This is a genomic window from Microbacterium sp. APC 3901, assembly GCF_030407765.1.
In the GTDB taxonomy this organism is placed as follows: domain Bacteria; phylum Actinomycetota; class Actinomycetes; order Actinomycetales; family Microbacteriaceae; genus Microbacterium.
This window is the reverse complement of the sequence record NZ_JASDCU010000003.1, coordinates 1-111,176: the sequence shown is the minus strand read 5'-3', so window position 1 is coordinate 111,176 and position 111,176 is coordinate 1. Positions and strand designations below refer to the sequence as shown.

The following is a 111,176-nucleotide window of genomic DNA, read 5'->3' as shown; positions in this document are numbered from 1 at the left end:
TCGGTGTCGTCGAGGACAGACTGGTAATCGCGGTCGATCTCGTCGGCACGTTTGTTTCGTTCATCCGTGTCGGCAAGCGAACGCGTTGCAAGATCGGACGCCACCCACAGCTTCTGAAGGCTTCGGTATGCGTGAAAGAACTTCTCTGCCTGTACCTGGAACTGCGCGCTTGTAACGAGGACGGAAACCACGAGAGTGACGATTCCGAGTACCACCATCAAAGCCGAACCACGCTCACCGTACACAGATGGTTCAGTGAGCGATACGACTGCCACCGATGTACCCGTGAGCGATGCGACGACCAGGGCGAAGTTCCAGTAGTTCCCTCGTTTTTGATGACGCCGCGCTGTTTCGACACGTGACTTATAAGTTCGTTGGATGCGCCTGCTGAGGGCCGACAGTGCGTCGTGCGTGTGAGATTGAGATTCTTCGCCCATGAGTGAAATCTAGGGCATGCCTAGAGCGTGTGGTTGGTCTCGTCAGCCAGTGAGGAACGCGGCAGCGCGAGCGGTGAAGTTGTGAGGGGTGTGGTTCCCGTTTGTGCTGTCGTGCTGATGCGCGTACGGCACGACGCCGATCCCGTTGATGTAGTCCACATGTTGGCGATGTTCTAAGCGCGCTGTGCACTAGTCTGCGGCCATGACAACAGAGCCTGAGTTCACTTGGCCGACAACTATCCACAAGGCTGCGGAGGCAACGGCGCGGCTTGCGCTCCGCACGGACGATCCGCTGCGTTTGCACCGCGCCGCCGCGATGCTTGACGCGATTGCGTGGGGCATCGAGGAGGCCGAAGCGGAGACGCCAACAGAGAAGGACATCGCGTCCGCATACGCTGACAAGCGGGGCCTGTACCTGCAAGAGGATGATGGGCTGTTCTCGCTCAACGACATAAGTGCCCGGGAGACTCTTGTTGGCCCCGACGCAAGCTTGGCTGACGTGCTCGCATACCTTGACTTAGACGAACCCGACTCTGTCAGCTAAGCCGGACTAGAGATGAAGTAGCGCCGTCTTGAACCACGCACGTGATCGATCAGCCTCGCCAAACTCTTGCGCTGTCAGAATCGTAGAATCGCACACGTAGGGCCTCACCGCCCACGGTACGACGGTGATTCTTCATCTCCTTCGCGCGTTCGATCAAGCGGCGGTTGTCCGGCGAGGCGGGGTCACCATGCACGCCAACATAGATTGCGCTGACCCGACTAGAGTCCGATTCGATCAATTCGAGGATGTGGTCGTCGTTTGGGTTCATCGATACCCCGTGGATGAACAGCGCGCCCTCGGTTGCAGCAAACCGGCGCAGCCCGAACCTGAGATAGCCGCTGCGCTCGATGCGGGCTTCCTTCTCCGGGCGGGACCCCTCAGTGACCACCAAGGGGTAGTTATCGTCATCTAGTCGGGATCGCAGTTCGCCCACAAGAGAGCCGTGCTCACGGTAAGACAACTTCTCCAGCTTCTTGCCTCGGATGAAGAGATGAAGCGCCCCGTGTAGGAAGAACACGCGCTGGCGTCCCTGGGTTGGCTTGGATTTCCAGATCAGAGCGCTTCGATCATTCCATGCGGGCCACTCGAACCCGTCTCGCATATGCACGTACGGACCTACTCCGGTGCGCGTGACCACCCAGTACAAAAGAAGGTCGTAACTGAGCGTGTAGAACTGACGGAAATTCGACAAGAACGTACGAGCATGAAGGACCTCCTCGTCACTCAGCCCTTGAGCGTTCACCGGGTGACGGTTAGCGAGAACGTCAGCTAAACCATTTCTCACGACTATAGCGTCAGCCGCCATCGTTGCCGCAAGCTCCCGGTCTCCGTTATAAAGCGTCAACAGGCTTGAGGAGGCATTGAGCTTGTCAATGACTGCTTCGAAGTTGCTCGATTTGAGCGCGTCGAACAGAGCGGGCTTCGCGACCGACAGCCCGGCAAGCTCGGCTTCGTCCGCGAGAGAGTCGTAACTGAAAATCGATGGGTTGTAGCCGATGCTGAATCCATTGCCTAGCAGGATTGAACGTTGGCTGCTCTTCCGCCGCGCGTCGAGCAAGGCTTCATCAAAAGACAGGATACGAGGCGGCATCTCGTGAGCTTATCGCGGAGCGGATCCGCGCCTGTCGGTGGTGTGAGGCAAGATCGACCTTGGGAGGAACCACATGCCACGACCAACGAAGCCTGGCAGGGGTGACATCGATCCGCCGCCGAGTACTGGTTACCCGAGCGCATACGACATCCCTGAGTACAAGCAGATGCGCGATCAGATGACGGCGATGAGTCTGATCTTGATACTCAAGCCATCCATGAGGGCAGACTTCAAGAAGCTGAAAGCGGACTTTGAACGCATCGTTGGTACGGTCGAGCGGTTTTACCAACTTGTGGGCGAGCGGCACTGGGTCTTCCATGGTTCGCTGAGGCTTGATCCGTTGGTCGAGGCGGTCAGCACCAATGATCCCGACGCGGTTGAGAACGCGGTGATCGCTCAGTACCAGGACCCAGAGCGCATGAGGTCCGCTCTGATGCGAGCCAAGAACGTCCCGGAGATGCGCGCGAGGGCCGAACTGCTCGATGCGGCGTTCCGTGATTACCTTGACGGACGCTACTACGCCGCGGTGCTCGTGCTGCTCGCGGTCATGGACGGCTTTGTGAACGACGTTGGTAACCAGCGACGAGGGTTGCACACACGGGACGGTGAAGAGCTTGTCGCGTGGAACTCCATGACCGCTCATCACCAAGGCCTCGCCGCAACTCAGAAGTCGTTCACCAAGAGCTTCAACAAAACCAGCGCTGAACCGGTGTACGAGCTGTACCGCAACGGAATCATGCACGGGAACCTCACGAACTTCGACAACGTCATCGTCGCTTCCAAGGCGTGGAACCGCCTATTCGCGCTCATCGACTGGGCGCAGGCCATCGAACAGGCAAAGAAGCCCGAAGACCCCAAACCGACCCTTCGCGAGTCGCTCGCGAAGATGGCAGACACAGCCGCCGACCGCAAGAAGATGGATGCATGGAAGCCGCGTGCTAGTGATGTGCAGGTGGACGGCCTCGAAACGGTGATGTCCGAGCCGGTGGTTGAGGCCACAGTCGCGATGCTGGACGCCTGGATCGCGAAAAACTATGGGCGACTAGCTCCGTTCCTGCACGAGTTCACGAAGCCGAAGTCTCGAAACGCCTTCATCGGAGTGGTCCGCTCGCGTTTCGAGGGACAACCCCTAGAGGGGTATGAAGTGCGGCGCGTCGATGTTCGCGGTTTCGCACTTGCCCATGTGACGGTTGGACTCACCGTTGGGGGTGAGGTTCGGGAGTCGGAACTGCGATGGGTATACGTCGATGCCGAGAAGCGCTCGCGTTTAGAAGGCGATCCGCGCGGAACCTGGCTCATCATTCAGACCGACCCGATCAGTATCGTGGGGCGCGTCTGGCAGTAGGTCGCGCTAAGCCCCTCCTGCACGAGCGAAGGCCAAGTTCGTCTCGGAACTAGCTTGCTTCGTCGTCCGCGCCAGCGTGTGTCGCGTTGAACTCCGCCCACCTGCGGTTCAATTCTTGAAGTTCCGCCATATGCTGCATCAACTCTGAGTCCGAGTCCCGCGTCACCAGCGGGACGTCGTCAGGCACACCGCGCTCTTCGCGGATCTGACGGTCTCTTGCGTGCCACTTGTCTTCGTCGTCGTTGAGCGCTCTCAGCGCGTCCGTAAATTCACTCATGGGGCCAAGGCTAGTCTCGGCGCAATCTTCAGACGCACGTGTGCGGGAATCGCGACGCATACTTCGATGTCGCAGAGTCCACCCATTTAGGCATCCGTGAATCGTTCGATGGTAAAGGGTATGGAACTCTCCAACGCCCTCCGCGCCATCCGCAGTCTCACCGACCTGCCAGAAGCTCGCCGACGCCATCTCGCTGTGCTCGCCGCCGATACTCGAACGGATGCCGAGCGCGCCCGCCTAGTCTTCCTCGCACGCGAGGAAGATCGCAGGGTACGCGAGAACCTGGAAGCCGCCCTTAAGGCCGATCATGCGGCACGGGCGGCACATGCCCAAGCGATAGCCGAAAGGCCCTCAGAGACCCCTCAGTGCCCCTCTAAGCGCGTGGATCGTACCGAGGGCACCACGCCCGAACACCGACCGGTAACGGTGACGTGGGGACCGGCGACGAAGACCGCTACAGCCGAGCAGGTGCGAGAGCGGCGACCGCTCATGAGCGTCAACCGTAGGTACGACGACCAAAGGCCGAAGGCACCGGCGACTCCGAAACCCGAACCGAAGCCCAGGCCCGAGGCTCAGCATGGCTCGCTGACGCTGTACCAGAAAGGCTGTCGCTGTGAAATGTGCCGCGCCTCGAAGGCTTCCGCCAACGGACGGGAGCGCGAAAAGCGAGTCGCAAGGCGTGCGGAGCGAGTCGCAATGCGTTCTGGAGATTCATCACAGTAGAAAGAGACATCTTGGTAAATAGCCGACTCGGGCGTATAAATACACTGAGTCCTACTTCATCCACGCACTCGACTCCGCCGCAAAGGCCCCTCTCTACACGAGAGGGGCCTTTCTCGTCCCTCTTCATGTATATGTTGCGTATGTAACACGCGACCTTAAAAGAATTCCAAGAATCTTGGACGAATTGGGAATAGGTACTACGAATTGGGCGTTATTAGTTATGAGGCTCGAAGCGAAGCGAAGACAATATGAGATATGAGGTTTCAAGATATGAGTCTTAAGGCGGAGTGTGTCCGGTAGCGGGCCATCACTCGACCTCATATCTCATATCTCGAAAGCTAATATCATCGCTTCGCTCGGTGGAACCAAGAACAAAAATCGTGGAGATCGCTCGACCGTCGCCCCGGCGAACCCGAGCTACTGGGTAGGACTAAGGACATGTCAGGAATCAGCAAGAAGCAAGCAGATTTCATCGCAGACCTCTGGGATCAGGCAGGTGAACCCTTCCGCAAGCAAGACGCCCGTGGCGTACCGGTGCCGACGCACCGGGATGGGTTCGTGCAGTGGATCATGCAGAACAGAGATCAAGTCTGGGCCCAAGGGATCGTCCCAAAATTGAAAGAATTGGTCGCTAAAAATGGGAATAAATCTCAGCCTGGCGAAATGGCTACGCCAAAACAAGTGGCGTACGGTCGCAATCTCGACGTGGAGAAGAACGGACGGCAAACCTTCGACTGGGATTCGGCAACCAAGAAACAAGCCTGGCAGTGGATCGCAGACCTCAAGGAAATGTCGAAGGCGGCCTGAGATCAGTCTCACTCAAGCGGGGACAGATCGCAGTGTCCCGGACTTCGCGCGATAGTAAAGGTATAGCGAATGGGAACCTGAGCGGGGATTGCACGAGATTCATAGTGGTTGGTTCAGCCCTGGATACTCCGCCCGTGCATGGGCACGAAAGCTTACATACTCTGCCCATTCGCTACTAAACACTAGGAAGTATGCACATGGCGAACCAAGGAAAAGCGAGCACTATTGCCGTCCATCCCGCCCGAGCGGAGATCGAAGCGGCCCTAAATGCGGGAGAGCCGTACCGCTCGATTAGCGCGAAGTTCGGGGTAAGCCGGAGTTCGCTATCTCGATTTGTTTTGTCACGGGCACCGCTGGCCCGAGTGCTGAACGATGAGCCGAACGTCGTAGAACTCATCCCGAGAATGCTAGAAGCCGCTGACGATGCCCAGGCCCTGCGCCGACTCACGCGCACGAGTGGCAATGCCGCCGCCCGAGCCAGGGCCATCAAGACCGAGGCCGACATCCTGACCACGCTCACGGACCGTCTCGGCATCGAAGATGTGACGTTGGCTGAGTTCATGGAGCAGACCGGCGACTTGATCCGCGCCCTTCGCGAATTCGCTCTGAGCAACCCTGAAGCGGCGCGCTCTCTCATCCTCACCATGCGCGACTATTCGTCCCTCAAGGAAGTCCGCATGGCCCTACGCACCCTCACATCTGGAGACACCAAATGACCGATTCACGATTCCCCTTCATCGCGCATTGCCGTGCCAGCGGCTTGACCCTTCCCGCTGTGACTCTCGCCGGTGACGCGGCCCCCGGTCGAGTGCTCCGACAAGGAGAAGAGTTCGAGGTCACCGAAGAGCTGTACGAAGCGACTCTCGACCGCACAGGCGCTTCATGGCTTAATCTCACGGACGCCGAGCAGGTAGCTCGCTACGGTTGCGTGAAGTGGGCCAAGGGGCCACGTCCTGAGGGTATGGCCGTGGGTGGGGATGACGAAGGCTACCGCTACCGCCAGGGACAGGCCGCGAAAGCATACGCCGAGCGAATCAGTGATCCTATGGACCGCGCCCTCGCCCTCAAGAAAGTGCAGGTGGAGTACGGCGACGCGCTGAACCCGATTGCGCAGGGTCCACAGCACATCCCGGTGATCCGATGACCGGTACGAAGATCGAGCGCGGATCTCTAGATGACCTCGTACTCAAGGCTCTCGCGAAGGTAGCCACACACGAGTCGGTCGAGAGTCACGCGAAGGCCATCGAGGACCACGGCTACAAGCAGGGCCATCGAGACGCCGTAGAACATCTGCAGGCCTATGCCGCATCCCACGACATCGATGCCGGATGGATTCTTGATTCCTTCCGCGAGTCCATCACGAAGCATCGAGCCGCCTACCTGGCCACCGAACAGAGAGAACTAGAAAATGACTGACGACGCAATGCTGAGGGCCGTGATCGCATCCAATGGGGATGCCGAGCGAGCCGCCATCGAAGAGCAGAAGAACTTCACTACGTGGACGGAAGCCGACATTCAGAAGGCACTCGATCCGAGCAACCCCGAGGTACGCCGCCTGACCTCCGCTCCGTCAGCCAACCCCGAGGTTGACCGTCTGGCAGGGTTGCTAGGCGACATCTTGGGCAAGGGCAAGAACTAGAAACTTCTGCTGGGCGCGTTAGTCGAGTTCCGCGCCCAGCAGATCCCGTCATCCTCCTCGCAGGGAGAGGGTGGCACCCTCCACGGCCCCGGCAGGGCTTTACTTCTTTCACTTGCCGGGGCCGTTCTCTGCTCTCGCAAAAACGATGCTCACTTAAGAATCGTGATGGTTCGCCCCCCGGCCCGAGATTCCGGGAGAGCCGGTTACCCGGAAGGCACGTCAGAACCCGTAGCTTTTTGAGTTGCATAAACATACGGGTATCTGCGACACTGGGAGCATGGATATGACGACGGGCACGAAGCTTGGCTACCTCCGCGTATCGACGGGCAAGCAGGACGAAGCCCTCCAGCATGACGCGCTCGACAAGGCGGGGGTGCTGAAGCGCAACAGGTACACCGATCACGGGGTATCCGGTTCGAAAGTGAAGCGTGAAGGTCTTGATGCTCTCCTCGCAGATGCACAGCCGGGAGACACGATCACGGTGTACAAGCTCGACAGGCTTGGACGGTCTACGGCTCACGTAGCCTCTCTGATCGCAGACCTGACCGAGAAGGGGATCTTCATCGAGTCCGTGAGCGACGGCCTCAACTCCAGCACCCCTACTGGACGGGCCATGCTCCAGATGCTGGCGATCTTCGCAGAGATGGAACGTAGCTTCATCCAGGAGCGTACTGTCGCCGGCCTGCAAGCCGCAAAGGCTCAAGGCCGTGTTGGTGGACGACCGAGGAGCGTGGACAGTGCACAGGCCCGTCAGGCGCAGATGCTTCGCAGTGCAGGGGAGAGTGTCCCGGACATCGCGAAGGCTCTCGGAGTGAGCATTGCCACCGTGTACCGGATCACGAAGAGCAAGTAGCTCCTACTGTGCGCGTTCATGGTCGAGCGTCTGGAGCACGAACAACAGCCTGTCCTTGCTGGAGTAGATGTCACCGTTGGCGAACCTGAGTTGATCGGTCCCGGATATATTCGAAGGTTCCGAAATGCCCTCCTCCAGCATGATGACTGTGTTGCGGGGACCGAGCGCCGCGTGGGCCACTCCAAGCTCATGAACCACGTTCTCTCGCGCTCGCGGGTGCCCGTCGACAGAATCCGCTCCGGTCATGACGATGATCGCGACGTCAGAGCTTCGCACCATGTCCAGCACTGTCCCGAGAATGTGAGTACCGTTTCGCGTGTCGCGCTCGAAGCTCTCAGTGCGATAGCCAGCCGCCGCCACGATGTCTCGTACCGTCTGCCATTTGTCATCACCGCCGTGCCCAATGAAGACCTTCATGGTTGGCAACGGTTCGGGAAGTATCGCTGCTGAGAGCCCGCCGTTGGGGGGCTCGTGGGGAGCCGGAACCCGCTCCAGGAGATCGTGGACGACTTCTTCGCCCTCCACCGGTTCGAATGCCTGACTCGCGACAGTCACAACACCGGCGCGCAGACTCACGGTTATGTAACCGTTCAGCGCACGGTCGTCTGAGATCTGGATTCGGAACGAAACCAAGTCGCGCGCTGCGATTCGGAGAAGCTGCTCTTCGTCGCCGAACATCACTTCGGTCTCGAAGCCAGCGCCCGCCGCTGAGTAGCCAACGGTGATTGGCAGGGCGAACGCTTCGCGGGCGAGTGCCAGAACTTCACGCACGAACTCGACGGTGATGCGTCCTGGGGTGCTTAACGAGTACTTATCCACATCTGGATGCTACCGAGCAAGGGCGGCAGGTCGCATGCCCCGACCGTGCGCGCGTAGGGTAACGACATGGCTCGATACACCGACGTGCACGGCAGGGCAATCCGTGAACACGAAGCGCTTGACCTCCCTGTGGGCCGAGAGTTCTCCATCGCTTGGAGCGAGGGGCAAATCGTCAAGTGTCTGCGACTCGACTCTGACACGTGGTCTGTAGCCCACGACCGAGATGGCGGCCATTACTACTATGGCAACGTCGTCCGGGAGGACTATATGTTCCGCGCCGCCAACATCCCCCAATTCAAGGCGCAAGAAACGTTCTCGGCAGCCGCTGCCAAGTATCTATGATCTTGCCTCCCGTCGATGAGTCGATCCAGTTCACAGACGGTGACGACGTCGATGGAGCCACGCCCAACTGTCGACACTGCCTGTCGACGATGGAACCGACACCTACTGCACGCGGCGAGCACTGGCACTGCCCGCAGTGCGGAGCCGCTCGCCTGAGCTAGGCTCGTCAAGGCAATAGAACATATGTTCGAATCTTGGTATCCTTGTATCCACAAAGGGTGAGGTTCGGGCCGTGGGTGCAAGCGACAGACTGAAAGCGGCGAACGACGTTCGATCCGCTCGCGCTTCCGTCACAGCCGCCGCGAAGCGAGGCCCGCTTCAATCACTGACGGAGCGCGAACTCGCCCTACGGGAACAGCCGGTAACCATCTATCCGCACGCCCTCCAGCGCCGCGTACGTGCGTGGGTGAGGTTCGGGGCAGAGGCAGTACGCGTTGACGCCAAGCTCATGAGATCGACGCCCCTCGCCGCCGGTATCGAGTTCCGAGGAGAAGAGGAGACGTATCGGTGTTGGGTATGGGGGAATGCCGTTGAAGCTGTCTAGCCGCCGAGAAGAGTTGTCAGCGCGAGGGCCGTGTTCGGGGAGCCGCCTAGGATCGCTGTGGCTACTGGCTGGACCCAATCCCTGTAGAACTTCTGCCAAGCGTTCGGCTCCGAAGTCGAAACGTTCTCGGCGAAGCGCATCGCCCCCAGCAAACGTTCCACTGCATCTTCGAGAGCGAAGTCTCCCATCACTTCGAAATTATCGAGAACTGATTCGACGTGAAGCAAGAGGGTCATGATATGGAGCCTCAGGGACTCCGGGAGGGTGCCGTCATCCCTCAAAACTCCGCGCGCCGCGTTGACCATCTCGCGAATATCCCCTCGCTGAGATTCGCTCAGCGAGGGCGTGTCGGCGTCTAGAAGGCTCGCCGCCCATCGAAGGACGCCCAGATCGCCCGACGTAGGCATACCCCCAGGCTTGCGGATTTGCCCTTCGACCATGTAAGTGATTATCGAGCTGGTCCAGGCGGGGATCGCTTCTTCGAACGCCAGAACGTCGTGCCCCTGCGCCTTCCACAACGGCATGTGCCGACGAATGTCAGCGATCGCCGCGATGAGATCCTCAAACGCGTATGTGTACTTTTCTTGAATGGTTGCGTTGAAGAAGTTCAGGAGCAGTCGCGCGGAACTAAGAGCCATAGCACGAGCATAGAGGCCGCGGCTTTCTACGGGAGGATGATGCTGCCTGGGGCGGCCAGAGCCGTGTACCCGAGGGAGCCGCAACTAGTGCGGTCGTGCACTTGTCCGTGACGATTGTGCAGTGGGAACGCGCAGGGGTGATCCTGCGCGACATAATGGCGGCCCTGACTCAACAGCAGCCTGACACCGGAACTCTCAACCAAGGTCACCGTCTGAGTTGAGCGTGGTGACCACCTTGTGATGCACCAGCACCTTCTTGGCTCCCCGTCCAGGCCCGATGGTGACTTCGAGAAGATCATCGAGCAAGGTTCTCTTCGTGTCGAGAGTCAGGGCGTCGTATCGCTCGCTCAGAGCGTTGTGCATCTCTTCTGCCTTGTCCCAGTCCACACGATGAGTAGCGGAGTCGAGATAGCCCATGGAGCGCCTAATCTCCTCCAGCATGCGTGCATGTGCTTTCTCGGCTGTTAGGGCCTCTACTTGGCCTTCTGCGGCCTCCAGAGCTACCTTGATGGCTCGAAGGTCAGGCGTGATGTCGGCCATTGTGAGAACGGCATCCTCTCCCCGAATCGAAGCCAAGAGGTCTTGCTTCTGATTGTTCAGTTTTTCGATCTTGGCGTACAGGCTAGAGAGTTCCTTGCCCTCGCTGGTGGACGCGGAAAGCACGTTGTGCCCGATGAAGAAGGCCTTCACAATCTCCTTCTTCACGACTTCCTCCACGAAATGAACCCGGATGGAACAGTGACGCTTGCCGTCCTTGTAATCCGGGTGAGACTCCACAGCCTTGGACTTGCACCGGTAGATCGCGATGCCGTGTCCGTCGCTTGCTGACCTCATCCGCTCGCCACAGACGCCGCACCTGATAATCATGTTGCCGACGTGCCGGGGCTTCCGTCCCGGCGTGCTCTTGCTCCGAGCCTTCAGCGTGGCAACCACAGCCTCATGCGTGGTGCGGTCGATGAGTGGTTTCCAGGTGCCGGGGACATCCATTGCTTCGCCGTTGACGATGTAGATGCCCGCGTTGCGTGGACGGGTGAGGAGTTCCTTCACCGTGTTCGTGCTCCAGTTGTTCCCGCGTGGCGTCTTCAGCTTCAGGTCATCATTCAGGTAGCGGACACATGAGTAAAGAGTTGCGTCCTTCTCCAGCACTCTGCGGATGCACTCACGGATAGCGTCGGCCTCAACCTCATTGATGGTCAGCCGGTCCGCCTGATACCCGAACGGTCTGCCTCCCCACAGTGGCTTCCCCTGAGCACGCTCTTCGGCGTACCGGTCTTTCTGCCTTCGGGTCTTCTTCTTAACCTCCAGGTTGTCCAAGAGGCCACGAAGGCTTGCCATGAACTCTCCCGAGTCTGTGGCGGGGTCCAAGAATCCTTCTCTTGTCGTGTGCCAGCACGCTCCACCGGCCACACACGCGAGCATGAGACGGTCCTTCTCTCCGAAGCCCTGACGGGTGAACCGGGACTCCTCCACGGCCAAGATCACATCGAAGTTGCCAGCACGGATGTCCTCAAGCATGGACTCGTACGCGGCGCGGTCAGTGCCATTGAAGGCAGAGATCCCGTCATCCTCGTAGATACTGACGACTTCGTACCCGTTTTCGGCGGCGAGCTTCCTGCACTGTTCGATCTGCTGTGCGGTCTTCGGCACCTTCTCGTCCTTCGCACTGATGCGTGCGTAGATCGCGGCCTTCTTCTTCTCGGTCATGGTCCCTGCCCTTCCTTCTATCTATACGGGCGAGGAGCGCAACTTTCTAAAGTGTCATCTCCTAAGTTGGAGCATGCGGATCTCGGAGCTGTCTTCACCGACATCGCCGCGCGTGGGAGAGCGCTCGGCATGCATCTGATCCTCGGAACTCAGCGCGCCTCCGGGGTGATTCGTGACGCCCTGGCGGCCAACTGCCCGCTCCGAGTGAGTCTGCGTGTCGCGGACGCTGCAGACAGCCGCGCTGTCATAGGAACCGACGACGCGGCTGACCTTCCGGGCGGAGTGGAGTCCAGGGGCCTGGCGCTCGTCCGTCGTCCCCAGGATGCGGCACCGATGGCGATGAGAGTCGCCTTGACGGGTGCGGCCGACCTGAGAGCCATCACGCTGAGGTGGGCCGACGCCGACATTCCGCGCAGCCCCTGGCTGCCCGTGCTTCCACGCACGCTTCCACTGGCCGCGGTCGAGCCTGAGATGCAGACGGGCGGCGTCATCCTGGGGCGAGCCGACGATCCGGAGCGTCAGCGACAGCCGCTCGAGTTCCTCTCGATCGGCTCAGACCGAGGAATCGTGTTCCTCGGAGGATCGGGGTCTGGACGCACTTCGGCTCTGCGCGCGCTGGCTACGCAGCAGGCCGACGCGATCTGGATACCGTCCGATCCGGAGCGCGCGTGGGACGCCGTGGTAGCTCTGGCCGCAGACGGGGCGCACGGCGCGGGTCTCGTCCTCTGCGATGACATCGACGTCAGGATCAGCGAGCTGCCGACCGAGTACGGTCAGCATGTCGCACAGCTCTGGGAGCAGATCCTGCGGCACGGGTCTGGAACCACCTTCGCGCTCACAGCGTCACGAGCGGCGGGCCCCCTGGGTCGGCTTCTCGAGGCGCTGCCTCGCCGCGGGCTGCTGAGGATGCCGAGCCGCGTCGATCATCTCGCCGCAGGAGGGGACTCCGCGGGCTTCGATCGAGATCGGCCGCCGGGGCGGATGCGGATGGGGGATCGCGAGGTCCAGCTGGTCTGGGTCCCGGAGGAGCGACTGCGATCGTCGGGGACTGAGCGCGGTGCTTCTCGGTATCGGGACGACCACACTTGGTCGCCGCGTTCCGCTCTTACGGCGCTCGTCACCACAGGGGTGCCGACGGTCGCCGAATCGCTGGCGGACGCCCATCCAGGCTGCGATGTCGTCGCGCTCTCGGGAGAACTGCGCGACCTGCAGGCATCGACGCGTCCGACGCTGCTGATCGGCGAAGCGGACGCCTGGCAACGCAACTGGCCGCTCTGGCAGCGGGTGCGAAGAGAGGGAGAGGCTCTCATCCGGGCAGAGAACAGCACCGAGCTGCGGCAACTCGCGGGTGTGCGTGAACTCCCGCCCTACGCGCGACCGCATGCCGGACGTGCCTGGTCGCTGATCGGCGATGCAGGGCCGCGTCGTGTCATCATCGCGGCCCTCGCGCCGAGAAGATGAGCAGCCCGGCGCGTCGATCGGTCAGATGGCGCTGCCCGGGCGGACGGCTCCGACCTCGGCGCCGCCACCGAGAACCTCGAGAGGCAGAGCGTCAGCGAGAGTCGCGACCTCGGCGTCGGTGAGACCGCCCGCGCGTGCGAGCAGCGTCGCGGCCACGATGGTCGATGCGCGTGCGCCGCCGTCGAGCATCTTCAGCGCCACAGTCGTTCCGTTCGGCGCGACCATGACCATGATTCCCTCGGCGCCTCCCTTTGCGAACACTCCGAGCTTCTCGATCGCGATGGTGTCAGGGCGACCCGGCCCGTCGATGGTCCACGGGTGCTCGCGCACCGCCCGCACCAGAGAGCCGGCGACCCGGTGCAGCGCGAACGGGGAGCGATCAGAGGCGGTGCCGATCCGGTGGATCGACCGGGCGAGGCCCGTCAGGGTGATCGCGTAGACCGGGGCGCCGCATCCGTCGATCGCCGTGTGGGCCACCTTCTCTCCGGTCAGACGCTCGATGACATCGCGGATGTGCATCTGAAGCGGGTGGGCGGGGTCGAGGTAGCTGTCGGTGGGCCAGCCGGTCGCGACGCAGGCGCGGAGCATCGCCGCGTGCTTGCCGGAGCAGTTCATGCGGATGCGGGTCTGCGCACCGTGCTCGCGCACGAGCTCGTCGCGGGCGGATGTATCACCAGGCCACGCCGGCGGGCAGCCCAGGTGATCCTCGGTGAGTCCACCCTCGGTGAGCACGTCGCGGACCACTGCCGCATGGCGGTCGGTGCCGCTGTGGCTCGCCGTCGACAGGGCGAGCTGCTCGTCCTCGAGCGCGGCTCCGGCTGTGATGCATGCCACCGCCTGCAACGGCTTGAGGCTCGAGCGAGGCAGGATCAGAGCATCCACGTTCCCGTAGCGTGCGACGACATCGCCGTCAGGTGAGAGGACCACCGCCGCTCCCGCATGGCGGGACTCGACGAATCCGCTTCGTTCGACGACGGCAAGTTCCACGGCATCTTGAACGGTGAGAGTCTCCAGCACCTCCCCAGGATATCGTCGGTTGGGCGCATGCAGTGCCAGGCGCGGAGTTCGCTCAGGGTGTCGCGGTGGCAGACTGTTCTCATGGGAGACAGGCCAGCGCCGCTCGGCGAGCACCGCTATTCACTCAGCTCCACCTGGACCGGCAACACCGGCACCGGCACCAGCGGCTATCGCGAGTATCGTCGCGATGTCACGCTCGAGGTCGCAGGCAAGCCCGACATCCTCGCCTCCGCCGACAAGCCGTTCCGCGGCGATCCGTCGAGGTGGAACCCCGAGGATCTGCTTCTCGCCTCGCTCTCCGAGTGCCATCTGCTCTCCTACCTGCACGCGTGCGTCACCGCGGGTGTCGTCGTCGTCTCCTATCGGGACTCGGCCTCGGGGATGATGCGGGAGGACGGAAAGGGTGGCGGCGCGTTCGTCGAGGTGATGCTGCGTCCGGAGGTCGTCGTCGCCGATGCATCGATGATCGACGCGGCGGAGCGCGCTCACGCGCAGGCCAACGCATGGTGCTTCATCGCGAACTCGATGAACTTCCCGGTGCGCCACGAGGCGTCTGTGCGCGCAGAGACGGCCTGAGTGGCAGTTCCGCGTCAGCGGCGCTCGTGGGGAAGCGCCTGCTTGATCTTCTCGATCGTGCCCTGCGCAGGAGCCTCGTTGTAGGCATCGGCCAGCTCCTGGCCGGAAAGAGCATGGATCGCGGCCATGATCTCGTCCGTCGCGAGTCTGCGGGCGCGACCGCTTGTGGCGGGGCCATGCGGTGAGAGGTCGAGCGGCTCACCGAAGCGCACCGTGATGCGCTCTTTCAGAGTCGGCATCTTGGCGCCGACGGGCATCACCTTGTCCGTGCCGATCAATCCGACCGGGACCACCGGTGCTCCGGTCTGCAGGGCCAGGAACGCCACGCCCGTCCGTCCCTTGTACAGACGTCCGTCGGTCGAACGCGTGCCCTCGGGGTAGAGCGCGACGGCGAGGCCCTCGTCGAGCAGCTGCCGTTGCACGTCGAGGGCGTCGAGGGCGGCCTTGCCCGCACCACGGCGCACGGAGATGGCGCCGATGGATTCGAAGAACGTCTTACTGAGCCAGCCTGTGAACCCCGTCCCCTCGAAATAGGTGGACTTCGCCAGAAAATGCACGGGTCGCGGAGCAGCCACCGGAATCGCGATCGAGTCGATGAACGACAGGTGATTGCTCGCGAAGATGACCGCGCCGTCCTTCGGGACGTTCTCCCTGCCCTCGATGCGGGGACGGTAGATCGTGCGCGCAAGCGGCGTGATGAGGCTGCGTCCGAGCGCATAGGCCATGCCTGCGTGACGAGGCTTCTCAGTCTCTGCGGGCGACGTTTCGGGCTCCACGGACTGGTCTGACGTCATCAGAGAAGATTACCCCGGCAATCATGCCGGGGCGGGAATGAAGCGCCAGCGCGCGCCTCCCAGCATCAGCAAAGGGGCGTGCGAGATGATGGGGTGTCCCGCCCGCGATCCTGAGGTTCAACTGTGCGCAAGCGTCCGCTTATCGTCCTGTCCACCGTCGCTGCGGCGACCCTTCTGCTGGCGGGGTGCTCCGGTGGTGCGACCCCAGAGTCCACCGCCACCCCAGACGCAGGCTCCGAGAGCTCCTGCCTCGCTGACATCGCGTCGGGCGCAGGCTCCGACGCAGTGTCCGTCGAAGGATCCGGGGCAGATGCCAAGGTCTCGGTGCCCGAGGGCACGGATCTCACCGAAGCCCAGCGTTCGGTCGTGGTCGAGGGCGATGGCGACGACGTCATGCCCGGAGACCTCGTGTCGCTGCGCTACCAGCTCATCGACGCCACGACCGACGAGGTTCTCAGCACGTCGGAGCGCGGACCCGACGGAGTTCTGTCCGCTCTCCTCGCCGTTCAGCAGCCGCAGCAGATCGTCGACCCGACCCAGTCCACCGTCTTCACGGTCGCGGCAGAGTGCCTCCCGATCGGTTCGAGTGTCGTCCTCACCCTTCCCGCAGCGCAGGAGGGCATGAACCCGAGCGTCCTCTACGTCGAGACGATCGAGCAGCTCCCCACGACGGCTTCCGGCTCCGATGTCGACGCGACCGACGGCATGCCCGTCGTCGAGCTCGACGACGCCGGATCGCCGACCATCACGATCCCCGATTCCGACGCCCCCACCGAGACCGAGGTGGCCGTGCTCAAGCAGGGCGACGGAGCCGTCGTCGGCGCCGGCGACCTGGTCACGGTCCAGTACCGCGGCGTGAAGTGGTCGGACGGCTCCGAGTTCGACTCCAGCTGGAGCCGCGATGCGGCACCGTCGCAGTTCCAGACCAGCGGCGTGGTCACCGGGTTCAAGATGGCACTCGAGGGCCAGAAGGTCGGGTCGCAGGTCGTCGTCGCGATGCCCCCGAAGGACGGCTACGGCGAGGGCGAGCCCAACGACACCGATCTGACCGGCGAGACCCTGGTCTTCGTCGTCGACATCCTCGCGACCACCCCGATCGAGCAGGCCCCGTAACAGGGCGGGGTCGGGGGCTTGCCATAGGCTGGCGGCATGCGTCGCATCATCGTCCTCGGCTCCACCGGCTCCATCGGCACGCAAGCGCTCGAAGTCATCCGCGCCAATCCCCGTCGATTCGAACTCGTCGGGCTCGCCGCCGGAACGAACGCCGAGATGCTTGCGGAGCAGGCCGCGAGCTTCCGCGTCGACAGCACGGCACTGGGCGCGTCCGACGCCGAGCAGCTGGTGCGAGATGTCGAGGCCGACGTGGTGCTCAATGCGATCACCGGATCGATCGGACTCGGGTCCACCCTCGCAGCGTTGAAAGCAGGCAGAACCCTCGCACTGGCGAACAAGGAATCCCTCATCGTCGGCGGTGAGTTGGTTCTCGCGGCAGCGGCCCCCGACCAGATCGTCCCCGTCGACTCCGAGCACTCAGCGCTCGCACAGGCGCTGCGCAGCGGCACCCACGCCGAGGTGCGACGCCTCGTCGTGACGGCATCCGGCGGGCCGTTCCGCGGGCGTTCACGTGAGCAGATGCTCGAGGTCACTCCGCAGGAGGCCCTCGCGCACCCGACATGGGCCATGGGGCGAATGGTCACGACGAACTCCGCGACACTGGTGAACAAGGGTCTCGAGGTGATCGAGGCGCACCTTCTCTTCGACGTCGCCTACGACGACATCGAAGTCGTCGTGCACCCGCAGTCGATCGTGCACTCGATGGTCGAGTTCATCGACGGCTCGACGATCGCCCAGGCATCCCCGCCAGACATGCGCCTTCCGATCTCTCTGGGGCTCGACTGGCCGAGTCGCGTCGGTGGGGTCGGGCGACCTCTCGACTGGAGTCAGGCGACGTCGTGGAGCTTCGAGCCGCTCGACGACACCGCGTTCCCGGCTGTCGATCTCGCCAAGGCGGTGGGCCGAGCGGGAGCGACCTTCCCCGCGGTCTACAACGCGGCCAACGAGCAGGCTGTCGATGCGTTCCATGAAGGGCGCCTGCCTTTCCTCGGCATCGTCGACACGATCGCACGGGTGGTCGACGCGCACGAGCCGCCGCAGACTCTGACGGTCGAATCCCTCGCCGACGCCGAGGAATGGGCGCGCCGCAAGGCCGACCAGCTGATCGCGCGAGCCTGACGCGAGAGTGGCCGCAGCGGATCGCTGCGGCCACTCTCGGAGGTCAGTCCTCGTCGGAGTAGGGGACCGGCCAGTGCGAGTCGGGCACGGGCCAGCCGGCGGCGCGCAACGCCCGTCGCGCCAGCTCACGGGCCGAGTAGGGCGTGCGCACACCGCGGATGTCGCGGTAGTCCTGATGCCCAGGGCCTGCCCACAGGATCGAATCGCCTTCTCCGACCAGGCCGACCGCAGCGACGATGGCCGCCTCGGGCGGTGAGAACTCGTGGATCTCGGCGTCGGGCCGCGCTGCTCGTGCGCCGGCGACGAGAGTGGCCCTGATCGAGTCCGGGTCTTCGAAGCGCGGGTGGTGGTCCGTCACGACCAGGATGTCGCTGCCCTCGACGGCAGTGCGTGCCATGTCGAAGCGTTTGCTGGCATCGCGGTCACCGTCGGCGCCGAAGAGCATCAGCACCTTGCCCGGGGTGACGCGGCGGACCGCGGCGAGGGTCTTCTCGAAAGCATCGGGAGAGTGCCCGAAGTCGACGAAGACGACTGGTCCGGTGTCGCCGGAGACGAGCTGAGTGCGACCGGGAAGATGGGCCAGGATGCCTCCGTCACGATCGAGCGCCGCTGCGATGCGGTGCCATTCGTACCCGCCCTCGAGCAGCATCACGATCGCCAGGGCTGCGTTCGCAGCCATGTGCGGACCGATCACGGGAACCGTCGTGGTCAAGGTTCCCGCTGGGCCGCTCATCGTGAAAGTGGTTCCGGATGCGCGCTCGTCGTCGATCGCGACGACCCAGTCTGCGCGGGCCGCAGCATCGGGATCGGCGGCGATCGACGGAGTGCCGACGGTGACCACGGGGACCTCCGCTCGCTCCACGACGATCGCGCCGTTGGGGGAGTCGAGGCAGACCACACCGCGGGTCGCACGGTCGGGGCGGAAGAGCGGGAGCTTCGCCTCGAAGTACTCCTGCATGTCGGCGTAGTCGTCGAGGTGGTCGTGACTGAGGTTCGTGAATCCGGCGACGTCGAAGCGGATGCCGTCGACGCGATGGCGAGAGAGCGCCTGTGCGCTGACCTCGACTGCCACGGCTTCGACATCGCGCTCGCGCATCAGCGCGAGGAGTGCGTGCATCTCGGAGGCTTCCGGGGTCGTCAGTCTCGAGACGATGACCTCTCCGGCGATGTGGCGCTCGGCCGTCGACGAGAGTCCGGTGACGACGCCGAGCTGGTCGAGGATGCCCTCGAGCAGATGAGAGACGCTCGTCTTGCCGTTGGTCCCTGTGGTGGCGAAGAGCAGAGGGAGCGGCTCTCCCGCACCCGTCCCGTAGACCCACGCGCTCAGAGCGCCGAGCACGGCGCGAGGGTCGTCCACGATGATCACGGGGAGCCCGGCAGGCTGCGCGATGTCTGCGCCGTCATCGTCGGTGATGATCGCGACGGCGCCCTTCTCGGCAGCCGTGGCCGAGAACTCGGCTCCGTGGCGGTTCACACCCCGGATCGCCACGAAGGCTTCGCCGGCACGTAGATCAGCGGTGGCGAGGGTGATGCCGGACAGGGTGATTCCGGTCACCTCGCCGCGGACTTCTCGAGCGAATCGAGAGGCTAGTTCGGACAGCTCGCGCCGGGGCGGGTTCGCGGGGCGGAGCACGGGAGGCAGGCTCGGTTGTTGTTCAATCGACATGTCGCATCCATGATCTCACGCCCGCGGCAGGATGACCGGGTGCGGCACGTCTCGTCGGCCGCGACGAACCGAGGAGACGTGCCAGGGGTCACGCCTTGCGGCGGTACGCCAACACGGAGACGACGAGCGCAGCGATCCCGGCGACGAGGCCGCCCGCGCCCAGCGCCGTACCGAGCTGGCTCGAAGAGTCCGTCTCCTCGGCTGCTTCCGAACCGGAGGCGTCCGAATCAGCGGCCTCTTCCGCAGAGCCGTGCTCACCGTGAGCGTCAGCGGCCGCAGCGACCTGGACCACGGGAGCCGGGGCCTCGAGGCTGTGCGGGTCTTCGCCTTCCTCGGCGAGCTGCGTCCACTCGGTGCTGCCCTCGACGCATGTCTGGATGACCGGGAACGCGAGCGAGTCGGGCGTGTCCTCGTCGAGCCCGACCGCCATGCTCACCGCGCCGCGCAGTTCGTTGGGTACCGGCTCGACGGCGGTGTACGTCACGGCGCTGACGAGCCCGTCATCGCCTTTCTCGATGTCGATCGTCCAGTCGCTGTCCATGGTGGGCGCGACGGAGGCGAGGCCCTCGGGCATCGTCACCTTCAGCGAGGTCGTCGGGGAGTTCTCGCAGCCGTGGGCGAACGAGAAGGTGAGCACGCCGTGGTCTCCGGCGATCAGCTCGTCCGGGCTGACGCTGACGTGGGCGCTGGCCATGGCGGGGATCGCGAGCGCGAGGATCGCGCCCCCGACGAGTCCTGCGGTGACGTTGCGACGGGTTGTGGTGGAACGCATGGTGGTACTCCTGTGTGCTGATCTGCGGGCGCGTCGGTATGCGCGGCATCCGCGGGAAGGGGGAACGCCTCGGGGAGGCGATGCGAGATCAGACGAGTGCAGGGGGACCGCGGCGCGACACCGACGCCGAGAAGTCGTTCGCGATCGGCACTCGGATCGCGAACGCCGGGACTGCGGGGCGTTCGTGGGTCGGGCGGAACACCGGCACCGTGTGGCGCAGGCGTGCCTGCACCCAGCCGGCGATCGCCCGCACCGAAGTCTCGCCGTGACAGACGAGGGCAGTGGTGATGATCACCGCGATGACGTGACCGACGAGCATGACGGCGTCAGGAGCGGTCGTGGCGACCACGGGACCCAGGGCGGCGAGGTCGAGGTGGTGTCGGTGCCCCGCGAGCGCCGTGGCACCGGTCGGCGTGCCGAGCAGCTGGAACACGAGGTGGAAGAGCGCCTGGCTGACCAGCACCGTCAGAGCGACTCGAGCGCGGGACACCCGGGCGCCGATCAACAGCGCCGCCAGCGGTACGAGGAGCGTAGCGACAGCGAGCACCAGAAGCGGATGCGGGGCGGCTCCTCCCGCGGTGGTGTGCGACGCGGCGGCGACGAGCGTGGCCGCGCCGGATGCCGCGGCTGCGCGCAGAAGTCGCAGCTGGCGGGAGGTCACGTCACAAGCCTATCCGTGCCTCACCATCACCTCGTGCAGCACGTGGGGCTTATTCCTAGGCGGCGAGCACTAGCTTGGGGGAGTGGAAGCACTGCTCTATCTGGGTGGCATCGTGTTCATGCTGATCGGCCTCGGCCTGTCGATCGGTCTGCACGAGGTCGGCCACCTCCTGCCGGCGAAGCTGTTCGGCGTGCGCGTCGGCCAGTACATGATCGGCTTCGGCCCGCGGCTCTGGTCCAAGCGCATCGGCGAGACCGAGTACGGGTTCAAGCTGCTGCCGCTCGGCGGGTTCATCTCTATGTCGGGGATGTATCCGGCCTCCACAGCATCAGGTCCCGCGAAGGGCGTCTTCCGCGCTCTCGTGCAGGACGCGCGCTCGGCGAACGACGAGACGATCGCGGAGGGCGCCGAAGACCGCGTCTTCTACCGCCTCCCCGTGTGGAAGCGCGTGGTGGTGATGCTCGGTGGTCCGCTGATGAATCTGATCCTCGCAATCGTGATCTTCACCGTCCTGGTGTCCGGTATCGGCGTTCAGCAGGGGACCACCACGATCGCCTCGGTGAACCAGTGCGTTCTTCCCGCCGGATCGACGGCGACCGAGTGCGAACCGGATGATCCGGCGACGCCGGCCGCGGAGGCGGGCATCCGGCCGGGCGACGTGCTGGTGTCCGTCGACGGTCAGCCTGTCTCGACCTTCGCGCAGGCGACCGCGATCGTGCAGGCAGCGCCGGGGCAGACCCTGGATCTGGTGGTGCTTCGAGACGGTGCCGAGGAGAGGCTGAGCATCACGCCGATCGAGGCTGAGCGCACCATCACGGATGCGAGCGGGCAGCCGGTGATCGGCGAGGACGGGCAACCCGTCGTCAAGGACGTCGGCTATGTCGGCATGGCGGCGCAGATGGGCTTCGTCCAGCAGCCGCTGTCTGCAGGACCCGAGATGGCGGCCGACACCGTCGCACGCGTGGGGTCGATGATCCTCACACTTCCGGTTCGGATCTGGGACACCGGTGTCTCCTTGGTCACCGGGTCCGAGCGCGACCCGAACGGTCCGCTGAGCGTCGTGGGCGTCGGGCGCATCGCGGGTGAGGTCGCAGCGATCGACGCGCCGATCCTCAACCGCTTCTCCGTGCTCCTCGGACTTCTCGGATCACTGAATGTCGCGCTGTTCGTGTTCAACCTGATCCCGCTGCTGCCGCTCGACGGAGGCCACGTGGTCGTCGCGCTGTGGGACGGCATCCGCCGCGCATGGGCGAAGCTGTTCCGCCGACCGCCGCCCCCGCCCGTCGACGCCACGAGGCTCGTGCCGCTGACCGTGGTCGTCGCCACGCTGCTCATCGTGATGGGCGCCGTGCTGCTCCTCGCCGACGTCTTCAACCCGGTGAACATCTTCGGCGGCTGAGTCGCCCTGGATGACACGACTGTCTTCGCGGGCCGGGTAGCCCCGGCATCCGCTCTCCGATCAGGCGAGCGCGTGCGAGACCAGACGCCCGAGAGTGCGGATGCCGTCGCGCGACAGGATCGATTCCAGGTGGCCCTGCACCGAGGCGAAGCGCTCGCCGCGAAGCGCGTAGACGTCGCCTGATTCAGGGTCGGCCGACACTTCGACAGCTCCCGTCGACGTGGTGCCGGGTGTCACCCTGGCCGTGAAGGTGTTGTAGAAGCCGATCGAGGCGTCCTCGCCGAACACGGGGACCGACTTCTGCAGCCCCTGGTGCGGTGAGGCGAGGGGCGTCAGGGCGATGCCGAGACGATCGCTGAGGATCTGATGGCTCAAGCACACCGCGAGCAGCGGCGACCCGGCGTCCACACGTCGGGACACCACCTCGCGCATCCTGGTGATGCGGTCGCTCCCGACGTCGCGGGGATCGCCCGGCCCCGGGCCCGCGACCACGAGGTCGGCCGCGTCGAGCTCCGCATCATCGGCGTCGCTCCAGGCTCGGATCGTGACGTCGAGCCCGAGGTGGCGCAGCTGGTGGGCGAGCATGGTGGTGAAGCGGTCTTCCGCGTCGACGACGATCGCCGACCGGCCGGCGAAGGGCCCGGTCAGATCGTCGCCCTGCGGGTTCAGCCAGAAGTCCGCCAGGCGAGCATTGCGCGAGGAGAGAAGCTCCGCGACCGTGGGGTCGTCGGCAAGGGGCTGTCGTTCTCCCGGGGCGTCGGCATCATCGCGGGCCTCGGCGACGCTGTCGCGATCGATCGCGCCGATCGCTCCGAGCACGCCGGCGGCCTTGCCGTGGGTCTCCGACACCTCGCCGTGCGGGTCCGAGTGTCGCACGAGTGTCGCGCCCACCGGCACGCTGAGTGAACCGTTCTGCAGATACACGGTGCGGATCAGAATCGGGGCATCGAGGTCGTGTCCGCCGGCGTCGTTCGGTGTGAAGAGGGCTGCCACGCCGGAGTAGTAGCCGCGCGGCTTCTTCTCATGACGGCGGATCACCGCGCACGCGTTCTGCATCGGCGAGCCGGTCACCGTCGGCGCGAACATCGTCTCGCGGAGGATGTCGCGCGGGTCCAGCGCGCTGCGACCACGGAGCATGTACTCGGTGTGGGTGAGGCGCGACATCTCCTTCAGATGCGGGCCTGTGATGCGTCCTCCGTCGGAGCAGACGGCGCTCATCATCTTGAGCTCCTCGTCGACCACCATGAAGAGCTCTTCCGTCTCCTTGGTGGAGGAGAGGAAGTCCACCAGGGTCTCCTTCGTGGCTCCACCCGCGGGGTGGCGGAACGTGCCCGAGATGGGGTTCATGGTGACGACGCCGCCGCGCGCGACGACGTGCGCCTCAGGGCTCGCGCCGACCGCGATGTGTCCGGGGGTCACCACCGCGAAGGTCCAGTACGCACCCCGCTCGTGCGTGAGCAGCGCACGGAACCAGGTCAGGGCTGCAGTGCGGTCGTCGACGTCGATCTCGGCGGTGAAGTCACGGCGGATCACGAAGTTCGCGCCTTCGCCCCGCCCGATCTCGTCGGCGATCACGGTCTCGACGATCGTGGCGTACTCCTCGTCCGGGATGTCGAAGCCACCGTCGCGCAGCGGCACGGCGTCCGAGGGAAGTGCCGAGAGCAGCTCGGGGGTAGCGATATGCAGATGCTCGTCGACCACGATGCAACGCAGGGGTGCGCCGTCGTCCTGGGCGACGAAGCCGCGCTCGCGCACCTGACGGTAGGGCACCATCGTGAAGATCTCGCGGGGGGCGCCGTCGATCGTGAGCGGGATGTCGGCGAGCAGATCGACGTCGATGACCTCGCCGGTGAGCAGCTCGACCGTTTCCGCGCCGTCGCGCGCGATCAGGACGAACGATGCCGTGGGATCTGCGGTGAGCTCGGCAAGACGTGAGAGGGTCATCGGTGTCTCCTGTGCATGGCTCCGGCTCGGCTCAACGAAAAGACCGCCCCGGAGGCGGTCTGGATTCGTGGGAACGCGAACACACCGCCTAAGAGGCGGGCCACCAGGTGAAGTTCGCGAGCATGGGCTGAAAACTATCACACCGCGCGCGGGCGCCCAGGCCGTATGACGCGCATCCGTGCCGTGCGGCATCCAGCCTGCGTGCATCCAGGCGGCGTAGGCTGGGGGTTGTGCCAGCAGTGAATCTTGGGATGCCGAAGATCCCCGAAGTCCTCGCCCCGCGCCGCAAGTCTCGCCAGATCAAGGTCGGCAAGGTGCTCGTCGGCGGCGACGCCCCCGTCACCGTCCAGTCCATGACGACGACGAAGACGACGGACATCAACGCGACTCTCCAGCAGATCGCGGAGCTGACCGCATCCGGATGCGAGATCGTGCGTGTGGCCGTCCCCCATCAGGACGACGCCGACGCTCTGAAGATCATCGCGATGAAGAGCCAGATCCCCGTGATCGCCGACATCCATTTCCAGCCGCGCTACATCTACACCGCCATCGACGCGGGGTGCGGCGCTGTGCGTGTGAACCCGGGCAACATCCGCGAGTTCGACGGAAACGTCGGAAAGATCGCCGAGGCTGCGAAGGCCGCAGGCGTCTCGCTGCGCATCGGCGTCAATGCCGGCTCGCTCGACCGCCGCATCCTGACGAAGTACGGCAAGGCGACCGCTGAGGCTCTCGTCGAGAGTGCTGTCTGGGAGGCCTCGCTGTTCGAGGAGCATGACTTCCACGACTTCAAGATCTCGGTCAAGCACAACGACCCGATCGTCATGGTGAAGGCCTACCGCCAGCTCGCCGAACGCGGCGACTGGCCGCTGCACCTCGGAGTGACCGAGGCCGGACCCGCGTTCCAGGGAACCATCAAGAGCGCCACGGCATTCGGCATCCTTCTCGGTGAGGGCATCGGCGACACCATCCGCGTGTCGCTCTCCGCGCCTCCCGCCGAAGAGGTCAAGGTGGGGCACCAGATCCTCCAGTCGCTCAACCTGCGCGAGCGCAAGCTCGAGATCGTGTCCTGCCCGTCGTGCGGACGCGCTCAGGTCGACGTCTACACGCTCGCCGAGAACGTCACCGAGGGACTCAAGGACATGACGGTGCCGCTGCGCGTCGCCGTCATGGGCTGCGTCGTGAACGGTCCGGGCGAGGCGCGCGAAGCGGATCTCGGAGTCGCCTCGGGCAACGGCAAGGGACAGATCTTCGTCAAGGGCGAGGTCATCAAGACCGTGCCCGAAGCGGACATCGTCGCGACGCTGATCGAAGAGGCCAACCGCATCGCGGTCGAGATGGGGCCTGAGGCGCCGCTCGGCACCGCGCAGGTCGTGACAGCCTGACCGACCGCGTCGGTCCGTCTTGAGGAGTTCCATGCCGTCGTCCACTGTCGTGTCCTTCCCCGTCGGCGGCGTCTCAGGTTCGAGCACCGTCAGTCGGATCGAGTCTGGCGAGGGGGGCACCGTCGTCGTCGTGGACGCGACGCCGTTCCACCCGGTCGATCACACGTGGCCGGATCAGCCGGGCGACAGCGGTGAGATCGCGCTCGACGGGGCTGTCGTTCGCGTCTCCGAGGCTGTGATGGCGGCGATCTCCGACGAGGGCGAGTTCGCGGTCGGAGCCGACATCCCGGTCAAGCGTGGCGCTGAGGGGTGGACTTGGCTCGTCGGTCACCCGCTCGAGGGGGAGGCTCCGTCCTCGCTGGTCGAGGGGGCGCGTGTGGAGCTGTCGGTCGACGCTCCTCGGCGGGCCGGGCTCAGCCGGGGGCACACAGCGTGCCACCTCGCGTCGTTGGCGCTGGACATCGCCGTCGCCGATCTGTGGCGCAAGGACCCGGGAGCGGATGCTCTGGGCAACCCGAATTTCGAGGCCAGAGCGAATCAGTCCAGCCGCATCCATGAAGACGGCGCTGTCGACGAGTACCGTCTGGGCAAGAGCCTGCGCCGAGCAGGATTTGACACCGAGACGTTCGCGGGAACGCTCGAGGATCGGCAGGCGGCGATCAACGCCCAGCTGGACACGTGGGTCGCCTCCGGTGCGATGAGCCGCGTCGTGCCCGAGGGCCCGACGATCGTGGATCGCCGCAGCTGGCACTGCGAGCTGCCGGATGGCCACGCCGAGATCCTCTGCGGCGGAACGCACGTGGAGTCGCTTTCTGAGTTCGTCTCGATCTCGGTTGCGCTCGATCTGACGGATCCCCAGCTGCTGGTGATGACCACGAAGGTCGTTCCCGCGGTCTGAGTCCGCTCAGCGAACGAATCCGGCCTGCACGCGGCCGCCGGCACGTTCGAGTTCAGCCGAGACGCGGGTTGCGAAGGTCGCGTAGTCGCTCTCGATCAGAGGGATGGTCAAGCGGTCGGCTCTTTCGACGCTCAGCTCCCGAAGGCGTCGGGGCAGCCATTTGCCGGCCCCGATCCACTGCCCCTCGGTGAGCAGCATGAGCTCTGCGATCCGCTCGAACAGGATGGAAGCCTCCACGCGCTGTTCGAGCGGGTCCGTGGCGTCCTTCAGATCGTCGAGCACATCCGTGATGACATAGCGGCGGAACGCGGACTCCTGCGCGCTCAGCGAGGGGCCTGCGTCGAGCGCGCTCCGCCAACGCTCGCGAAGCGGTCCCAGTCGGTCATCGTCTCGGATCGCGATGCCGTCGACGAGCATGTGCACCGTCACCGGGCGGTGCTGCGCGATGCCTCTTGTCGCCCACTCGTCGAAGCCCTTCGACGTGTAGGCGAAGACTTCGAAGATCTCTCCGTCGAAGTCGCGCGTCGAGGCTTCACTGGTCTGTCCGTCGACATCGAAGAGGTCATCTCCGAGGAGCAGCAGGTCGATGTCGCTCGTCGAGGTGCGGTCGCCGCGCGCCGTGCTTCCCGCAACGATGGCGACATCGGCCCGCGGGTAGTGGGCGGCGACGAATCGTTCAGCGACGGCGAAATGGTCCACGTCGACAGCGTAACCTTCGGGCTGTGCGCCTCCGGGGATCAGCGCGTCGCTGCGCCGAGCCGCGCGCCGAGCCCGGCGGCGAGCACATGTGCCTGGCTCAGCGGGAGCCATCGACACGTCCATGAGATGGGGGAGCCGCCGGTTGCCGGATCGGCTTCGCCGGCCTGCCACACGGCCGTGACGTCGGGGTCGGTGATCTCCAACTGGAAGAAGTGCCGGAGTGCCAGCTCATCGCGGGCAGGGGAGAGATCATACAGATCCGTGCCGAGGCTGCGTGTCACAGTTCCACGGAGACCTGTCTCCTCGAACAGCTCTCGCTCGGCCGCGTCGGCAGCACCTTCGCCCTGGCGCACGGTGCCTGCGGGCACCTGGACCCCCGTGGCGAGCATGTCAGTGTCGTCGTGGGTGAAGACCAGCAGTCGATTCTCGGCGATGACGTAGCAGACGGCCTTCTCGACGATGCTGGTCTGTTCCGCATGGCGAGTCTCAGAGAGCCGGCTGGCATCGTCGATGATCGGATCAACCCATCGATCGCGCGGAAGCTGCGCGATCTCCGGGATCGTGAACCAGGCTGTCTCGATGAGCTCGCCATCGGTGAAGAGGAACTCCGCGTCGATCGGAATCGAGCAGGAGTAGACGATCGTGGTGTAGCCGACGCGATCCCCGTTCGGGTAGCTCACCATCAGTTCTTCGCCTCCGTACGCCCCCACGATCCCGTGCACGGTGGCGTCGACCCCGATCTCCTCGCGCACCTCCCGGAGGACCGCCTCCTCCGGTTTCTCGAGCGGCTCTATTCCCCCTCCAAGCAGGCCCCACTGGGGCGAATGTGCTTGCCGGCACAGCAGAAAACGATCACCGCGCCGGATGATCGCCGTCACAGCGGGGAGTAGGAGGAGGTCATGACCCACGCGCTCGCGAAGCTCGCTCAGATACGGCGATATCGGCATGCCCCGAAGCCTAGGCCGTCAGGCGCTGAACTCGATCTCGCCTCGGGCGATGTCGGCGCGCACGACCCGGAGCCTCACGACAGCTCCGGGCGCCGTGTCGGCGGGGATCGGGGCGGAAGCGGTGACGGCCGGATCAGCGATCTGGACCGTCGCCCGCTCACCACGGATCTCGATCACGGTCGCATCGACGGCAGAGCCGACCAGGGGCGTCATCAGCGCGGCCTCGACGCAGTTGATCGTCGCGGAGTCGAGCCGGGACGCGCGCTGACCGGACTCTTGCATCAGTGCGGGCAGATCCGAGAGGGACTCGCGAACCCAGCTCGGCACCTCACGACCTTCGGAGACCGCGAGGCAGATCGCGAGCGACCAGCGATCGATGAGACGGCGCAGCGGTGCCGTGGCATGCGCGTAGGGCGCGGCGATGGCCGCCTGCTCGACGTCGGGCGGCACCGACCCGTCGAAGGCCGCGTAGCCGGCTCCGCGGAACAGCGATGCCGCAGCCTCGAGAATCGGGAGGGTCATCGGGTCCTCGCGATCCAGCTCGCGAAGGTAGTCGCCGTAGGTGCCCGTCGTCCACGGGCGTCCCAGGGCCTCGGTCTGGTGACGGAAGGCATCGTAGGACTTCTCGTCGGGCTGCGGCATCGTCCGCAGGATGCCGATGCCGGCGCCGACCATCAGGGACGCGGCTGCCATGCCGGTCATGAGGGACAGCTGCGCGTTCCATTCCTCGACGGGAAGCGGATGCCGACGCTCGATCGCATATGTGCCGTCGGCGGCTCTGGTCACTTCCTCGTCGGGGAGATTCAGGCTCGCGCCGCCGCGGATCTTCTCCTGCTCGATCCGCAGCGCACCGATCTCCGGAAGCAGCGCGGCCGGGCCGCCCTCGCCGTGATCGAGGGCCGCCTGCGTGCTGGCGTAGTCGAGCTGGGCGCGCGAGCGGATGAGAGCCCGCTCGAGCCGGAACTCTTCGACGACTCCCGCAGAATCGAGGGCGAAAGTCCAGACGAGTGCGGGGCGGTCCACGTCGGCCAGCAGCGACGCCCGATCCTCGCTGAGCACCTTCGGATGCAGGGGGATCCTGCCATCCGCCGCATACAGCGTCTGACCTCGACGGCGTGCCTCTGCGTCTACTTCCCCTCCGGGAGTCACGAAGCCGGGGACGTCGGCGATCGCATAGCGGACTCTGTAGCCGGAGCCGTCACGCTCGAGATGGAACGCCTGGTCGAGGTCGCGCGACTCGAGCGGATCGAGCGTGGCGAAGGGGATGTCGCGCAGGTCGAGTTCGGGAACCGCAGCCTCCGACGCCTCTGCTTCGGCGACGACCGAGGCAGGGAAGTCCGTGGGCGCGTCGAGGGATTCTCTCAGCGCGGCGAGCGCCGCGGCGAGTTCGGTCTGCGCGGCTGACGGGGCAACGTGCGATCGGCGCTGAGGCATGACCCCACACTATGACGCCGCGCCCAGAGGATTGCGCGATGCCAGACCCGTCGCCCGTCGCCCGTCGCCCGTCGGCTCACGGTCAGAACGGCGGTGGGGCGTGGTCTTCGGTGACGGTGGTGGTGTTCTGTGCGGGGGGTTTGTCGATGTAGACCTGGCCGGTGGGGCTGGTCCAGGCGAAGGTGCCGTCGTCGAGGTGTTCGACATGCCAGGGGGTGTGGTGTTTGAGCGTGTGGTGTCGGCGGCACAGGACGCCGAGGTTGTCGGCCGTGGTCGCCCCGCCGAGGGCGTGGTCGCGGGTGTGGTCGAGATCGCCGTCTCGGGCGGCGTGCCCGCAGGTCGGGAACCGGCATCGTTGGTCTCGGGCTCTCAAGTGCCGCTTCAGGGCGGCGGAGGGGCGGTAGCGGTCGACGGCGAGCAGAGCGCCGGTGACCGGATGGGTGAGGATCCGATCCCACCCGGACGCCATACCTGCGAGCAGCTGTGCGGTGCGGATATCGATCGGGATGCAGCCGTTCAGCTCGGCCGGGACGCTGCTCGCACCGATCAGCGACAGCACGGGGACGGTGACAGTCACGGTCGGGGTGATCGAGGCGAGCATGCCGTCGGCGGTGTCGTGTCCTGTGGGCGCGCCGGAGAGGAGCAGGTCGAGAGCGACATCGCAGCGGGCTTGCCCGAGCGTCCGGGAGTCATGAGCCGACGCGGCGCGGGGGCCGCTCGACGAATCCGCACAGGCGGCTTTCGCCATCGCCGTGACCCTCTCGAATGCGCCGTGCACGAGGGCAGCCGGGCCGAAGATGCTCAGTTCCGCCATGCCGTCTGCGCGGTTCTTCACCCACACGCCGCGCTCGCGGCGAGCGTCCTTGTGGCGTTCGTCGATGCTGCGCCGCTGGAACCGGTCTGCGACTCGTCGTGCCATCCGGCCCACTCGATTCGGAGACTCCGTCTTCGCGAAATCGACCATCTGCCCTGCGTACGCATCGCGGTCGGCCGCATCGTCGAGGTGCATGGCGGCGTCGACAATCACCCGGGCATGGGCGGCGCTGATCAGCCCGGCACCCTGCGCCTGCCACACGCGGGGGAACCGCGACACCACGAGTTCCGCGTCGAGCATCCGCTGCTGCACCGTCCGGTCGCTGACGCGCAGCGCCGCCCCGAACTCCGCCGCCACCGCCCGCACCGCCAGATCGACGCCATCCGCACTCGGTTCGTCGGCCTGCTCTGCTGCTTCGACAGCGATCCGCGCACCGAGTGTGAGGAGGCCATCACGCGCGGCCAGCAATGAACCGATCGTCCGCTCGACCTCGACGAGCATCTCAGCGACCGCGCCCAGCGCGCCCACCTGCTCCACTGTTGCGTCGATCAGTGCCGTCATACCCACATCACATCGCCCACCACCGACATTCCGACCCCAGATCAGGGACCAAAACACAGCCCGGGCACACAGAACAACGGCATCCCGGAATGTGCGTAGACACAGCCTCCCGGAAGGCCGCCTCGACGCACGTCGCGGCGACGATCCGGCGGTGCACCGATGCGCCGCGGCGCCTTGGGAACCTGTGATTCGCGTGTCCGTCCGACCCGGACCGGAATATTGGGCGTTAGCGTGGGGGGCATGACCACTGCAGCGAAGGCCAAGACCCTGATCGGACTCTACGAAGCCCCGGAGATCCTCCGCGTCGTGAATGTGTGGGACGTCGTGTCCGCCCGTGCCGTCGCGAAGCTGCCTGAGACGAAGGCGATCGCGACTGCCGGGCACGGCATCGCCGCGTCGTTCGGCTTCGAGGACGGGACGATTCCGCGGGACATCATGATCGACATGATCGGTCGCATCGCGGCATCCGTCTCGGTCCCGGTGACCGCCGACCTCGACGACGGTTACGGCGACGCGGGGGAGACCACCCGCCTGGCGATCGGCGCCGGTGTCGTCGGCGCCAACGTCGAAGACCGCCTCAAGCCGTTCGACGATTCCGTCGCGGCGGTCGAGGCGATCGTCAAGGCAGCAGAGGCCGAGGGTGTGCCGTTCGCACTCAACGCGCGCACCGATGCGTTCGTCCGTGCCGGCCACCGCCCCGTCGCCGAGAGCATCGCGGATGCGATCCAGCGTGGCCGCGCCTTCCTCGATGCCGGAGCCACCGCGGTCTTCGTCCCGGGAATGCTCGACGCCAACATCACCCGCCAGCTCGTCGACGGCCTCGGCCAGGGCAAGCTCAGCGTGATCGGCCTCCCCGGCACCCTCGCCGCGTCGGAGTACGAGAAGCTCGGGGTCACCCGCATCTCATACGGTCCTCTTCCGCAGCGCGTGGCCCTCACTGCCGTCCAAGACCTCGCCGCGAGCCTGTACGCCGGCGGCGTGATCCCGAACGGCCTCCCGGCGCTCAACTGATCCATCGCGAAACGAGAGACCGCCGGTCAGTAGACTTGGCCGGTGGTCACTCGTCTATCGAACTTCTTCCTCCGCACGCTCCGCGAAGACCCTGCAGGCGCAGAGATCGCGAGCCACAAGCTGCTGATCCGCGCCGGGTACATACGACCGCAGGCCGCCGGCATTTTCGCGTGGCTGCCGCTGGGGCTGCGCGTGAAGGCCAAGATCGAGACCGCCGTCCGCGAGGAGATGGCCGCCGCAGGTGCGCAGGAAGTGCACTTTCCGGCTCTGATGCCTCGCGAGTCGTACGAGGCGACGGGGCGTTGGGAGGAGTACGGCGACCTGCTCTTCCGTCTGCAGGACCGCAAGGGCGGGGATTACCTTCTTGCCCCGACCCATGAAGAGGCGTTCACCCTTCTCGTCAAGGACCTCTATTCGTCGTACAAGGATCTGCCCCTCACGATCTACCAGATCCAGGACAAGTATCGCGACGAGGCGCGTCCGCGTGCAGGACTGCTTCGAGGCCGTGAGTTCACGATGAAGGACGCCTACTCCTTCGATTCCTCGGACGCCGGACTCGACGTCAGCTACCAGGCGCAGCGCGACGCATACGAGCGGATCTTCCAGCGCCTCGGTCTCGAGTACGTGATCGTCCAGGCGGATGCCGGGGCGATGGGCGGTTCGCGAAGCGAGGAGTTCCTTCACCCGACCCCCGTCGGCGAGGACACGTTCGTGCGGAGCGCAGGCGGCTACGCCGCCAACGTCGAGGCGTTCACGACGGCGGTGCCCGATGCCATCGCCTTCGATGCCGACGCATCGCCTGTGATCTTCGACTCGCCGAACACGCCGACGATCGAGACGCTCGTCGCTCACGCGAACGAGCACCTGGACGGCGACTACTCCGCTGCCGACACACTCAAGAACGTCGTGCTGGCACTCACCCACCTCGACGGAACGCGTGAGCTGGTCGTCGTGGGCATCCCGGGTGACCGCGATGTCGACGAGAAGCGCGCGGAGGTCGCGTTCGCGCCCGCGGAGGTCGAGACCGCCACGGCCGACGACTTCGAGAACAATCCGCTGCTTGTGAAGGGCTACATCGGGCCGTGGTCGCCCACGGGCGCTGTGCTCGGCGAAGAGTCGGCGACCGGCATCCGCTACCTGGTCGACCCCCGCGTGAGCGAGGGCACCACCTGGATCACCGGCGCGAACGTCGACCAGAAGCACGCGCACTCGGTCGTCGCCGGTCGTGACTTCTTCTCGGACGGGATCATCGAAATCGCGAACGTCAGGGCAGGGGATCCCGCCCCCGACGGCTCCGGACCGGTCGAGCTCGCGCGCGGCATGGAGATCGGCCACGTGTTCCAGCTCGGCCGCAAGTACGCCGAGGCCCTCGGCCTCAAGGTGCTCAACGAGAACGGCAAGCTGGTCACGGTCACGATGGGCTCGTATGGAATCGGCGTGACGCGCATCCTCGCGATCATCGCCGAACTGAACAACGACGAGAAGGGGCTCATCTGGCCCGCATCCGTCGCGCCCTTCGATGTGCAGGTCGTAGCGGCCGGCCGCGATCAGGTGGCGTTCGACGTGGCGGCCGAGCTCTCGACGCAGCTCGAGTCCGCGGGCCTCGACGTGCTCTACGACGATCGTCCGAAGGTCTCGCCCGGAGTGAAGTTCGGAGACGCAGAGCTCGTCGGCGTGCCGAAGATCGTCATCGTCGGCCGCGGTGCTGCCGAGGGCCAGGTCGAGCTGTGGGACCGCAGCACGGGTGCCCGTGAGGCGGTATCGGTCGCCGAGGCCGTGCAGCAGCTGTCGCGGCGCTGACCGCACAGACGGAAATGCCGCCCACCTCGTCCGAGGTGGGCGGCATTCTCTCTGTGCGGAGTCGAGCCGCCCGTCAGCGGACGATGCGGCCGTGGTTCATGATGTCGTCATCGGGCGTGTCCTTGGTGACCAGTGCCTTGAGCGCACCCGCCGCCATCGCGATCTTGCCCTTGGCAGGCTCCCAGAACTCGGTCACCGTCGGCGTCACCTTCAGAAGCGCGATGCCGGGGGTGTCGAGGCCGTCCTCGAACCAGATGTCGAGCGAGGGGGAGTAGAGCTCCTCCATCTTCGTGCGGTCGTGCACGACGGACGCGTTGCCGGCGACCGAGACATATCGCATGCCCTTGGCGTCGCAGTATGAGAGGCCGACCTGGTGGTGAGCTCGCGCCTCTTCGACCTTCTCGGTGTCTTCTGCGGTGAAGAACCAGATGTCTCCGGCATCGTCCATCTGCCGGGTAGACATCGGCCTGCTCACCAGGTTGCCGTCTTCGTCGGTCGTCGTCAGCATCGTGAAGTCGATGTCCTCGACGAGCTCGGTCACGCGCGCGAGTGCTTCCGGTCCAGTGATCTCTGTCATTCCGCCACTGTGGCGCAGGAGGTCCGACTTCGCAGGGGCATTGACACCGGACCGCGCGCGTGGTCGGCGCATCGGGCGGCGTTGCGACGACCCACCCGACATGCCGTCGTGACAGGCTGAGGGCATGACCGACGAACCGCTGCCGGAATCGCTGAGCGCCGAGATCAACACCGTCCTGGATGAGGCGGGAGTGAAGACCGACCGCAGGCTGGTCATGCGCATGATGCGCACGGCGGTCCTGCTGGGTGAGGACGGAACCAGCCGCCTCGACCTCAAGATCGCCTCAGCCGCTCTCGCGGAGATGCGAGACGCCTTCCGCCTGTTCGCGCCGTTCGAGGGCGTGCCCAAAGTCACGGTCTTCGGGTCTGCTCGGACCCGCCATGATGATCCCCTCTACATCCAGGCACGCGACGTCGCCGCAGCGCTCGCAGCGGACGGGTGGATGGTCGTCACCGGTGCGGGGCCGGGGATCATGCAGGCTGCGGCGGAAGGTGCCGGACCGGCGCTCTCGCTCGGGGTGTCGATCCGTCTCCCGTTCGAAGAGAAGGCCAACAGCCTGATCGCGGCGAGCGAGCACGTGGTGGCGATGAAGTACTTCTTCACCCGCAAGCTGATGCTCATCAAGGAGTCCAGCGGCTTTATCTGCCTGCCTGGCGGGTTCGGCACGCTCGACGAGATGTTCGAGCTGCTCACGCTGCAGCAGACCGGCAAGGCCGAGCCGACGCCGATCGTCCTGCTCGACGAGCCTGGCGGCACTTTCTGGAACGGTCTCAAGCGGTTCATCGACGAGGATCTGGAGCCCACGGGCGTGATCTCCGAGGGCGACTTCGACCGCGTGGTCATCACCGACTCCGTCGAGTCGGCCGCAGCAGTGATCGCGGGGTTCTGGCGCAACTACGACTCGCTGCGCTGGGTCGGAGACTCGCTCGTGCTCAGACTGCGGGTCGCCCCGACAGATGCGGAGCTCGAGGAACTGAACGACCGGTTCGCCGGGATGCTGTCGAGCGGACGGATCGAGCGGACTGCTCCGCGGTCACCCGAGGTCGCCGACGACGATCTGCTGCATCTTCCGCGTCTCGCGCTGCACCTCGATCAGCGTCAGGTCGGCAGTCTGTTCCGCCTCATCGGCGCGATCAACTCGTGGGAGTCCGCTCCCGCGCTGTGATTCCGCGCGCGAATGCGGCGAGATCGATCGAATGCCCGAGGATCCGCTCCGCCGCGCGGTGACCGGAGTAGAAGGCGGCCCCCACGGTCGCCGGCTCGTCGCCCCAGGTCGCCTCGCCGGCGAAGTGCAGCACTCCGTCGACGGGCCCCGCGAGCTCGTCATGGTCGTGGTGCGACGACCCTAGTGCGAGATGCGAGTACGAGCCGTTCGAGAACGCGTCGTGCCCCCAGCGGGTGACCCAGTGCGCGGTGGGCGCGCCGACGGCATCAGGGTAGAGGGCGCGAAGAGCACCCACGGCATTCGCGACGATGTCGTCATCGGAGAGCTCCTGCATTCTGCGACCGAACGGACCGGCAGCGAATGTCAGCAATGTGGGAAGCCCGCTCACGGCAGACACGTCGTACCAGGAGTGCCAGTGCTCACCGGCCTCGCCGAGCGCCCGCAGGACATAGCTGTCCTCGTTCCAGAAGCGATCACGGAACTGGATGAAGACCTTGTTGAACACGCCCATTCCCAGCCGGGAGATCGGCCCCGCTACCGTGTCGGGCAGAGGAGGAGCGAAGTCGATCGACCCCGCCTTGAGCACTCCGAGTGGCACGGTGACCACAGCGCTCCGTGCGGAGAACTCCGCGTTCTCGGTCGACACCGTGACTCCGGCATCCGTGCGGGCGATGCGGGTGACCACGTGGCCCAGGCGGATGTCGAGTTCGGCGGCGATGCGCCGCGGTAGCTCGTCGTAACCGCGAGGGAAGATGACCTCGTCGCCGTCGATGGCGTCCTCGTCGAGCCCGTGCGCGTCGAGGTCTCCGATCCATGCTCCGCACTGCTCTTCGACGCGGTGTCGGAAGAACTCCCGGATCTCGTCGATGCGCTCAGGATCGAAGCCGGTGCGGTCGAGCGCGCGTTCGGTGACATCGAGGTAGGTGTCACCGGGAGAGGAGCGTTCGATCTCGTCGACCAGCAGGCGATCGGCCTCCTCGACATCGGACACCCACCGAGAAGTGCGCGCGGCATCCATGGGCCTGCCGTCGCCGTCGAAGTTCTCGATCGGCCGCCCTCCGGCCTGGAAGCTGCCGACGGTGTATTCGAGCGTCGGGATTCCGAGCGCCTGCACGAGGTCCCACAGTGCGGAGCGCTCGATGCCGTGGACCCACGACGCGCCGAGATCGACGGGAGAGCCTGCCGTGCGATCGGTGTGCACGCGGCCGCCGACGCGCTCCCTCGCCTCGAGGACGATGACGTCCGCTCCGGCGTCCGCGAGCATGCGGGCCGCCGTCACCCCGGACATCCCCGCCCCGATCACGATGGTGTCGTACGTCGTCACTGAGTCCTCCTGCACGCTCGGCACCGCATCGGTGCGGCCGTCGTCGTGGCGACGGCGGTGGGCACAGGGTATCGTGGTACGGATGTCACGCGTGCACACCCGCGTGACGAGAGCTGAATAGGGAGTCGTCATGGATATCGAACTGAGTCTGCTGCGTGGGATCGAGAAGGAGAAGGCGATCCCCTTCGATGAGCTGGTCTCGATCATCGAACAGGCCATCCTGACCGCCTACTCCAAGCATGTCTCCGCAGACGGAGCGACTCCCGAGGGTGTCCGCGTCGATCTCGATCGTCGGACCGGGCACGTCGCCGTGCTGCAGGTCGTCAAGGACGAAGAGGGCGCGATCATCGGGGAAGAGGATGCCACGCCGGATGACTTCGGCCGGATCGCCGCTTTCGCCGCGAAGCAGGTCATCAGCCAGCGTCTGCGCGACATCGCGGACGACGTGGTGCTCGGTGATTTCAAGGACAAGGAAGGCGACATCGTCGCCGGCGTGATCCAGCAGGGACCGAATCCCCGCATGATCCATGTCGATCTCGGAGCGGTCGAGGCCATCCTTCCTCCTGAGGAGCAGGTGCCGGGCGAGGAGTACACCCACGGCTCGCGCCTCCGCGTGTACGTGACCAGCGTCGCCAAGGGCCTCAAGGGTCCGCAGATCACCGTGTCGCGCACGCACCCCGGTCTCGTCCGCAAGCTGTTCGCGCTCGAGGTGCCCGAGATCGCCGCAGGTCTCGTCGAGATCGTCTCGCTGGCCCGCGAGGCCGGCCACCGCACGAAGATCGCCGTCCGCGCCAACGACCCGGCGATCAACGCCAAGGGCGCGTGCATCGGTGAGATGGGGCGCCGTGTGCGCGCCGTCACCGAGGAGCTCTCCGGTGAGAAGATCGACATCGTCGATCATGATCCTGAGCTCGCCGCCTTCGTCGCGAACGCCCTCTCGCCCGCCAAGGTGACCAGCGCGTTCATCCTCGACGCGAACACCAGGGCCGTGCGTGCGCTGGTGCCCGACTATCAGCTCTCCCTCGCGATCGGCAAGGAGGGGCAGAACGCTCGTCTGGCTGCGAAGCTCACCGGCGCGAAGATCGACATCCAGCCCGACAGCGTCCTGGACTGACCGCTCGTCACGTCCGACTCGCGCCCGTCGCGCGAGTCGGACGGGAACACAGGTGTAAGATGGAACCCGTTCGAACGTGCGTCGGCTGTCGCACGCGTGCTCCCCGCGCCGCTCTTCTCAGAGTGGTGGCCCAGGACGACATCCTCATCATCGATGAGCGAGGCGTTCTGCCGGGGCGAGGCGCGTGGGTGCATCCGACACCGGAATGCATGGATGCCGCTCTGCGGCGCCGCGCTTTCGGCCGAGCACTTCGCGCATCCGGCAATCTGGATACGCGGATCATCGAACAACACCCACCAAGAAACAAAGGCTGAACGGCTATGGAAACAAAGTGAACGGCTCGAAATGAGACCCGTCCGCGACTAGTGGTCTGCCCTGTCTGGGTGGACCGACCCCAGACAGGAGAATTGTGGCTGGTAAACCACGCGTACACGAGATCGCCGCCGAACTCGGCGTCGACAGCAAGATCGCACTTGCAAAGCTCAAGGAACTCGGAGAGTTCGTCAAGAGCCCCTCTTCGACCATCGAACCCCCGGTGGCGCGCAAGCTTCGCGCTGCCATCGAGTCGGATGCCTCGCTGAAGGCAACCGCTGACGCGGCCCCCGCCGCGGCCAAGCCCGGTGCTGCGAAGCCCGGTGCGGCCAAGCCCGGCGCTGCCAAGCCCGGCGCCGCGAAGACCGATGCGGCAACGCCCGGTGCTGCGAAGCCCGGTGCTGCGAAGCCCGGTGCCGCGAAGACCGGTGGACCGACTCCCGGGCCCAAGCCCGGACCCAAGCCGGCCCCCGCGCCGGAAGAGCCCGTCGCCGCTCCGGCTCCCGAGGCTCCCGCCCCGGCCGCAGAGGCTCCGGCCGAGACCGCTGCTTCGGCAGAGGCCACGCCCGGATCCGCTGCACCGAAGTCGAACGACGGCGGCGCGCCGAAGCCCGGCGCACCGCGTCCGGGCAACAACCCGTTCTCGTCGGCGCAGGGCATGGGCCAGCGTCCGGCAGGGCCGCGCCCCGGCAACAACCCCTTCGCCTCGGCGCAGGGCATGGGCCAGCGTCCGAGTCCCACTCCCGGCAACATCCCGCGCCCGCAGGCCCCGCGTCCCGGTGCGCCGCGTCCGGGTGCCCCTCGTCCCGGTTCCCCCCGTCCCGGCGCTCCGCGCGGCGGTCAGGGTGGTCGTCCCGGCGGCGCCCCGTTCCAGCAGCGTCCCGGCGGCCCCGGTCGTCCCGGCGGTGCCGGTGGACCCGGTGCCGGTCCCGGTGCTCGTCCCGGTGGTGGCTTCGCAGGTCGCCCCGGCGGCGGCGGCGGTCGCGGCCGTGGCCCCGGTGGAGGTACCGCAGGTGCCTTCGGCAAGGGCGGCGGCAAGAGCAAGCAGCGCAAGTCGCGGCGGGCGAAGCGGCAAGAGTTCGAGATGCGGAGCGCCCCGGTCGTCGGTGGCGTCAACGTCACCCGCGGCAACGGGGAGATCATCCGCATGCGCCGTGGTGCGTCGATCGCGGACTTCGCCGACAAGATCGAGACGCTGACCGGCTACACGGTGCAGCCCGGAACCCTCGTGACGATCCTCTTCAACCTCGGCGAGATGGCCACGGCCACCGAGTCGCTGGACGAGGCCACGTTCGAGGTGCTGGGTGAAGAGCTCGGCTACAAGATCCAGATGGTCTCGCCCGAGGATGAGGACAAGGAGCTCCTCGAGGGCTTCGGTCTCAACCTCGAGCAGGAGCTCGAGGAGGAGAGCGAGGACGACCTCGAGATCCGTCCTCCGGTGGTCACCGTCATGGGTCACGTCGACCACGGTAAGACCCGTCTGCTCGACGCGATCCGCCAGACCAACGTCATCGACGGTGAGGCCGGCGGCATCACGCAGCACATCGGTGCCTACCAGGTCTGGACGGAGCACGAGGGCATCGAACGTGCCATCACCTTCATCGACACCCCGGGTCACGAGGCGTTCACCGCCATGCGTGCTCGTGGAGCGCAGGTCACCGACCTCGCGATCCTCGTGGTCGCGGCCGATGACGGCATCATGCCGCAGACGGTCGAGGCGCTGAACCACGCACAGGCAGCGAACGTGCCGATCGTGGTCGCGGTGAACAAGGTCGACAAGCCCGACGCCAACCCGGCCAAGGTCCGTCAGCAGCTCACCGAGTACGGTCTGGTCGCAGAGGAGTATGGCGGAGACGTCCTGTTCGTCGACGTCTCGGCTCGGGCGAACACCGGCATCCAGGAGCTCCTGGACGCTGTGCTGCTCACTGCCGACGCGGGCCTCGACCTCACGGCCAACCCGAACAAGGCCGCTCGTGGTGTCGCCATCGAGGCGAAGCTCGACAAGGGCCGCGGATCCATCGCCACGGTGCTGATCCAGTCCGGAACGCTTCGGATCGGTGACGCGATCGTCGCAGGAACGGCTTACGGCCGCGTGCGTGCGATGGCAGACGAGAACGGCGAGCAGGTCCTCGAGGCCTACCCGTCGCGTCCGGTGCAGGTGCAGGGTCTCAACTCGGTGCCCCGTGCAGGCGATGTCTTCATCGTCACCGAGGAAGACCGTATGGCCCGTCAGATCGCTGAGAAGCGTGAAGCGGTCGAGCGCAACGCCCAGCTGGCCAAGGCCCGCAAGCGCATCTCGCTCGAGGACTTCACCCGTGCTCTCGAAGAGGGCAAGGTCGAGTCGCTCAACCTCATCATCAAGGGTGACGTCTCCGGTGCCGTCGAGGCACTCGAGGAGTCGCTGCTCAAGATCGAGGTCGATGACTCGGTGCAGCTCCGCATCATCCACCGCGGTGTCGGTGCGATCACGGAATCCGACGTCAACCTCGCGACGATCGACAACGCGATCATCGTGGGCTTCAACGTCCGCCCCGACACGAAGGCGCGCGAGCGCGCCCAGCGTGAAGGCGTGGACATCCGGTTCTACTCGGTGATCTACAACGCGATCGACGAGGTCGAGAGCTCGCTCAAGGGCATGCTCAAGCCGGAGTACGAAGAGGTCCAGTCTGGTGTCGCCGAGATCCGCGAGGTGTTCCGCTCCTCGAAGTTCGGCAACATCGCCGGTGTCATCGTGCGATCGGGAACGATCACGCGAAACGCCAAGGCTCGCGTCATCCGCGACGGGGTGGTCGTCGCGGACGGCCTCGCCATCGAGTCGCTGCGTCGCTTCAAGGACGACGTCACCGAGGTTCGTACGGACTACGAGGCCGGTATCGGCCTCGGCAAGTTCAACGACATCCAGATCGGTGACGAGATCGAGACGACAGAACTGATCGAGAAGCCTCGCGGCTGATCGAGTTCGATATCTTCGGGCGAGGGTGCGTGATGCATCCTCGCCCGAAGAGTACGTAGAGGGAGAGAACAATGGCTGGTGAAAGACAGGCCCGTCTGGCTGATCGTATTCGAGTGATCCTTGCGGAGCGCCTCGAGAAGGGGTTGCGAGACCCGCGCCTCGGCTTCGTCACGATCACGGATGTCCGTGTCACTGGCGACCTGCAGCACGCCTCGGTCTTCTATACGGTGCTCGGCACCGAAGAGGAGCGTCTCTCCAGCGGCGAGGCTCTGACCTCCGCCACCGGAATGCTGCGCAGCGAAGTCGGGAAGCAGCTCAGCACGCGGCTCGTGCCGACACTCGAGTTCATCCCCGATGCCCTGCCGGAGAACGCCGATCACATCTCGGCTCTCCTCCGCGAAGCGCAGCAGCGCGACGCCGAGGTGGCGAGGCTCGCTTCCTCCGCATCGCACGCGGGCGACGCAGACCCCTACCTCCGCCAGGAAGACGACGACACGAAGTCCTGAATATCGGCGCCCTCGCCTGGGCGCCACGGTGTCTTGCTACTCTCGGCTCCACGGGCGATCGCCCGAGGGGACTGGGGAGTTCGGCATCGATTTTTCGCGCGCGCACGGGGCGGCCTCGATCGCACCAGCGGTCATCGAGAAGATTCTCGAGGACCTTCTCGAGCATGATCTGAGCTGCGCGCCGCATGTCGCGGCGCGACTCGCATTCGAGCTGTCTGAAGATCCGCAGACGGTTCTCGCGGTCGCAGCCCGACTCGACGCCGCTCAGCGTCACGGGCTCAGGGCGCTTCCCTCGCCGCTGCCGATGGTTCCATCGGTCGAAGCCCTGTTCGCTCACCTGGAGCTCGACGACAGAGATCGTGCGGTCCTCGTCGCCGTGTCGCTGCGGCTCGACGACAGCCTCGACCCGCTGGTCGACTTCTCGGGTCGGTCCGCCGCAGAACTCGCAGGCGGCCCACTCGGCTCACTTCTCGACATCCATGCGGGCCGAGTGCGTCTCGCCGACCCCCGGCTGGCGATCTGGCTGCGCGCGACGACGACGTCGTCATTGGCTGCCGCGGTGCACTCGAGACTGCATCGGGTCTTCGAGGTACGCGGCGAGAGGGTGGAAGCCGACTGGCACGGCGCGCGTGCGGCGATGCACGGCGAGCCCGTCACCGCGGGTGAGCTCACGCGCATCGCGAGAGAGCACTCGGAGGCCGGACTGAGTGAGCGCGCCTTCCACCTCGCGGCGGAAGCCGCCGTGCACTCCAGCGGGATCGAGAAGGATGAGGCGACGCTCGTCGCCGGTGTCGCGGCGATCGCCGCAGGCTACGCGGTCGAGGCGGCGGCCCGACTGGGAAGTCTCTTCCCTCACGGTGACGAGCTCTATCGTCTGCAGGGTCTCGGCGGTCTGCTCGTCGCCGAGGCGCATCTCCGCGGGGCAGTGCCTGAGGTCGACATGAGCGTCGTCCAGCCGCGCGTGGACGACGCCACCCACTGGTACTCGTGGGCGCGGGCTTCGGCCTTCGCTGCGATGCTGTGCGCCGAGCGGGGCGACCGCCGCGGGATGCGCTCGTGGCTCGAGGCGCTCAGAAGCGCGAGCGCGCGCGTCGACGCAGACAGCGAACTTCGAGACCCGGTGGTCGCGCTCGCCTGGCTCGTGATCGGCGACGGGGAGACAGACGATGTGCGCGGCACCGGTCCGCTCACCGGAAGCATGCTCCTGGCCCTGCGTGCGGCTCTCGACGGAGACATCGACAGAGGTCTTCGACTGCTCGCTGCCGGAGATTCTGCGATCGGTGTCGAGGCCGATCCGTTCGTGGCCGGATTCGAGCTCAGTCCGCTCGTGGCGGCCTATCGGGCGATCGTCGAAGCGCTGCTTCTGATGTGGCGCGGAGATATCGGCGCGGCGCGCGACCGGATGCTGCGCGCCGCGCTCGAACTGCCCGTCGCCGTGCCGTTCGACGGACTCGGCGTCGTGATCGCGCGACGCCTCGACCTGGCTGTGCTCGGTCATCTCGGGCCGTTCGCGAGGGCGCTCACTGCCGCTCTTCCTGCGCCCGGGCGTATCGATCAGCTCGTGGATCGAGGCATCGAGGCATTCCTGGCGGGCGATTCAGCCGAGGCGGCGGCGTGCATGCGCCTCTGGCGAGACCGCGGCGCTCCGCAGCCGATGCTGTCCGTTCCCGGGCTCGACGAGGCGATCGTCGTCACGCATGGCGCATCGTGGCATCCGCGCCGGATCGAGCCGCCCGAGATCGCTCTCGCCCAGCGGCTGCGGGTGCAGATCACCAGCTGTTCGGATGACGAATGGCGCGTCGAGCGTCCACTGGTCGTCGCCGCCGCGCGCACTCTGACCTCGCCGTTCTCGCGCGGGCGAGTCGAGGCGATGATCGGCACCAGATCACTGATGAAAGGCGACATCGCGATAGGCAGAGAGCATCTGTCGATGGCTCTGAACCTGCTGGAGGTCTCCGGTGCCACGGCGTGGGCGAGGGCGATCGCGGGGCGTCTCGATCGGGTGGAGGCCGCAGACGGCGCCGCCGTCGCTCCAGACCCGCTCTCATCGTGCCGCCGAGTCTGGGAATCGATGCTCACCGCTCGCGAACTGGAGGTCGCGATGCTGGCGGTCGGCGGATCCTCGAACCGCGACATCGCGGACTCGCTCCACGTGTCGGTGCGCACTGTGGAAGTTCATCTGGGTCGGGTCTTCACGAAGCTCGAGGTCAGGACCCGCGTCGAGCTCACCGTGCTCGCTCATCGCATCGGACAGTACGTCTGATCGTGGCAGTCAGCGGGGGAGCGACAGCATCTCGCCATCAGCCTCGGCGAGGCCGTCGGCGATGAGCGAGTCGATCGCGCGGTCGCGCTGAAGCGGATCCGGCCATTCGGCGAGCACGGAGTCGATCAGGACCGGCGCAGGTGCCGCGGCACGAAGGGTACGCAGAGCGGCGCCCCTCGCCTGACGGTCGGAGCCTTCGAAGGCCGCTTGACGTCTTCGGGTGTCGCCGGTGTCCGGCCGCCCCGCGGCAACCCAGGCGCACACGTCGACCAGAGGGCAGATGTCGCAGCGCGGTGATCGCGCCGTGCACACGGTCGCGCCCAGCTCCATCGCCGCCGCGTTGAACACGGCCGAATCGTCGACATCCGCGGGGAGCAGTGAATCCATGAGGTCCAGATCGCGGCGTGAGGGCGGGCCCGGCTGCGCCCGGCCGAGGATCGCGCGTGCCATCACACGACGTGTGTTCGTATCGACGACGGGGTGCCGGTCGCCGTAGGCGAAGACGGCCACGGCTCTCGCGGTGTAGTCGCCGATCCCCGAGAGGTTCAGCAGGGCGTCCACATCGTTGGGAACGATGCCGCCGTGTCGTTCCGTGATCTCGACGGCGGCGCGATGCAGCCACAGTGCGCGGCGGGGATAGCCGAGGTTCGCCCATTGCTGCAGTACCTCGGAAGTCGAGGCGCCAGCCATCGCCGCAGGGGTGGGCCACCTGTCGAGCCATGCCTCGAGGTGCGGTATCACTCGATTCACGGGGGTCTGCTGCAACATGAACTCGCTGACCAGCGTGCCCCAGGCGCCGAAGGCCTCGTGGAACCGCGGACGCCGCCACGGCAGGTCGCGTGCCGCGTGCCGATACCAGTGCATGAGAGGCAGAGACACCTCGGCGGCGGGGAGCGATGTCGAAGGCACCTCGACAGCCTAGGCGAACCGGGAACCCACCCGGCGGACCGGGGCCGCCGCCGGCGCAAGCGAGGGGTGTGCGGTGGAGAGTTCGGACGCATCGTAGGCTTGAGAGATGGTCTCGCCCGGCATCCTCCTCGTCGACAAACCAGCTGGACTGACCAGCCACGACGTCGTCGCACGCACCAGGCGCGCGCTCGGCACTCGCAAGGTGGGGCACGCGGGAACTCTCGACCCCATGGCCACCGGTCTGCTCGTGATCGGCGTCGAGGGTGCGACTCGACTGCTCACCTACATCGTCGGGGCCGACAAGACCTACGAGGCCACGATCCGGCTCGGGCAGACGACCGACACGGATGACGCGGACGGTGAGACCCTCACGGAGGCCTCTGTCGAGTCGTGGGATTCGGTGACCCCCGACAGAGTGTCAGCCGGGATCGCAGCTCTCACCGGCGCGATCTCGCAGGTGCCGAGTTCGGTGTCGGCGATCAAGGTCGACGGACGCCGCGCGTACGACCGTGTGCGCGCAGGGGAAGAGGTTGTGCTGGCCGCACGCGATGTCACGGTCTCGCGCTTCGACGTCATCGCCGAGCGGTCCGGTGAAGGGTTCCTGGATCTCGACGTCGTGGTCGACTGCTCCTCCGGCACCTACATCCGCTCGCTCGCCCGTGACCTGGGTGCCGGGCTCGGGGTGGGCGGGCATCTCACGGCGCTGCGGCGCTCGCGCGTCGGTGACTTCGATGTCGCGGATGCCGTGATGGTCGATGATGTCGTCGAGACGGCGTTGCTGACCCCGGCCGCCGCGGCCGCGAGGGTCCTCGATCCGATGTCGGTGTCGGCAGAGGAGGCGAGAGATCTGCGTCACGGAAAGAGACTCACGGGGCAGGCTGATCGGCTGATGGGCTCGCTGGCGGCCGCGATCGACCCCGACGGGGTGCTCGTGGGAGTCGTCGAGAGACGCGGTGCTGATCTCAAGAGCGCCATGAACATGCCGGAGGCCGCCGGATGATCCTCTGGCTGACCATCGCCCAGGTGGCGGTCGCGACCTTGGTGGGCGTGTTCTGCGTCTCGCTCGGTCTGGCCGGCCGGCGTCCGAGCGACTACACCGTCGGGGCGCTCGCCCTTGTGGAGCTGCTCCTCGTCGTCCAGGTGGTGGTCGCGATCGTGGCGCCGCTGGCAGGAAACCCTCCGACGGGCGACCTGCTCGAGTACTGGGTCTATCTCGTCTCGGCGGTACTGCTGCCAGTGGGCGCCGTGCTGTGGGCGCTGATGGAGAGGAGCCGCTGGAGCACGGTGATCCTCGGCGTGGCCGCTCTGGCGGTCGCGATCATGGTGTGGCGCATGCACGTCATCTGGACCATCCAGGTGGCCTGAGCCGGTCGGGGGCGCAGCCGAGTCTTCCCACCCGGATCTAGAATGGAGGACGCTATGAGCACCACCGTTCCCACCTCCCGCATGAGCGGCATCGGCCGTGTCCTCGTGATCGTCTACGCCGTGATGGCGCTGGCGGCGACCGGTCGGAGCTTCGTGCAGATCTTCCGACAGTTCGACGAGGCGCCTCTCGCCTATTCCTTGTCGGCGCTCGCGGCTGTCGTATACATCCTGGCCACTCTCGCGCTGGTCCTCGCGAGTCGACGCGGCTGGTACGCCGTGGCCTGGGTAGCGATCGTCTTCGAGCTCGCCGGAGTCCTGGTGATCGGTGCGTCGAGCGTCTTCTTCCCCGAGCTGTTCCCGCACGACACCGTCTGGTCGATGTTCGGGCGAGGGTACCTGTTCATCCCGCTCGTGCTTCCTTTCTTCGGCATCTGGTGGTTGCGCACCCACGCGCCGATCCGCGACGCTCAGCCCGCTCTCCGTGCCGAGGCCGACGCATGATCGTCTTCCGCGACCCGAGCGATGTGCCGGTCGGCTTCGGCCCCTCGGTCGTGGCGATCGGCAAGTTCGACGGTGTTCACGCCGGTCACCGAGCGGTGATCCGTCGCCTGAAGGAGATCGCGGCGCAGTCGGGAGTCCGCGCCGTCGCCGTCACGTTCGACCGCAACCCGCTCGCTGTGCTTCGACCGGATCGCTGCCCCGAGAACGTGGTCACGGTCGAGCGCAAGCTGGAGCTGCTGGGCGAACTCGAGCTCGACGCGACGCTGCTTCTGACCTTCGATGCGGAACTCGCGGCGCGCAGCGCCGAAGACTTCGTCGCCAGCATCCTGACCGGTGCGCTGCACGTGTCCACCGTCCTCGTGGGCCGGGACTTCCGGTTCGGTCGGGGCGGAGCAGGAGACCCCGATCTGCTCAGAGAACTCGGGCCGAGGTACGGATTCACGGTCGAGGTCGTCGACGACGTGTTCCTCGACGGGTCCGATCGTCGCGTCTCTTCCACGTGGATCCGTGAACTGCTGATGGCCGGTGACGTCACCGCTGCCGCTCGTGTGCTCGACCGCAACGTCGACGTGCGCGGTGAGGTCGTGCACGGACTCAAGCGCGGGCGGGAACTCGGCTTCCCCACTGCGAATCTCTCGGCGTCCGTCGACTCGTTCGTTCCTGCCGACGGTGTGTACGCCGGATGGCTCGTCGACCATGAGACGGGGCTCCGGCATCGGGCAGCCATCTCGGTGGGCACCAACCCCACTTTCGACGACGTGCTCGAGCGCCAGGTCGAGGCGCATGTGATCGGCGAGACCGATCTCGACCTGTACGGTCACGACGTGACCGTCGAGTTCGTCGAGCGTCTGCGCGGCATGGTCGCATTCGAGGGGATCGAGAAACTGAAGACGCAGATGGCCACCGACGTGACGGATGCCGAGAGAGTGCTGTCGAGCCGCTCCAGCTGAACTCCACTCGAACTCTGCGTGTCCTGATCTGCGTCGCTCAGGTCGCATGGCATAGAATGTACTTCGGTGGTCCTTGATCCTCGCGCGTCATTCGCTCGTAGACGATCACCGGAAATACTGTTCGTACGGTCCTGGCTCACGCCACACGCGGACACCGAGAACGGCCGATGCATCCCCCGGATGCTCCGGCCTTCACGCTCAGGAGGAGCATGCCGACCACGGCAACCGCCGCAACACGGCGCAAGAAGACGTCTCGTCGCGATGATGAGGCACCCCTCATCCCGATCCTCGCCCGCAAGGTGCGTGAGATCGAGGCGAAGTCGCAGCGCGGAAAGCTCGGACCGACGAACCGGGTCAAGTTCCAGGTCATCGCGTTCCTGGTGCGCGAAGAACGCGCGAGAGTCAAGGCCGATCCCGAGATCGCCGACGCCGCCCGAGCCGAGCTGCTCAAGCGCCTCGACGGTGTGGCAACGATCCTGGCGAAGACGGCGGCGCGCGACACCTCACTGATCCAGCTCCTCGAGGCTGATCAGGCGACTTCGCCGGTCGCGAAGCGCATGCGACGCGACTGGCTGCTCGAGTCCGGCGCCGAACTGGCACCCGAAGAGCTCATCATCGCCGATGTCGCCCCGGTCCAGACACCTGTGGTGTCGGCGGGGATCGCCGAGCGCCAGGTGACACCGCCGTCGGTCGAGGCACGCCAGCTGGCGAACCCGTTCCTCGCTCCGGATCTCACCCCGCGCGCAGCCACGACCCCTCGTCGACGTCTGGACGGCTGGGAGCTCATGGGACCCCTGTACAAGGCGTTCGAGACCGGAGCCGGGGGAGGAGCCGCGAGCATGGACCTGCCGCCGGCCCCCGAGTACGACCACCTCTCGCCCAAGGGCCTCGAGGTCATGGTGCACCAGTCGCGCTTCCTCGAAGCGGTGCGCGAAGGACACAGGAGCTTCCTGCTCGCCGACGAACCGGGCCTGGGCAAGACTGCGCAGTCGGTGCTGGCCGCATCCGTCGCCGGCGCCTACCCGCTGCTCGTCGTCGTGCCCAACGTCGTCAAGATGAACTGGGCGCGAGAGGTCGAGCGGTGGACTCCGCAGCGCAGGGCGACGGTGATCCAGGGCGATGGCGCCGACATCGACGCGTTCGCCGACGTGTTCATCGTCAACTACGAGATCCTCGACCGTCACATGTCGTGGCTCGCGTCGATCGGTCTTCGGGGCATGGTCGTCGACGAGGCGCACTTCATCAAGAACCTCAGCTCACAGCGCTCGCAGAATGTGCTGTCGCTCGCGAATCGCGTACGCGAGCGCACCCCTGGCGGCAACCCGCTGATGCTCGCGCTCACGGGCACGCCGCTGATCAACGACGTCGAGGACTTCGACGCGATCTGGCGCTTCCTCGGGTGGACCACGGGTGAGAAGCCGGGGCCGGAGCTGATGGAGAAGCTCGACGCGACCGGTTTCACGCCCGCCGACAAGGCGTTCTACCCGGAGGCTCGCGAAGCGGTGATCTCGATGGGGATCGTCCGGCGCAAGAAGAAGGACGTCGCCGCCGATCTGCCCGACAAGCTCATCGCCGACCTGCCCGTGCAGCTGGACGATGAGTTCGGCCGCGGAATACGTCAGGCCGAGCGCGAGCTGGGCGAACGACTCGCCGGTCGGTACCGGAGGATCATCGAGGCGCGGGGTGACCGCGGACTCGCTCCGGGCGAGATCGACCAGGACATCGTGCGTCTGGTCGCTCAGAACGAACTCGAGGAGTCGAAGGCCGCCGGAACCGGCGGAGACAACGTCTTCACGATGGTGCGCCGAATCGGACAGGCGAAGGCGCATCTGGCGGCGGACTACGCAGCTCAGCTCCAGCGGTCGGTAGGCAAGGTCGTGTTCTTCGCGAAGCACATCGACGTGATGGATCAGGCAGAGGCGCACTTCGCCGCTGCCGGCATCCGATCGGTCTCGATCCGCGGTGACCAGACCTCGACCGTCCGCCAGCAGGCGATCGACGACTTCAACGGCGATCCTGCTGTCGGTATCGCGGTGTGCTCGTTGACCGCTGCCGGTGTCGGTCTGAACCTGCAGGCCGCATCGAACGTGGTCCTGGCGGAGCTGTCGTGGACGGCGGCAGAGCAGACGCAGGCGATCGACCGAGTGCACCGCATCGGTCAGGACGAGCCGGTGACGGCGTGGCGGATCATCGCGGCGCACACGATCGACGCGAAGATCGCGGAGCTCATCGACCAGAAGCAGGGTCTTGCGGCGCGTGCCCTCGACGGCGAGGCCCTCGATGAGGCGGCCGCCGAGCCTGTGCAACTGGGTGCCCTCATGCACCTGCTCCGGGAGGCGCTCGGCGCCGTGTGACACGCGCTCGTCAACTGAGACATCGGCGTTAAGAACTGCGGTTCTTGACGCCGATTTCTTGCGTTGATCGACTTGTTCGCTCATTTCTCACGAATCGTCTCGATTTCGCCGCAAGATCCCCGGTTTTCGCCGTCCCGAATGGCGCCAGGTCGTATCGGAGCGCTAGTGTCGATCGCAGGCACCGTCGCCTGTTCCCCCTTCCACTCAACCGTCTGAGGCAAGCATGAAGATCGGCATTCTGACGAGCGGCGGCGACTGCCCCGGACTCAACGCGGTCATCCGCGGCATCGTGCTCAAGGGCACCACCACCTACGACCTCGAGTTCGTCGGCATCCGCGACGGCTGGCGAGGCGTGGTCGACGGCGATTTCTTCCCCCTCACCCGTCACGAGGTGAAGGGCCTGTCGAAGGTCGGCGGCACGATCCTGGGCACCAGCCGCACCAATCCCTACGAGGGTGAACGCGGTGGAGCCGACAACATCGCCAAGACTCTGTACGGGCACAAGATCGACGGAATCATCGCGATCGGCGGCGAGGGCACCCTCGCAGCGGCCGACCGCCTCGCGAAGGACGGCATCAACGTCATCGGTGTGCCGAAGACCATCGACAACGACCTTCGCGCCACGGACTACTCCTTCGGTTTCGACACGGCCGTCAACATCGCCACGGATGCGATGGACCGTCTGCGCACCACAGGAGACTCCCATCAGCGCTGCATGGTGGCCGAGGTCATGGGCCGTCACGTCGGCTGGATCGCTCTGCATGCGGGAATGGCCGCGGGTGCGCACGCCATCTGCATCCCCGAGGTGCCGATGTCCATCGACGACATCACCGCACTCGTCTCCAGCGCGCATGACCGCGGTCGCGCGCCGCTCGTCGTCGTCTCTGAGGGGTTCAAGCTGCTCGGCATGGATGAGGCGTACAGCGACAAGGGCCTCGACGCCTTCAACAGACCTCGTCTCGGCGGCATCGGCGATCAGCTCGCTCCCGCGATCGAGCGGATCACGGGCATCGAGACTCGCGCGACGATCCTCGGACACATCCAGCGCGGCGGATCCCCGTCCGCGTTCGACCGCGTGCTCGCCACCCGCCTCGGACTACATGCGGCTGACGCGATCGTCGAGAAGGCGTGGGGTCAGATGGTCGCGATGCAGGGCACAGACATCGTCCGTGTCCCGTTCGCAGAGGCGCTGGGAGAGCTGAACACGGTTCCCCGCAGCCGCTACGACGAGGCCGCAGCGCTCTTCGGCTGAGACCGGAGTGGGCGGATGCCGTCGGCATCCGCCCACTCTCGGAACGCCTGAGCGCACCGGACGAGCCCGGTCACTCCGCGGCGAGGCCCACCGTGTCGAGGATCCACGCGAGCTCGAACGCGCGTTCCTTCCACGAGTTGTAGCGACCGCTGACACCTCCGTGACCGGCGACCATCTCGCATTTGAGCAGAGCGTCCGACGCGCCGGCGACACGCAGGGCGGCGATCCACTTCGCGGGCTCGACGTAGAGGACCCGTGTGTCGTTGAGCGAGGTCACTGCGAGGATCCGCGGATAGTCCACCCCATCACGGACGTTCTCGTACGGCGAGTACGACTTCATGTACTCGTAGACGTCGGCGCCGTGCAGCGGGTCGCCCCACTCGTCCCACTCGATCACCGTCAGGGGGAGCGAAGGGTCGAGGATCGTCGTGAGCGCATCGACGAAGGGAACAGCCGCCAGCACGCCCGCGAAGAGCTCGGGAGCGAGGTTCGTCACGGCTCCCATGAGGAGTCCGCCGGCGCTTCCGCCCTCGGCGACGAGGCGCTCAGGAGACGTGACGCCCTGTTCGATGAGGTGCTCGGCGCAGGCGACGAAGTCGGTGAAGGTGTTGCGCTTGTTCAGCAGCTTGCCGTCCTCATACCATTGCCGACCCATCTCACCGCCGCCGCGGACGTGCGCGACGGCGAAGACGATGCCTCGGTCGAGCTCCGAGAGCCGCGCTACCGAGAAGCCGGGATCGATCGAGTGCTCATACGAGCCGTAGCCGTAGAGGTGCACCGGTCGGGCCTCGGAACCGGGCTCGCCGAACGAGCGCTTCCAGACGAGCGAGATCGGCACCCGGGTGCCGTCCGATGAGGTCGCCCAGTCGCGCTTCTGTCCATAGTCGAGGGGATCGTATCCGCCCAGTACGGAGACCTGCTTGCGCAGGTGGAGGTGACGGGTGGCGAGATCCAGCTCGTAGACGGTGCCCGGGGTCACGAAGGAGGTGTAGCCGAGCCGGAGGAAGGGCGAGTGCCACTCCGGGTTGCCGCTGACGCCCGCCGAATACAGGGGCTCGTCGAAGACGATGTCGTCGACGGCGTGCGTCGCGTAGTCGAGCAGCCCGACACGCTCGAGCCCTTCGCGGCGGTACTCCACCGTCGCGAAATCGCGGAACGCATCCATCCCGAGCAGCCGGCGTCCTGGTTCATGGGCGAGCACCACCTGACGATCCCCCTGCGGATCGGATGCCGCCACCGAGACGAGCTCGAAGTCCAGCGCACCGTCGTTGTGCAGGATGTACAGACGGTCCTCGCCGTCGACCACGGCGTGTTCGAGCGAGTACTCGACGCCATCACGACGGGGCCAGACGATCTGAGGCGCGGCGGTCAGGTCACCCGCGAGATCGACGAGGTACTCCTCGCTGGTGATGCTCGATCCGACAGCGATCACGAGGTACTTGCGGCTGCGGGTGATGCCCGCGCCGAGCCAGTACTTCTCGTCGGGCTCGTGGAACAGCTTCACGTCGTCCGCGACCGGCGTGCCGAGGCGGTGCAGCCAGAGCGTGTCAGGACGCCACGCGTCGTCGCGCGTGGTGTAGAGGATCCCTGTGCCGTCGGGCGTGAAGAACGCCCCACCGGTGTCGGGGATCTCATCGGGGAGGGTCTCGCCCGTGACGAGATCGCGCACGTGCACCGTGTAGAGCTCATCGCCGTCGAAATCCGTCGCCCACAGGAGCTTGGTGGCGTCATCCGAGGTGTCGAACGCGCCGAGGGAGAAGAACTCGTGCCCCTCGGCCTCGATGTTGCCGTCGAGCAGCACGGTCTCACCCGGCACCGCCACTCCCGGTTCCAGCACCGGGGGAGTCCAGTCGTCCTCAGCCGCGGCGGTCCGGCAGTGGATGCCGTACTGCGCGCCCTCCTCGGTGCGGCTGTAATACCACCAGTCCCCGCGCCGCGTGGGCACGGAGAGGTCGGTCTCCTGCACGCGGCCCTTGATCTCCTGGAACAGCGTCTCGCGCAGATCCGCCAGGTGGGAGAGCTCGTCGTCGGTGTGGGCGTTCTCGGCCTCGAGGTGCGCGATCACCTCGCCCGAGTCCTTCTCGCGGAGCCATTCATACGGATCATCGAATGTGTCGCCGTGGTGTGTGCGGAGGGTCGAGCGGCGGTCTGCGATCGGGGCATCAGTCACGGGTTCCACGCTAGCCCAGGTCGAGTTGACCGGTACCCGGGAGGGTGGGAGGATCTACCGGGGCCGGTTAACGGAAGTGAAACCCACGGTGAACTCTTCGTTCATCACGTCGATCCCGTCGACACCTCTCCTTTCTTCCTCAACGACCGAAAGTGAACGGTGGAAACCGCAGCCCTCATCGTCGTGCTGGTCATCGCGCTGGCACTCTTCTTCGACTTCACCAACGGGTTTCACGACACGGCCAACGCGATGGCCACTCCCATCGCGACCGGCGCGCTCAAGCCCAAGACAGCCGTCCTTCTCGCAGCGGTGCTGAACCTCGTCGGTGCGTTCCTCTCGACCGAGGTCTCCAAGACCGTGTCGCACGGCATCATCCGCGAGGACACGATCCAAGGCGATGTGTTCCTCCCGATGATCTTCGCCGGTCTCATCGGCGCGATCACCTGGAACATGCTCACCTGGCTGCTGGGCCTGCCGTCGAGCTCGTCCCACGCGCTCTTCGGCGGCCTCATCGGTGCCACGCTGGTCGGGGTCGGGGTCGGCGGCATCGACTTCGGCATGGTGCTGTCGAAGATCATCCTCCCGGCACTCATCGCCCCGCTGACGGCCGGGATCATCGCGTTCGCCGCGACGAAGCTCGCGTATTCGATCACTCGGCGCTACGACGGCAAGCCCGATGGACGAGACGGCTTCCGCTGGGGCCAGATCTTCACGTCGTCGCTGGTGGCGCTCGCACACGGCACGAACGACGCCCAGAAGACGATGGGTGTGATCACCCTCGCGCTCATCACAGTCGGATGGCAGAACAGCGAGCAGGCGGACCCGTACCTGTGGGTCATCATCGCGTGTGCGGTCACGATCGCCCTCGGCACGTATCTCGGCGGGTGGCGGATCATCCGCACGCTGGGCAAGGGCCTGACCGAGGTCAAGCCCGCGCAGGGCTTCTCGGCCGAGAGCTCGACGGCGGCGACGATCCTCGCCTCCAGCGCCTTCGGCTTCGCGCTCTCGACCACCCAGGTCGCTTCGGGTTCGGTCATCGGGTCGGGTCTCGGCCGCCGCGGATCGACGGTTCGCTGGCGGACCGCAGGTCGGATCGCCATCGGCTGGCTCCTGACCCTCCCGGCGGCGGGTGCGGTCGGCGCTCTCGCGGCCCTGCTGATCACGTGGCTCGGGCTCTGGGGCATCGCGATAGACACCGTCCTCGCGCTCGCCGTGATCATCGGCCTGTTCCTCCGTTCGCGCAAGGATGCCGTGACTCATGCGAACGCGATGAGCGACGTGGCCGAGTCGGGGCTCGCGATCGAGCACCCCGACACCACTCCGCCCACGCGCAGGCAGCAGCGGATCATGGACGCCAAGGCTGAGGCGAAGGCACGCGCAGATGCACGCGAGAAGGCCAAGGCCAAGGCCAGGGCCGACGCGAAGGCGAAGGCGGCGGCGAAGGCGGCGAAGAAGGCACCGGAGACCGGCGTCGCGACGAAGGTCGATGACCCGGAGAAGGCGAACAGCGAGGAGTCGAAGTGAGCGTCGCCATCGAATGGGATGCATTCCTCCAGGTGTTCCTCGCGGCGCTGCTCGGCGCCTGCGCCGTCGTGACCTTCTATGCGTTCGGGCTTCGGCTGCTGGTCCGCAGCGGGCATGCGCCCGTCGTGAGTCCGGCGGAGTTCACCGACGCCATCACCGTGGTCTCTGAGAAGGAGCTCAAGCGGGCGGCGAAGCAGGCCGCCAAGGCGGCGAAGAAGAGTCCGCTCACCGAGGGGCAGCGACGCATCGCGCTCTACGGCGCCTACGGGTGCTTCGCGCTGTGCGGTGTGGCTGTGGTGGTCGGCATCCTGATCATCGTCGTCGGGCACTGATCGACGCGTCCGACGCCCTCCGGAGTCAGCGCAGGAGGCCGGCTACGAGGTCGTCGACGATCTCGTCGGTCGACGTGTCGGGGTCGATCGGAGATGTCAGTCGATCGAGCAGAAGCCCGTCGATCGCGTAGTGGAACAGCGCGATCTCGCGTCGGCCGCCGGGAAGACCCGCTGCCGTGTTGAACGCGACATCCGCATCGAACCCCGCTCGCTGCCATGCGCCCAGCAGGATCGCGACCTCGGGGCGTCGGCTGCTCTCGAGTCTCAGTTCGAACAGCGCCAGCGTGACGTCGCGGTCGTCGGTCAGGCGACGCACGATATCTCTGACGTAGTCGGCGAAGAGCTCTCTGCTCGGCTGATCGGATGATCGGCGCACGAGGTCGTCGTCGCTGGGGGCGAGACGTTCGCCGATTCGCTCGACGAGACCCTCGATGAGCGAGTCCCGGCTGCGGAAGTAGTTCGACGTCGTGCCCACCGGCACGCCGGCCGCAAGGTCGACGGCGCGGTGCGTGAGCCCGCGCGAACCGTCGGTCGCAAGCACGGTCAGCCCTGCATCCGCGATGCTCCGTCGCCTCGTCTCGTTCTTCGCCATCCGAGCACCCTATCGCGACTACTACAGCTGCCGTGGACCCCTCGTGGTCCGATGTCGTCGTGCGGCCTAGGCTGAGACCATGCCAGCGCCTTCCGACAGCGACTTCGTCTTCGGTCGTCATGAGCCGGCGAGCCACGTCATCATCCATGTGAGCGACCCGCACTTCCTGGCGGACGGCGTGCGGCTCGGTGGACGCTACGACGTCGAGGAGAACTTCGCCCGTACTCTCGAGGCGATCAGGGCTGTGCATCCGCACCCGTCGGCGATAGTGATCACCGGCGACCTGACCGATCTGGGGGAGCCGGACGCGTATCGGCGGCTCCGTCTCGCGGTGGAGCCCGTCGCCGAAGAGCTGGGGACGGTCATCGTATGGGTCGCGGGCAACCATGATGATCGCCCGGCACTCCGTGAGGGGCTGCTCGACCTGCCCCCGACACAGGACCCGGTGACGGGAGTGTGGGATCTCGACGGTCTCAGGCTGGTCGCACTCGACACGAGTGTGCCGGGGTGGCACCACGGTGACCTGGACGCGGGTCAGCTCTCATGGTTGGCAGAGGTCCTCAGCGAGCCGGCGCCGCATGGCACCCTGCTCGCGATGCACCACCCTCCGCTGCCGAGCCACCTGCCGCTCTTCGACATCCTCGAGCTGCGGCACCAGGACGAACTGGCGGAGATCATCCGCGACACCGACGTGCGCGGCATCCTCGCCGGTCACCTGCACTACTCGTCGCACGGCACCTTCGCGGGCGTGCCGGTCAGCGTCTCCTCGGCGACCTGCTACACGATGAACGTCGCGCGCCCCGCTGCTGATGTGAACGGGATGGATGCAGCGCAGGCCTTCCAGATCGTGCATGTGCGTCCTGACACGATCACGCACACGGTGGTGCCGGTGACGGACGCCCCGACGGGCGATCACTTCTCAGCGGCGTGGCTCGAGAAGATGGCGCTGCTCAGCCCCGACGAGCGCCTCGAGGCGTTCTCGCGCAAACGCTGAACCGCCGTCGTATCCCTGGCGGCGCATGCACTCAGGCGTAGACTGGGCGCATCCCCCGCACCACACACTCGCCACTACCCACAAGGATGTGACATGGCTTCTGCCGCGCCTGCCCCCACCCGCACCGAGACCGATTCTCTCGGAAGCATGGAGATTCCCGCCGACGCGTACTGGGGGATCCACACTGCCCGCGCCGACGCGAATTTCCCGATCACGAAGCGTCCGATCTCGGTCTATCCCGACCTCGTGGTGGCGCTCGCGATGGTCAAGCAGGCCAGCGCCAGGGCGAACCGTGAGATCGGGGTCCTCGACCCCGAGCGCGCAGATCTCATCGATCGCGCCGCTCAGCGCGTCATCGACGGCGAGTTCCACGACCAGTTCACCGTCGGAGTGATCCAGGGCGGTGCCGGCACCTCGACGAACATGAACGCCAACGAGGTCATCACCAACATCGCCCTCGAGCTCGCCGGGCGTGAGAAGGGCGACTACGCGTTCCTCTCGCCGATCGATCACACCAACCGCAGCCAGTCGACCAACGACGTCTACCCGACCGCCGTCAAGATCGGTCTGTCGCTGACGCTCCGGTCGCTGCTCGAAGAGCTGGATCTGCTGCGCATCTCGTTCCTGCACAAGTCGCATGAGTTCCACGACGTGCTCAAGGTCGGACGCACCCAGTTGCAGGATGCCGTGCCGATGACCCTGGGCCAGGAATTCCACGGTTTCGCCTCGACTCTCGGCTACGACCACACGCGCCTCACCGAGAACGCGTCGCTGATGTTCGAGATCAACATGGGCGCGACGGCCATCGGCACCGGCATCACGACCCACGTCGACTACGCGCCCGCGGTGCTGAAGCACCTGCGCGAGATCACCGAGCTCGACCTCGTCACCTCCGCCGACCTCGTCGAGGCGACGAGCGACACCGGGTCGTTCATGTCCTTCTCCTCGACGCTGAAGCGCAACGCCATGAAGCTGTCGAAGATCTGCAACGACCTGCGACTGCTCTCGTCGGGACCGCAGGCCGGCTTCGGCGAGATCAACCTGCCCGCCATGCAGGCTGGTTCCAGCATCATGCCCGGCAAGGTGAACCCGGTGATCCCGGAGGTCGTCAACCAGGTGGCGTTCGCAGTCGCCGGTGCCGACATGACGGTGACGATGGCGGCCGAAGCGGGCCAGCTTCAGCTCAACGCCTTCGAGCCCGTGATCGCTCACTCGATCTTCCAGTCGATCACCTGGATGCGCCAGGCGATGTGGACGCTGCGCGTCAACTGTGTCGACGGCATCACCGCGAACCGCGACCGTCTCGGCGCGATGGTCGGCGCTTCGGTCGGCGTCATCACCGCGCTCACGCCGTTCATCGGATACGCTGCCGCGGCCGCTCTGGCCAAGACCGCGCTCCTGACCAACCGGAACGTGGCCGACCTGGTCGTCGAGGCCGGCCTGATGTCCCGCGAAGAGGTCATCAAGCAGCTGTCACCCGCGCGTCTGTCCGGACTCGAGGCGATCACCGCTGCGATCCCGGTGATCTCGGCCGAGGATCTCATCGAGATCTGACCGCGCAGAAGGGGCCCCGGCGCGTGACGCCGGGGCCCCTTCTCGTATCCGCGTGCGCGGAATCCGGCTCAGTCGAGCACGCGACAGTGGGTGGTGAGCTCGCCGATCCCGTCGATGCCGACAGTCACAGTCGAACGATCGCGGAGGAAGATCTGCGGGTCTCGGGAGTAGCCGGCTCCTCCGGGACTGCCGGTGGAGATCAGCGTGCCGGGCAGCAGGGTCAGCGACTGCGACAGATGCGCGATGAGCTTCGCTACCGATCGGACCATCTGGTCCGTGCTGGCATCCTGCACGGTCTGGCCGTCCACGACCGCCCAGATGTGCAGATCCTGAGGGTCGGCGACCTCGTCGGCTGTGACGGCGAACGGGCCGGTCGGGGTGAAGCCGTCGAACGACTTGCACCGCGACCACTGCGCCTCGGAGAACTGCACGTTCCGAGCGGTGATGTCGTTGACGACGGTGTAACCCCAGACGTGCGACAGGGCGTCGGACTCTGCGACGTCTTTCGCGGGAGTGCCGATCAGCACCCCGAGCTCTGCCTCGTAGTCCACGGCCTCGCTCAATGCTCGCGGCCACGACGTCGTCTGCTCGTGGCCCGTGAGCGAGTTGGGCCACAGGGTGAAGACGGTCGGAGCGGCGTCGGTCTTCAGCCCGAGCTCACTCGAGTGTGCGGCGTAGTTCAGGCCGACTGCGAGGACCGCGGGGGGAGCGATGACCGCTGATGCGAACGCCCAGTCCCCGAGCGGATGCCGGGGAGCGGTGCCGCTCTCGACAGCGGAGCGGAGGGCGGAGAGCGTCGGCTCGCCGCCCTCGATCAGCTGCTGAAGCGTCGCAGGGGGGTCGGGGAGGAGATCGGAGACGAGGATGGCATCGGCACCCTCCACCACTGCGAGATGCGCAGCAGGGGAGTCGGCACGACGCAGATGAGCGAACCGCATGCTCCTACGGTATCCGCTGCCCGGCTCGATTGTCTGGAGGAAGTCACCAGACCCGGGGGAAGTTGGTTGTTCGCCATATGCTTTGGCTATGAGTTCCGGAGGACCGTCCCAGCCATCGCCGTACACGCCGCCGCCCGCGCAGCAGCCGCCGACGTATCCGCAGCAGTACTCCGCTCAGCAGTACGCGCAGTCGAGCTATGCGCCGGCGCAGTTCTCGCAGCGCCCGGAATATGCGTCGGTGCTGGCCCAACCGACTCCGTACTCCCCACCGGCCCCTGCCGCGCCTTCGCCTGCCCCTGGTCTTCCTGCGCTGCCCGCGGCACGACGGGGCGGCCGCGTCGCCCTGTTCTCGCTGTTCGGCTTCCTCGGGCTCCTGCTGCTCGGCCTGATCGCCTACTTCGGGTTGTTCCTCGGCCCGCTCGCATCGATCATCGGTCTCGTGCTGGCGCTCGTCCCGCTCACGATCGTCTTCCTGGTGGTGCGGATGATCGATCGTTGGGAGCCCGAGCCCAAGACGCTCGTGTTCTTCGCGATCGCCTGGGGTGCCATCGCCGCGGTGGGGCTCACGCTTCTCGTGGACTTGGGGCTGACCGCCGTCCTGGGGCTCAGGGGTGAGGTCGCCGGCGCTGTCATCCAGGCTCCCATCGTCGAGGAGTTCTGGAAGGGCATCGGAGTCTTCCTGATCTTCCTCATCGCGCGTCGTTCGTTCGACGGCCCGGTCGACGGAGTCGTCTACGGAGCGCTGGTCGGCGCCGGCTTCGCGTTCACCGAGAACATCCAGTACTTCGCGATCAGCCTCATCGAGGGCGGGGGCGAGCAGCTCACGGTGACGTTCATCCTGCGAGCGATCATGTCGCCGTTCGCTCACGCCATGTTCACCTCGCTCACCGGGCTCGCGATCGGCCTCGCCGCCCGACGGCATGCTTCCACGGGCGCGGCGCTCGGCTTCGGGCTTCTCGGCATGCTGGGAGCGATGGTGCTGCACGGCCTGTGGAACGGATCGTCCTTCGCCAACTTCTTCCTCCTCTATTTCGTCCTCCAGGTGCCGCTGTTCGTCGGTTTCATCTTCGGCGTCATCGCCCTGCGACGGGAGGAATCACGACTGACGAAGGCTCGACTCGGTGACTACGCGGCTGCAGGGTGGTTCACCCCTGAGGAGGTCACGATGCTGGCGACGCCCGCAGGGCGCAAGACCGGCCTCGCCTGGGCCTCGCAGCTGCGCGGCGATCGACGTCCGCTGATGCGACAGTTCATCAAGGACGCCACGATGCTGGCATCCGTCCGTCAGAGGGCGATCACGGGTCGCGACCCGATGGCTCCGGCAGACGAGCAGGCACTGCTCGCACGCACACGTGCCACGCGGGCCGCCCTGCTGGCCTACTGAGAGCTGCTCGCGGCGGTGATCCCCGCACCGGGGGTGACGCAGATCGACCTAGCGCCCGTAACAAGACTCAGCGCCCGGTGCTGCGGCGATGCCTGCATGTCTACCGGGCGCTGAGTTGATCTGTAAACAGGGTGCACCCGGTGTGCGTGGGTGTCAAGGGTTTTCAGAGCGCGGATGAGCGCGCACCGCCGTTTCGCCCTCAGCGGAGTGATCACGTTGACCGGCGGCCCACGGCTCGGGTTTGATGGAGAGCATGACTGATCGCACAAAGCCTGAGTTCGACGCACCCACCGGCCCTGCCCCCGCGGAGCTCGTGATCCGCGACATCATCGAAGGAGACGGCGCCGAGGCCAAGCCCGGCGACACCGTGACCGTGCACTACGCCGGTGTCGAGTTCGAGTCGGGCGAGGAGTTCGACTCCTCGTGGGGACGCGGCGAGACCATCCAGTTCCCGCTTCGCGGCCTGATCCAGGGGTGGCAGGACGGCATCCCGGGGATGAAGGAGGGCGGACGCCGTGAGCTCGTCATCCCGCCGCACCTCGCATACGGCCCTGTCGGCGGAGGTCATTTCCTCTCGGGCAAGACCCTCATCTTCATCATCGATCTCGTCGCCGTCGGCTGACCCGATCAACGCCGGAAGGCGCCGAGCCCCTGGCGGGCCCGGCGCCTTCTTCGTCCTGACGAAGAGGTTCCACGTTCGGGGAATACATGCATGTGCATGTAAGTTGTTACCCGTGACGCCGTGAACACGGCCCCTCATCCGTTGCCGCACAGAGCGGCCGATCTCTCCCGAGGAGAAACCATGACCAGCATCGACATTCCCGGCTACCGCCCAGGCACCTGGGTGCTCGACCCGTCGCACAGCGAGGTCACCTTCAGCGTGCGCCACATGATGATCTCGAAGGTGCGCGGCACCTTCGGCGTCAAGAGCGCGACCCTGATCGCCCCCGAGAACCCCCTCGAGGCCCGCGTCGAGGCGAGCGTCGACGTCACGTCGATCGACACGAAGGACGAGGGTCGCGACACGCACCTCCGCTCCGGCGACTTCTTCGACACCGAGAACTTCCCGACGATGGAATTCGTCTCGACCGGAGCGCGCGCCGAGGGTGGCGAGCTCTTCGTGGACGGCGACCTCACGATCCGCGGCATCACCAAGCCTGTCAGCTTCGAGCTCGACTTCGGTGGCTTCGGCTCCGATCCGTGGGGAAACTACAAGGCCGGTGCTTCGGCCAAGACCGTCATCAACCGCGAGGACTTCGGCCTGACGTGGAACGCCGCCCTCGAGACCGGCGGCGTGCTGGTCGGCAAGGATGTCACGATCAGCCTCGACCTGCAGGGCGCTCTGCAGCAGGACTGATCGCCTGATCTCGAGAACCCCGGGCCCGTCGGGCCCGGGGTTCTCTGCGTCACTCGAGCACGTCCATGCCTGGTAGACTCTTCAGGTTGCCGTTTGATCGGCCGCGGATAAAGAGAGCTCACGCATCAGGCGTCGGGCACCGCGCAACAAGCAGAGAGGGGATCGAATCTATGGCACTGGAAGCAGACGTCAAGAAGGCGATCATCGAAGAGTACGCGACGCACCCCGGTGACACCGGATCCCCCGAGGTGCAGGCCGCGATGCTGACGCAGCGCATCAAGGACCTCACCGAGCACCTGAAGGAGCACAAGCACGACCACCACTCGCGTCGTGGCCTGTTCCTGCTCGTGGGTCAGCGCCGTCGTCTGCTCGGCTACCTCCAGAGTGTCGACATCGAGCGTTACCGCTCGCTGATCGCACGCCTGGGTCTCCGCCGATAAGGCGAAGCGAGCCAGCGTACAATCGCGCAGAACATTCTTGAGAAGGCCGCCCCAGGTGTGGGGCGGCCTTCGTCATGTCCGGGTTGACCTCCCTTCAGCTTTCCCGTAGGAAAGTAGTGAGCTTTCCTCAAGGAAAGCGCGAGGGGGCACCATGGAGCAGAAACCGGTAGACGGCTGGGAGGTGCTCGAACCTCCCAGTGTCGACATCGCCCAGAAGTATCTCGATGAGGCGGACGCTGTCGCGACGCGCCGTGAGCGCGCGGTGGACCGTCGTGCTCTGGCTCGGCTGCAGATCGTCAACGCCGTGGCCACTGCGGCCTACCTGGCGGTGATCACACTCGTCCTCCGGGGCGACAGTGCGCTCGCCTCTCAGACGATCCTCTTCAGCTTCCTCGTGTGGGTTCAGCTCGCGAGCGGAATAGCGCAGCGCAGCGGCATGCGGCGGCGGTTCTCGTGGTCGAGGTGGCCGGAACTTCTCGCGGGTGGGCTGCTCGTCGCCGTGGTGCTCGTCGTGTTCTGTCTCGCGATCTGGGCGCCGGGATTCCCTGCCGTCGGAGCGCTGATCCCCTCCGCGCTCGTGCTGTTCGGATTGGGCGGCTATGGTGCGGTGCAGCTCGTTCGTGCCTCCGGCGACGTTCGCCCGCCGCGCTCACACCCACGACCTCTGTCACGCCTCGCTCGGTGGGGGACGATCCTCGTCGGTGTCGCAGTCGGGGTGCTGATCATGCTCGCCTCGGCGCCGGACGGAGTGCTCGCGAGCGTGCTGGTCCTGCTCGTCGTGCTGGTGCTGGCCACGTGGATGTTCGCCTTCAGCACGGATCTGGGGCTCCCTTGGATCGGCGCGTCCTGGCGATGGCCGCAGCTGGCCGTGTTCGGAGTCGCGGTCTCAGCGCTCGCTTCGGTCGTCCTTCTCGCGATCCCCATCGCCGGGGGAGCGCTGGTGGGGGCCTCGGTGATCACTCTGTTCGTCGCGGTCTCCTTCGTGCCGGGGCGTGATCTGCGTGACTGACAGCACGGCCGCGCCACACCCTCGCACCCGGCTCGACGACAACTTCGCATCCCCGATCCGCTTCTCGCTGCTGGCGTCGCTCGGGGACGGCATCGAGCTGGACTTCACGACCCTCCGAGAGATCCTCCAGTGCGGCGATTCGGCGCTGAGCAAAGCCATCACGCACCTGCAGGCGGCGGGGTACATCGTCGCCCGCAAGGGCGGACTCGGCGGTCGGCCTCGCACCTGGGTCTACTCGACCCCGGCAGGTCGCGCAGCCTTCGCCGGCCACCTCCAAGCCCTGCGTGAGATCGTGGCGCTCGGGGGCGGCCCGGCGTTGTGACCCGTGTCAGGCCTTCGTGGCGACCAGGTCGGGGTGGTGGATCGCGGCGACGTCGGGGTGCGCACGCAGCCGCGATTTCATGGCGTTCTCCCCGTACGTGGCGTGGATCGGGTTGCTCGGGTCCTCGGTGATGCCGGTCGCCTCCGCCGCCAGATCGGCTGGAAGCTCGAGAAGCGGCAGCTGCTGATCGAGCGCCGGGTTGAAGAAGAACGGGATCGAGATGCGCTCCTCTGGCGCCCTGGGTGAGATCACCCGGTGGTTGGTCGCCTTGAGGTAACCGCCGGTCGCGTACTCCAGCAGTTCCCCGATGTTGACGACGAACGCGCCGTCGACGGGCGGAGCCGACACCCACTCGCCGTTGCGCTCCACCTGCAGCCCGCCCTTGCCCGGCTCGACCCAGAGCAGGGTGAGGACCCCGGAGTCCTTGTGTGCGCCGACGCCCTGCTGGGGCTCCGGCTCATGGGTGCCCGGATACCGGACGATCTTGATGAGGGTCGACGGGTCGCGGAAGGGCTCGTCGAAGTACGACTCCTCCGCCCCGAGCGTCACGGCCCAGGCGCGCAGCAGCTTGTGCGCGACCTCGGTCAGCGTGTCGTGCCATTCGGTGACGACCGTCTTGAGCTCGGGTTGAGCCGCCGGCCACAGGTTCGGGCCGGTGAGGCGGTTGAAAGCAGGTCCGCCCTCGACGGGTTCGCGTTCGGGGCCGATGTCGATCTGCTCGCGCCAGTCGATCTTGCCCTGCGTCCGTTCGCCGCCGACGCGGGTGTATCCGCGGAAATGAGGGCTGTTGACGTTCTCGATCGCGAGCTTCTCCTCTTCGGGCAGGGCGAAGAAGTCGAGCGCGGCCCTGTGCAGCCGAGCTTCGAGCTCGGGGGAGACCCCTGTGCCCGTCAGATAGAAGAAACCCACATCGTGCGTCGCTGCACGCAGCTCGTCTCGGAATCGGGCCGCGGCCTCGGGGCCGGCGTCGAGCTGCGACAGGTCGAGGATGGGGAGCGAGAGATCAGCCATGCATCGAGCGTAAGTCGGTCGTGACATGCGCGGTCGAGTGTTGCGTCGCATTACTCCCGCCGGCTCACGCACGTGCATGAGCGACCGCGATCCGGTGCTACTCTCTCTTTGGTAAGGGATGCCTTGCCTAAGTGATCTTCTCAGAGAGTCTCTGTTCCGTGCTCGCAACGTTCCTGATCGGCCTTCGCGAAGGCCTCGAAGCCGCTCTTGTCGTCGGCATCCTCGTCGCCTACCTCCGCCGTCTCGGTCGCAGCGATGCCCTGCCGCGGCTCTGGGCGGGTGTGGGTCTTGCGATCACTCTCTCCCTGGGCATCGGAGCGGTGCTCACGTTCGGCGCCTACTCGCTGACGTTCGAGGCGCAGGAGCTCATCGGCGGGTTGCTCTCGCTGCTCGCCGTAAGCATGGTCACCTGGATGATCTTCTGGATGCAGAGGGCCGGGCGCACCATGAAGGCGACGCTCGAAGGAGGACTCGATCGCGCTCTGACGCATGGCGGCCTCTGGGCGCTGATCGCGATCGGCTTCATCTCCGTGGCCAGAGAGGGGATCGAGACGACCCTGCTTCTGTGGTCGATGGTCCAGTCCTTCGGAGACGCCCCCTCCGCGCTGCTCGGGGCGCTGCTCGGGCTCCTCACGGCCGTCGCGATCGGATGGCTGCTCGCCCGCGGTGCCGTGCGACTCGACCTCCGCCGGTTCTTCACCTGGACGAGCGGCTTCCTCGTGATCGTCGCCGCCGGCGTGCTGGCCTACGCGATCATGGATCTTCAGGAGGCAGGCGCCCTGCCCGGACCCTTCACCTCCGCGGCGCCCGTCGACGCGCTCACCGGTGCCGTCGCCATCGGGTGGGCGGCGTTCCCATTCGGGTGGGCCTTCGATGTGACCGCCGTCATCGCCCCGGACGGGGCATGGGCCACCGTCCTGCAGGCGACCGTCGGCTTCATGCCGCGGATGACATGGCTGCAGGTCACGGCATGGGCTGTCTATCTCCTCGTCGTCGGATTCTTCTTCGTCCGCGGGTTGCGCGCCCGTGGGCCGAGCGCGCCTCGCTCGACGTCCTCAGACCGCGACGTCTCGACCCCCACTCTCACCCAGCAAGGAGCAGCATGACCACCTCTCGCCGAATCCTCGGTGCTGTCACCGCCGCCGGCGCGGCCGCACTCTTCCTCAGCGGCTGTGTCGCCAAGAGCGATGTCGCAGCAGGCGCCGCGTTCGACGTCTCATCGACCGACTCCGAGTGCGCGGTCTCCTCGGCGACTGCCGAGAGCGGCACGCTCACGTTCGACGTGACGAACGACAGCGGACAGACCTCGGAGTTCTACCTGCTCGCGGACGACGGACTGCGCATCGTGGGCGAGGTCGAGAACATCGCGCCGTCCGCCTCCCGCACGCTCACCGTCGTGGCGCAGCCCGGCACGTACTTCACGCTGTGCAAACCCGGGATGATCGGCGAGGGCGTCGGCAAGTCGGAGTTCACGGTGACCGGTGATCGGGTGGAAGTCGGGGGAGAGGACTCGGAGCAGAAGCAGCAGGCGGTCGGCCTGTACGCGGCATTCGTGAAGGACCAGGTCGGACAGCTGGTCCCCTCCGTCGAAGACTTCGTCGCCGCGTACGAGACAGGGGACGACGAGGCCGCTCGCGCGCTCTTCCCGCAGACCCGGGCTTTCTATGAGCGCATAGAGCCCGTTGCGGAGGCGCTCGGCACGCTCGACCCGCGAATCGACTATCGCGAGGTCGACGCCGTGGCAGAGGGGCTCGACTGGACCGGCTTCCACCGCATCGAGAAGGATCTCTGGGTGCCGGCGGAGGATGCCCTCAACGCTGACGGCGAGACGCCCGCGCGGCAGGACTGGGCTCCCTCGACGACCGAGGAGCGTGCCGGCTACGGCGACCAGCTGCTCGCAGACGTGCAGGAGCTCTACGACTATGTGCACTCCGATGACTTCACCGCGGCACTCGAGGACCAGGGCATCGGCGGGATCTCCAACGGTGCGATCGCGCTGCTCGACGAGGTCGCGACCGGCAAGATCTCCGGCGAAGAGGACTGGTGGTCCGGAACGGACCTCTACGACTTCGCCGCCAATGTCGAGGGCTCCAAGATGGCGTTCTCCCTCGTGCAGGACTTCGCCGCCGCGCAGGGCGACGACGGCGCTGCCCTCGTGGCTGAGATCGAGGACGGGTACGCGGCCCTCGAAGAGTCGCTGGCGGCGCACGGCTCTCTCGACGAGGGCTTCATCGGCTACAGCGAGCTGACCGATGCAGACAAGCGCGAGTTCACCGACCTCATCAACGCGCTCGCCGAGCCGCTGTCGCAGCTCACAGGCACAGTCCTCGACTGAATCGAAAGGGACGATCTCGCAGGTGTACGGACGCTCGAAGGATCCTGCTGCTGCCGACTCCACACCGGAGCCGGCAGCAGCCCCATCCCCTTCCACGGGCCTCAGCCGACGCGGCCTCCTCGGCCTCGCGGTCGGCGGGGGAGTCGCCTCGCTCGCGGTGGGAGTGGGCGGCGGATTGGCGGGTGGCGTGGCCCTGGGCCGCGCCAGGGCCGATGCGGACTCGTCGGTCGCCTACGAGTTCTTCGGCGCGCACCAGGCGGGGATCACCACTCCGGTGCAGGAGCATCTGCACTTCGCGTCGTTCGACATGATGCCGCGAACCGATCGAGACGACCTGATCACGCTGCTCCAGGACTGGACGTATGCGGCGTCGCGAATGACCAAGGGTCTCGAGGTCAGTGCGACAGGCGCCGTCGGAGGTGACGCCGAGGTGCCGCCGGACGACACCGGTGAAGCTCTCGGCCTCCCGGCTGCCGGTCTCACGATCACCTTCGGATTCGGCCCGAGCCTGTTCGAGAACGAAGACGGCGACCGCTACGGAATCGCCGGGCACCGTCCGCAGAGGCTCGAGAGGCTTCCCGCGTTCCTGGGGGACGACCTCGACCCGCAGTCTTCGCATGGCGATCTCTGCATCCAGGCGTGCGCAGATGACCCGCAGGTGGCGGTGCACGCGATACGCAACCTCAGTCGCATCGCCTTCGGACGCGCGCGGCTGCGCTGGTCACAGCTCGGATTCGGCAAGACCTCTCGCACGACTTCCGCTCAGGCGACGCCGCGGAACCTGTTCGGGTTCAAGGACGGCACGGCGAACATCCTCGCCGATGACGCAGCCGCTCTCGACGCGAGTGTCTGGGTCGGGAGAGCAGATCAGCCCGGTTGGATGGCAGGAGGATCATATCTCGTCGCTCGGAAGATCGCGATGCTGATCGAGACCTGGGACCGTGTGCGACTCTCGGAGCAGAACGTGATCGTGGGGCGCGACAAGGGCGAGGGGGCACCGCTGTCAGGTGGCGACGAGTTCACCGCACCGGACTTCGGATCCTCGGCGATAGACCGGAACGCACACGTGCGTCTCGCGCATCCTGACCAGAACGACGGCATCCGGATCCTCCGTCGCGGGTTCAACTACGTCAACGGCAACAATGATCTCGGCCGCCTCGACGCGGGACTCTTCTTCCTGTCCTATCAGCGCGATCCCGCGCAGTTCGTCTCGCTGCAGAGACGGCTGTCGACCGACCGGATGAACGAGTACATCAGGCACGTCGGCTCGGGCATCTGGGCGGTTCCTGCCGGCGCGAAGCCCGGATCCTACGTCGGCGCCGGGCTCTTCGCCTGACGGCCGCGGCGGGTGGTCAGGCGCTCAGCGTCTCCGCCACGAACGCCGACATGGCGTCTGCGCCGAAGTGGTCATCGGCCGTGATCGTCACGACCGCATCGCCGCAGAAGATCAGCAGCTGCCCGTACGCGCCGTGCAGTCGCCAGACGGAACCGGGGCCATCCCATCCGGCCAGCGCGTAGCGCTCGTAGCCGGGGTTCTGGCCCGCCGTGACCCAGTCGGAATGCATCGCGTCGATGACTTCGGGCGAGACGAGACGATGTCCCTCCCATTCGCCTCGGTCGCGAATCACGCGGCCGAGGCGTGCCATCTCCTCGGTGCGCAGTGCGATGCCGCTCCCGCCCACGATGCGGCCGTTCGGGCAGCGCTCCCACTCGATGTCATCGAGACCGAGAGGCGCGAGCAGTCGAGGACGCAGGTAGTCGACGATGTCGCCGCCGACTCGTGTCGTCAGCACAGCCATGGCCGTGTAGGTGCTCGCATTCGAGTACTGGAAGACCGGTCCACGTGACGGGCGCGAGAGGAACTCGGTCGCGAGGTCGGGCCAGTCGGTCATCATGGTCTCGGACCAGGCGAGATCGATCCCGCTCGACATCGAGAGAAGTCGTCGGAGCGTGATCCGATCGACGCCGTCGCCGAGAGCGACATCGGGGACGTACTCGGCGATCGGAGCATCGAACGACACGAGGCCCTCGTCGGAGGCGACCCCGGCAGCGAGGACGCACACCCCCTTCGCCACCGAGTGGATCTCTTCGCGAACGTCAGCCGTCCACCGGTGCTCCGCGACGTCGGCGCCCACAAGCACGTGGAGCCCATGGGCCCCGAAACCCGACGCATCCGCACGGGCCACCAGGAGGTCGCGGATCGTCTCGGCTGTGGTCATTCTTTCAGGCTAGCCGCTGCCCCCGGGCGCGGCCGACGGGATCCTGTCGGGTCGCTGCGGTGGCCCTCGCGTCGGGCGAGCTCGGGGTCCCGGAAGAGCCATCGAGGACGCGGCTCGACCAGGGGACGGAAGAGCCAGCGCACGGGCTTCGTCGCGAGAGCGAGGGCCAGCACCACCGACAGCAGGGTCACGAGCGGCAGCCACAGCCACGTCGGATCGAGGTCGCGTAGGACGCCGGACTCGCGGAAGGGGTAGAGCACGAACGAGTGCAGGAGGAACACGTACATCGTGTACTGGCCGAATCGCGTCCACCAATAGGTGCCCCGCGGGATCAGAGCGAAGAACGCGGCGCTGAGGATCACCGCCAGCAGCATCAGTGCGATGCGCACCCCGCCGGCCCACCACTGCTCTCCGCCGAGATCCGCATACGCATCCTCGTAGAACAGCCAGTGGCGCAGGTCGACCTCCTTCCAGAGATCGATCCAGTGCCAGGCGGCGAAACCGGCCGTTCCGAGCACGGCGACGCCGGCGACGCGGATCCACCACGGGCGGACATCGAGCAGGCGCAGACGTGCGACGACATCGCGCTCGCGCAGCCACCATCCCAGAGCGAAGAACGGCAGCAGGCCGAGCGTGCGCGACAGCGAGAACGTGCTGTCGACGTTGGGGAGATAGCCGACGCCGACCGAGATGATCACCGTCCACAGCAGGGGCCATCGAAGGAGTGCCAGATAAGGGAGCACGAGGCGGAAGATGCCGAGTGCGAGCAGGAACCACAGCGTCCACGACGGCTTGGTGAAGTTCGGGTCGGCCTGTCCCTCGACCAACCACTTCGTGAGAGTCCACAGGAACTCGAAGATGACGTACGGGAGGAGGATGTCGGTGATCACGCGTGCCATCTGGACTCGCGTCGGTGACCCCGATTTCGAGAAGTACCCCGAGATGATCGCGAATGCCGGCATGTGGAAGGCATAGAGGGCCAGGTAGGACGCGAGCGCGATGTCCGAGTCGTAGGTGAGACGCTGGATCGCGTGCCCGAGGACCACCAGGACGATGCAGGCGTAGCGGGCGTTGTCCCAGAACGGGACGCGCTTGCGGGGCTTCTGGACCGAGCCGGTGGCGGGGTTCGTCGTGGCGGCTCCGTCGCTGTGCATCCTCTGAGGCTACTCGGGGAATAAAGTTGCTCGCATCGCGTTGACTCAGATACATTCAAATGAATAGAATCGGATGCGACGCACCCGATTCGGAGAAGACGGAGCAATCATGAGCGAGCAGGCAGGCGTTCCGGTGCAGTTCGGCATCATGTCGGTCAGCGACATCACCCGCGACCCGACGACCGGTGAGACGCCGAGTGAACAGGAGCGGATCAAGGCGACGCTGGCGATCGCCAAGCACAGCGAAGAGGTCGGTCTCGACGTCTTCGCGATCGGTGAGCACCACAACCCTCCCTTCTGGTCGTCGAGTCCCACGACGTTCCTCGCCGCACTCGCGGCGCAGACGGAGCGTCTGATCGTCTCGACGTCGACCACTCTCATCACCACGAACGACCCCGTGCGCATCGCCGAGGAGTACGCGATGCTGCAGCACGTCTCTGACGGCCGCATGGATCTCATGCTCGGGCGCGGCAACACCGGGCCCGTCTACCCCTGGTTCGGTCAGGACATCAGGCAGGGTCTTCCGCTCGCGATCGAGAACTACGCACTGCTGCACAAGCTGTGGCGTGAGGACGTCGTGAACTGGGAGGGCAAGTTCCGCACCCCGCTTCAGGGCTTCACCTCGACGCCGCGCCCCCTCGACGGCGTCGCACCGTTCGTGTGGCACGGATCGATTCGCACGCCGGAGATCGCGGAGCAGGCGGCCTATTACGGTGATGGCTTCTTCGCGAACAACATCTTCTGGCCCAAGGAGCACTACCAGCGCCTGATCGAGCTGTACCGTCAACGCTACGCGCACTACGGTCACGGCACGCCCGAGCAGGCGATCGTCGGCCTCGGCGGTCAGGTCTTCATGGCGGCGAAGTCGCAGGATGCGGTGAACCAGTTCCGCCCGTACTTCGACAACGCCCCCGTGTACGGTCACGGACCGAGCATGGAGGACTTCACCGAGATGACTCCGCTGACGGTGGGTTCGCCTCAGCAGGTCATCGATCGCTACGCCGCGATGCGCGACCACTACGGCGACTACCAGCGCCAGCTGTTCCTGATCGATCACGCGGGTCTGCCGCTGAAGACCGTGCTCGAGCAGCTCGACATCCTCGGCTCCGAGGTCGTGCCGGTGCTCCGCAAGGAACTCGCGAAGGACCGTCCGGAGAGCGTGCCGAACGCCCCCACTCACGTGGCACGGGTGAAGGCCGAGTACGGCGACGGTCCGACTCGTCAGGCCCGGCCTGGCGCCAACCGCGGCGACAACCTGACGGGCGACTCGCCCTACCAGGACTCTCCCGCTCCGGCGGGGGCGGCGTTCGGCCTCAGCCGGAAGGGAGCCTGAGATGACCACTCGTCGGATCGCTGTCGTGTCTGCAGGGCTCTCGAATCCGTCGTCCACCCGGATGCTCGCGGATCGTCTCGCGGCCGAGACCGTGAAGGCCCTCGCCGGTCACGACATCGAGGCGAACGTCGACGTGATCGAGCTGCGCGACTACGCGCACGACATCACCAACAACCTGCTCACCGGATTCGCGCCGCCGGCTCTCGAGTCTGCGATCAACACCGTGGTCTCGGCGGATGCACTCATCGCCGTCACGCCGATCTTCTCGACGAGCTACAACGGGCTGTTCAAATCGTTCATCGACGTGCTCGACCCCGATGCGCTCACCGGCAAGCCCGTGCTGATCGGAGCGAACGCCGGCACGGCTCGGCACTCTCTCGCGATCGACTACGCGATCCGACCGCTCTTCGCCTATCTGCATGCCGACGCGGTCTCGACCGGAGTCTTCGCCGCATCCAGCGACTGGGGCGGTGGCGGAGACGACATCGCTCCACTCGCGAAGCGCGTCGAGAAGGGTGCGCGCGAGCTGGCCGAGGCGATCGCGAAGCGCGAGGTGGCTGCGGCCGCCGACCCGTACGACCCTGCGACGTATCTCGGAGAGGGCAGGTCGTTCGGTCACATGCTCGGCGGTCTCGCCGGAGAGTAGAGCCCGCAGCCCGGAAGACGGGCCGCACGGTGGGTCATGACGCCATCGACAATGTCCGACGGGCATCGTACGGTGACGTCATGGCCTACCTGTCGGTGCTGGATGCTGCTCGTCGCGCGCTTCGCGGAACCCTCCTCCTTCCGGAAGACCAGGGGTTCGACGACGCCCGTCGACCGTGGAACCTCGCGATCGAGCAGCGTCCGGCCGGAGTCGCTGTTCCAGCCGATCTCGGCGATCTGCGCACGCTCGTCCGGGCAGCGCGCGATGCGGGCGTCACGATCGCGGTGCAACCCACCGGGCATGGTGCGTCCGGCGACCTGTCCGGTGCCGTGATCGTGCGAATGGACGCGTTCGACGACCTCGAGGTCGACCTCGAAGCCGGAACAGTGCGCGTCGGCAGTGGCGTCCGCTGGGGTGCTGTGGTCGAGGCGCTCGACGGCACCGGCTGGGTCGCTCCGGCCGGAACGAGCCCGGTGGTCAGCGTCGCGGGCTACACCCTCTGCGGCGGTCATTCGTGGTTCAGTCGCACCGCCGGGCTGGGGTCGGACAACCTCCGCGCAGTGTGGATGCTGCGCAGCGACGGCGAGCATGAGCGCGTCGACGATGACAGCGACCCCGATCTCATGTGGGCGCTGCGGGGCGCCGGCGGGGTCATGGGCATCGTCACAGCCCTCGAGATCGACCTGGTGGCTGCACCCGCCGTGTGGGGGGCAGAGCTCACGTTCGGTGCGGGGGATGCCGCGGCCGTGATGCGCGCGGTCCGAGACCTCGCCGTCGATGCACCCTCGTCGCTGAACGTGTTCATGAACTCGATGCGTATGCCCGATGTCCCGCAGCTTCCGGAAGAGATCCGCGGTCGCAGCTTCTTCACGGTCCAGGCGCTGTCGACGAACGGCCCGGCCGAGCTGTTGGTCAGCGCATTGGTTCGGGCGGGCACCGTGCAGCGCGAGGTCTCGGGTCCCACATCACCCCGGCTCATCTCGGAGTCGAGCGGCGAGCCCACTGACCCGACACCCGGACGCGGCGCGTCGGCCGCGCTCTCATCGCTCGACGACGACATGATCGACGGGCTGATGCGGTTCCGAGAGCAGCCGGAGCAGTGGCCGATCATGGGCATCGACATCCGCATGCTCGGCGGGGCTCTGGAGAGGCCGCGACGAGCCGGGTTCGCGACTCTTCGGGGAGTCGAATGGTTGCTTCATGCGTTGGTTCCGGTATTCCCGGGAGTCCCCAGCGAGCCGGGCGGCGCGAGCATCGCGGGATTCAGCGATGTTGTGGCGAGGGCGGCGGCACCCCACACCGTACCGACATTCCTCGTCCCTGGGCAGACCCTGGAGCGCTGCGGCCAGACGGCATCGATCGATCGCCTTCGTCGTGTACGCACGATCACCGACCCTGAGGCGCTGTTCCACGAGGGTCGTCTCCCGCGCTGACCCGGAGCGGAGGGACGGACCCAGCCAGCGGCTTCGAGTCGGGAGCATGGAACGGCATCCGACAGTGCGGGGTCAAGCGGATCCGTCGGTGCGCCGATTCCACTCGTACTCGGTCTCGGGGCGTCCGCGAGCACCGTAGCGAGCGCTGCGGAGGACGATTCCAGATGAAGCCAGATGTTCGAGGTATCGTCGCACGGACACCCGCGACATCCCCAGTCTCTGGGCTGCCTCGCTCGCCGAGAGAGCGCCGGCTGTGCGGAGCTCGGCAATGACCTTCTGGAGAGTCGCCTCGGAGAGACCCTTCGGAACAGGGATGGCTCTCGTCGATCGCCCGAGTAGTGCGTCGATCTCTGCCTGCGTCGCTTCGCCGTCGGTGGATCTCGCCTTCTCGCGGTGCGCTCGGTATGCAGTGAGACGCTCGTCGAAGACCGCGAAGGAGAACGGCTTGACGAGATACTGATACACGCCGAGAGCGGCCATCTGCCGCACGCTGTCGGCATCGCGGACACCGGTGATCGCGATCACATCGACCGACGCCGCACGCGCGCGGAGTGCGCGCAGCACATCGATGCCTGAACCATCGGGCATGGTGATGTCGAGAAGGATGAGATCGAAGGCCATGTCGGCCGGCTGCTCGAGCACGGCGCTCACCGCGGCACGCGCTCGGGTGCATTCGCCCGCGACCATGAACCCGTCGATCCGCTCGAGGTAGGAGCGGTGGAGCTCGAGCGTCAGAGCGTCGTCATCGACGATCAGCGTGCGGATCACTGGACTCGCCTCTTTCTCGTCGGTGGCAGGACCACCCGGAACGTCGTCGGGTCGGACTCGAGATCGACTGTCCCGCCGACCCCGAGAACGACGGATCGCACGAGGGCGAGTCCGACCCCGCGCCCGTGAGTGCCGGCAGGTTTGGTCGAGAATCCGTGTGCGAAGATCCGCGCTCGGAGTTCGGGAGCGATTCCGGGCCCGCTGTCCGAGACGGCGAGCACGATGCCGCCGTCGGCTGAGGGCTCGAGCGTGACCTGGACCCATCTTTCGGGGCCGGCGGATGCGGCGTCCATGGCGTTGTCGATCAGGTTGCCCAGGACGGCCACGCTGTCGACCGGAGACAGCGGCGACTGGGGAGTGTCGGGATCGATCTGCAATCGCCAGTCGATGCCTCGTTCCTTCGCCTGCGAGGCCTTGCCGAGCAGGAGGGCGCCCACTGTAGGGTCGCCGGCCTGTCGCGCGGTGACCTGATCGACGAGAGATTGGCTCTGCCGCGAGGTCTCCGTCAGGATCCCGATCGCCTCCTCCGAGCGGCCCAGCTCGAGCAGCGCGACGGCGGTGTGCATGCGGTTGCCGTGCTCGTGCGTCTGCGCCCGCAGAGCATCGCCGAGTGTCCGCAGCGATTCGTACGAGGACACGGCGTCGCGCACCTGCCCCGGAGGAAGATCGCCCGCGATGCGCCGCGTGAACCGGCGAGCGGCCCAGGCTCCGACAGCGCCCAGAGCCACCAGTCCGAGGGTGATCCCGAGCGACAGCGGAAGCCGGCGGATCAGTGTGTCGGAGATCGATTCCGTCGTCACCCCTGCTGACACCCAGCCGACCAGTTCCCCGTCGGCAGAGTCGACCGGAACGATCGTCCGCACTGACGGGCCGAGAGTCCCGGTGAAGACCTCGGTGAAGGTCCGAGAGGTGCCGGGGATCGTGCCGAGGTACTTCTCACCGATCTGCTCGATGTCGGGGTGGGTCACCCTCGTGCCGTCCGGAGTCATGATCGTCACGAAGTCCAGATCGGCGCCGGCGATCACATCGAGTGCGTACGGCTCGAGGACCGCCGTGGCGGAGGGGAAGTCGCCGGTGGCCAGCGCCTCGGTCACCAGTGGCGACGCGGCGAGTGTCACGGCAGTCGCCGCCGTGACCCGCTCGGCCTCCGCGTGGGTGGTGCGCTGTGCATCGATGACGAGGAAGACGGCGACCAGGCCGCCGACGAGGAGCGCCGCGATCAGGAGCACGACGAACACGCGTGAGGCGACACTGCGGGCGGGTCTCATCGCGTCCCTTCGCTCGTCGGTGATCGCGGATCCGGCATATCGGTGGAGACCAATACGACCACAAATGGCGTCGCCGTGCGAAGTCCGCGAGCGTGAGCTTACCGAAGGCGAGGGCGCCCGAGGGCATGAGACGAAGACGTTCATGATCAAGGAGGAAAACATGGCCATCACGACAGGGTTCTCGCTTCCCGGATTCCACTGGCGACGCGGCAAGCAGGCGTGGGACAGGCACACGTGGCTGTATGTCTCGGTGATCATCGCGGTCGTGCTCGGAGCCGCGGTCGGTCTCATCTGGCCCGAGGTCGGTCAGAGCCTCGAACCGATCGGCAAGGGCTTCGTCTCGCTCATCAAGATGATGATCGCACCGATCATCTTCTGCACGATCGTGGTGGGCGTCGGTTCGATCGCGAAGGCCGCGACCGTCGGAAAGATCGGCGGCCTCGCGCTGCTGTACTTCATGGTGATGTCGACGTTCGCTCTGGCGATCGGTCTCGTGGTGGGCAACATCATCCACCCGGGTGCCGGTCTCGACATGGCCAACGCGAACTACGACACCACCGACACCGAAGCCAAGACCACGACTGAGTTCATCCTCGGGATCATCCCGACGACCTTCTTCTCCGCCTTCACCGGTGAGAGCGTGCTGCAGGTGCTCTTCATCGCACTGCTGGTCGGCTTCGCGCTCCAGGGACTGGGAGACAAGGGCGCCCCGATCATGGACGCGGTCAAGAACCTCCAGAAGCTGGTGTTCCGCATCCTCGGCATGATCCTGTGGCTCGCGCCGCTCGGCGCCTTCGGAGCGATCGCTGCGGTGGTCGGGAAGACGGGCATCGCCGCCATCTGGAGTCTGGGCGTGCTGATGATCGCGTTCTACATCACCTGCATCCTGTTCATCGTGGTCGTGCTGGGGACGCTGCTGTTCGCGGTGACCCGGGTGAACATCTTCAGCCTGGTGAAGTACCTCGCCCGTGAGTACCTGCTGATCGTGGGCACCTCGTCGTCGGAGTCCGCTCTCCCTCGTCTCATCGCCAAGATGGAGCACATCGGCGTCTCGAAGCCGGTCGTCGGGATCACGGTTCCCACCGGATACTCCTTCAACCTCGACGGCACGGCGATCTACCTGACGATGGCCTCGCTCTTCATCGCGACCGGCATGGGCCAGCCGATGACGATCGGCGAGCAGATCGGCCTGCTGGTGTTCATGATCATCGCGAGCAAGGGAGCCGCCGGTGTCACCGGCGCCGGACTCGCCACGCTCGCCGGTGGTCTGCAGGCGTACCGCCCCGACCTGGTCGACGGCGTGGGCGTGATCGTGGGCATCGACCGGTTCATGTCAGAGGGGCGCGCGCTGACCAACTTCACCGGCAACGCGGTCGCGACTCTGCTCATCGGCACCTGGACGCGTGAGATCGATCGCGAGCGGGTGCAGCAGGTGCTGAGCGGCGCCCTGCCGTTCGAAGAGTCGACGCTCGATGGTGTGGATGACCACGGGATGGCAGACGAGAGAAAGGCGGTCGACATCCAGGGGCTCAAGGAGTCGGCGCTCGACGAGATGGCCGCGAAAGAGGAGCGAGCGCGGGCTCGTGCAGTGCAGAACTGAGCAGTAGCGGAGAAGAGGGATGCGGGAGTCGACGATCGTCGGCTCCCGCATCCGTGTGGTCAACCGCTCTTGCGTCGGAACTCGCGCCGCGTCTGCGGGGCGGGCGCGCCGTGGACGGCGGAGTCGCCATCCAGGTGGGCCTCGCCCTGCCGGTGGTGCGCGTTCTTCTTCTCGAGCGCTTCCTTGAACTTGCGCTTCATCTCCTCGCTGGAGGAGGCGCCTTCTTCGGTGCTCATGTTCGCCAGCCTAGGGCACGCCCCTGACCGCCGGGTGGATCACTTCCGGGCGCGACGGGACACGAGGTCGATCACCGCGCCGAGCCCGACCGCCACAGCGACCGACACCAGCACAGCCACCGCGGGCCCACCTGGCACGAGCGCGGCCACGACGGCACCGACGGACGCCTGGTATCCAGCCCACCCGAGAGCCGCGACGGAGACCAGCAGCAGGTATCGGCCCGGGTGGATGCGCGATGCGCCGGCGACGAGATTGATCGCCAGACGCGCGAACGGCACGAACCGTGCGGTGAAGAGCACCGTGGCCGTCCCACCGTCCAGGCGGCGTCGCGCCCAACTGAGGGCCTGGCGCACACGCGGCGCACGCATCCATCGCCAGCGATCGGTGCCGACGGTGCGACCGATGAGATAGCAGGCGGCGTCGCCTGCCGCGGCCGCCGCTGCCGCGCACACGATCACCGCCCAGAGAGGGGGAGCACCTGTGGTCGACGCGATGGCACCGAGCGCGGTCACCGCGATCTCCCCGGGGATGACGACGAAGAACGAGTCGCCGAGAACCAGGAGGCTCATGATCGCGAGGGCCCACGGGCCGCTGAGCAGGTCGTTCGGCACTCCTCCACAGTGCTCGGCTCAGGTGAACGGGAACCAACGTCCGGATAGCCGGTGACCAGCGCTCCAGCATCCGGTGAACTTCTGGTGCCGAGGCCCGTTTCCGCACTACCACGTGTGTCGGTGGCAGCATCCTGGGGTTGTGAGAGTCGCGATCGTGACAGAGTCCTTCCTTCCGCACATGAACGGTGTCACCGGATCCGTCCTGCAGATCCTCGGCCACCTCGAACGCGCAGGCCATGAAGCGCACGTGATCGCACCCCAAGCGGTCGGCATGCCCGCTCAGGTCCATGGCGCCGCCGTCGAACCCGTGCCCAGCCTCGCGCTCCCCGGTTATAGCGACGTGCGGGTGGGAACCTCGCCGGCGCGACAGGTTGCGGCATCGCTGCGTCGCTTCGCTCCGGACGTCGTGCATCTGGCCTCGCCCTTCGCTCTCGGCTGGCGAGGCGCGCTCGCCGCAGAGCACCTCGGCGTGGCTTCGGTCGCCGCGTACCAGACCGATGTCGCGGCATACACGCAGAGGTACCGCATCCCTGCGGCGACGGGCATCGCACAGTCGCACATCGCGCGGCTCCACCGGCGGGCGACCCTGACGCTCGCACCGTCTGCCGATTCGGCGCACCAGCTCGCCGCACTCGGTGTCGATCGCGTCCGTCGGTGGGGGAGAGGCGTGGATGCCGAGCGGTTCCAGACGGCCCGACGCAGTGCGACGCTGCGCGCGGAGTGGGGCGCCGAGGTCGTGATCGGTTATGTGGGCCGACTCGCCCCGGAGAAGCAGGTCGAGGACCTGGCTGCGCTGCAGACGATCCCCGGGACGCGTCTCGTGATCGCGGGCGACGGACCGAGCAGGCCCAGACTCGAAGCCCTGATGCCCGGCGCTCTCTTCCTCGGTCACCTCGAGGGCGATGCTCTCGCAGAAGCGATGGCATCGTTCGACGTGTTCGTGCACCCGGGGGAGAGCGAGACCTTCGGCCAGACCCTGCAGGAGGCGCACGCGAGCGGAGTGCCCGTGATCGCGACCGGACGCGGTGGCCCGCTCGGCATCGTGCGCATGGGGATCGACGGATGGCTCTATCGTCCCGGCGATCTCGACGATCTGCGCATGCGCGTCGCCGACCTCACCGGGGACGCACGCAAACGCCGGGACTTCGGAGCAGCAGGACGTGAGGCGGTGCAGGGGCGCAGCTGGGCGGCCATCTGCGATCAGCTCCTGGGACATTTCGACGAAGCACGGGAACTCCGTGCCGTGGATGCCGGACTACGCGCTCGCCGCGTCACCCGCCCCGAGCCCGGCGTACCTGTCGATGCGCGTCGCTGGCAGCGATACGTGGCATTGGGTGACTCGCTCACCGAGGGGCTGTGCGACCCGGCCCCTGATGGCGCGCTGCGCGGATGGGCTGACCGACTCGCGCTCCTGCTCGCCGCTCGAGGAGGGCTGCACTATGCGAACCTCGCGATCAGGTCGAAGCGCGTGCGAGACGTGTGCACCACGCAGCTTCCGCGAGCACTCGAACTCGAACCGGATCTCGTGTCGATCCTCATCGGCGCCAACGACCTCGTCAAGCCCAATGTCGACGTGCGGGCGCTCGCCGCAGAGCTCGAGGGTGCAGTCATTCGGCTCCGGAGCATCGGAGCGGATGTCCTGCTCGTCACGCCGTTCCTTCCCCGTCGGCGCGCGGCAATGATGTACACGAAGCGGTTCGCGACGTTCGCCACTGCACTCACAGGCATCGCGGCGCGCACAGGTGCGATCCTCATCGATACGGACCTGCATCCGTCGCTCCCCGACCGCCCGAACTGGGGCGAGGACCTCGTGCACCTGAGCAGTCGTGGCCACAGATTCCTCGCATACCGCGCGGGGGAGGTGCTCGCGGTGCCACATGCCGACGCGCTCGGTGCGCTCGATGCGGCTCTGCACGAGAACGAGGCGATCGGGGCGGGGCTCTGGTGGCGTCGGCATGCGCTGCCGTGGGTGTGGCGACGCCTGCACGGACGCACGGCAGGAGACGGACGCGCAGCGAAGCATGACGACTACGTCTATCTCGGGCGCTCGAGCGCCCCGCGGGACGTCACGGTCGGCTGACTCCCGGGGCTGTCGCGGCGTGGGGGCCAGCCAGAACGCGGACTTTCAATGTCCCGCTGATAGGCTGGACGTGGTCGGCGTATGTCGACCGGACAATTTCATATCGACTCATGGAGCGATCGGCGGAGAGCTGGTCCCCTGTGGTGGGTTCCTCGGCGCGACGTCGGGTGGCTTTCTACTGGTGGCCAGCGCAGGTGAGATTCGCGGGAATGCCCGCGCGCCCATATCCGTCAGGATCCGCTCCTTCATGAATGCGCTCGCTCGTCATACGGACTCGCGAGTCTAAACAAAGAAGGAGAGACCTCTTGGAAGGTCCTGAAATCACCGCCACCGAGGCCGTTCTCGACAACGGCCGCTTCGGCACCCGCACCATCCGCTTCGAGACCGGCCGCCTCGCGCAGCAGGCTCAGGGCGCAGTCGCCGCGTACCTCGACGGCGAGACCATGCTCCTCTCCGCCACCAGCGCGGGCAAGCACCCCCGCGAGGGCTTCGACTTCTTCCCGCTGACGGTCGACGTCGAAGAGCGCTCGTACGCCGCAGGAAAGATCCCCGGCTCGTTCTTCCGTCGTGAGGGTCGTCCCTCCACCGAGGCGATCCTCGTCTGCCGTCTGATCGACCGTCCACTGCGTCCGTCGTTCGTCGACGGTCTGCGCAACGAGGTCCAGGTCGTCATCACCGTGATGTCGATCGCTCCGGGCGAGTTCTACGACGCTCTCGCGATCAACGCGGCTTCCGCGTCGACGCAGATCTCGGGTCTTCCGTTCTCGGGTCCCGTCGCCGGTGTGCGCCTCGCGTTCATCCCCGGCCACGGCGAGCACGCCGACCAGTGGGTCGCGTTCCCGAACGCCGAGCAGGTGTCGGAGGCCGTGTTCGACCTGATCGTCGCCGGCCGTGTCGTCACCAAGTCCGATGGCACCGAAGACGTCGCGATCATGATGGTCGAGGCCGAGGCCACCGAGGGCAGCTGGAACCTGATCAAGGCCGGCGCCACCAAGCCCGACGAGACCATCGTCGCGCAGGGTCTCGAGGCATCGAAGCCGTTCATCGCTCAGCTCGTCAAGGCTCAGGCCGAGCTGGCATCGACTTCGTCGAAGGAGCCGGGCGTCTACCCGGTCTTCCCGGCATACAGCCAGGAGGTCTACGACTTCGTCGCCGGCCGCTCCTACGACGACCTCGTCGGCGTCTACCAGATCGCCGACAAGGTCGAGCGTCAGACGTCCGACGATGCGATCAAGGATCGCGTCAGGGCCGAGCTCATCGAGGCGACCGAGGCGGGCAACCTTCCGGCTGCCGCACCGCTCGAGTTCTCCGCGGCGTACAAGTCCGTCACGAAGAAGATCGTTCGCGGTCGCATCCTCACCGAGGGCGCGCGCATCGACGGTCGTGGACTGGCGGACATCCGTCCGCTCGACGCCGAGGTGCAGGTCATCCCGCGCGTGCACGGATCGGCGATCTTCCAGCGCGGCGAGACCCAGATCCTGGGTGTCACCACGCTGAACATGCTCAAGATGGAGCAGCAGATCGACTCGCTGTCGCCCGTCACGAGCAAGCGCTACATGCACCACTACAACTTCCCGCCGTACTCGACCGGTGAGACCGGCCGTGTCGGTTCGCCGAAGCGTCGCGAGATCGGGCACGGCTTCCTCGCCGAGCGCGCCCTCGTGCCGGTTCTGCCGAGCCGCGAGGAGTTCCCCTACGCGATCCGTCAGGTCTCCGAGGCGCTGAGCTCCAACGGCTCCACGTCGATGGGTTCCGTCTGCGCGTCGACCCTGTCGCTGCTGAACGCGGGTGTGCCGCTGCGTGCACCCGTCGCCGGCATCGCCATGGGCCTCGTCTCCGACGAGGTCGACGGTGAGACCCGCTACGCGGCGCTCACCGACATCCTCGGTGCGGAAGACGCTCTGGGCGACATGGACTTCAAGGTCGCGGGTACCGGTGAGTTCATCACCGCCATCCAGCTCGACACGAAGCTCGACGGCATCCCGACGTCGGTTCTCGCCGGTGCGCTGACGCAGGCCCGCGATGCTCGTCTGACGATCCTCAACGTCCTGAACGCCGCGATCGACGCGCCCGACGAGATGGCGCCGACCGCGCCTCGCGTCATCAGCGTGCAGATCCCGGTCGACAAGATCGGCGAGCTGATCGGCCCGAAGGGCAAGACGATCAACGCGATCCAGGACGAGACCGGTGCGCAGATCTCCATCGAGGAGGACGGCACTGTCTACATCGGCGCGACCGACGGTCCCTCGGCCGAGGCCGCCCGTGCCCAGGTCAACGCGATCGCTAACCCGACCAACCCGGAGATCGGCGAGCAGTTCCTCGGAACTGTCGTCAAGATCGCCACGTTCGGTGCGTTCGTCTCGCTGCTTCCTGGAAAGGACGGCCTGCTGCACGTCACCGAGGTGCGCAAGCTCGCCGGTGGTAAGCGTGTCGAGAACGTCGACGACGTTCTGTCGGTCGGTCAGAAGATCCTCGTGAAGATCACGAAGATCGACGACCGCGGCAAGCTCTCGCTCGAGCCCGTGCTCGATGACGCTCCTGCAGCGGACGCAGCGCCTGCTGATGAGGTCGCAGCCGAGTAATCGACTGCTCTTTCGTCGGAGCCCGGGTCATCCTTCGTGGATGACCCGGGCTTCGTCGTATCCGACGTGACCAAACCGTTATGCGAAGTTCTTGCGCCGTTCCACGGATTGGTCAGCGAGTTCGCGGATCTCGCTTACTCTCGAAGTACGCACCGGGGGGTGCATTCGAGGCAGTGACGGAGGTCGGCACGCACCGGCCGACGGGGGTGAGGATATGCGGTTGTTCAGCGTAGGCGCAGGAGCGTCAGCCGAGCGCGGGCAGCAGAGCGCGGCAGAGCACCCGTCCGCGCCGATTCCCATCGTCGGTCCGGGAGTGGGAGAGAGCGTCCGCGTACCTCTCGGCGAGACCGGGCTCGACACCTTTCCCCTGATGCTCGGTGCGGCGGAGTTCGGCTGGAACGTCGATCTCGAGACGAGCCACGGGATCCTCGATCGATACGTGGAGTTCGGCGGCAACGCGATCCACACTGCCGACGGCTTCTCCGGCGGCCGCAGCGAGCACATCATCGGCCAGTGGCTGCAGTCCCGAGGGCGGCGTGATGGTGCCCTGTTGAGCGTGCGGATCGGAGCCCACGCCGACAATCCGGGGCTCGGCTCCGTGAATCTCGTGCGCGCGGTCGAGGGCTCGCTCACGCGTCTCGGAGTCGACCGCATCGATGTGCTGTACCTCGACGCGACGCTCGACCGGACGACGAACCTCGAAGACACGCTCGCCACCGTCGAGTGGATGATCGACGCGGGCAAGATCGGCGCCCTCGGCGCATTCGGCTTCGCGCCGGAGCGGCTGGTCGAGGCACGTATCCTCGCCTCCGCAGGGTACCCGCGCATCGAGGTGATCGATTCTCCGTACAACCTCATCCGTCGTCAGCCGTTCGAGGGCGATCTGCGCCTCGTCGCCGGGGCACAGAGTCTGGCTGTCACGCCCTCGCACGCTCTCGAGCACGGCTTCCTCTCGGGCAGGCACCGCAGCAAGGCGCTGACCTCGCAGGGCGTGCGCGGAGAGCAGCTGCGCGGTCACCTGAACCGTCGTGGCACGAAGGTCCTGCGCGCGCTCGACCAGGTGGCGACCGAGCTCGAGGTTCCGGTGGCGGCCGTATCCATCGCCTGGCTGCTCGCGCAACGCACCGTGGCCGCACCGATCGTCAACACCTTCGCGACCGACCACGTCGACGAGCTGATGCAGGGCGCCGGCGTCACGCTGTCACGCGCACAGGTCGCCGAACTCACGCGCGCTGGCAACTGAGCGTCGTAACGCCTCCGTCACAGACCTGGCATAGGGTGGAGTGAATCCCGGCGGACGCTGTCGATGAAGCGAGCGAGTTTGTGACGCATTACATATATCTGGTCAGACACGGTGAACATCAGGACGCCGAGCACGGTCTCGCCGACGGCCCCCTGTCGCCACGCGGCCAGCGTCAGGCCGAGCTCATCGCCGACCGGCTCTCAGGACTCCCGCTCGATGCTGTCTGGCACTCGCCCCTCCTCCGCGCGAACGAGACGGCTCGGGCGATCGCGCAACGACTTCCGTCAGTCGACCCTGCACCGACCGCGCTGCTCTTCGACTGCGTGCCCACGGGCATGACCGACGAGACCCCCGCGGCGTACGAGCCGTTCTTCGGGTCGGTCACCGAGGCCGAGCTCGACGCCGGACGTGCCCAGATGTTCGACGCGGTCAACGAGTTCCTGGTGCGCAAGCCGGGTGACGTGCACGAGGTGCTCATCACCCACAACTTCGTGATCTCGTGGTTCGTGCGAGAGGTCCTCGGCGCCCCGGAGTGGCGGTGGATGACTCTGAATCAGGCGCACTGCGGGCTGACCGTGATCGCGCAGAAGCAGGGGCGTCCGTGGACGCTGCTCACTCACAACGACACCGGGCATCTTCCGGTCGAGCTGCGCACAGGCATCCCCGACGCCATGCCGGTCTGATTCCCGATACCCCGGCCCGCCGCGGCGGTCGGGGCGCCGCCGAGAAATAGACTGAACGCATGACCACGCAGGTAGCACTCGTCGGCGGAACCGGGAAGCTCGGATCGATCATCGGTGCGGTGATCGATGGGCTCGAGGGCTTCGAGGTGACTCGCGTGCTCACCTCTCGAAGCGACCTCGCGGAGCTCGATGGGGTGGATCTCGTGATCGACGCCACCACCCCTCAGGTGAGCGTCGATGTCGTTCGCGCGGCGGTTGAGCGTCAGCTCAACGTCCTGGTGGCGACTTCCGGATGGTCCACGGAGCGCATCGCTCTGGTGCGTCCACTCGTGGAGAATGCCGGAACCGGGGCCGTCTTCATCCCGAACTTCTCGCTGGGATCGGTGCTCGGCTCAGCACTGGCGTCCGCGGCTGCGCCGTTCTTCGGATCGGCCGAGATCGTGGAGGCTCATCACGAGGCGAAGGTCGACTCTCCGAGCGGCACCGCGGTGCGGACCGCTGAGCTCATCGCGGCGGCCCGAGCCGAGCAGGGGCCCGTCAGCGCTCCGCACGCCGACCAGCGCGCGAGGGGGCAGCAGGTGGGCAGCGTGCCGATCCATTCGCTTCGGCGTCCCGGCGTCATCGCGAAGCAGGAGGTCATCCTCTCGGGCCCGGGCGAGTCCCTCACGTTCACTCACGATACGGTCGAGCCGGCGCTCGCCTACGCTCCGGGAATCCGGTTGGCAGTCCCGTTCGCGGCGCAAGCGAACGGAGTCTTCGTGGGGCTGGAGAGCATGATCGACATCGGCATCCGCTCGTGATGTCACGAATCGGCGTGGGCCTCATGGCCGCGGCGCTGCTGGTCTATCTGGCGGTCGCCGTCTGGCTGGCCGTGATGTTCTTCGCCGTCGGGACACCCGTGTCGATCGGTATGGGGGTCGCGTTGATCGTGCTCGCTCCGATCGGCGCCTGGGCGCTCATCCGCGAGATGCAGTTCGGGTTCGCCGCCGATCGGCTCGGTCGTGCGCTCGACGCAGAAGGAGGAATGCCCGAGGCGGAGTCCGAACTCACTCCGAGCGGACGTATCGCCCGAGCGGACGCGGACCCGCTGATCGCGAGGTACGCGGCGGAGGCGGACGCCGCGCCGACGGACTGGAGAGCGCGGTACCGCCTCGGTGTGGTCCAGGATGCGGCGGGACGCCGCAAGGACGCCCGCGCCAGCATCCGCGAGGCGATCCGCGCAGCCCGCGGCTGATCGCACTCAGGCGAGAGTGGCCTCGAGCGTGATCTCGATGCCGGCGAGAGCCTGAGAGACGGGGCACCCGACCTTCGCCTCAGCGGCGATCCGCTGGAAATCCTCCGACGAGAGTCCGGGAACGACGGCGTTCACGTTCAGGTGGCTTCCGCTGATCCCGACCCCGGGCTTGAAGGTGACCGACGCGCTCGTGTTGACGCGCTCCGGCGGAGTGCCGTTCTCCGACAGCGCGTGAGACAGCGCCATGCTGAAGCACGAGGCGTGAGCCGCAGCGATCAGCTCCTCGGGGGTGGTGGTCGTGTCGCTGCCCTCGCTGCGGGCCTTCCAGTTGATCGGGAAGGTGCCCAGCTTCGACGAGGAGAACGCGACCGTGCCCGAGCCCTCTGCGAGGGATCCGGTCCAGGTGGTGGTGGCTTCGCTGGTGACGGGCATGATTCCTCCGGTTCTCGCGCCGCTGGACATGCGCTCGCGTGTGGGGCCAGCCTATCGACCGGGTGCGTCCGGCGGAACCGGGCTCAGGCCGGGGATGGCGTCCGACCGACGATGCCGGCACGCTGCAGCAGCAGATAGATCTGGCAGCCGAGGCAGAACGAGAACGCGGCATTGAGGAAGGCCGCCATGAACGCAGCCGCCGTCGCGATGGGCAGCGCCCACGGCACGCCGGCGAGGTGCAAAACGAGCCCGATCGAGACGACGAAGAGCCCCACACCCTGCGCGAAGCGAGGAGGGCGAGGGTCCTCCAGCTCGGTGGGGGGTGCGAGTCGGGGCCGCACGAATCGGCGGAACAGGACGCCCCAGGGGGCCGTCGTGGGGGAGAGCACGCTCCACAGGAAGAGCAGAGCGATCACGACCGTGAGCAGGAAGCCGGGATCGAGCGCCCGCTGGACGGGCGACGCGGCGACCACAGCCCATGTGTCGGAATCGAAGCTCGCCGCTGCGAGCGGCTGATAGGCGAACCAACCGAAGGACCTCGCGGTCGAGATGCCGATGAGGCCGAGGAAGGTCGCAGCGAGCAGCAGCACGGCCGTGATCGTGGCTGCGAAGCGCGGACCGCCGGGGTCGATACCTGCGGGAGTGGTCATCTCTGCTCCAGTCGTTGCGTGTTCAGACGGCGGCGAGGGCTTCGGTGAGTGCGTGCCGGTGCGGCACGCCGTGGAATCGCGCTCGGACGGCGCCGGAGCCGTCCACGACGAACGTCGTCGGGGTCTGCAGGACCCTGTATCGCGCCGAGAGTTCAGGTCTGTGCGTGAGGTCGACCTCGAGATGATGCAGCCCGTCGGAGTCTGCGACGTAGCTCGACAGCATCCTGCGGACCTGGGGGCAGCGCGCGCACATCTCGGTGCTGAACTGCACGAGCGTGGCGTGCGAGCCGAGCTGCACTGCACCCGCATCGGCAGGATCGAACAGGAGATGCCCGCCTCCTCGACGCCGCCCGTCGAGAATCCGCAGCACGATCCCGACGACGGCGGCGATCACGAGCAGCGCTCCGATCACGGCGAGAGCGATTCCGGGCGACATGGATAGAGAATACGGGTGACTCGACGACCTCGAGGCCGATGTGTCGCATCGTGACGATCCGACTCTTCCGTTCCCGGGGCGGGTAGTCTGGCACACATGAGCGCAGCCGTCCCGACGCCGTATGAAGACCTTCTCCGAGACGTGCTGGAGTCGGGCACCCACAAGTCGGATCGCACGGGCACCGGGACCACCAGCGTGTTCGGCAGGCAGATCCGGTTCGATCTCTCCAAGGGCTTCCCGCTGATCACGACGAAGCGCGTGCACTTCAAGTCGATCGCGTACGAGCTCCTGTGGTTCCTCAGAGGCGACTCGAACGTGAAGTGGCTGCAGGACCACGGCGTCACGATCTGGGACGAATGGGCCGACGCCTCCGGCGATCTGGGCCCCGTCTACGGAGTCCAGTGGCGCAGCTGGCCGACGCCCGACGGTGAGAGCATCGATCAGCTCGCGCAGGTGATCGAGCAGATCCGCCAGACTCCCGATTCCCGTCGCCTCATCGTGTCAGCCTGGAACCCGGCGGACATCCCCGACATGGCCCTGGCGCCGTGCCACGCGCTCTTCCAGTTCTACGTCGCAGACGGCAAGCTCTCCTGCCAGCTCTACCAGCGCAGCGCCGATCTCTTCCTCGGGGTGCCGTTCAACATCGCGTCCTACGCCCTGCTCACACTGATGGTCGCGCAGCAGGTCGGACTCGAGCCCGGCGACTTCGTCTGGACGGGCGGCGACTGCCACATCTACGACAACCACCTCGAGCAGGTGAGCGAACAGCTGACTCGCGACCCCTACCCGTACCCGACCCTGCGATTCGCTCGGAAGCCCGAGTCGATCCTCGACTACGGCTACGACGACTTCATCGTCGAGGACTACCAGCATCACGCTCCGATCCGGGCGGCGGTCGCGGTATGACCTGGGTCGGGCTGATCTGGGCTGAGGCCCATGGCGGCGTCATCGGAGCAGAGGGCGGCATGCCCTGGAACGTTCCCGAGGATCTCGCGCATTTCAAACAGGTCACGCTAGGCGCCCCCGTGATCATGGGTCGCAAGACCTGGGATTCGCTTCCCGAGCGTTTCCGCCCGCTGCCCGGGCGCGAGAACATCGTCATCACCCGCCAGCAGGACTGGTCCGCAGACGGGGCACGTCGCGCAGCGGCGGTGACGGATGCCGTGCGCGGCCACGACAAGGTCTGGATCATCGGGGGAGCGGAGATCTTCCGCCTTGTGATCGCCGACGCTGACCGTCTCGAGGTCACGGAGCTCGACATCGATGTCACCGGTGACGCCTACGCGCCGTCCAAGGCCGGGTGGCGCCTCGTCGACGAGGGGGAGTGGCAGACGTCGCGCTCCGGCATCCGCTACCGCTTCCTCGGATACGAGCGCTGATGCCCACCGCTCTGATCACGGGTGCGAGCGCCGGACTCGGCGCCGAGTTCGCGCGCCAGCTCGCCCGACGCCGAGCCGACCTGATCCTCGTCGCGCGTTCTGCGGGCGACCTCGAGGCCGTGGCCGCCGAGTTGCGCAGCGAGTACGGCATCGCCGTCGAAGTGCTCCCCGCCGACCTGTCGGTCGACAGCGACGTCCAGCGCGTGGCCGACCGTCTCCGCGACACCTCCGATCCGGTGGATCTGCTCGTCAACAACGCCGGGTTCGGGCTGCCGCTCCAGTTCGCCGACAACGACATCGACGACGAGGTGCGCCACCTGCGCGTTCACGTCGAGGCGTCGATGCGCCTCATGCACGCTGCGCTGCAGTCGATGCGCGGCCGCGGTGGCCGCATCGTCAACGTCGCATCCGTCGCCGGCTTCATCTCGCGCTCGACGTATTCCGCGTGCAAGAGCTGGCTGATCGGCTTCAGTCGCTGGGCGAATGCGGAGTACTCCCGCGACCGCGTCACGGTCACCGCGGTGTGCCCCGGGTTCACGCACACGTCGTTCCACGAGCGGATGGGGCTGCAACCGGGGCACGAGGGTGTTCCCGAATTCATGTGGCTCGATGCGCGCGCAGTCGTTCGAGAAGGGCTTCGCGACGCGGCGCGCGGCAAGTCCGTCTCGATCCCGTCTCTGCGTTACAAGGCGATCGTCGCCCTCACGAGCTTGCTGCCCAGTGGCCTGACATCCCGAGTCGCACGGCGCGGTCGCGTCTGACGTCCTCGGTGGCGGGTGCTCCCGGCCCAGGGCGAGCCGGCGGTGAACGAGTCAGCGAAATCTGCCGAGTCGAATGCCTGCGTAGGTGATCGCCGCGACGGTCTCACCATCCGTGATCCGCCCGTCCGCGATCATCGAGAGCACCTCGGCGAAGGGCACCCACGAGACCGCGGAGATGCCCTCCTCGGCCTGCGTGTGCGCGGGACCGTCGGCTCGAGTCAGTCCCCGTGCGAGGAACACATGCTCCGGAGCGTCGGCGATGCCGTTCAATGCGTTCATGGTGCCGAGGGGCACCCACTCATCGGCCACGAAGCCGGTCTCCTCCAAGAGCTCGCGCTGAGCAGCCACGACCGGGTGCTCGCCGTCGCTGCCCCCGGCAGGCACTTCGATCGATCGACCGGTCGTGTAGCGCTCCAGCGTCACCAGGCAGACGCGTTCCTCTTCGTCGATCGCGACCACGAAGACGGCCGCGTGGCGCATGGTCACGACGCCGTAGATCCCGTCTCCTCCGGGCCCGGTGATCCGGTCCTCCCTGACCTCGATCCAGGGATTCGAATACACCGTGGACGATCCGTGCGTGACCCATGTCATGCAGACGAGCCTAGGCGCCTGCTTGTGACCGGCTGTCTGGGTGACGGGCATGCGAACCGATACGCTGGGGGCATGACGCACTCGGGCAATCCTTTCGGACAGGTTCTCGTCGCGCTCGTCACTCCGATGACGGCCGACGGTGAAGTCGATTGGCCCGCCGTCGAGAAGCACATCGATGACGTCATCACCGCCGGTGCTGACGGAATCGTCGTGACGGGAACGACCGGCGAGACCTCGACCCTGACGGACCCCGAGAAGCTCAAGCTCGTCGAGGTAGGGAAGTCGGTCTCCGCCGGCCGCGCGAAGATCATCACGGGTGGCGGATCCAACGAGACCGCGCACGCGATCGAGCTGTACAAGGCCAGCGAGAAGGCGGGCGCTGACGGCATCATGATCGTCACGCCGTACTACAACAAGCCGACGCAGGCCGGCATCCTGACCCACTTCCGGCTCGTGGCAGATGCCACCGACCTCCCGGTGATCCTCTACGACATCCCGGGACGCACGGGTGTTCCGATCAAGTACGAGACCATCCTCAGGCTCGCGAAGCACCCGAACATCCTCGCCGTGAAGGATGCCAAGGGCGACTTCTCCGAGGTGAGCCGCGTCTTGAACCAGACCGACCTCATGTACTTCTCAGGTGACGACGCGAATGTGCTGCCGCACCTCGCGATCGGCGCGACCGGTCTGATCGGTGTGACCGCGAACGTCGCAGCGGCGCCGTACCGGACCATCATCGACGCCGTCAACCGCGGCGATCTTGCGACCGCGACCGCTGAGCACAAGCGGCTCGAGCCGCTGGTGCGCGCCGTCATGACGCATGTGCCCGGCACCGTCGCGGCGAAGTACATCCTGCACGGGCTCGGCCGCATCTCGAGCCCGCGCGTACGTCTGCCGCTCGTCGGCCCCGAAGAGTGGGAGGCCGCTCTCATCGAGGACGAGCTCGATCTCGTGAGGGACGTCCCCGGTGCCGACTTCTCCAACTTCCGCCCCGACCGCAACGCGGCCGCGGGCGGTGCCCTGCCGAAGGTGCACGGCACAACCCGCTGACACCGGACGCGGTGAGCCGCGTCACAACGAACGAACGGGCGCGTCGAGCGTCCGACTGAGGAGACAGCATGTCCATCCCGCTCGCAGACCCCGCAGCACTCGAAGAAGGAACGCTCCGGGTCACCCCGCTCGGCGGCCTCGGCGAGATCGGTCGCAACATGACCATCTTCGAATACGACGGGAAGATCCTGATCGTCGACTGCGGCGTGCTCTTCCCTGAGGAGCACCAGCCGGGAGTCGACCTGATCCTGCCCGACTTCGAGCCGATCAAGGGCCGCCTCGACGACATCGTCGGCGTCGTCCTCACCCACGGGCACGAAGACCACATCGGTGCGGTCCCGTATCTGCTGCGTCTGAAGAGCGACATCCCCGTGATCGGTTCCGGCCTCACCCTCGCGCTCGTCGAGGCGAAGCTCAAGGAACACCGCATCAAGGCCTACACGCTCACCGTGAAGGAAGGACAGCGCGAGAAGGTCGGCCCCTTCGACCTCGAGTTCGTCGCGGTGAACCACTCGATCCCCGACGCCCTCGCGGTCGCGATCCGCACACCCGCCGGCCTCGTGCTCGCGACCGGCGACTTCAAGATGGATCAGTTGCCGCTCGACGGACGCATCACGGACCTTCGCGCCTTCGCTCGCCTGGGCGAGGAGGGCGTCGACCTCTTCCTCGTGGACTCGACGAACGCCGACGTGCCGGGGTTCACGCCCACCGAGCGCTCGATCGGGCCCGTGCTCGATCAGGTCATCGGGAAGGCTCCGAGGCGGGTCATCGTCGCGAGCTTCTCCAGCCATGTGCACCGCGTGCAGCAGGTCCTCGACGCCGCAGCGGCGCACGGGCGCCGGGTGGCCCTGCTCGGGCGCAGCATGCTGCGCAACATGACGATCGCCGAAGACCTGGGCTACCTGAAAGTGCCGAGCGGACTGCTGATCGACTACAAGAAGGCGCGAGACCTTCCCGACGACAAGATCGTCTACATGTCGACCGGTTCACAGGGTGAGCCCATGGCCGTCCTGAGCCGGATGGCGAACCTCGACCATGCGATCGAGCCCGGCGAGGGCGACACCGTGATCCTGGCCTCCAGCCTGATCCCCGGAAACGAGAACGCCGTCTACCGTGTGATCGACGGACTCACCAAGCTCGGCGCGAACGTGGTGCACAAGGCGAACGCCAAGGTGCACGTCTCGGGGCACGCCGCTGCGGGCGAGCTGATTTACTGCTACAACATCCTCAAGCCCAAGAACGTGCTTCCCGTGCACGGCGAGTACCGTCATCTGATCGCCAACGCGAAGCTGGCTCAGGACACGGGAATCGACGCCGAGCGCACCATCATCGCGTCGAACGGCACCGTCATCGACCTGAAGAACGGCGACGCACGCGTGGTCGGTCAGCTCGACCTCGGATTCGTCTACGTCGACGGCTCGACTGTCGGCGCCATCACCGACGCGGATCTCAAGGACCGTCGAATCCTGGCTGAAGAGGGTTTCGTCTCCGTGATCGTCGTGGTGGACGCCGCGACGGGTCGCATCATCTCGGGACCCGAGATCCACGCTCGCGGTATCGCTGAAGACGACTCCGTCTTCGACGACGTCACACCGAAGATCATCGCCGCGCTCAAGGAGGCATCCGGCAACGGCGTGCGAGACACGCATGCACTCTCGCAGGTGATCCGCCGCACGATCGGGCGTTGGGTCAACCAGAAGCTCCGTCGTCGTCCGATGATCGTTCCTCTCGTCATCGAAGCGTGATCGGCGCCGCGCCGCTCGTGGGTTCACAGTCGACCGACACTCGGCTGTAACGCGAGCGGCGTACGCTCTCCTCATGCCGGACGACTTCTCGATCCGACCCGCCACACAGGCGGACGGGAGCTTCCTCGGCGACATGGTCGTCGAGGCCGCGAACTGGCGCTCGGGCGGAGCACGACCACGTCACGAGATCCTCACCGCCGTCGAGCATCGGCGCTACGTCTCCGGATGGATGCGACCGGCGGATGCGGGCTTTCTCGCCGTCGGTGCGGACGGCCACCCGATCGGGGCAGCGTGGTACCGCATGCTCGCGCCGGACGATGCGGGCTTCGGATTCGTCGGAACCGCGGTTCCGGAGCTCATCATCGGCGTGCAGCCGATCTGGCGTGCGCACGGTGTCGGACGGACTCTGCTCCGACGTCTCGTCGCCCACGCTCGCGAGCAGGGACACCCGCGGCTCAGCCTCAGCGTCGAACGCGACAACTTCGCTCGCACGCTGTACCGATCAGAGGGCTTCGTGGTGACCGACGAAGGAACCGTGCGCGACACCATGGTGCATCGCGCGTCCTGATCCCTCGCTGAGCCGCGGTTGAAGACAGCGGAATGCCGCGTCATTACGGGCCTATGTCGGCCCCTGGACGTAACGTGAGAGCATGGCCAGGAGTACCACGAAGTCAGCGCGCGCGTCCGAGAGCGCCACGCCCCGCCCGAAGAGGCAGGCTGCTCCGAAGGCTCAGGCAGCGCCCAAGAAGTACATCGATGAGGTAGACAAGCCCCCGGTGGCGGTGCGGGCCTGGACCGGGCTCGCCCACGGTGTCGGCGGACTCTTCCGGGCATTCGGGCCCGAGACCCTCGAGAAGGACGATCGGCGCGATGGTTTCCCGTTCCTGCTCGTGCTGCTGGCGATCGCCGGTGCGGTGAACGAATGGTTCTTCATCGGCAACGAGGTCGCGGCCAACATCAGTGCGTACTCGGTGGGGCTTCTGGTCGGGCGAGTGGCTTTCGTCATGCCGGTGTTGCTCCTGCTGCTCGCCGGCTGGCTGTTCCGTCATCCGTCGTCCGTGCATGACAACGGGCGGATCGGCATCGGGTTCGGGCTGTTCATCCTCACCCTCGCGGGCTTCTGCCATACGGCGGCCGGACGAGTCGATTCCGCGGGTCTGCTCGTGCGACCGCAGCCGAGAGACGGTATGCCGGCGCTCAGCGAGGCGGGTGGACTCTTCGGCTGGATGCTCGGGGAGCCGCTGTCGTATCTCACCCCGATCGGCGCGTACATCGTGCTGTCGATCCTCGCCGCTCTCAGCGTCCTGATTCTCACCAAGACCCCGCCGAACCGCATCGGCCAGCGTCTCGGGGATCTCTACGCATGGATGTTCGACGCCGAACGCCCGGAGAAGCCCGCGAAGGATGCCGCGGCGATCGATGAGGCGGACAAGGTCGACGACCCTGATGTCCTGCCGTGGTGGCGACGCAACAAGACCGGCCGTGAAGAGGACCCCGACGAGGGAACCCTCGGCTCCGACGACATCACTGCGCTGCTCACCACCTCGGAGCCGACTCCTGCGTACGACCAGGCCGTGGTCGTGGAGAACCCCTCGGACGCAGCGACAGAGGTGCTGTCAGACGTGCGCTCGGTCACCGAGTCCTTGGCCGGGCAGCAGAACACCGCGCTTCTCGATGACGAGTCCGACACGGGCGAGATGCCCGAGCTGCCGGGACTCGACGGATTCGGAACCTCCGGCCCGGGGGAGCGGGGGCCGCAGGCGCCCGTGACTCCGTACGTGCTTCCGTCGCCGGGGCTTCTGGTCGAAGGGCCGCCGCCGGTTATGCGGTCCGAGGCGACCGACAAGGTGATCGAGCAGATCACGAGCGTGCTGACGCAGTTCAAGGTCGATGCGAAGGTCACCGGATTCTCTCGTGGCCCGACGGTCACCCAGTACGAGGTGGAGGTCGGCCACGGTGTCAAGGTCGAGAAGATCCTCCAGCTGAGCAACAACTTCGCCTACGCGGTCGCATCCAACGATGTGCGGATCCTGTCGCCGATCCCGGGCAAGAGCGCGATCGGCATCGAGATCCCCAACGCCGACAAGGAGATGGTCGCTCTCGGCGATGTGCTCAGGTCGCCGGCCGCGCACAAGAGCACTCATCCGATGACGATCGGCGTCGGCAAGGATGTCGGCGGGAACATCGTCATCGCCAACCTCGCGAAGATGCCCCACCTCCTGGTGGCGGGTTCCACCGGGTCGGGTAAGTCCAGCTTCGTCAACTCGATGATCACGAGCCTGCTCATGCGCGCACGGCCGACGGACGTGAGGATGGTCCTGATCGATCCGAAGCGCGTCGAGCTGACCAGTTACGCGGGAGTTCCGCACCTGATCACGCCCATCATCACGAATCCCAAGAAGGCCGCCGAGGCTCTGCAGTGGGTCGTGAAGGAGATGGACATGCGGTACGACGACCTCGCGTCGTTCGGATTCCGCCACATCGACGACTTCAACCGGGCTGTCCGCGCCGGCGAGGTAGAGCTCCCGGTCGGCAGCGAACGCGTTCTCAAGCCGTACCCGTACCTTCTCGTGGTCGTCGATGAGCTCGCCGACCTGATGATGGTCGCCCCGCGTGATGTCGAGGACTCGATCGTCCGCATCACTCAGCTCGCACGAGCTTCCGGGATCCACCTGGTGCTCGCCACCCAGCGCCCCAGCGTCGACGTCGTGACCGGTCTGATCAAGGCCAACGTCCCGTCGCGCCTCGCGTTCGCCGTGACGAGCGTCACCGACAGCCGCGTGATCCTCGACAGCCCCGGCGCCGACAAGCTGATCGGCCAGGGCGACGCGCTGTTCTCGCCGATGGGGTCATCCAAGCCCTTCCGCCTGCAGGGCGCCTGGGTCGATGAGAAGGAGATCGACGCGGTCGTCAAGCACGTCACCCGTCAGGCTCGTCCCGACTATCGCGCCGATGTGCAGGAAGCTCTGGAGCCGACGAAGAAGAAGGAGGTCGATGAGGACATCGGAGATGATCTCGAGCTCCTCCTCGCGGCGGCCGAACTCATCGTGTCGTCGCAGTTCGGCTCCACATCGATGCTGCAGCGCAAGCTGCGCGTCGGCTTCGCCAAGGCGGGGCGCCTGATGGACCTCCTCGAGTCACGAGAGATCGTCGGCCCGTCCGAAGGATCCAAGGCGCGTGACGTCCTGGCGACCGCCGAGCAGCTGCCCCAGGTCATGGCGAAGCTGCGCGGCGACGACGCGCCGCCGAAGCCGGCTGCCCCCACCATGGCTGCGCCCGCGACTGCGGCCGGGGCACCGCATGATCCGGTGGAAGCCCAATTCCAGGGGCTGCCGGTGGTCGAGGCTGATGACGACGGCGACGAAGACGCCTGGGGACTGACAGGACGAGACTGATGGCTATTCCACGGCAGCTTCCCAACGCGATCACCATCGCGCGCATCCCGCTCGCGGTGATCTTCTTCGTCCTGCTCCTGATGGGCGGAACCTACGGGCTCGATGACATCGTGATCCGATGGGTCGCGGCGATCCTCTTTGTCGTGGGCATCTCCACGGACTGGGTCGACGGCTACCTCGCGCGTCGCCACGACATCGTCACGGACTTCGGCAAGCTATGGGACCCGATCGCCGACAAGCTGCTCACGGGAGCGGGCTTCATCGGCCTGGCCGTGCTCGGGGAGCTCAACTGGTGGGTCGTGATCGTGATCCTCATCCGCGAGTGGGGCATCACGATCCACCGCCTCATGGTCGTGAAGGAGCACGTCGTTGCGGCGGCATGGATGGGCAAGGTCAAGACTGCGGTTCAGGCCGTGGCCCTTTCCTGGGCGCTGCTCCCGCTGCACGTGGTGATAGGACCCCAGCTGTGGGTGGTCGGGACCGCGATCCTGATGATCCTGGCGCTGATCCTCACGGTGGCGAGCGGGATCGACTACATCGTGGCGCAGGTGCGAGGGTCGCGGCAGCGGTCGTGACTTCCGCGTCGGAGGTGCTCACCGCGCTGATCGAGCGTGGCTGGACTCTCGGCATCGCCGAGTCGCTGACGGGCGGTGCTCTCGCCGCTGAGTTCGTCTCGGTGCCGGGCGCATCGGCGTCGCTGCGGGGAGCGATCGTCGCCTACGCCACTCCGGTGAAGCACACGCTGCTGGGGGTCGATGATGGGCTGCTCGATGCGCACGGACCGGTGCACCCCGAGGTGGCGCTGCAGATGGCGGCCGGAGCGCGTCGCGTACTGCAGGTCTCCGGAATAGCTGCTGACGTCGGCGTCTCGACCACGGGGATCGCGGGACCGGATTCTGCCGACGGTCAGCCCGTCGGCACGGTGCACATCGCCGTCGTGACTCCGGATCACTCGGTCAGTGAGGCCTTCAGATTCGACGGCGATCGCGCACGGGTCCGCGCTCAGACGGTCGATGCGGCCGTTGCGTTGCTCGCGCGGGTCCTCCGGGAATAGCCGATGCGTGCGTTCCGTTATGTCCTATGTGCTCACACCGAAAGCACAGCGTGCGAAGGTAGATTTTGTGAAGGTCGGTAGGACTAGACTGGCGGTCTCCTCGAGGGAGACCTCGAGAAGGCGATCTGGGAGGAGGTTCCGATGATTCTTGTACGACAGGAAATCGGCGATGTGCTGAGGGACTTCCGCCTGCAGAAGGGGCGTACGCTCCGGCAGGTTGCAAGCAAGGCATCTGTGGCACTCGGCTATCTCAGCGAGGTCGAGCGGGGCCAGAAGGAGGCATCGAGCGAGATTCTCGCCTCGGTGGCTGATGCTCTGGATGTTCCCATCTCGATCATCATGCGAGAGGTGGGCGATCGCATCTCCGTCCTCGAGGGCATTCAGGTCTTCCCCGATGTCGTTCCGGATGACCTCGTGGCTTCCGTCGAGCCAGAGCTCTCGCTCCACTGAGCTTCGGATTCTCTCGATCCTCTGATGCGTCGCAGTGAGTTCCTCCGCGCAGTCGACGCGGAATTCGGTGGTCGTGGGTCGTCTCTCATCAGCGACCTCATTCTGACCCAGCTCGCCGGCCGTACGGCGGACCAGGCGCTGGATGCTGGCGTGCCGCCGCGTGACATCTGGTTGGCGCTGTGCGCCGAGACCGATGTACCCGAGGAACGACGACATGGCGCTGGGCGCCTCGAGCCGCGCAGACGCTGACCCCGTCTTTCGTTCGACGCGCGTTCGACTGGTGGCACAGAATGACGGCGTGTCGTCGAATATGTGTTCGAAACGGGCGTAGTCTTCTGCACAAGTGGTTCGGAGACGGTGTTCTCCCTGATTCGCGGAGCTGACGACGCAATGTCGGAGGTGCCTCGTACGGTGAACAACAAGCCGAAGAGCCATACGCCTTGTCGGAGAGTTCCGCCCAGCCGGGAGGACCGCGACAGCCTACAGGCGGCACCACGCGAGCATTAGGAGCACGTCATGCCATCACCCGCTGACCGCGAGAAGTCCCTCGAGACAGCCCTCGCCCAGATCGACCGCCAGTTCGGAAAGGGCTCGGTCATGAGACTGGGCAGTGACGAGCGCGCACCCGTCGCCGTCATTCCGACCGGTTCCATCGCTCTCGACGTCGCGCTCGGTGTCGGAGGACTCCCGCGTGGACGAATCGTCGAGATCTACGGTCCCGAGTCCTCGGGTAAGACGACCCTCACGCTGCACGCGATCGCGAACGCGCAGCGTGCCGGCGGAATCGCCGCCTTCATCGATGCCGAGCACGCGCTCGATCCCGACTACGCCGCGAAGCTCGGTGTCGACATCGACGCTCTTCTCGTCTCGCAGCCCGACACGGGTGAGCAGGCGCTCGAGATCGCGGACATGCTCGTCCGTTCGGGCGCGATCGATCTGATCGTCATCGACTCCGTCGCGGCTCTCGTGCCGCGGGCCGAGATCGAGGGTGAGATGGGTGACTCCCACGTGGGTCTTCAGGCTCGACTGATGTCACAGGCGCTGCGAAAGCTCACGGGTGGACTCAACCAGACGAACACCACGATGATCTTCATCAACCAGCTGCGCGAGAAGATCGGCGTCTTCTTCGGATCGCCGGAGACCACCGCAGGTGGAAAGGCGCTGAAGTTCTACGCGTCGGTCCGCATGGACATCCGCCGCATCGAGACTTTGAAGGACGGCACCGACGCAGTCGGAAACCGCACCAGGGTCAAAGTCGTGAAGAACAAGATGGCGCCGCCGTTCAAGCAGGCAGAATTCGACATCCTCTATGGCGTCGGCATCTCACGCGAGGGCAGCCTGATCGACTTCGGTGTCGAGCACAGCATCGTGAAGAAGTCCGGCTCGTGGTACACCTACGATGGCGACCAGCTGGGCCAGGGTAAGGAGAATGCGCGAACGTTCCTGCTCAAGAACCCTGATGTGGCACTGGCCATCGAGACGCAGATCAAGCAGAAGCTCGGCATCGGCGGAGCCACCGAGGCTCCTGCTGACGAGCTCGCTGAGCGCCGTCCGGCATGAGCATGATGGTTCGCGGTTGCATAGCAGCTGGAGTGAACCGTGACTGATGGCGGGGGCGAGCCTGAGCAGCTCGCCCCCATCATCCCTCTCTTCGGCCGTGACGACACGCGTGGGAAGTCGTCCGACCGGGAAGCCCCGGAGATCGAAAGCGCGGTGACAATTCGTTCGGCAGCCGATACCGGGGGGCGGACGCCGACGGAGAGCGACTCGTATCCAATCGCATCACTCGACTCTCGTGGGCCCAGCGAACGCCATCCAGCACGCGGTGCATCGGCTCGGTCCGCACCGAGGTTGCGCGCCTTGCAGTCGCAGGATTCTGAGTCTGACGAGGGCGTGAGCATCGACCCCTCTCGTCTGCGAGCCGACGCAGAGGAAATCCTCGTCCGCAAGCTGCGAACTCGATCGCTCTCACTGTCAGAGGCACGCATGGTGCTCAGGGGCTACGAGCAGAAGGGGCAGCGGCTCGATGCGGGCGCGATCGACGACGTGATCGATGACTTCTGTCGGCGAGGCTACCTCGATGACGCGCTTCTCGCCGGCCAGCTGGTGACATCAGGGATAGAGCGCAAGGGGCAGGGGCGGGTCGCACTGTCGAGGGCGCTCTCGCAGCGGGGCATCCCTCGCGATGTGATCGATGCGGCGCTCGACGATGTTCCTGACGATGACGCCGAGCGTGCACTCGAGTACGCTCGCTCCAAAGCACGAGCGCTGTCTCGCCTTGACGGCGACACAGCGCTGCGACGCCTGGTCGGTCAGCTGGCTCGCCGTGGCTATAACGGATCGATCGCGATGGCGGCTGCGAAGTCGGCTCTCGCCGAGGCATCTTTTGGCTCGTCGTCATCCGGGGTTCGATTCGTCGACTCGGACTGACGCAGAGGTGGGAGCGACAAGCTCTCGCCTCAGCGGCAGCCACTGAGAACCGCTCGTAGAATGGGGGGATCATGACTATCCCTCGCAGTGAGCCGACGATCATCGAGTCGTCGTCAGCAGCAATCGATCTCGACGGACGCCAGCGCTCCTACGAAGTCCGCACTTTCGGCTGCCAGATGAACGTCCACGATTCCGAACGCCTATCCGGGTCTCTCGAGAGCGCAGGATACGTCCGCGTGACCGACGGCGCCGAGGCCGACGTGGTGATCATCAACACGTGCGCGGTGCGCGACAACGCTGCGGGCAAGCTCTACGGAACACTCGGCCAGCTCGCCTCGGTGAAGCGCCGCAAAGACGGGATGCAGATCGCTGTCGGCGGCTGCCTCGCGCAGATGGACAAGCAGGCCGTGCTCGACAAAGCGCCCTGGGTCGACGTCGTCTTCGGCACGCACAACATGGGTTCACTTCCCGGCCTTCTCGAGCGAGCGCGGCACAACGGCGATGCCGAGCTCGAGATCCTCGAGTCGCTCGAGGTCTTCCCCTCGACGCTTCCGACCAAACGCGATTCAGCGCACAGCGGTTGGGTCTCCATCTCCGTCGGATGCAACAACACCTGCACCTTCTGCATCGTTCCGAGTCTTCGTGGCAAGGAGAAGGACCGGCGCCCCGGTGACATCCTGAACGAGATCCGTCTCCTCGTCGAAGACGGCGCGATCGAGGTCACCCTGCTCGGGCAGAACGTCAACTCCTACGGCGTGGAGTTCGGCGATCGGCAGGCGTTCGGCAAGCTCCTCCGCGCCGCTGGGGAGATCGACGGTCTCGAGCGGATCCGCTTCACGAGTCCTCATCCCGCGGCCTTCACGGACGACGTGATCGACGCGATGGCGGAGACCGCCAACGTGATGCCCCAGCTTCACATGCCACTCCAGTCGGGCAGCGACCGCATCCTCAAGGCCATGCGCCGCTCGTACCGGAGCGAGAAGTTCCTCGGGATCCTCGACCGGGTCCGTGATCGTATTCCGCACGCCGCGATCACCACCGACATCATCGTCGGATTCCCCGGTGAGACGGAGGAGGACTTCGACGACACGATGCGGGTGGTCGAACAGGCGCGATTCTCGAGTGCGTTCACGTTCCAGTACTCGATCCGCGAAGGCACACCCGCCGCGACGATGGAAGACCAGATTCCCAAGGCAGTGGTGCAGGAGCGCTACAACCGGCTCATGGCACTTCAGGAGCGCATCTCGCTCGAGGAGAACCAGAAGCAGGTCGGGCGCGAGGTCGAGGTCCTCGTCTCGACGGGCGAGGGCAAGAAGGACGCCGAGACTCACAGGCTGACCGGACGAGCGGAGGACAACCGACTCGTGCACTTCGAGGTCACTCCCGGATCCGCTGTCCCCCGACCGGGTGATGTCGTCTCGGTGACGATCACCCATGCGGCGCCCTTCCACCTGCTCGCAGACGACCCGACAGGCCTCCCGTTGCGGATCCGTCGCACGCGTGGCGGGGACGCCTGGGACCGAGGGCAGGCGGAGTCCTGTGCTGTGCCGGCACCGACGTCCGGCGATGGCACCCGTGCCGTATCTCTCGGTCTGCCGACGCTCCGCGTCGGCAGGTGACCACTGGTCGAGGAATGACCGATCCGGCGTCGAGCGGCGCGGACGGGACTCCGCGGCTCTGGGTGATCGTAGGTGCGACAGGCACGGGTAAGAGCGATCTCGCCCTCGATCTCGCTGAACTGCTGCGGAGCCGAGGCAACGCCGCGGAGATCGTGAACGCCGATGCCATGCAGCTCTACCGCGGGATGGACATCGGCACGGCGAAACTCGCCCCTGCCGACCGTCGAGGAATTCCGCACCACCTGTTCGACGTGCGGGAGGTGCAGGAGGAGGCCGCTGTCGCCTGGTACCAGCCGCTGGCACGCTCCGTGATCGCCGACATCCAGCAGCGCGGCGCCGACGCCATCCTCGTGGGCGGGTCTGGCTTGTACGTCTCCAGCGTGGTGTTCGACTTCGCCTTCCCGCCCCGTGACCCGGTGATCCGCGAGCGGCTCGAACGTGAGCTCGAGAGCAAGGGCGTCGGTGCGCTGCTCGACCGGCTGCGAAGGCTCGATCCCGCGACGGCCTCCCGCGTCGACCCCAAGAATGCCAGACGCGTGATCCGTGCGCTCGAAGTCCTCGAGCAGGGCAGCGTCACGCACGGCGCGTCTCTGCCGGAACAGCCCGCGCTCTGGCAGGCCGACACGCGTCTCGTCGGCCTGCACGTCGAACGCGGAATCCTGGTCGAGCGGCTGGATGCCCGCGTCGAGCGCATGTGGGAAGCGGGTCTGGTCGACGAGGTGCAGGGGCTCCGCCGCGAGGGGCTCGAGAACGGCGTGACAGCCCAGCGCGCCATCGGCTACAGCCAGGCGCTCGCGCAGATCGATGGCAGGCTCACTCAGGCTGAGGCGATCGCCGAGACGCAGGCGCTCACCCGCCGGTACGCCCGCCGTCAGGTGTCGTGGTTCAAACGGTATCCCGGACTGGCCTGGTACGAACCGCCCGTGGACGCTGCATTGCTCACCGCTCGCTGAGGCCAGGGACCGTCGCTCTCCGTGGCGGATGTCAGAGGCTGATGAGATGGTTGATCCATGGCCACCCACTTCTACACCGCGAGCAGCATCGACGGTTTCATCGCGACCGACCAGCACTCGCTCGACTGGCTCCTCAAGCAGGACATCGACCAAGACGGCCCCATGTCATACGCGTCGTTCGAGAAGACGATCGGTGCGCTGGCGATGGGCGCATCGACCTACGAATGGGTCATGCGCCACGAAGAAGGTCGATGGGGGTACGAGCAGCCGACATGGGTCTTCGCCCACCGACCGCTCGAGCTTCCGGCCGACGCTGACGTTCGCGCTGCGGAGGGTGACGTGGCCGCCGTGCACTCCGAGATGGTCGCCGCTGCCGGCGGCAAGGATCTGTGGGTCGTCGGCGGTGGCGACCTGGCCGGGCAGTTCGCCGATGCCGGTCTTCTCGACGAGGTGTGGGTGCAGTACGCGCCGGTGACACTCGGCTCGGGGGCGCCGTTGCTGCCGAGGGCACTGGACCTCGAGCTTCTCGAGGTCGCACGCAACCGCAACTTCATGTGCGGCCGTTATCGTGTGCTGCATGGCTGAGCCGTCGACTCCCGTGCGCTCGGGCGAGATCTGGGCGGTCCGCCCGTTCGATCGGGCGGACACCGAGTCTGTGGTCGCTCTCTGGACCGAGGCTGGCCTCACGCGGCCATGGAACGACCCCCGGCTCGACATCGAGCGCAAGCTCACGGTGCAGCCCGAGCTGTTTCTGGTCGTCGAGGACGAGGAACGGTCGACGTCAGCGCGGATCATCGGCACGGTGATGGCCGGTTACGACGGGCACAGGGGGTGGCTCTACTACCTGGCGACCGCCCGGTCGCACCGTCATCGGGGGATCGCGCGCTCTCTCGTGCGCGAAGCCGAGCGACTTCTTCTGGATATGGGCTGCCCGAAGGTGCAGCTCATGGTCAGAGAGGGCAACGAGGGTGCGCTGGGCTTCTACGACGACCTCGGATACGAGCGATTCTCGGTGTCGAACACGGGCAGGCGTCTGATCGTCGACGCATAGCCGCGATCTCTAGACTGGGTGGATGGTCGCATTCACCAAAGGACACGGCACCGGCAACGACTTCGTCATCATCGCCGACCCCGACGGCGCTCTCGAACTGAGCGCCGAGCAGGTCGCCGTCCTCTGCGATCGACACCGAGGCATCGGTGCCGACGGCATCCTTCGTGTGGTGCGCTCTGCGGCGATCGCAGACGGGCAGGCTGCTCTCGCGGAGGAGCCCGCCGCCGAGTGGTTCATGGACTATCGCAATGCAGACGGGTCCATCGCTGAGATGTGCGGCAACGGCATCCGCGTCTTCGTGCATTACCTCGTGCGCTCCGGCCTCGCCACGATCGAGCCCGGTTCCACACTCCCGATCGGAACGCGTGCGGGCGTCCGCGACGTGACGCGCAGCGAGACGGGTTACCAGGTGGATCTCGGCCTGTGGAAGCTCTCCGGCGATGACCCGCTCGTCACTGCCGACGGGCTCCCTGTCACGAGACCCGGTCTGGGCATCGACGTCGGAAATCCGCATGTCGTGGTCGCACTCGCCTCCGAGGCGGAGCTCTCGTCTCTCGAGCTGCACCGCGCTCCCGTGCTCGATCCCGCCCCTCCCGCGGGGGCGAACGTCGAGTTCGTCGTCCCGGGGGAGCCGCTGGTGAGGGACGGCATCGGACACGTCTCGATGCGCGTCTCAGAGCGCGGCGTGGGGGAGACCCTGAGCTGCGGCACGGGTGTCGCGGCCACGGCTCTGGCCGTGCGCTACTGGGCCGGCTCGAAGGCACCCGACAACTGGCGCGTGGAGGTCCCTGGCGGCACTCTCGGTGTGCGCATGTTCCCTGCAGAGGACGGTGAGCACGTCGCCCTCTCCGGGCCGGCCCAGCTCGTCTTCAGCGGCGAGGTCGACCTGATCTGATGTCGACGACCGGCCAGATCGACCTGGTCATCTTCGACTGTGACGGAGTGCTCGTAGACAGCGAGAAGCTGTCGATCGAGGTGGATCGCAGGGTTCTCGCAGACCTCGGGTGGTCTCTCTCCCACGACGAGATCCTGCACCGGTTCGTCGGACGCTCCTCCGCGCACTTCCGCGCTGAGGTCGAAGCACACCGGGGACGACCGCTCCCCGACGACTGGGAGGCGCCCTACCAGCCGTGGTACCTCGACGCATTCGCGCGCGAGCTGGCGGCGGTGGACGGGGTCGAGGCAGCGCTGGACGAGATCACGACGGCGACCTGCGTCGCCTCGAGTGGCGCCCATGCGAAGATCCGGCGGACGCTCGGACAGACGGGGCTCCTGCCGCGATTCGACGGACGGATCTTCAGCGCAGACGACGTCGCGAACGGCAAGCCTGCCCCTGATCTCTTCCTGCACGCGGCTGAGCGGCTCGGAGTCAGCCCTGAACGCTGCGTGGTGGTCGAGGACAGTCGATTCGGAGTCCAGGCCGCCCGCGCCGCGGGCATGTGTGTTCTCGGCTATGCCGGCGGACTCACCCCAGCTGACTGGCTGGAGCGCGAGGGCGCCATCGTGTTCACGGACATGCGCGATCTTCCCGAACTCGCGGGTCGGTGACGTTGTCGGTGCGACGGCTCAGACGAGCGTGATCGGCTCGGTGGGCGGGGTGCCGTGCTTGCGCACCTTCAAGATGCGGTAGCCCTTGGACGTCGCGGTCCGATGGACGCTGAAACCCGGCTGGAACGTCGCGGCGATCCACCGCTGCAGCGAATCCGCACCGAGGTTGCGCTGCACGACGAGCCAGGCGTCACTGCGCTCGTCGAGCCGGGGGATCCACTTCTCGAGCAGTCCATGCAGTTCGTTCTTGCCGACTCGGATCGGTGGATTCGAACGGATCGAGCGGAATGTCACGTCGGCGGGAACATCCTCGGGCAGGGATGCGTTGATGTTCTTGAGACCATGAGCCGCAGCGTTTCGCCGCACGAGGTCGAGGGATCGCTCATTCACGTCGACCGCCCACACGGTCGCATGAGGCGCGGCCATCGCCATCGACAGCGTGATGGGTCCCCACCCGCTTCCGAGGTCGAGAAGATGGCCTCCCGGCGGAACCGGAGGCATGTTTGCGAGAAGGACGGCTGTACCGGCATCCAGCCGATCCGGGCTGAAGACGCCGCCAGCAGTGGTGACGTCCAGCTCTCGGCCTGCGAGCGTCACACGGATCGATCGCAGGTTCTCGGGGCTTGCCGGGGCCGCGGTGAAGTAATGGTCGGACCCCATACCGTGAGCGTAGCGGACAGCGCGGGCTAAGGTTAAGGCTCGCAACAAAACCCAGAGATAAGGGACGGATGACGGAGACCACCACACACTCCACAGGTGACGAAGCAGTCGATCGCGTACTCGCGAATGCGGAGAAGCGGACGGAGGCACGTGTCTTCGGCGCCGCGCAGGCGCTGCAGGAGCACTCCACGGCCCTGCACGGCTCTTCGGACGGCGACCAGTGGGACCTCGAGGATCGTCATGCGCTGCGGCGCGTGGGCGGTCTCTCCACCGAGCTCGAAGATGTCACCGAGGTCGAGTACCGCCAGCTTCGCCTCGAGAACGTGGTGCTGGTCGGCGTGTACCCGCAGGGAGCCCAGGACGACGCGGAGAACTCTCTTCGCGAGCTGGCAGCCCTTGCGGAGACTGCGGGCGCGGTCGTGCTCGACGGCGTTCTGCAGCGGCGGCCGCATCCGGATGCGGCGACCTACATCGGCCGAGGCAAGGCTCAGGAGCTGAAGGGCATCGTCGCAGCCACCGGCGCCGACACCGTGATCGCCGACACCGAACTCGCGCCCAGCCAGCGACGTGCCCTCGAGGACGTCGTCAAGGTCAAGGTCATCGATCGCACCACCGTGATCCTCGACATCTTCAGCCAGCACGCCAAGAGCCGCGAGGGCAAGGCCCAGGTCGAACTGGCGCAGCTCGAGTACCTCCTGCCGCGTCTGCGCGGCTGGGGTGACTCGATGAGCCGCCAGGCGGGTGGCCAGGTCGGCGCAGGCGGCGCCGGTATGGGCTCGCGCGGCCCCGGTGAGACGAAGATCGAGCTCGACCGTCGCCGCATCCGCACCAAGATGGCGCTTCTGCGGCGGCAGATCCGCGACTTCGGCCCGGCACGAGAGGCGAAGCGGGCCGAGCGCAAGCGCAACACGATCCCGTCCGTCGCGATCGCCGGCTACACCAACGCCGGCAAGTCGAGCCTTCTGAACGCACTGACCAGTGCCGGCGTGCTCGTGGAGAACGCTCTGTTCGCGACACTCGATGCGACGGTGCGCCGGTCGGAGACCTCAGACGGCCGCGTCTACACGCTGACGGACACCGTCGGTTTCGTTCGCAATCTTCCGCACCAACTCGTGGAGGCGTTCCGTTCGACGCTCGAAGAGGTCGGTGAGGCAGACGTCGTGCTGCACGTGGTCGACGGATCGCACCCCGATCCCGCCGGCCAGCTGCAGACCGTGCGCGATGTGATGGGTGACGTCGGAGTCCGTGACATGCCGGAGATCGTCGTCTTCAACAAGGCGGATCTGATCGCCGACGATGAGCGTCTCGTGCTGCAGGGCCTCGAGCCCAGAGCGCATTTCGTCTCGTCGCGCTCCGGTGAGGGCATCGAGGAACTCCGGGCGGCCATCGAAGAGGCGCTTCCGAAGCCCGCTGTCGAGGTTCACGCGGTGGTTCCGTACGATCGCGGTGATCTGGTCGCGGCGATCCACGAGACCGGGATGCTGCTGTCGGTGGAACACAGTGAGCAAGGCACTGTCGTGCACGCACGTGTGTCGGAGCGGCTCGCCGCCGATCTCGCCCCCTTCGCCGCCGGCATCTGACGGGCCGGAATCAGCGAGCGAGGAAGCGCGCCTCGACGGTGGCCGAGATGACGATCTCGTCAGGTTCGTACTCCATCGATGCGCCGACGGCGTCGGACTGCTGAACCATCGCCCCGCGCGTCTTCGCCATGCCGGCGAACGGCTGGGCGGGTGTGGGCGCGATCAGTCCGACATCGGCGATCTCCACTGGCACGACGGTGCCGAGTCCGAGCGCTGTGGCGTACGCCTGCGCCCGCGTGACGGCCACTCCGACCGCAGCCGCCGCGACCTCTCGTTCGATCCGTGAGCTCGTCTCGGTCGTGAGATGCCAGTTGACCCATCCGACCTCGACTCCGTCCCACGGCGATACGTCCGACACCCAGAGCGAGAGCTCGGAGGCCTCGGCAAAGGTCGCGGTCAGGTCGATGCTTGCGTAATAGACGGGTGCGAGACGCTTGCCCTCGTTGTTCCACGGGCGCTCGGCCCGTACAGACAGTCTCTTGCTCGACCAGTCGACGACGACGCCCGTGTCGTGTCGCGCGGTGATGCTCTCACGCACGGGCTCGGTGAGACGCATGACGCGATCGACCACCGAGGCGCGTTCTGCACCCTCGGCACGGATGCTGACGCGGATGGTGGCGCGCTCGGGCGCGATCCGCGCCTCGTGCTCGCCCCGGACGGTGACGGTGACTTCGCTCATGTCGTGACTCTACGCCTGCGCCCTGGCGAGGCTGGGAATGGCGTCGCCGCGGCGAACGTTGTAGTCTATGAGGCTCGGGGACTCCGGTTCCCGAAGTGAAAAATCCACAGAGTGACAGCGGCTCCTTCGAAAGAAGGACCACGGGGCTGATCGGTTTCGACAGCGCCTGTGAATCCACGAGAAGCGGGCCGAGGATGCAGAGTTATCTCGTAAACGCTCTCTGCAAAAAAATAGTTGCCGAAACCAAGCGCAACGACTTCGCCCTCGCTGCATAAGCGAGCCCGATAGTCCGTCAGGCCGTATGTGATTCCGATACGGATCCTGGCGTCATTTAGGAATCTTGCTGCGTGATGGCGTCTGGACGTCACGTGGGACTCTTCCCAGGCTGGGCTCGTCGACTTAGGTGTCTGTGACAAAGGTCGGAGCCGAGCAGAACGTCTTCACAGACTGCGCCCGGAGAAGGCGTGGAGACTCAGCGTTGGACGGGGGTTCGATTCCCCCCAGCTCCACCAGGTCGCTGTCACAAGCAAGAAGGCCCGCCTCCCTAGTGTTCACTGGGGAGGCGGGCCTTTTCCATCGCCGGCGAGGCGGTCGAGGGCATCCTTCGCGGCGCGGAGGTCGTCGTCCGCGTCCCGCATGCGGTGCGCGAGCGCCTCCTGCTCGATCTCCGCCTTCTCGGCGTCGCCTCGTGCACGTTTCGCATCGACCCGCACCTTCGCGAGTTCTGACTCGAGCTCCTGCTCGCGACGTGTGAGCTCGTCGACGTGCAGGACAGCGTCGCGGAGCGCACGGTCCGCTCTGGTCGCCTCGCGCGCCACTCGGTCGTGCGCGCTCTCCGCGTCTCTGACGGCCCGTTCCGCATCCCGCCGCTTTCTGCGCGCTGTGACCTCGTCGAGAGGCTTGGCGACGACCGCGGGCGCGTCGGGTGCACCCCCGCCGACGATGCTGTCGGCGATGTCTGCGAACGCGCCGGCGGGTTCCAACTCCCTGACCAGCCGAGCGGAGGCGACGGCGGCGGCAGCAGTCGGATCGAAGAAGGCTGCGCTGATGGTCTGCTGAACGGCGTCTCTCGTAGAAGACGTGATGCGCTGCCCGCGCGCTTCGGCCAGATCGGCGGCGTCCGCAGCGAGCCTGTTGGTGAGGGCACGACGGTCGCGTCCCAGCTGGGCGAGCGCCCGCGCATCCAGATCTGCCTGTGCTTCGCGCAGCTCTTCGGCGAGCTCCAGTGCCTCTGCGAGTTGGGCGGCGCGCTCGTGTGCGAAGACATTCACCACCCAGGCGGCGACCGACGGCTTCTTCAGACCGCGGATCCGAGCGGCGAGAACGGGGTCAGCAGTGCGCGCGGCGCGGGAGTTCCGTGCGGTCACGAAATCCGTCGGCGACCCGGTGTAGAGCTGCACTGCGATGTCCGCGAGCTCGGAGTCCATGCGAGCGACGATACACGGCGCATGATTCCCGCCCCGGGCCGCGATGCACGAGTTTCGATCGTCGCCCTGATCAGTATTCTGGTTGGCATGGCAACGCTGTTCTATGGCGCGTCTGATGTTCCGATCCGCATCGAGGATCGAGCACTCGCGCATCTGAAGATCGTCATCGCGACGAAGCTCCGCCGACAGGAGAGCTTCACCCTGTCGTGGCACCACCCCGAGGGAGAGCCCGGCGGGCGGTCCACCATCTGGATCCACCCGTCGATCCCGCTGCGCTTCACCTTCGACGAACCGGAGCAGGCTCAGCTGAACATGCGATGGATAGAAGATCTCATGCAGTCGGTGAACTCCACCGGCGGCATTCTCCTGGTGGACGAGGTGATCGACGCGTCGGTGCAGTGAGCACCTCGGACCGGGCCGGATGAACCGACGTCACCCGGCCCATTCGATCAGGATCAGCCCCTGGCGCGTATCGGCGAACTTGACCCATCCGTCGCCGAACAGATAGGTCATGCCGTATCCGTCTTCGTCGGTGCCCATGGCGAACTGCGGGTTCTCGGTGATGTAGATGCCGTCCGGACCGTCTTCTCGGGTCCAGCCCTCTCCCACCAGCGAGGACTGCGCCGCAGTGGCATCCTCGGCGCTGATCGTCGACCATCCGTAGAGCTGACCGTGATCGGAGGCGATGCTGTAGTCGGCCCAGAAGCAGAGGAGGCCGTCGTCCAACGTCACTCCGCCCACCACCAACTCCTTCTCCTCGAAGGACCACCCCTGGTCGGTGAGCACCTTCACCGTGCCTGCCGACACGATCGTGTCGCAGGCGGGCTCCGCCGGGGGTGTGGGGGTCGGAGTGGACGC

Annotated in this window: 111 protein-coding genes and 1 other RNA gene (1 of these 112 running past the window's edge); 75 read left to right on the top strand and 37 right to left on the bottom strand. The window is 66.4% G+C overall.

Annotation, left to right across the window (positions count from 1 at the left end; genetic code table 11):
• Positions 1-437: the 5' portion of an SLATT domain-containing protein gene (locus QMA07_RS03635; protein WP_290160102.1), read on the bottom strand. Its footprint begins 220 nt before the window's first position; the window shows 437 of its 657 coding nt (coding positions 1-437); it begins with the start codon at positions 435-437; its stop codon lies beyond the left edge, outside the window.
• 202 nt (positions 438-639) lie between these two features.
• On the opposite strand from QMA07_RS03635, the gene QMA07_RS03630 reads away from it, so the two are divergent.
• Positions 640-981, top strand: a complete 342-nt coding sequence (locus tag QMA07_RS03630) for a hypothetical protein (protein WP_290160101.1) — start codon at positions 640-642, stop codon at positions 979-981.
• Positions 982-1,030: 49 nt separating this feature from the next.
• On the opposite strand, the gene QMA07_RS03625 is transcribed toward QMA07_RS03630, so the two are convergent.
• Complete coding sequence (locus QMA07_RS03625; protein WP_290160100.1) at positions 1,031-2,071, bottom strand: DUF4917 family protein; 1,041 nt, start codon at positions 2,069-2,071, stop codon at positions 1,031-1,033.
• 166 nt (positions 2,072-2,237) lie between these two features.
• On the opposite strand from QMA07_RS03625, the gene QMA07_RS03620 reads away from it, so the two are divergent.
• The gene (locus tag QMA07_RS03620) at positions 2,238-3,416 is read left to right on the top strand and encodes a hypothetical protein (protein WP_290160099.1); all 1,179 of its coding nucleotides are present in this window, start codon (positions 2,238-2,240) and stop codon (positions 3,414-3,416) included.
• 49 nt (positions 3,417-3,465) lie between these two features.
• Here the strand turns inward: QMA07_RS03620 and QMA07_RS03615 are convergent, their stop codons facing one another.
• Positions 3,466-3,693 (bottom strand): hypothetical protein, encoded by a 228-nt coding sequence (locus tag QMA07_RS03615; protein WP_290160098.1) that lies wholly within the window; start codon positions 3,691-3,693, stop codon positions 3,466-3,468.
• A gap of 1,161 nt (positions 3,694-4,854) precedes the next feature.
• On the opposite strand from QMA07_RS03615, the gene QMA07_RS03610 reads away from it, so the two are divergent.
• The 6 genes from QMA07_RS03610 (at position 4,855) to QMA07_RS03585 (ending at position 7,715) form a co-directional block, all read left to right on the top strand.
• Positions 4,855-5,223, top strand: a complete 369-nt coding sequence (locus QMA07_RS03610; protein WP_290160097.1) for a hypothetical protein — start codon at positions 4,855-4,857, stop codon at positions 5,221-5,223.
• Positions 5,224-5,420: 197 nt separating this feature from the next.
• The gene (locus tag QMA07_RS03605; RefSeq protein ID WP_290160096.1) at positions 5,421-5,939 is read left to right on the top strand and encodes a hypothetical protein; all 519 of its coding nucleotides are present in this window, start codon (positions 5,421-5,423) and stop codon (positions 5,937-5,939) included.
• Entirely contained in the window at positions 5,936-6,367 is a 432-nt protein-coding gene (locus QMA07_RS03600) for a hypothetical protein (protein ID WP_290160095.1), read from the top strand. The genes QMA07_RS03605 and QMA07_RS03600 overlap by 4 nt, the downstream gene beginning before the upstream one ends.
• A complete protein-coding gene (locus QMA07_RS03595) occupies positions 6,364-6,639 on the top strand; it encodes a hypothetical protein (protein WP_290160094.1) in 276 nt (91 codons plus the stop codon). Before QMA07_RS03600 ends, QMA07_RS03595 begins: the two co-directional genes overlap by 4 nt.
• Positions 6,632-6,862 carry a hypothetical protein gene (locus tag QMA07_RS03590; RefSeq protein WP_290160093.1) on the top strand — a complete coding sequence of 77 codons (231 nt, stop codon included), beginning with the start codon at positions 6,632-6,634 and terminating at the stop codon, positions 6,860-6,862. Before QMA07_RS03595 ends, QMA07_RS03590 begins: the two co-directional genes overlap by 8 nt.
• Positions 6,863-7,139: 277 nt before the next feature.
• Positions 7,140-7,715, top strand: coding sequence for a recombinase family protein (locus QMA07_RS03585; RefSeq protein ID WP_290160092.1), 576 nt, complete (start codon positions 7,140-7,142; stop codon positions 7,713-7,715).
• A gap of 3 nt (positions 7,716-7,718) precedes the next feature.
• Here the strand turns inward: QMA07_RS03585 and QMA07_RS03580 are convergent, their stop codons facing one another.
• Positions 7,719-8,534, bottom strand: a complete 816-nt coding sequence (locus QMA07_RS03580; protein WP_290160091.1) for a TIR domain-containing protein — start codon at positions 8,532-8,534, stop codon at positions 7,719-7,721.
• A 66-nt stretch (positions 8,535-8,600) separates the two neighbouring features.
• Between QMA07_RS03580 and QMA07_RS03575 the strand changes: the two genes are divergently transcribed.
• Positions 8,601-8,876: a hypothetical protein gene (locus QMA07_RS03575; protein WP_290160090.1), complete on the top strand. Its 276-nt coding sequence runs from the start codon at positions 8,601-8,603 to the stop codon at positions 8,874-8,876.
• Positions 8,877-9,416: 540 nt separating this feature from the next.
• Here QMA07_RS03575 and QMA07_RS03570 read toward each other — a convergent pair.
• Both QMA07_RS03570 and QMA07_RS03565 read right to left on the bottom strand, forming a co-directional pair.
• Entirely contained in the window at positions 9,417-10,058 is a 642-nt protein-coding gene (locus QMA07_RS03570; RefSeq protein WP_290160089.1) for a hypothetical protein, read from the bottom strand.
• A 195-nt stretch (positions 10,059-10,253) separates the two neighbouring features.
• Positions 10,254-11,762, bottom strand: coding sequence for a recombinase family protein (locus QMA07_RS03565; protein WP_290160088.1), 1,509 nt, complete (start codon positions 11,760-11,762; stop codon positions 10,254-10,256).
• A 66-nt stretch (positions 11,763-11,828) separates the two neighbouring features.
• Here QMA07_RS03565 and QMA07_RS03560 point away from each other — a divergent pair, with 66 nt between their 5' ends.
• The gene (locus QMA07_RS03560) at positions 11,829-13,223 is read left to right on the top strand and encodes a hypothetical protein (RefSeq protein ID WP_290160087.1); all 1,395 of its coding nucleotides are present in this window, start codon (positions 11,829-11,831) and stop codon (positions 13,221-13,223) included.
• Positions 13,224-13,244: 21 nt separating this feature from the next.
• Here the strand turns inward: QMA07_RS03560 and QMA07_RS03555 are convergent, their stop codons facing one another.
• Entirely contained in the window at positions 13,245-14,240 is a 996-nt protein-coding gene (locus QMA07_RS03555; protein ID WP_290160086.1) for an asparaginase, read from the bottom strand.
• A gap of 81 nt (positions 14,241-14,321) precedes the next feature.
• Here QMA07_RS03555 and QMA07_RS03550 point away from each other — a divergent pair, with 81 nt between their 5' ends.
• Positions 14,322-14,816, top strand: a complete 495-nt coding sequence (locus QMA07_RS03550; RefSeq protein WP_290160085.1) for an OsmC family protein — start codon at positions 14,322-14,324, stop codon at positions 14,814-14,816.
• A 14-nt stretch (positions 14,817-14,830) separates the two neighbouring features.
• Here QMA07_RS03550 and QMA07_RS03545 read toward each other — a convergent pair whose 3' ends face one another.
• Positions 14,831-15,610, bottom strand: a complete 780-nt coding sequence (locus tag QMA07_RS03545; protein WP_290160084.1) for a lysophospholipid acyltransferase family protein — start codon at positions 15,608-15,610, stop codon at positions 14,831-14,833.
• Positions 15,611-15,895: 285 nt separating this feature from the next.
• Between QMA07_RS03545 and QMA07_RS03540 the strand changes: the two genes are divergently transcribed.
• Entirely contained in the window at positions 15,896-16,723 is an 828-nt protein-coding gene (locus QMA07_RS03540) for an FKBP-type peptidyl-prolyl cis-trans isomerase (protein WP_290160083.1), read from the top strand.
• Positions 16,724-16,759: 36 nt separating this feature from the next.
• Positions 16,760-17,842: a 1-deoxy-D-xylulose-5-phosphate reductoisomerase gene (dxr, locus tag QMA07_RS03535; RefSeq protein ID WP_290160082.1), complete on the top strand. Its 1,083-nt coding sequence runs from the start codon at positions 16,760-16,762 to the stop codon at positions 17,840-17,842.
• Between the two features lie 43 nt (positions 17,843-17,885).
• On the opposite strand, the gene QMA07_RS03530 is transcribed toward dxr, so the two are convergent.
• The 3 genes from QMA07_RS03530 to QMA07_RS03520 form a co-directional block, all read right to left on the bottom strand.
• Positions 17,886-19,508, bottom strand: a complete 1,623-nt coding sequence (locus tag QMA07_RS03530) for a UDP-N-acetylmuramoyl-L-alanyl-D-glutamate--2,6-diaminopimelate ligase (RefSeq protein WP_290160081.1) — start codon at positions 19,506-19,508, stop codon at positions 17,886-17,888.
• Positions 19,509-19,596: 88 nt separating this feature from the next.
• Positions 19,597-20,280: a YcnI family protein gene (locus QMA07_RS03525; protein WP_290160080.1), complete on the bottom strand. Its 684-nt coding sequence runs from the start codon at positions 20,278-20,280 to the stop codon at positions 19,597-19,599.
• An 88-nt stretch (positions 20,281-20,368) separates the two neighbouring features.
• A complete protein-coding gene (locus tag QMA07_RS03520) occupies positions 20,369-20,941 on the bottom strand; it encodes a hypothetical protein (protein ID WP_290160079.1) in 573 nt (190 codons plus the stop codon).
• Positions 20,942-21,023: 82 nt separating this feature from the next.
• Here QMA07_RS03520 and QMA07_RS03515 point away from each other — a divergent pair, with 82 nt between their 5' ends.
• On the top strand, positions 21,024-22,340 hold the full coding sequence (locus QMA07_RS03515) for a site-2 protease family protein (RefSeq protein ID WP_290160078.1): 1,317 nt from the start codon (positions 21,024-21,026) through the stop codon (positions 22,338-22,340).
• 60 nt (positions 22,341-22,400) lie between these two features.
• On the opposite strand, the gene QMA07_RS03510 is transcribed toward QMA07_RS03515, so the two are convergent.
• Positions 22,401-24,284: a chorismate-binding protein gene (locus tag QMA07_RS03510; RefSeq protein ID WP_290160077.1), complete on the bottom strand. Its 1,884-nt coding sequence runs from the start codon at positions 24,282-24,284 to the stop codon at positions 22,401-22,403.
• Positions 24,285-24,535: 251 nt separating this feature from the next.
• On the opposite strand from QMA07_RS03510, the gene ispG reads away from it, so the two are divergent.
• On the top strand, positions 24,536-25,666 hold the full coding sequence (gene ispG / locus QMA07_RS03505) for a flavodoxin-dependent (E)-4-hydroxy-3-methylbut-2-enyl-diphosphate synthase (protein ID WP_140036803.1): 1,131 nt from the start codon (positions 24,536-24,538) through the stop codon (positions 25,664-25,666).
• 31 nt (positions 25,667-25,697) lie between these two features.
• Entirely contained in the window at positions 25,698-26,564 is an 867-nt protein-coding gene (locus QMA07_RS03500) for a hypothetical protein (protein WP_290160076.1), read from the top strand.
• 6 nt (positions 26,565-26,570) lie between these two features.
• Here the strand turns inward: QMA07_RS03500 and QMA07_RS03495 are convergent, their stop codons facing one another.
• The 4 genes from QMA07_RS03495 to QMA07_RS03480 form a co-directional block, all read right to left on the bottom strand.
• A complete protein-coding gene (locus tag QMA07_RS03495; RefSeq protein WP_290160075.1) occupies positions 26,571-27,263 on the bottom strand; it encodes a nucleotidyltransferase domain-containing protein in 693 nt (230 codons plus the stop codon).
• 38 nt (positions 27,264-27,301) lie between these two features.
• Positions 27,302-28,210, bottom strand: a complete 909-nt coding sequence (locus tag QMA07_RS03490; protein WP_290160074.1) for an NUDIX domain-containing protein — start codon at positions 28,208-28,210, stop codon at positions 27,302-27,304.
• Between the two features lie 18 nt (positions 28,211-28,228).
• On the bottom strand, positions 28,229-29,644 hold the full coding sequence (locus tag QMA07_RS03485) for an RNB domain-containing ribonuclease (protein WP_290160073.1): 1,416 nt from the start codon (positions 29,642-29,644) through the stop codon (positions 28,229-28,231).
• 82 nt (positions 29,645-29,726) lie between these two features.
• On the bottom strand, positions 29,727-31,019 hold the full coding sequence (locus tag QMA07_RS03480; RefSeq protein WP_290160072.1) for an HNH endonuclease signature motif containing protein: 1,293 nt from the start codon (positions 31,017-31,019) through the stop codon (positions 29,727-29,729).
• A 240-nt stretch (positions 31,020-31,259) separates the two neighbouring features.
• On the opposite strand from QMA07_RS03480, the gene QMA07_RS03475 reads away from it, so the two are divergent.
• On the top strand, positions 31,260-32,030 hold the full coding sequence (locus QMA07_RS03475; RefSeq protein WP_290160071.1) for an isocitrate lyase/phosphoenolpyruvate mutase family protein: 771 nt from the start codon (positions 31,260-31,262) through the stop codon (positions 32,028-32,030).
• 42 nt (positions 32,031-32,072) lie between these two features.
• On the top strand, positions 32,073-33,830 hold the full coding sequence (locus QMA07_RS03470) for a proline--tRNA ligase (RefSeq protein WP_290160070.1): 1,758 nt from the start codon (positions 32,073-32,075) through the stop codon (positions 33,828-33,830).
• Between the two features lie 73 nt (positions 33,831-33,903).
• Here QMA07_RS03470 and QMA07_RS03465 read toward each other — a convergent pair whose 3' ends face one another.
• Positions 33,904-34,407, bottom strand: a complete 504-nt coding sequence (locus QMA07_RS03465; protein ID WP_290160069.1) for a pyridoxamine 5'-phosphate oxidase family protein — start codon at positions 34,405-34,407, stop codon at positions 33,904-33,906.
• A 124-nt stretch (positions 34,408-34,531) separates the two neighbouring features.
• Between QMA07_RS03465 and QMA07_RS03460 the strand changes: the two genes are divergently transcribed.
• Positions 34,532-35,572, top strand: a complete 1,041-nt coding sequence (locus QMA07_RS03460; protein ID WP_290160068.1) for a TIGR00730 family Rossman fold protein — start codon at positions 34,532-34,534, stop codon at positions 35,570-35,572.
• Here QMA07_RS03460 and QMA07_RS03455 read toward each other — a convergent pair.
• Complete coding sequence (locus QMA07_RS03455; RefSeq protein WP_356762277.1) at positions 35,541-37,028, bottom strand: FAD-dependent oxidoreductase; 1,488 nt, start codon at positions 37,026-37,028, stop codon at positions 35,541-35,543. The genes QMA07_RS03460 and QMA07_RS03455 overlap by 32 nt on opposite strands.
• On the opposite strand from QMA07_RS03455, the gene nusA reads away from it, so the two are divergent.
• The 5 genes from nusA to QMA07_RS03430 all read left to right on the top strand — a co-directional run bounded on the left by nusA (position 37,027) and on the right by QMA07_RS03430 (position 44,044).
• The gene (nusA, locus tag QMA07_RS03450; protein WP_140036812.1) at positions 37,027-38,010 is read left to right on the top strand and encodes a transcription termination factor NusA; all 984 of its coding nucleotides are present in this window, start codon (positions 37,027-37,029) and stop codon (positions 38,008-38,010) included. The two genes, QMA07_RS03455 and nusA, sit on opposite strands and share 2 nt — an antisense overlap.
• Before the next feature lie 59 nt (positions 38,011-38,069).
• Positions 38,070-38,324 (top strand): YlxR family protein, encoded by a 255-nt coding sequence (locus QMA07_RS03445; RefSeq protein ID WP_290160067.1) that lies wholly within the window; start codon positions 38,070-38,072, stop codon positions 38,322-38,324.
• A gap of 95 nt (positions 38,325-38,419) precedes the next feature.
• The gene (gene infB / locus QMA07_RS03440; RefSeq protein WP_290160066.1) at positions 38,420-41,275 is read left to right on the top strand and encodes a translation initiation factor IF-2; all 2,856 of its coding nucleotides are present in this window, start codon (positions 38,420-38,422) and stop codon (positions 41,273-41,275) included.
• Between the two features lie 71 nt (positions 41,276-41,346).
• Positions 41,347-41,781: a 30S ribosome-binding factor RbfA gene (gene rbfA, locus QMA07_RS03435; RefSeq protein ID WP_290160065.1), complete on the top strand. Its 435-nt coding sequence runs from the start codon at positions 41,347-41,349 to the stop codon at positions 41,779-41,781.
• Between the two features lie 304 nt (positions 41,782-42,085).
• Positions 42,086-44,044, top strand: coding sequence for a helix-turn-helix transcriptional regulator (locus tag QMA07_RS03430; RefSeq protein ID WP_290160064.1), 1,959 nt, complete (start codon positions 42,086-42,088; stop codon positions 44,042-44,044).
• Between the two features lie 9 nt (positions 44,045-44,053).
• Here QMA07_RS03430 and QMA07_RS03425 read toward each other — a convergent pair whose 3' ends face one another.
• The gene (locus QMA07_RS03425; RefSeq protein ID WP_290160252.1) at positions 44,054-44,908 is read right to left on the bottom strand and encodes an A/G-specific adenine glycosylase; all 855 of its coding nucleotides are present in this window, start codon (positions 44,906-44,908) and stop codon (positions 44,054-44,056) included.
• 151 nt (positions 44,909-45,059) lie between these two features.
• Between QMA07_RS03425 and truB the strand changes: the two genes are divergently transcribed.
• The 6 genes from truB to QMA07_RS03395 all read left to right on the top strand — a co-directional run bounded on the left by truB (position 45,060) and on the right by QMA07_RS03395 (position 51,375).
• Positions 45,060-45,953 carry a tRNA pseudouridine(55) synthase TruB gene (gene truB, locus QMA07_RS03420; RefSeq protein ID WP_290160063.1) on the top strand — a complete coding sequence of 298 codons (894 nt, stop codon included), beginning with the start codon at positions 45,060-45,062 and terminating at the stop codon, positions 45,951-45,953.
• Positions 45,950-46,318, top strand: coding sequence for a hypothetical protein (locus QMA07_RS03415; protein ID WP_290160062.1), 369 nt, complete (start codon positions 45,950-45,952; stop codon positions 46,316-46,318). Before truB ends, QMA07_RS03415 begins: the two co-directional genes overlap by 4 nt.
• Positions 46,319-46,372: 54 nt before the next feature.
• A complete protein-coding gene (locus QMA07_RS03410) occupies positions 46,373-46,819 on the top strand; it encodes a hypothetical protein (RefSeq protein WP_290160061.1) in 447 nt (148 codons plus the stop codon).
• Positions 46,816-47,769: a bifunctional riboflavin kinase/FAD synthetase gene (locus QMA07_RS03405; RefSeq protein WP_290160060.1), complete on the top strand. Its 954-nt coding sequence runs from the start codon at positions 46,816-46,818 to the stop codon at positions 47,767-47,769. Before QMA07_RS03410 ends, QMA07_RS03405 begins: the two co-directional genes overlap by 4 nt.
• 209 nt (positions 47,770-47,978) lie before the next feature.
• The gene (locus QMA07_RS03400; protein ID WP_290160059.1) at positions 47,979-50,123 is read left to right on the top strand and encodes a DEAD/DEAH box helicase; all 2,145 of its coding nucleotides are present in this window, start codon (positions 47,979-47,981) and stop codon (positions 50,121-50,123) included.
• A 223-nt stretch (positions 50,124-50,346) separates the two neighbouring features.
• Entirely contained in the window at positions 50,347-51,375 is a 1,029-nt protein-coding gene (locus tag QMA07_RS03395; RefSeq protein WP_290160058.1) for an ATP-dependent 6-phosphofructokinase, read from the top strand.
• A 70-nt stretch (positions 51,376-51,445) separates the two neighbouring features.
• Here QMA07_RS03395 and QMA07_RS03390 read toward each other — a convergent pair whose 3' ends face one another.
• Positions 51,446-53,545 carry a S9 family peptidase gene (locus QMA07_RS03390; RefSeq protein WP_290160057.1) on the bottom strand — a complete coding sequence of 700 codons (2,100 nt, stop codon included), beginning with the start codon at positions 53,543-53,545 and terminating at the stop codon, positions 51,446-51,448.
• Between the two features lie 159 nt (positions 53,546-53,704).
• Between QMA07_RS03390 and QMA07_RS03385 the strand changes: the two genes are divergently transcribed.
• Both QMA07_RS03385 and QMA07_RS03380 read left to right on the top strand, forming a co-directional pair.
• Positions 53,705-55,069 (top strand): inorganic phosphate transporter, encoded by a 1,365-nt coding sequence (locus QMA07_RS03385; RefSeq protein WP_290160056.1) that lies wholly within the window; start codon positions 53,705-53,707, stop codon positions 55,067-55,069.
• Complete coding sequence (locus QMA07_RS03380) at positions 55,066-55,401, top strand: peptidase (RefSeq protein ID WP_290160055.1); 336 nt, start codon at positions 55,066-55,068, stop codon at positions 55,399-55,401. The genes QMA07_RS03385 and QMA07_RS03380 overlap by 4 nt, the downstream gene beginning before the upstream one ends.
• A 25-nt stretch (positions 55,402-55,426) precedes the next feature.
• Here the strand turns inward: QMA07_RS03380 and QMA07_RS03375 are convergent, their stop codons facing one another.
• On the bottom strand, positions 55,427-55,993 hold the full coding sequence (locus QMA07_RS03375; protein WP_290160054.1) for a TetR/AcrR family transcriptional regulator: 567 nt from the start codon (positions 55,991-55,993) through the stop codon (positions 55,427-55,429).
• 79 nt (positions 55,994-56,072) lie between these two features.
• On the opposite strand from QMA07_RS03375, the gene QMA07_RS03370 reads away from it, so the two are divergent.
• Both QMA07_RS03370 and QMA07_RS03365 read left to right on the top strand, forming a co-directional pair.
• Entirely contained in the window at positions 56,073-56,987 is a 915-nt protein-coding gene (locus QMA07_RS03370) for a metallophosphoesterase (RefSeq protein ID WP_290160053.1), read from the top strand.
• 93 nt (positions 56,988-57,080) lie between these two features.
• Entirely contained in the window at positions 57,081-58,541 is a 1,461-nt protein-coding gene (locus tag QMA07_RS03365; protein WP_140036828.1) for an aspartate ammonia-lyase, read from the top strand.
• Positions 58,542-58,609: 68 nt separating this feature from the next.
• Here the strand turns inward: QMA07_RS03365 and QMA07_RS03360 are convergent, their stop codons facing one another.
• Positions 58,610-59,479 (bottom strand): fumarylacetoacetate hydrolase family protein, encoded by an 870-nt coding sequence (locus QMA07_RS03360; protein WP_290160052.1) that lies wholly within the window; start codon positions 59,477-59,479, stop codon positions 58,610-58,612.
• Positions 59,480-59,567: 88 nt separating this feature from the next.
• Between QMA07_RS03360 and QMA07_RS03355 the strand changes: the two genes are divergently transcribed.
• From QMA07_RS03355 to QMA07_RS03330, 6 genes are all read left to right on the top strand, one after another.
• Positions 59,568-60,863: a PrsW family intramembrane metalloprotease gene (locus tag QMA07_RS03355; protein WP_290160051.1), complete on the top strand. Its 1,296-nt coding sequence runs from the start codon at positions 59,568-59,570 to the stop codon at positions 60,861-60,863.
• Positions 60,864-61,116: 253 nt separating this feature from the next.
• Positions 61,117-61,485, top strand: coding sequence for an FKBP-type peptidyl-prolyl cis-trans isomerase (locus QMA07_RS03350; protein ID WP_053095804.1), 369 nt, complete (start codon positions 61,117-61,119; stop codon positions 61,483-61,485).
• 180 nt (positions 61,486-61,665) lie between these two features.
• Complete coding sequence (locus QMA07_RS03345; RefSeq protein WP_042541805.1) at positions 61,666-62,220, top strand: YceI family protein; 555 nt, start codon at positions 61,666-61,668, stop codon at positions 62,218-62,220.
• A 170-nt stretch (positions 62,221-62,390) separates the two neighbouring features.
• A complete protein-coding gene (gene rpsO / locus QMA07_RS03340; RefSeq protein WP_017203073.1) occupies positions 62,391-62,660 on the top strand; it encodes a 30S ribosomal protein S15 in 270 nt (89 codons plus the stop codon).
• 151 nt (positions 62,661-62,811) lie between these two features.
• Positions 62,812-63,669 (top strand): cation transporting ATPase C-terminal domain-containing protein, encoded by an 858-nt coding sequence (locus tag QMA07_RS03335; RefSeq protein WP_290160045.1) that lies wholly within the window; start codon positions 62,812-62,814, stop codon positions 63,667-63,669.
• A complete protein-coding gene (locus QMA07_RS03330) occupies positions 63,662-63,991 on the top strand; it encodes a transcriptional regulator (RefSeq protein WP_290160044.1) in 330 nt (109 codons plus the stop codon). Before QMA07_RS03335 ends, QMA07_RS03330 begins: the two co-directional genes overlap by 8 nt.
• 6 nt (positions 63,992-63,997) lie before the next feature.
• Here the strand turns inward: QMA07_RS03330 and QMA07_RS03325 are convergent, their stop codons facing one another.
• Positions 63,998-65,002 carry a 2-oxoglutarate and iron-dependent oxygenase domain-containing protein gene (locus QMA07_RS03325; RefSeq protein WP_290160043.1) on the bottom strand — a complete coding sequence of 335 codons (1,005 nt, stop codon included), beginning with the start codon at positions 65,000-65,002 and terminating at the stop codon, positions 63,998-64,000.
• A gap of 158 nt (positions 65,003-65,160) precedes the next feature.
• Between QMA07_RS03325 and efeU the strand changes: the two genes are divergently transcribed.
• Genes efeU through efeB form a run of 3 tightly spaced genes read left to right on the top strand, consistent with a single transcriptional unit; the run spans position 65,161 to position 68,673 of the window.
• Positions 65,161-66,108 (top strand): iron uptake transporter permease EfeU, encoded by a 948-nt coding sequence (efeU, locus tag QMA07_RS03320; RefSeq protein WP_290160041.1) that lies wholly within the window; start codon positions 65,161-65,163, stop codon positions 66,106-66,108.
• The gene (efeO, locus tag QMA07_RS03315; protein WP_290160039.1) at positions 66,105-67,337 is read left to right on the top strand and encodes an iron uptake system protein EfeO; all 1,233 of its coding nucleotides are present in this window, start codon (positions 66,105-66,107) and stop codon (positions 67,335-67,337) included. The genes efeU and efeO overlap by 4 nt, the downstream gene beginning before the upstream one ends.
• Before the next feature lie 22 nt (positions 67,338-67,359).
• The gene (gene efeB, locus QMA07_RS03310) at positions 67,360-68,673 is read left to right on the top strand and encodes an iron uptake transporter deferrochelatase/peroxidase subunit (protein ID WP_290160037.1); all 1,314 of its coding nucleotides are present in this window, start codon (positions 67,360-67,362) and stop codon (positions 68,671-68,673) included.
• Between the two features lie 16 nt (positions 68,674-68,689).
• Here the strand turns inward: efeB and QMA07_RS03305 are convergent, their stop codons facing one another.
• Both QMA07_RS03305 and QMA07_RS03300 read right to left on the bottom strand, forming a co-directional pair.
• A complete protein-coding gene (locus QMA07_RS03305; RefSeq protein WP_290160035.1) occupies positions 68,690-69,556 on the bottom strand; it encodes a serine hydrolase in 867 nt (288 codons plus the stop codon).
• Entirely contained in the window at positions 69,553-70,710 is a 1,158-nt protein-coding gene (locus tag QMA07_RS03300; protein WP_290160033.1) for an acyltransferase family protein, read from the bottom strand. The genes QMA07_RS03305 and QMA07_RS03300 overlap by 4 nt, the downstream gene beginning before the upstream one ends.
• 109 nt (positions 70,711-70,819) lie before the next feature.
• On the opposite strand from QMA07_RS03300, the gene QMA07_RS03295 reads away from it, so the two are divergent.
• The 3 genes from QMA07_RS03295 to QMA07_RS03285 all read left to right on the top strand — a co-directional run bounded on the left by QMA07_RS03295 (position 70,820) and on the right by QMA07_RS03285 (position 74,122).
• Positions 70,820-72,043, top strand: coding sequence for an LLM class flavin-dependent oxidoreductase (locus tag QMA07_RS03295; RefSeq protein ID WP_290160032.1), 1,224 nt, complete (start codon positions 70,820-70,822; stop codon positions 72,041-72,043).
• Position 72,044: 1 nt separating this feature from the next.
• A complete protein-coding gene (locus QMA07_RS03290; RefSeq protein ID WP_290160030.1) occupies positions 72,045-72,689 on the top strand; it encodes an FMN reductase in 645 nt (214 codons plus the stop codon).
• Between the two features lie 80 nt (positions 72,690-72,769).
• The gene (locus tag QMA07_RS03285; protein WP_290160028.1) at positions 72,770-74,122 is read left to right on the top strand and encodes an FAD-binding oxidoreductase; all 1,353 of its coding nucleotides are present in this window, start codon (positions 72,770-72,772) and stop codon (positions 74,120-74,122) included.
• Positions 74,123-74,194: 72 nt separating this feature from the next.
• Here the strand turns inward: QMA07_RS03285 and QMA07_RS03280 are convergent, their stop codons facing one another.
• Both QMA07_RS03280 and QMA07_RS03275 read right to left on the bottom strand, forming a co-directional pair.
• Positions 74,195-74,890 carry a response regulator gene (locus QMA07_RS03280; RefSeq protein WP_290160026.1) on the bottom strand — a complete coding sequence of 232 codons (696 nt, stop codon included), beginning with the start codon at positions 74,888-74,890 and terminating at the stop codon, positions 74,195-74,197.
• Positions 74,887-76,158, bottom strand: a complete 1,272-nt coding sequence (locus QMA07_RS03275) for an ATP-binding protein (RefSeq protein ID WP_290160024.1) — start codon at positions 76,156-76,158, stop codon at positions 74,887-74,889. The genes QMA07_RS03280 and QMA07_RS03275 overlap by 4 nt, the downstream gene beginning before the upstream one ends.
• A gap of 160 nt (positions 76,159-76,318) precedes the next feature.
• Here QMA07_RS03275 and QMA07_RS03270 point away from each other — a divergent pair, with 160 nt between their 5' ends.
• Positions 76,319-77,758, top strand: coding sequence for a cation:dicarboxylase symporter family transporter (locus QMA07_RS03270; protein ID WP_290160022.1), 1,440 nt, complete (start codon positions 76,319-76,321; stop codon positions 77,756-77,758).
• 59 nt (positions 77,759-77,817) lie between these two features.
• On the opposite strand, the gene QMA07_RS03265 is transcribed toward QMA07_RS03270, so the two are convergent.
• Both QMA07_RS03265 and QMA07_RS03260 read right to left on the bottom strand, forming a co-directional pair.
• Positions 77,818-77,994 carry a DUF5302 domain-containing protein gene (locus QMA07_RS03265; protein WP_091232420.1) on the bottom strand — a complete coding sequence of 59 codons (177 nt, stop codon included), beginning with the start codon at positions 77,992-77,994 and terminating at the stop codon, positions 77,818-77,820.
• A 39-nt stretch (positions 77,995-78,033) separates the two neighbouring features.
• Positions 78,034-78,606 carry a VTT domain-containing protein gene (locus tag QMA07_RS03260; RefSeq protein ID WP_290160018.1) on the bottom strand — a complete coding sequence of 191 codons (573 nt, stop codon included), beginning with the start codon at positions 78,604-78,606 and terminating at the stop codon, positions 78,034-78,036.
• A 154-nt stretch (positions 78,607-78,760) separates the two neighbouring features.
• Between QMA07_RS03260 and QMA07_RS03255 the strand changes: the two genes are divergently transcribed.
• The 6 genes from QMA07_RS03255 to QMA07_RS03230 all read left to right on the top strand — a co-directional run bounded on the left by QMA07_RS03255 (position 78,761) and on the right by QMA07_RS03230 (position 86,428).
• Positions 78,761-80,686 carry a GDSL-type esterase/lipase family protein gene (locus tag QMA07_RS03255; protein ID WP_290160016.1) on the top strand — a complete coding sequence of 642 codons (1,926 nt, stop codon included), beginning with the start codon at positions 78,761-78,763 and terminating at the stop codon, positions 80,684-80,686.
• A gap of 305 nt (positions 80,687-80,991) precedes the next feature.
• Entirely contained in the window at positions 80,992-83,268 is a 2,277-nt protein-coding gene (locus tag QMA07_RS03250) for a polyribonucleotide nucleotidyltransferase (RefSeq protein WP_290160014.1), read from the top strand.
• Between the two features lie 214 nt (positions 83,269-83,482).
• Complete coding sequence (locus QMA07_RS03245) at positions 83,483-84,511, top strand: aldo/keto reductase (protein ID WP_290160012.1); 1,029 nt, start codon at positions 83,483-83,485, stop codon at positions 84,509-84,511.
• Between the two features lie 80 nt (positions 84,512-84,591).
• Positions 84,592-85,194 (top strand): histidine phosphatase family protein, encoded by a 603-nt coding sequence (locus QMA07_RS03240; protein ID WP_290160010.1) that lies wholly within the window; start codon positions 84,592-84,594, stop codon positions 85,192-85,194.
• Positions 85,195-85,253: 59 nt separating this feature from the next.
• On the top strand, positions 85,254-85,994 hold the full coding sequence (gene dapB, locus QMA07_RS03235; protein ID WP_290160008.1) for a 4-hydroxy-tetrahydrodipicolinate reductase: 741 nt from the start codon (positions 85,254-85,256) through the stop codon (positions 85,992-85,994).
• Positions 85,994-86,428: a hypothetical protein gene (locus tag QMA07_RS03230; protein ID WP_290160006.1), complete on the top strand. Its 435-nt coding sequence runs from the start codon at positions 85,994-85,996 to the stop codon at positions 86,426-86,428. The genes dapB and QMA07_RS03230 overlap by 1 nt, the downstream gene beginning before the upstream one ends.
• A 6-nt stretch (positions 86,429-86,434) precedes the next feature.
• Here the strand turns inward: QMA07_RS03230 and QMA07_RS03225 are convergent, their stop codons facing one another.
• From QMA07_RS03225 to QMA07_RS03215, 3 genes are all read right to left on the bottom strand, one after another.
• Positions 86,435-86,860, bottom strand: coding sequence for an OsmC family peroxiredoxin (locus QMA07_RS03225; RefSeq protein ID WP_290160004.1), 426 nt, complete (start codon positions 86,858-86,860; stop codon positions 86,435-86,437).
• An 83-nt stretch (positions 86,861-86,943) separates the two neighbouring features.
• Positions 86,944-87,510 carry a DUF4395 domain-containing protein gene (locus QMA07_RS03220; RefSeq protein ID WP_290160003.1) on the bottom strand — a complete coding sequence of 189 codons (567 nt, stop codon included), beginning with the start codon at positions 87,508-87,510 and terminating at the stop codon, positions 86,944-86,946.
• Between the two features lie 22 nt (positions 87,511-87,532).
• Complete coding sequence (locus tag QMA07_RS03215; protein ID WP_290160001.1) at positions 87,533-87,946, bottom strand: thioredoxin family protein; 414 nt, start codon at positions 87,944-87,946, stop codon at positions 87,533-87,535.
• Positions 87,947-88,042: 96 nt separating this feature from the next.
• Between QMA07_RS03215 and QMA07_RS03210 the strand changes: the two genes are divergently transcribed.
• Genes QMA07_RS03210 through QMA07_RS03200 form a run of 3 tightly spaced genes read left to right on the top strand, consistent with a single transcriptional unit; the run spans position 88,043 to position 90,086 of the window.
• Entirely contained in the window at positions 88,043-88,852 is an 810-nt protein-coding gene (locus QMA07_RS03210) for a thymidylate synthase (RefSeq protein ID WP_290159999.1), read from the top strand.
• Positions 88,849-89,325: a dihydrofolate reductase gene (locus QMA07_RS03205; RefSeq protein WP_290159997.1), complete on the top strand. Its 477-nt coding sequence runs from the start codon at positions 88,849-88,851 to the stop codon at positions 89,323-89,325. Before QMA07_RS03210 ends, QMA07_RS03205 begins: the two co-directional genes overlap by 4 nt.
• Positions 89,325-90,086, top strand: a complete 762-nt coding sequence (locus QMA07_RS03200; protein ID WP_290159996.1) for an SDR family oxidoreductase — start codon at positions 89,325-89,327, stop codon at positions 90,084-90,086. Before QMA07_RS03205 ends, QMA07_RS03200 begins: the two co-directional genes overlap by 1 nt.
• Positions 90,087-90,137: 51 nt before the next feature.
• Here QMA07_RS03200 and QMA07_RS03195 read toward each other — a convergent pair whose 3' ends face one another.
• On the bottom strand, positions 90,138-90,677 hold the full coding sequence (locus tag QMA07_RS03195; protein ID WP_290159994.1) for an NUDIX hydrolase: 540 nt from the start codon (positions 90,675-90,677) through the stop codon (positions 90,138-90,140).
• Positions 90,678-90,749: 72 nt separating this feature from the next.
• On the opposite strand from QMA07_RS03195, the gene dapA reads away from it, so the two are divergent.
• From dapA to QMA07_RS03115, 16 genes are all read left to right on the top strand, one after another.
• Positions 90,750-91,727: a 4-hydroxy-tetrahydrodipicolinate synthase gene (dapA, locus tag QMA07_RS03190; protein WP_290159992.1), complete on the top strand. Its 978-nt coding sequence runs from the start codon at positions 90,750-90,752 to the stop codon at positions 91,725-91,727.
• Between the two features lie 68 nt (positions 91,728-91,795).
• Positions 91,796-93,472, top strand: coding sequence for a ribonuclease J (locus QMA07_RS03185; protein WP_290159990.1), 1,677 nt, complete (start codon positions 91,796-91,798; stop codon positions 93,470-93,472).
• Positions 93,473-93,545: 73 nt separating this feature from the next.
• Positions 93,546-94,040, top strand: coding sequence for a GNAT family N-acetyltransferase (locus QMA07_RS03180; protein WP_290159989.1), 495 nt, complete (start codon positions 93,546-93,548; stop codon positions 94,038-94,040).
• Between the two features lie 82 nt (positions 94,041-94,122).
• On the top strand, positions 94,123-96,867 hold the full coding sequence (locus tag QMA07_RS03175) for a DNA translocase FtsK (protein WP_290159987.1): 2,745 nt from the start codon (positions 94,123-94,125) through the stop codon (positions 96,865-96,867).
• Complete coding sequence (gene pgsA, locus QMA07_RS03170) at positions 96,867-97,442, top strand: CDP-diacylglycerol--glycerol-3-phosphate 3-phosphatidyltransferase (protein WP_290159985.1); 576 nt, start codon at positions 96,867-96,869, stop codon at positions 97,440-97,442. Before QMA07_RS03175 ends, pgsA begins: the two co-directional genes overlap by 1 nt.
• Positions 97,439-97,921 (top strand): CinA family protein, encoded by a 483-nt coding sequence (locus QMA07_RS03165; RefSeq protein WP_290159983.1) that lies wholly within the window; start codon positions 97,439-97,441, stop codon positions 97,919-97,921. Before pgsA ends, QMA07_RS03165 begins: the two co-directional genes overlap by 4 nt.
• A 141-nt stretch (positions 97,922-98,062) precedes the next feature.
• Positions 98,063-98,371, top strand: coding sequence for a helix-turn-helix transcriptional regulator (locus QMA07_RS03160; RefSeq protein ID WP_042541772.1), 309 nt, complete (start codon positions 98,063-98,065; stop codon positions 98,369-98,371).
• A 24-nt stretch (positions 98,372-98,395) separates the two neighbouring features.
• A complete protein-coding gene (locus tag QMA07_RS03155) occupies positions 98,396-98,620 on the top strand; it encodes a DUF3046 domain-containing protein (RefSeq protein ID WP_290159976.1) in 225 nt (74 codons plus the stop codon).
• A 267-nt stretch (positions 98,621-98,887) separates the two neighbouring features.
• The gene (gene recA / locus QMA07_RS03150) at positions 98,888-99,931 is read left to right on the top strand and encodes a recombinase RecA (RefSeq protein WP_290159974.1); all 1,044 of its coding nucleotides are present in this window, start codon (positions 98,888-98,890) and stop codon (positions 99,929-99,931) included.
• A gap of 333 nt (positions 99,932-100,264) precedes the next feature.
• Positions 100,265-100,801, top strand: a complete 537-nt coding sequence (locus QMA07_RS03145; RefSeq protein WP_290159972.1) for a regulatory protein RecX — start codon at positions 100,265-100,267, stop codon at positions 100,799-100,801.
• A gap of 71 nt (positions 100,802-100,872) precedes the next feature.
• Positions 100,873-102,420: a tRNA (N6-isopentenyl adenosine(37)-C2)-methylthiotransferase MiaB gene (gene miaB / locus QMA07_RS03140; RefSeq protein ID WP_290159970.1), complete on the top strand. Its 1,548-nt coding sequence runs from the start codon at positions 100,873-100,875 to the stop codon at positions 102,418-102,420.
• A 14-nt stretch (positions 102,421-102,434) separates the two neighbouring features.
• Positions 102,435-103,373 carry a tRNA (adenosine(37)-N6)-dimethylallyltransferase MiaA gene (miaA, locus tag QMA07_RS03135; protein WP_290159968.1) on the top strand — a complete coding sequence of 313 codons (939 nt, stop codon included), beginning with the start codon at positions 102,435-102,437 and terminating at the stop codon, positions 103,371-103,373.
• Between the two features lie 57 nt (positions 103,374-103,430).
• Positions 103,431-103,958, top strand: a complete 528-nt coding sequence (locus QMA07_RS03130) for a dihydrofolate reductase family protein (RefSeq protein ID WP_290159966.1) — start codon at positions 103,431-103,433, stop codon at positions 103,956-103,958.
• Positions 103,951-104,424, top strand: coding sequence for a GNAT family acetyltransferase (locus QMA07_RS03125; protein WP_290159965.1), 474 nt, complete (start codon positions 103,951-103,953; stop codon positions 104,422-104,424). Before QMA07_RS03130 ends, QMA07_RS03125 begins: the two co-directional genes overlap by 8 nt.
• A gap of 22 nt (positions 104,425-104,446) precedes the next feature.
• Positions 104,447-105,319 carry a diaminopimelate epimerase gene (dapF, locus tag QMA07_RS03120; protein WP_079112691.1) on the top strand — a complete coding sequence of 291 codons (873 nt, stop codon included), beginning with the start codon at positions 104,447-104,449 and terminating at the stop codon, positions 105,317-105,319.
• Entirely contained in the window at positions 105,319-105,972 is a 654-nt protein-coding gene (locus QMA07_RS03115) for an HAD family hydrolase (protein WP_290159964.1), read from the top strand. The genes dapF and QMA07_RS03115 overlap by 1 nt, the downstream gene beginning before the upstream one ends.
• Positions 105,973-105,990: 18 nt before the next feature.
• On the opposite strand, the gene QMA07_RS03110 is transcribed toward QMA07_RS03115, so the two are convergent.
• On the bottom strand, positions 105,991-106,632 hold the full coding sequence (locus QMA07_RS03110; protein ID WP_290159963.1) for a methyltransferase: 642 nt from the start codon (positions 106,630-106,632) through the stop codon (positions 105,991-105,993).
• A gap of 68 nt (positions 106,633-106,700) precedes the next feature.
• On the opposite strand from QMA07_RS03110, the gene hflX reads away from it, so the two are divergent.
• On the top strand, positions 106,701-108,212 hold the full coding sequence (hflX, locus tag QMA07_RS03105) for a GTPase HflX (protein WP_290159961.1): 1,512 nt from the start codon (positions 106,701-106,703) through the stop codon (positions 108,210-108,212).
• Between the two features lie 10 nt (positions 108,213-108,222).
• On the opposite strand, the gene QMA07_RS03100 is transcribed toward hflX, so the two are convergent.
• On the bottom strand, positions 108,223-108,891 hold the full coding sequence (locus QMA07_RS03100) for an SIMPL domain-containing protein (RefSeq protein ID WP_290159959.1): 669 nt from the start codon (positions 108,889-108,891) through the stop codon (positions 108,223-108,225).
• 142 nt (positions 108,892-109,033) lie between these two features.
• On the opposite strand from QMA07_RS03100, the gene ssrA reads away from it, so the two are divergent.
• Positions 109,034-109,403: a transfer-messenger RNA gene (ssrA, locus tag QMA07_RS03095) on the top strand.
• A gap of 39 nt (positions 109,404-109,442) precedes the next feature.
• On the opposite strand, the gene QMA07_RS03090 is transcribed toward ssrA, so the two are convergent.
• A complete protein-coding gene (locus QMA07_RS03090; RefSeq protein ID WP_290159957.1) occupies positions 109,443-110,318 on the bottom strand; it encodes a transposase in 876 nt (291 codons plus the stop codon).
• A gap of 87 nt (positions 110,319-110,405) precedes the next feature.
• On the opposite strand from QMA07_RS03090, the gene QMA07_RS03085 reads away from it, so the two are divergent.
• Entirely contained in the window at positions 110,406-110,720 is a 315-nt protein-coding gene (locus QMA07_RS03085; RefSeq protein WP_290159955.1) for a hypothetical protein, read from the top strand.
• A 30-nt stretch (positions 110,721-110,750) separates the two neighbouring features.
• Here the strand turns inward: QMA07_RS03085 and QMA07_RS03080 are convergent.
• A partial coding sequence (locus tag QMA07_RS03080) for a hypothetical protein (RefSeq protein ID WP_290159953.1) occupies positions 110,751-111,176 on the bottom strand: 426 nt, incomplete at its 5' end.

What these genes read in the sequence shown, in the direction of transcription:
- QMA07_RS03295 (WP_290160032.1), top strand. Translation starts at nt 70,820, where the DNA reads ATGAGCGAGCAGGCAGGCGTTCCGGTGCAGTTCGGCATCATGTCGGTC.
- QMA07_RS03370 (WP_290160053.1), top strand. Translation starts at nt 56,073, where the DNA reads ATGCCAGCGCCTTCCGACAGCGACTTCGTCTTCGGTCGTCATGAGCCG.
- pgsA (WP_290159985.1), top strand. Translation starts at nt 96,867, where the DNA reads ATGGCTATTCCACGGCAGCTTCCCAACGCGATCACCATCGCGCGCATC.
- miaA (WP_290159968.1), top strand. Translation starts at nt 102,435, where the DNA reads ATGACCGATCCGGCGTCGAGCGGCGCGGACGGGACTCCGCGGCTCTGG.
- efeO (WP_290160039.1), top strand. Translation starts at nt 66,105, where the DNA reads ATGACCACCTCTCGCCGAATCCTCGGTGCTGTCACCGCCGCCGGCGCG.
- QMA07_RS03595 (WP_290160094.1), top strand. Translation starts at nt 6,364, where the DNA reads ATGACCGGTACGAAGATCGAGCGCGGATCTCTAGATGACCTCGTACTC.
- truB (WP_290160063.1), top strand. Translation starts at nt 45,060, where the DNA reads ATGGTCTCGCCCGGCATCCTCCTCGTCGACAAACCAGCTGGACTGACC.
- QMA07_RS03620 (WP_290160099.1), top strand. Translation starts at nt 2,238, where the DNA reads ATGCGCGATCAGATGACGGCGATGAGTCTGATCTTGATACTCAAGCCA.
- ispG (WP_140036803.1), top strand. Translation starts at nt 24,536, where the DNA reads ATGCCGAAGATCCCCGAAGTCCTCGCCCCGCGCCGCAAGTCTCGCCAG.
- QMA07_RS03445 (WP_290160067.1), top strand. Translation starts at nt 38,070, where the DNA reads ATGGAACCCGTTCGAACGTGCGTCGGCTGTCGCACGCGTGCTCCCCGC.
- QMA07_RS03195 (WP_290159994.1), bottom strand. Translation starts at nt 90,677, where the DNA reads ATGACATGGGTCACGCACGGATCGTCCACGGTGTATTCGAATCCCTGG.
- QMA07_RS03570 (WP_290160089.1), bottom strand. Translation starts at nt 10,058, where the DNA reads ATGGCTCTTAGTTCCGCGCGACTGCTCCTGAACTTCTTCAACGCAACC.
- QMA07_RS03265 (WP_091232420.1), bottom strand. Translation starts at nt 77,994, where the DNA reads ATGAGCACCGAAGAAGGCGCCTCCTCCAGCGAGGAGATGAAGCGCAAG.
- QMA07_RS03270 (WP_290160022.1), top strand. Translation starts at nt 76,319, where the DNA reads ATGGCCATCACGACAGGGTTCTCGCTTCCCGGATTCCACTGGCGACGC.
- QMA07_RS03525 (WP_290160080.1), bottom strand. Translation starts at nt 20,280, where the DNA reads ATGCGTTCCACCACAACCCGTCGCAACGTCACCGCAGGACTCGTCGGG.
- QMA07_RS03180 (WP_290159989.1), top strand. Translation starts at nt 93,546, where the DNA reads ATGCCGGACGACTTCTCGATCCGACCCGCCACACAGGCGGACGGGAGC.
- QMA07_RS03575 (WP_290160090.1), top strand. Translation starts at nt 8,601, where the DNA reads ATGGCTCGATACACCGACGTGCACGGCAGGGCAATCCGTGAACACGAA.
- QMA07_RS03550 (WP_290160085.1), top strand. Translation starts at nt 14,322, where the DNA reads ATGGGAGACAGGCCAGCGCCGCTCGGCGAGCACCGCTATTCACTCAGC.
- QMA07_RS03125 (WP_290159965.1), top strand. Translation starts at nt 103,951, where the DNA reads ATGGCTGAGCCGTCGACTCCCGTGCGCTCGGGCGAGATCTGGGCGGTC.
- QMA07_RS03395 (WP_290160058.1), top strand. Translation starts at nt 50,347, where the DNA reads ATGAAGATCGGCATTCTGACGAGCGGCGGCGACTGCCCCGGACTCAAC.
- QMA07_RS03225 (WP_290160004.1), bottom strand. Translation starts at nt 86,860, where the DNA reads ATGCCCGTCACCAGCGAAGCCACCACCACCTGGACCGGATCCCTCGCA.
- QMA07_RS03325 (WP_290160043.1), bottom strand. Translation starts at nt 65,002, where the DNA reads ATGGCTGATCTCTCGCTCCCCATCCTCGACCTGTCGCAGCTCGACGCC.
- QMA07_RS03200 (WP_290159996.1), top strand. Translation starts at nt 89,325, where the DNA reads ATGCCCACCGCTCTGATCACGGGTGCGAGCGCCGGACTCGGCGCCGAG.
- QMA07_RS03160 (WP_042541772.1), top strand. Translation starts at nt 98,063, where the DNA reads ATGATTCTTGTACGACAGGAAATCGGCGATGTGCTGAGGGACTTCCGC.
- QMA07_RS03600 (WP_290160095.1), top strand. Translation starts at nt 5,936, where the DNA reads ATGACCGATTCACGATTCCCCTTCATCGCGCATTGCCGTGCCAGCGGC.
- QMA07_RS03355 (WP_290160051.1), top strand. Translation starts at nt 59,568, where the DNA reads ATGAGTTCCGGAGGACCGTCCCAGCCATCGCCGTACACGCCGCCGCCC.
- QMA07_RS03460 (WP_290160068.1), top strand. Translation starts at nt 34,532, where the DNA reads ATGACCGACGAACCGCTGCCGGAATCGCTGAGCGCCGAGATCAACACC.
- dapA (WP_290159992.1), top strand. Translation starts at nt 90,750, where the DNA reads ATGACGCACTCGGGCAATCCTTTCGGACAGGTTCTCGTCGCGCTCGTC.
- QMA07_RS03245 (WP_290160012.1), top strand. Translation starts at nt 83,483, where the DNA reads ATGCGGTTGTTCAGCGTAGGCGCAGGAGCGTCAGCCGAGCGCGGGCAG.
- QMA07_RS03090 (WP_290159957.1), bottom strand. Translation starts at nt 110,318, where the DNA reads ATGGACTCCGAGCTCGCGGACATCGCAGTGCAGCTCTACACCGGGTCG.
- recA (WP_290159974.1), top strand. Translation starts at nt 98,888, where the DNA reads ATGCCATCACCCGCTGACCGCGAGAAGTCCCTCGAGACAGCCCTCGCC.
- QMA07_RS03230 (WP_290160006.1), top strand. Translation starts at nt 85,994, where the DNA reads ATGTCACGAATCGGCGTGGGCCTCATGGCCGCGGCGCTGCTGGTCTAT.
- QMA07_RS03610 (WP_290160097.1), top strand. Translation starts at nt 4,855, where the DNA reads ATGTCAGGAATCAGCAAGAAGCAAGCAGATTTCATCGCAGACCTCTGG.
- QMA07_RS03530 (WP_290160081.1), bottom strand. Translation starts at nt 19,508, where the DNA reads ATGTCGATTGAACAACAACCGAGCCTGCCTCCCGTGCTCCGCCCCGCG.
- QMA07_RS03220 (WP_290160003.1), bottom strand. Translation starts at nt 87,510, where the DNA reads ATGACCACTCCCGCAGGTATCGACCCCGGCGGTCCGCGCTTCGCAGCC.
- QMA07_RS03110 (WP_290159963.1), bottom strand. Translation starts at nt 106,632, where the DNA reads ATGGGGTCCGACCATTACTTCACCGCGGCCCCGGCAAGCCCCGAGAAC.
- QMA07_RS03350 (WP_053095804.1), top strand. Translation starts at nt 61,117, where the DNA reads ATGACTGATCGCACAAAGCCTGAGTTCGACGCACCCACCGGCCCTGCC.
- QMA07_RS03290 (WP_290160030.1), top strand. Translation starts at nt 72,045, where the DNA reads ATGACCACTCGTCGGATCGCTGTCGTGTCTGCAGGGCTCTCGAATCCG.
- QMA07_RS03210 (WP_290159999.1), top strand. Translation starts at nt 88,043, where the DNA reads ATGAGCGCAGCCGTCCCGACGCCGTATGAAGACCTTCTCCGAGACGTG.
- rbfA (WP_290160065.1), top strand. Translation starts at nt 41,347, where the DNA reads ATGGCTGGTGAAAGACAGGCCCGTCTGGCTGATCGTATTCGAGTGATC.
- QMA07_RS03585 (WP_290160092.1), top strand. Translation starts at nt 7,140, where the DNA reads ATGGATATGACGACGGGCACGAAGCTTGGCTACCTCCGCGTATCGACG.
- QMA07_RS03130 (WP_290159966.1), top strand. Translation starts at nt 103,431, where the DNA reads ATGGCCACCCACTTCTACACCGCGAGCAGCATCGACGGTTTCATCGCG.
- QMA07_RS03360 (WP_290160052.1), bottom strand. Translation starts at nt 59,479, where the DNA reads ATGCGGTTCGCTCATCTGCGTCGTGCCGACTCCCCTGCTGCGCATCTC.
- QMA07_RS03625 (WP_290160100.1), bottom strand. Translation starts at nt 2,071, where the DNA reads ATGCCGCCTCGTATCCTGTCTTTTGATGAAGCCTTGCTCGACGCGCGG.
- QMA07_RS03275 (WP_290160024.1), bottom strand. Translation starts at nt 76,158, where the DNA reads ATGAGACCCGCCCGCAGTGTCGCCTCACGCGTGTTCGTCGTGCTCCTG.
- QMA07_RS03185 (WP_290159990.1), top strand. Translation starts at nt 91,796, where the DNA reads ATGTCCATCCCGCTCGCAGACCCCGCAGCACTCGAAGAAGGAACGCTC.
- QMA07_RS03615 (WP_290160098.1), bottom strand. Translation starts at nt 3,693, where the DNA reads ATGAGTGAATTTACGGACGCGCTGAGAGCGCTCAACGACGACGAAGAC.
- QMA07_RS03430 (WP_290160064.1), top strand. Translation starts at nt 42,086, where the DNA reads ATGGTTCCATCGGTCGAAGCCCTGTTCGCTCACCTGGAGCTCGACGAC.
- nusA (WP_140036812.1), top strand. Translation starts at nt 37,027, where the DNA reads ATGGATATCGAACTGAGTCTGCTGCGTGGGATCGAGAAGGAGAAGGCG.
- miaB (WP_290159970.1), top strand. Translation starts at nt 100,873, where the DNA reads ATGACTATCCCTCGCAGTGAGCCGACGATCATCGAGTCGTCGTCAGCA.
- QMA07_RS03490 (WP_290160074.1), bottom strand. Translation starts at nt 28,210, where the DNA reads ATGCCGATATCGCCGTATCTGAGCGAGCTTCGCGAGCGCGTGGGTCAT.
- QMA07_RS03300 (WP_290160033.1), bottom strand. Translation starts at nt 70,710, where the DNA reads ATGCACAGCGACGGAGCCGCCACGACGAACCCCGCCACCGGCTCGGTC.
- QMA07_RS03425 (WP_290160252.1), bottom strand. Translation starts at nt 44,908, where the DNA reads ATGCACTGGTATCGGCACGCGGCACGCGACCTGCCGTGGCGGCGTCCG.
- dxr (WP_290160082.1), top strand. Translation starts at nt 16,760, where the DNA reads ATGCGTCGCATCATCGTCCTCGGCTCCACCGGCTCCATCGGCACGCAA.
- QMA07_RS03375 (WP_290160054.1), bottom strand. Translation starts at nt 55,993, where the DNA reads ATGGCGAAGAACGAGACGAGGCGACGGAGCATCGCGGATGCAGGGCTG.
- QMA07_RS03365 (WP_140036828.1), top strand. Translation starts at nt 57,081, where the DNA reads ATGGCTTCTGCCGCGCCTGCCCCCACCCGCACCGAGACCGATTCTCTC.
- QMA07_RS03500 (WP_290160076.1), top strand. Translation starts at nt 25,698, where the DNA reads ATGCCGTCGTCCACTGTCGTGTCCTTCCCCGTCGGCGGCGTCTCAGGT.
- QMA07_RS03590 (WP_290160093.1), top strand. Translation starts at nt 6,632, where the DNA reads ATGACTGACGACGCAATGCTGAGGGCCGTGATCGCATCCAATGGGGAT.
- QMA07_RS03510 (WP_290160077.1), bottom strand. Translation starts at nt 24,284, where the DNA reads ATGACCCTCTCACGTCTTGCCGAGCTCACCGCAGATCCCACGGCATCG.
- QMA07_RS03415 (WP_290160062.1), top strand. Translation starts at nt 45,950, where the DNA reads ATGATCCTCTGGCTGACCATCGCCCAGGTGGCGGTCGCGACCTTGGTG.
- QMA07_RS03100 (WP_290159959.1), bottom strand. Translation starts at nt 108,891, where the DNA reads ATGAGCGAAGTCACCGTCACCGTCCGGGGCGAGCACGAGGCGCGGATC.
- QMA07_RS03605 (WP_290160096.1), top strand. Translation starts at nt 5,421, where the DNA reads ATGGCGAACCAAGGAAAAGCGAGCACTATTGCCGTCCATCCCGCCCGA.
- QMA07_RS03485 (WP_290160073.1), bottom strand. Translation starts at nt 29,644, where the DNA reads ATGCCTCAGCGCCGATCGCACGTTGCCCCGTCAGCCGCGCAGACCGAA.
- QMA07_RS03630 (WP_290160101.1), top strand. Translation starts at nt 640, where the DNA reads ATGACAACAGAGCCTGAGTTCACTTGGCCGACAACTATCCACAAGGCT.
- QMA07_RS03475 (WP_290160071.1), top strand. Translation starts at nt 31,260, where the DNA reads ATGACCACTGCAGCGAAGGCCAAGACCCTGATCGGACTCTACGAAGCC.
- QMA07_RS03175 (WP_290159987.1), top strand. Translation starts at nt 94,123, where the DNA reads ATGGCCAGGAGTACCACGAAGTCAGCGCGCGCGTCCGAGAGCGCCACG.
- QMA07_RS03085 (WP_290159955.1), top strand. Translation starts at nt 110,406, where the DNA reads ATGGCAACGCTGTTCTATGGCGCGTCTGATGTTCCGATCCGCATCGAG.
- dapB (WP_290160008.1), top strand. Translation starts at nt 85,254, where the DNA reads ATGACCACGCAGGTAGCACTCGTCGGCGGAACCGGGAAGCTCGGATCG.
- QMA07_RS03285 (WP_290160028.1), top strand. Translation starts at nt 72,770, where the DNA reads ATGGCCTACCTGTCGGTGCTGGATGCTGCTCGTCGCGCGCTTCGCGGA.
- QMA07_RS03480 (WP_290160072.1), bottom strand. Translation starts at nt 31,019, where the DNA reads ATGACGGCACTGATCGACGCAACAGTGGAGCAGGTGGGCGCGCTGGGC.
- QMA07_RS03400 (WP_290160059.1), top strand. Translation starts at nt 47,979, where the DNA reads ATGCCGACCACGGCAACCGCCGCAACACGGCGCAAGAAGACGTCTCGT.
- QMA07_RS03455 (WP_356762277.1), bottom strand. Translation starts at nt 37,028, where the DNA reads ATGACGACTCCCTATTCAGCTCTCGTCACGCGGGTGTGCACGCGTGAC.
- hflX (WP_290159961.1), top strand. Translation starts at nt 106,701, where the DNA reads ATGACGGAGACCACCACACACTCCACAGGTGACGAAGCAGTCGATCGC.
- QMA07_RS03545 (WP_290160084.1), bottom strand. Translation starts at nt 15,610, where the DNA reads ATGACGTCAGACCAGTCCGTGGAGCCCGAAACGTCGCCCGCAGAGACT.
- QMA07_RS03155 (WP_290159976.1), top strand. Translation starts at nt 98,396, where the DNA reads ATGCGTCGCAGTGAGTTCCTCCGCGCAGTCGACGCGGAATTCGGTGGT.
- QMA07_RS03205 (WP_290159997.1), top strand. Translation starts at nt 88,849, where the DNA reads ATGACCTGGGTCGGGCTGATCTGGGCTGAGGCCCATGGCGGCGTCATC.
- QMA07_RS03405 (WP_290160060.1), top strand. Translation starts at nt 46,816, where the DNA reads ATGATCGTCTTCCGCGACCCGAGCGATGTGCCGGTCGGCTTCGGCCCC.
- QMA07_RS03465 (WP_290160069.1), bottom strand. Translation starts at nt 34,407, where the DNA reads ATGACAGAGATCACTGGACCGGAAGCACTCGCGCGCGTGACCGAGCTC.
- QMA07_RS03565 (WP_290160088.1), bottom strand. Translation starts at nt 11,762, where the DNA reads ATGACCGAGAAGAAGAAGGCCGCGATCTACGCACGCATCAGTGCGAAG.
- QMA07_RS03410 (WP_290160061.1), top strand. Translation starts at nt 46,373, where the DNA reads ATGAGCACCACCGTTCCCACCTCCCGCATGAGCGGCATCGGCCGTGTC.
- QMA07_RS03345 (WP_042541805.1), top strand. Translation starts at nt 61,666, where the DNA reads ATGACCAGCATCGACATTCCCGGCTACCGCCCAGGCACCTGGGTGCTC.
- QMA07_RS03335 (WP_290160045.1), top strand. Translation starts at nt 62,812, where the DNA reads ATGGAGCAGAAACCGGTAGACGGCTGGGAGGTGCTCGAACCTCCCAGT.
- rpsO (WP_017203073.1), top strand. Translation starts at nt 62,391, where the DNA reads ATGGCACTGGAAGCAGACGTCAAGAAGGCGATCATCGAAGAGTACGCG.
- QMA07_RS03215 (WP_290160001.1), bottom strand. Translation starts at nt 87,946, where the DNA reads ATGTCGCCCGGAATCGCTCTCGCCGTGATCGGAGCGCTGCTCGTGATC.
- dapF (WP_079112691.1), top strand. Translation starts at nt 104,447, where the DNA reads ATGGTCGCATTCACCAAAGGACACGGCACCGGCAACGACTTCGTCATC.
- QMA07_RS03305 (WP_290160035.1), bottom strand. Translation starts at nt 69,556, where the DNA reads ATGACCACAGCCGAGACGATCCGCGACCTCCTGGTGGCCCGTGCGGAT.
- QMA07_RS03115 (WP_290159964.1), top strand. Translation starts at nt 105,319, where the DNA reads ATGTCGACGACCGGCCAGATCGACCTGGTCATCTTCGACTGTGACGGA.